A 115,007-nucleotide genomic window follows, 5' to 3' on the forward strand; every position below is an offset into this window, starting at 1 on the left:
TGCGTAACTCTTTGAATCTCAAGGAGTTTTCCGTTTCGACTGCGCCGGAAGTGGGGCGAATTATAGACCTCTGGAATTCGCCGTCAACCCCCAATTTCAACTTTATTCAGATTTCAGCGTAATACGTGCAAAAGCCTTCTTGCCGGCCTGGCAAACGTGAGTCGCGCCCAGTGCATATATAAAGGAGCGATCAACCACCTCACCATCGACACGCACGCCGCCAGCCGCCAACAGATCTCGCGCCGCCGCTGAGTTCTTCACCAAGCCAGCCTTATTAAGGACAGCAGCGATCGGCATATCCTCAACCGAAGACAGTTCGATCTCAGGCAAGTCATCTGGAAGCTCGCCATCCTTCATGCGGTTGCCGGCGCCTCGGTGAGCATTCGCCGCAGCTTCTTCACCATGGAAGCGCGCAACGATCTCTTCAGCCAGCTTGATTTTGATGTCGCGTGGATTCGCTCCAGCTTCGACGTCAGCCCGGAAGGCGTTGATCTCATCCATCGAGCGAAAGCTGAGCAACTCGAAGTAACGCCACATCAGCGCATCCGGGATGGAAACCAGCTTGCTGTACATAACGCCTGGTGCTTCCTGAATACCGACATAGTTGCCCAGCGACTTGGACATCTTCTTCACGCCATCCAGACCTTCCAGCAATGGCATGGTCAGAATGCACTGTGCCTCCTGCCCATACCCACGCTGCAACTCACGCCCCATCAGCAAATTGAATTTCTGATCGGTACCGCCCAGCTCGACATCGGCGCGCAGCGCGACCGAGTCATAACCCTGAACCAGCGGATAGAGGAACTCGTGAATAGCGATCGGCTGGTTGGTGGTATAGCGCTTGTCGAAGTCATCGCGCTCGAGCATGCGAGCAACGGTGTATTGCGAAGTCAGGCGAATGAAATCCGCCGGCCCCATCTTGTCCATCCAGGTGGAGTTGAAGGCAACTTCGGTTTTCGCCGGATCAAGGATTTTGAAAACCTGAGTCTTGTAAGTCTCGGCATTTTCCAGAACCTGCTCACGCGTCAGTGGCGGACGCGTGGCGCTCTTGCCACTCGGATCACCGATCATCCCGGTGAAGTCACCTATAAGGAAGATCACCTGGTGCCCCAGTTCCTGAAACTGACGCAGCTTATTAATAAGCACGGTATGCCCAAGATGCAGATCCGGAGCGGTAGGGTCGAAACCAGCCTTGATACGCAGCGGTTGGCCGCGCTTGAGCTTCTCGACCAGCTCGGACTCGACCAATAGTTCTTCCGCACCACGTTTAATCAGCGCTAGCTGCTCTTCAACCGACTTCATAACAGACCCGCAAGGCTCAGATTCAAAGGGAACCAACCATACAAGAACGCGCACCAATTACAAGTTTTGCCCGGCGCACGGACACCAATCCACAGACCCGAGGTCTGTAGACTTGCTTCAGCGATGATTTGGTTATATTTTATACAGTTATTTCATCTTCATCATGTCATTCATCTTTTCCAATTCATCTATTTCAAAGTCAAAAATTACCTATGACCACAGAACCGTCTAAAGCGCCCCCGCTTTACCCGAAGACCCACCTGCTCGCCGCAAGTGGAATCGCCGCCCTTCTCAGCCTGGCGCTGCTGGTATTTCCCTCCAGCGATGTTGAAGCCAAAAAGACGACTCTGAGTCTTGAACTGGAAAGTCCTGCGGAACAACTGACACAAGATCAAGACGCTGCTGATGCGGCTCAAGCCACAAACGAGCCCGCAGCTTCGCCGTTCGCACAAATCGAAAACAGCGACGGAAACACCGCACAAACCGCTGAAACCGCGCCAACACCTGTGGCGCCTGCTGAGAAACCAAAAGAGCCTGGGCACCGCGAGGTCGTGGTTTCCAAAGGCGATACGCTGTCTACCCTGTTTGAAAAAGTCGGCCTACCGGCAGCCTCCGTGCACGAAATACTGGCTAGCGACAAGCAAGCCAAGCAGTTCAGCCAACTCAAGCGCGGTCAGAAACTCGAATTCGAACTCAGCCCGGAAGGCCAGTTGACCAGCCTGCACAGCAAAGTCAGCGACGTTGAAACCATTACTTTGACCAAGAACGATAAGGGCTATTCGTTCAACCGAGTGACTGCCAAGCCAACCGTTCGCACTGCCTACGTCCACGGTGTCATCAACAGCTCACTGTCGCAGTCCGCAGCCCGCGCCGGCCTTTCTCACAGCATGACCATGGATATGGCCAGCGTCTTTGGCTACGACATCGACTTCGCGCAGGACATTCGTCAAGGCGACGAATTCGATGTGATCTACGAGCAGAAAGTCATCAACGGTAAGGCGGTCGGCACCGGCCCGATCCTGTCGGCGCGTTTCACCAACCGCGGGAAGACTTACACCGCTGTTCGCTACACCAACAAACAAGGCAACAGCAGCTATTACACTGCCGATGGCAACAGCATGCGCAAGGCCTTCATCCGTACGCCGGTTGACTTCGCCCGCATCAGCTCGAAGTTCTCCATGGGCCGTAAGCACCCTATCCTCAACAAGATCCGCGCGCACAAAGGTGTCGACTATGCAGCGCCGCGAGGCACGCCGATCAAGGCTGCCGGTGACGGCAAAGTGTTGCTGGCCGGTCGTCGTGGTGGTTACGGCAACACCGTGATCATTCAGCACGGCAACACTTACCGTACGCTCTATGGCCATATGCAGGGCTTTGCCAAAGGCGTGAAAACCGGTGGCAGCGTCAAGCAAGGTCAAGTCATTGGCTACATCGGTACAACTGGCCTTTCCACCGGCCCGCATTTGCACTATGAGTTCCAGGTCAACGGCGTTCACGTCGATCCGCTGGGCCAGAAGCTGCCGATGGCCGATCCGATCGCCAAGTCCGAACGCGCGCGCTTCCTCGCGCAGAGCCAGCCGTTGATGGCGCGCATGGATCAAGAGAAGGCTACCATGCTGGCTTCGAGCAAGCGCTAAGCCATGGCCCTGTATATCGGTGTGATGTCCGGAACCAGTCTCGACGGGCTGGACATCGCCCTGATCGAGCAGACCTCGGCGATCAAACTGATCGCCACCCACTACCTGCCAATGCCTGACTCCCTGCGCGCCGAGCTGCTTGGCTTGTGCGCCAGCGGCCCCGACGAGATCGCCCGTTCGGCGATTGCCCAGCAACACTGGGTCGAACTTGCTGCGTCAGGCATCCACGCCCTCCTCGCGCAACAACAGCTTGAGCCCGAAGCCATCCGCGCCATCGGCAGCCACGGTCAGACCATTCGCCATGAGCCGGCGCGCGGGTTTACCGTGCAGATCGGTAATCCAGCCCTGCTGACTGAGTTGACCGGTATTACCGTCGTCAGCGATTTCCGCAGTCGCGATGTCGCAGCGGGTGGCCAAGGTGCGCCTCTGGTGCCAGCCTTTCACGAAGCGTTGTTTGAAGAGCGTACTGGTAACCAGGCAGTCTTGAATGTCGGCGGATTCAGCAATCTCAGCCTGATTGAGCCGAACAAACCTGTAGCCGGTTTCGACTGCGGACCGGGGAATGTTCTGATGGACGCCTGGATTCACCGGCAACGGGGCGAGAACTATGACCGGGACGGCAAATGGGCTGCGATCGGCAAGGTTGAACCAGCCCTGCTCACGGCACTGCTCAGCGACCCGTTCTTCGTCACCAAAGGCCCGAAGAGTACCGGCCGGGAAGTCTTCAATCTGCCATGGCTGGAACAGCATCTTTCGAACCTGCCAACCTTCGCAGCCGAAGACGTTCAGGCCACGCTGCTCGAACTGACGGCGCTGACCATCGTCGAGTCGCTACAAAGCGCTCAATCGGACACTCAGGAATTGCTGGTTTGTGGCGGCGGCGCGCACAACGCGACGCTGATGAGACGTCTGGCGGATCTGCTGCCAAATACCCAAGTCGCCAGCACCGCAACTCACGGCGTTGACCCTGACTGGGTAGAAGCCATGGCCTTCGCCTGGCTGGCTCATTGCTGCCTCGAAGGCATCGCCGCCAATCGGCCAAGCGTCACCGGCGCTCGCGGGCTGCGCGTACTCGGCGCCATCTACCCGGCATAAACTTCAGATACAAAAACGCCGCAGAACCGAAAGGCTCTGCGGCGTTTTGTTGTGTGCGCTGAAGCGCGATCAGATCGAGAACGACGAACCACAACCACAAGTCGTTGTGGCATTCGGGTTCTTGATCACGAAGCGCGAACCTTCCAGACCTTCCTGATAATCCACCTCGGCACCGGCCAAGTACTGGAAGCTCATCGGATCGACCACCAGGCTCACGCCTTCGCGCTCGACGATGGTGTCGTCATCGGCCACGTCCTCATCGAAGGTGAAACCGTATTGAAACCCTGAACAACCGCCGCCCGTAACAAATACGCGCAGCTTCAAGCGATCATTCCCCTCTTCATCGACCAGGCTCTTCACCTTGTGCGCAGCACCTTGAGTGAATTGCAAAGCCGTGGGGGTGAAGGATTCGACGCTCATGCTGACTATCTCCCGGCGTTACGCCGCCATAATGCGTGATGACGCGCATTATCCGCTTGTCCTAGAAAATTGGTCAACTATTAGAGGAGCAGCGGCAAGCTTCAAGCGGTGAGCTTCAAGCCTGCCTCTGATCTCTTGTAGCTTGTGGCTTGAAGCTCGTAGCTGCTTTTAAGGCAGCATGCCGGCGTGTGACAGGCCGAAGCGCTCGTCCAGTCCGAACAGAATGTTCATGTTCTGCACCGCCTGGCCCGAGGCGCCCTTGACCAGATTGTCGATCACCGAGAGCACGACCACCAGATCGCCATCCTGTGGACGATGCACGGCGATGCGACAGACGTTGGCGCCACGCACGCTACGGGTTTCCGGGTGGCTGCCGGCTGGCATGACATCGACGAACGGTTCGTTGGCATAGCGCTTCTCGAACAGTGCCTGCAGATCAACCGAGCGATCCGCTACTGTCGCGTAGAGCGTGGAGTGAATACCGCGAATCATCGGCGTCAGGTGCGGGACGAAGGTCAGGCCGACGTCCTTGCCCGCCGCGCGACGCAGGCCCTGGCGAATTTCCGGCAGATGACGATGACCTTTTACCGCATAGGCCTTCATGCTTTCCGACGTCTCGGAGTACAAAGAACCTACAGCGGCACCACGCCCGGCACCACTGACACCAGATTTGCAGTCGGCGATCAAACGCGATGCGTCGGCCAGACCTGCTTCCAGCAATGGCAGGAAACCCAATTGCGTTGCGGTCGGATAGCAACCCGGCACCGCGATCAGGCGCGCTTTCTTGATCTGCTCGCGATTGACTTCCGGCAGACCATAGACCGCTTCGTCCAGCAATTGCGGTGCGCCGTGTGGCTGGCCGTACCACTTGGCCCATTCATCAGCATCTTGCAGACGGAAGTCGGCGGACAGGTCGATGACCTTGGTGCCCGCCGCCAGCAGCTCGCCTGCCAAGGCGTGAGCCACACCGTGTGGCGTGGCGAAGAAAACCACGTCGCAGGCGCCAAGGGTTATCACGTCCGGCACGCTGAACGCCAGCCCGTCATAGTGACCGCGCAGGTTCGGGTACATGTCAGCCACGGCCAGACCGGCCTCGGATCGGGAAGTGATGACGACCACTTCTGCCTGCGGATGCTGTGCCAACAGACGCAGCAGTTCGACACCGGTGTAACCCGTGCCGCCGACGATACCGACCTTGACCATAAACCTGCCCTCAACGAACCCACTGGAAAGCCGTCGATAATAGGGGCCGCGCGCGCCTGCGACAACCGCCAAGGTGACGCGCGGACGCTCAAGCCTCTACTATCTGGCTACCGTGAATGAGGGAATAACCAAAAATGCTCTATCTATGGCTCAAAGCGTTTCACATTGTCAGCGTCGTCTGCTGGTTTGCCGGGCTGTTCTACTTGCCGCGCCTGTTCGTTTACCACGCGCAAAGCACCGACACGATCAGCCAGGAACGCTTCAGCGTCATGGAGCGCAAGCTGTATCGCGGCATCATGGGCCCGGCGATGATCGCCACGCTGATCTTCGGTGGCTGGCTGATCTACCTCAACCCGAGCCTTTTCAGCCAGGGCGGCTGGATTCACGCAAAACTGACTCTGGTCGTTCTGCTGATCGGTTACCACCATATGTGCGGCGCGCAGGTAAAACGCTTCGCCCGTGGCGAAAACACCCGCAGCCATGTCTTTTATCGCTGGTTCAATGAAGTGCCGGTTCTGATATTGCTGGCTATCGTAATTCTGGTCGTGGTCAAGCCGTTCTAACTTCAACCAATACAGATCCTCGGGGTGTTCTCAATGTCGCTGCCCGCTCTGCTCGAACAACGTCTGCGTCTGCCCGTAGTAGCAGCGCCGATGTTCCTGATCTCCAATCCGGAACTGGTGCTCGCCTGCTGCCGCAACGGCGTGGTCGGCAGCTTTCCGGCGCTGAACCAACGCGAAAGCAGTGGGTTCAAGGCCTGGCTGGAACAGATCGAAGCGGGCCTGGCGACGCTGGATAATCCGGCCCCTTATGCGGTGAACCTGATTGTTCATCACAGCAACCCGCGCCTTCAGGCGGATCTGGACATCTGCGTCGAGCACAAGGTGCCGATCGTTATCACCAGCCTCGGCGCGGTGAAGGAACTGGTCGACGCGGTGCACAGCTATGGCGGTCTGGTGTTTCACGACGTGACCACGCGGCGCCATGCCGAGAAAGCCGCTGAAGCCGGTGTCGACGGGTTGATTGCCGTCGCGGCCGGCGCCGGCGGGCATGCCGGCACTTGGAGTCCGTTTGCGCTGATTGCCGAGATCCGTGAGTTTTTCGACAAGACGCTGTTGCTTGCAGGGTGTTTGAACCACGGCCATGAGATTCTAGCCGCGCAGCTGCTCGGCGCGGATTTGGCCTACTTCGGTACGCGATTTATCGGCACCAGCGAAAGTCACGCGCCTGACGCTTATAAAGAGATGCTGCTGACAGCCAAGGCTGCCGACATCATTCATACTCCAGCGGTGTCGGGAGTGCCGGCCAGTTTCATGCGCCAGAGCCTGGAGGCGGCCGGTTTCGACATGGCGGCACTGCAAGGCAAAGGCGAGGTGAATTTCGGCGACAAGCTCAAGCCGATCAACGATGAAGCCAAAGCCTGGAAGACTGTGTGGTCGGCGGGTCAGGGTGTTGGCCAGATTGGTGATCTGCCAAGCGTGGATCAGTTGATCGCGCGGCTCGACGCTGAATATCGTCAAGCCCAAACGCGCGCTGCACAGCTGCCACAACGCTGGCCGCGCTGAAAAACATATCTGGCCAGTCCTGATCAGACTGGCTGCCAAATGAATCGCGACAAGGATGCCTCGGCCATGAGCGACACCCGTTACAAGATCGTCTTCGACGGCGCGCTGCAGCCCGGCGTCGACTTCACCACCGCCAAACTGAATCTGGCGGATCTGTTCAAAAGCGATGTGGCCGCCATCGAGCGCCTGTTCAATGGCCGCACCGTCGCCCTCAAACGTGATTTGTCTCACAGCGATGCGCAGACGTATCTGCAGGCGTTGAACAAAACCGGGATCGATGCGCGGATCGAAGCGGAAACAGCCATCGAGCTGAATCTCGCGGACGTCCACGATAACCCTGCAGCGGTGGTGGAACCGGACTCGCCTTACGCCCCACCGCGCGCCAATGTCGGTGAAGCTCTGCCGCCATTCGCCACGCTCAAGCCATTGAGCGTCGAAGGCCGGATCGGTCGCCTGCGCTTTCTGGCCTGGACCATGGTCTTGAGCCTGGTGACCCTGCCCATCGTCGGCGTGTTTGCTTTGATTGCGTTGGGCTTGGTCAGCGGCGACTCGACTACCGGGCTGATCCTCGGCGGCATTCTGGCGGTCTTCCTGTTCCTCGGCTTCATGATCGTCAGCATTCTGTTCAGCGTTCAGCGCCTGCACGATATCGGCTGGTCGGGCTGGCTGTGGTTGTTGAATCTGGTGCCGTTCGTCGGCAGTTTTTTCCCGCTGGTAATGATGGTCGTACCCGGCAATGCCGGCGCCAACCGCTATGGCCCGCCGCCGCCACCGAACAGCACAGCGGTCAAAGTGCTGTGCTCGTTGTGGATCGTATTCTTCGCACTGATTTTTGCCGGCGGCCTGCTTGGCGGCTTCTCGGCTGTGCAGGAAGAATATGAAAGCAATCTGGAGAGCAGCTATGACAGCGGCGCGGTGACCACCGACGAAGTTGAGGTTGTCGAGCCGCCAGCGATTTCCGCTGACGAGGCAGCCGAACCGGCGCAGGCCCCTGTAGACTCTGCGCAAGAATGAACAGCGCTCCCTGCCGCGACAACCGCGTCGCCGGCGCGGAGCTGTTGCGATGGAGAACTGCATGACCCGTTACGCTCTGATCACCGGTGCTTCCAGCGGCATCGGCCTGGCCATGGCCGAAGCACTGGCCCGGCGCGGCCGCAGCCTGATTCTGGTGGCACGACAGCGTGATCAGCTGGAAAGTATCGCCATCGAGCTGACCCAGCGTTTCGATGTCGAAGTATTGTTTCGTGCCTGCGATCTCGGCGAACCGTTGCGCCTGTCGGGCTTTTTGCTGGAGCTGGAAGAAGGCGACCGGCAGATCGATCTGCTGGTCAATTGCGCAGGCATCGGCACCTGCGGGCCATTCCTCGCGCAGGATTGGATGACTGAGCAGGACCTCATCGAGGTCAACATTCTCGCCCTCACCCGCCTCTGCCATGCGGTGGGTAACAGTATGGCGCTTCTGGGTGGCGGGCAGATCCTCAATGTCGCCTCGGTGGCTGCGTACAGCCCCGGCCCATGGATGAGCACCTACTACGCCAGCAAAGCCTACGTGCTGCATTTTTCCGAAGCCCTGCGCGTGGAGCTCAAACAAAGCGGCGTGAAAGTCTCCGTGCTTTGCCCCGGCCCGACGCGCACACCGTTCTTCCGAACCGCACAGATGAGTAGCGAAAAGATCGAAAGCAGCCACTCGCTGATGAGTCCGGAAGAAGTGGCACTGCATGCCGTACGCGCACTGGATAAAAACCGCGCCATCATCATTCCGGGACGGCGCAACCGCTGGCTGGCGTTCCTGCCGCGACTGGGTTCGCGCTGGCTTAACCGGACGATTGTCGGCATGGTCAATAAAGCTTACTGCCCCCGCTAGGAACACGACTTCGAAGCGGTACACTCGATTCAGCCCAACTCAACGGAGAAACAGCAGTGGATACTCTGTTCACCAAGATCATCAACCGGGAAATCCCGGCCAATATCATCTACGAGGACGACCAGGTTCTGGCCTTCCACGACATCGCCCCACAGGCTCCGGTGCACTTTCTGGTGATCCCGAAAAAACCGGTGCGCACGCTCAACGACCTGACCGAAGACGACAAGGCACTGGCCGGGCACATCCTGTTCACCGCGCAGCGTCTGGCGCTGGAACTGGGTTGCGAAGAAGGCTTCCGCGTGGTGATGAACTGCAATGAACTTGGCGGGCAGACTGTCTATCACATCCATATGCACGTGCTGGGGCAGCGTCAGATGAACTGGCCGCCGGGCTGATTGGCGACAACCAACCGTGGGAGCGAGCCTGCTCGCGAAGGCGCCGATACATCCAACACTTCAGTAGCCGATAATCCGCTTTCGCGAGCAGGCTCGCTCCCACAAAAAAGCCTGACCGCCCAGCAAGTGACCCAGCGCAAACCCTCGCCGGCCGATTCGGTTAAACTGGCCGCCGAGATTCTTCCCGGAGGTCAGCATGACTACCCAACGTCACTACTCGCCCATAGACCGTCTGCTACTGCAAGCCGATGCCGCGATGCGCACCCTGTTGCCCTTCAGTGGCCAGCCGTACCGCCCGTCGCCAGCGATTCTGCAGCCGGATACGCAAATGAGCGATGAAGACACCCGCCATGTCGCCGGTCTGATGCGCATCAACCATACCGGCGAAGTCTGCGCCCAGGCGCTGTATCAGGGACAGGCGCTGACCGCCAAGTTGCCGCAGGTACGCGCAGCCATGGAGCACGCGGCTGAAGAAGAGATCGATCATCTGGTCTGGTGTGAACAGCGCATCCATCAGCTGGGCAGCCACACCAGCGTGCTGAATCCACTGTTTTACGGCATGTCGTTCGGTATCGGCGCGGTGGCCGGCCTGATCAGCGACAAGGTCAGCCTTGGTTTCGTTGCGGCGACCGAGCATCAGGTCTGCAAACACTTGAACGAACATCTGGAGCAATTGCCGGCCGAGGACGAAAAATCCCGGGCGATTCTTGAGCAGATGCGCATCGATGAAGAACACCATGCGGAAAGTGCTTTGGATGCGGGCGGATTTCGTTTTCCGGCGCCGGTCAAGTTCGGGATGAGCTTGTTGGCCAAGGTGATGACCAAGAGTACTTATCGGATCTGAAATCTGTGTCGGTGCTGATGACCTCTTCGCGAGCAGGCTCGCTCCCACAGAGGTTTTGTATGAGGCATGAAAAAGGCGACCACGAGGTCGCCTTTTTTTGTCCGGTAATCTTAGGTCGGCATGTTGCGCGCGTAGAAGATTTCCAGCATTTCGTGTTTCACACGGTCGGTCACCTGGGCACGCTGCTCGGGCGAGAGGTTGCTGGTGGCGTCGCCGAACAGGTAGTTATCCAGTTCGAAGTTCTTCAGCAGCATTTTGGTGTGGAACAGGTTTTCCTGGTACACGTTCACGTCGGTCATCTGGTACGCGTCGCGGGTGTCTTCGGAGAGGTAGTTCTGGATCGAGTTGATCTCGTGGTCGATGAAGTGTTTGTTGCCTTCAACGTCACGGGTGAAGCCGCGCACACGGTAATCCACGGTCACGATGTCCGAATCGAACTGGTGAATGAGGAAGTTGAGTGCTTTGAGCGGTGAAATGACACCACAGGTCGACACGTCGATATCCACACGGAAGGTCGCAATACCGTCGTCCGGATGGATTTCCGGATAGGTGTGCACCGTGATGTGGCTCTTGTCGAGGTGGGCCAGAATGATTTCGGGCAACGGGCCCGGCGATTCTTCGATCTGGCTGTCAGTCGGGGTCACCGGCTCTTCCGAAATCAGAATCGTGACGCTGGCGCCCTGGGGTTCATAGTCCTGACTGGCGATGTTCAGGATGTTGGCACCAATGATCTCGACAACTTCTGTGAGAATCTGCGTCAGGCGTTTCGCGTTGTACTCTTGATTGATGTACTCGACGTAAGCCTGCTGGTCTTGCGGGGTTTCCGCGTAGCAGATGTCATAGATGTTGAAGCTCAAGGTCTTTGTCAGGTTATTGAACCCGTGGAGCTTGAGTTTGCTTTTCACCGTTAAAAACTCTCTATGTATGCGGCGCGGCCGCGTGATCAAGCATGCCCGTCAAGTGCGAACAACGCACCTGCGTAGGACGGTTAACACCTCTTCGCGATGGCGATTTTGGTTATCTGTTCAGGCGGATGACCCGTCGGCTGACCGATCACTGCCCTGAAAAAAGTGGCGCATTATGCAGACGTCAGCGGGGGATCGCCAGAGTCTGCACTGCTTTTATGATAGTTGAATGTCGGTTCAGCCGAGTTCGACGATTTCATAATCGTGGGTGATTGCCACGCCAGCCGCGCCGAGCATGATCGACGCCGAGCAATATTTCTCGGCCGACAGTTCGATGGCGCGCTTGACCTGAGCTTCTTTCAAGCCCCGGCCCTTGACCACGAAGTGCATGTGGATCTTGGTAAACACCTTGGGATCTTCAGTCGCACGCTCGGCGTCGAGGAAGGCTTCACAGCTTTCAACGGCCTGACGTGACTTCTTCAGGATGCTGACCACATCGAAATTGCTGCAACCGCCGACACCCAGCAAGAGCATTTCCATCGGGCGAACCCCGAGGTTACGGCCACCGGCGTCCGGCGGGCCGTCCATCACCACGACATGACCGCTGCCGGATTCGCCGAGGAACATGGCTTCGCCAGCCCATTGGATGCGTGCCTTCATCGCCCAGACTCCACTGTAAAAAAAGGGTCGCCAGCTTAGCACAGCGCTTTGTCCCGACAGGAACGACGTCCTAGGACGGATGCTTTCTGGCTGTAGGTAATTTCTCGAATTTACGACGAAGTGTCTGGTAAGCTGGCGCCAATTCGCTGGCGCCAATTCGTCAGCTCTGTAGCGACCGCCTTCAGCGCCTCATAACAACTCAAACATCACCGTGCAGTCTTTTCGGGATACAACCATGGTTGCTATTACCCCCACACCCAAAATCAAGAACATCGACAAGCTGTTGATGCATTGCCAGCGTCGGCGTCATGCGGCCAAGAGCAACATCATCTGCGCCGGCGATCGCTCGGACACGCTGTACTTCATCATCAAGGGTTCGGTCACCATCCTCATCGAAGATGACGATGGCCGCGAGATGATCATCGCCTACCTCAACGCCGGGGATTTCTTCGGCGAATTGGGTCTGTTCGAGCAGGCAGGTCAGGAGCAGGAACGCAGCGCCTGGGTGCGGGCCAAGGTCGAATGCGAAACCGCGGAAATCAGTTACGCCAAGTTCCGCGAACTGTCGCAGCAGGATCCAGACATTCTTTACGCGCTCAGCGGACAAATCGCACAACGCCTGCGCAACACCACGCGCAAAGTCGGCGACCTGGCGTTTTTCGACGTCACCGGCCGCGTCGCCCGCTGCCTGCTGGAGCTGTGCAAACAGCCGGACGCCATGACCCACCCGGACGGCATGCAGATCAAAGTCACCCGTCAGGAAATCGGTCGGATTGTCGGTTGTTCGCGAGAAATGGTCGGCCGCGTGCTCAAGGATCTGGAAGAACGCAATCTGGTCGACGTGAAGGGCAAGACCATGGTGGTCTTCGGTACGCGCTAAGCTCGTAAATCAGGCACTGTAAATCTGCGCCAGCATCAAACGGAACAATTCATCGAGACGCGCCAACGCCTGTGGCGCTTTGAATTTCTCATGCAGGGCGATGTGGCTTTGCGCCCTCACCCGCTGCTCCAGGCCGCAGGCTTCATTGAAGCGATTGACCGCAGCAACCATCGCTTCGCGCTCGTCATCCATCAGCATCGCACCGTGCACCAAGCCCACCGGACGCTGGCCGCCCTGGCTCTGGCGCCAGCGCTGGGCGGTGCCGACCATCTTGCGACCGTCGAGATTGACGTTGAAACGTCCATCACAGAATGCGCCGTCGATTTCCCCGACCGACGAGGTGCCACCCAATTCATCCAGCAACTGACAGATCGGATCGCACAGGCGGCGGTAGCCGGTTTCGATGCGGTTCAGATCGCCTTCGCTGCGAGGCGGGGCATACACCAAGGCAATGTTGATGGTCGCAGCGGATTGCGGGACGGGCTCACCACCGGTTTCACGCAACAGCACCGGCCAGCCAGCAGCAGCGGAAACTTCGCAGGCGTGGTCGAAATGCGCGAGACGGTTGAGGCGGCGCGGCATGACCAGCGCGCGATCGGTGGGTTGCCAGAACAGCAGGCCGAATTCGGCGTCGCCAGCGCAGACCGAGGCCAGCAAGTCCTGTTCGGCTTGCAGGCCGGATTCGATGGTCAGGGGGGTTGGCAGCGACATAACAGGCTCCGGCAACATGGAAATCTTTAGCGGTTTCGATGGCCCCTTCGCGAGCAGGCTCGCTCCCACAGGGGGAAATGCATTCCAAATGTGGGAGCGAGCCTGCTTGCGAATGAGGTCGACTCGGTCAGTCGAGGGTCGAACCGCTGATCGGCACACCACGCTCCGGAAAGAACAGGCGCTGCATTTCAATGCCCGGATTTTCCGCGCGCATGAACGCTTCGCCGACCAGGAACGAATACACGTCGCTGATTTCCATCAGTTCGACGTCGGCACGATTGAGAATGCCGCTCTCGGTGATCACCAGGCGATCGCGCGGGATACGCGGCAACAGGTCGAGAGTAGTTTCCAGGCTGACATCAAAGGTGTGCAGGTTGCGGTTGTTGACCCCGACCAGCGGCGTGTCGAGGGTTTTCAACGCGCGCTCCAGTTCGTCACCGTCGTGCACTTCCACCAGGACGTCGAGACCGACGCCTTTGGCCACGGCGGCCAGCTCGGCCATTTTCACGTCGTCCAGTGCGGAGACGATGAGCAGCACGCAATCGGCGCCCAGCGCGCGGGCTTCAACGATCTGGTACGGATCGATCATGAAATCCTTGCGGATCACCGGCAGCTTGCAGGCGGCGCGCGCCTGTTGCAGGTAGGCATCGGCGCCCTGGAAGTAATCGATGTCGGTCAGCACCGACAGACAGGTCGCCCCGCCCTTTTCGTAGCTCTTGGCGATGTCTGCCGGGACGAAGTCTTCGCGGATCACGCCTTTGCTTGGCGAAGCCTTCTTGATTTCGGCAATCACCGCCGGTTGTTTCTTCTTCGCTTGCGCCAGCAACGCCTGGGCAAAACCACGGGGTGCATCGGCCGCCTTGGCCAGACTTTCCAGCTCGCTCAGGCTGACCCGAGCGCTGCGCTCGGCGACTTCCTCAACCTTGCGCGCCAGAATGTTTTCCAGAACCGTCGGTACACTCATCCTTCATTCTCCACTTTGAATACCGCGGTAAAGGCACCCAGCTCCTCGAGCTTTTCCCGAGCGAGGCCGGTGTGCAGCGCGTCGTGCGCCAGCTCCACACCTTGTTTCAGACTGCTTGCCAGGTCGGCGGCGTACAGCGCCGCACCGGCATTGAGCACAATCATCTCGGCAGCTTTCTGGCCGTTTTCGGTTTTGCGTTTACCGAGAGCGTCACGGATCAGCGCCAGCGATGCTTCCGGGCCTTCGACGGACAGGCCGTGCAGGCTCTGACTCTTCATGCCGAGGTCTTCCGGTTCGACCCAATACTCAGTGATTTCGTTGTTCTTCAGCTCGGCAACAAAGGTCGGCGCGGCGAGGCTGAATTCGTCCAGGCCGTCCTTCGAGTGCACGACCAGCACGTGTTTGCTGCCCAGTCGCTGCAAGACTTCGGCCAATGGCCGGCACAGCGTCTGGGTGAACACGCCGACGACCTGATGTTTCACACCGGCCGGATTCGTAAGCGGGCCGAGCATGTTGAACAGCGTGCGCAGGCCGAGTTCGCGGCGCGGGCCGGCGGCGTACTTCATCGCTTTGTGGTGGGTCTGGGCGAACATGAAACCGATGCCGACGTTGTCGATGCAGCGCGCGACCTGCACCGGGGTCAGGTTCAGATAAATGCCGGCAGCTTCCAGCAGATCGGCACTGCCGCTCTTGCCGGACACCGCGCGGTTGCCGTGCTTGGCCACGGTGCAACCGGCCGCTGCGACAACAAAGGAAGATGCGGTCGAGACGTTGAAGATGTTCGCACCGTCACCGCCGGTGCCGACCACATCGACCACGCCGTCGAGGGTTTTCAGCTCGACCTGATCGGCCAGCTCGCGCATCACCGACACCGCGCCGACGATCTCGTCGATGCTCTCACTCTTCATGCGCATGGCCATCATGAAAGCGCCGATCTGCGCTTCGGTGCACTGGCCGGTCATGATCTCGCGCATCACATCGCGCATTTCATCGGTGCTGAGGTCGAGATGTTCGACGATACGGCTGAGGGCTGTCTTGATGTTCATGGGAAGTCCTTAGCGCGTGCCGCCGGTTTGTTTGAGGAAATTGGCAAACAGTTCATGACCCTGCTCGGTGAGGATCGACTCGGGGTGGAACTGTACGCCCTCGATGTTCAGGGTCTTGTGGCGCAGGCCCATGATCTCGTCGACCGAGCCGTCATCGTGCTGGGTCCACGCGGTCAGCTCGAGGCAATCAGGCAGGCTGTCGTGCTTGACGATCAGCGAGTGGTAACGGGTAACGGTGAGCGGATGATTGAGGCCGGCAAACACGCCCTTGTCCTCGTGGAATACCGGGCTAGTCTTACCGTGCATGACCTGGCGGGCACGCACCACATCCCCGCCGAAGGCCTGGCCGATGGACTGGTGGCCGAGGCAAACGCCGAGGATCGGCAGCTTGCCGGCGAAGTGCTTGATCGCATCAATGGAAACGCCCGCCTCGGTGGGCGTGCACGGCCCGGGGGAAACCACGATGCGCTCGGGATTCAGCGCTTCGATTTCGGCGATGGTCAGTTCGTCGTTGCGCACCACTTTGACCTCGGCACCCAGCTCGCCGAGGTATTGCACAACGTTGTAGGTAAAGGAGTCGTAGTTGTCGATCATCAGCAACATGGCGTTTCGAACCTCTTGAATTCTGACTTGATGACAGCCTTCAGATGACTTGCCCGCAGGGCGCTGTGCGATGTCGGACGCGCACAGGGCGCCAGCACAGCGGCATTTCAAACAGACAAGGAAGGCAAAGCGATACAGACCCGGCGGAGCCGGCAGAGAAGATTCAGGCGCGCCAACGCCAGCGGGCGTGTGCCTTGATGACTTGATCCAGAAGTTTGCTGGTGATCAACACGGGGAAGGTCTCGTTCATACGTTCCGGCACAGTAACTTAGCTGGGCGGAGCACGCAATATGGCGGGGCGTGCGGGTTATAAAACGGGAGAAGGATTCGCGACCGATGGCAAAACGCCGAACGTTTTTGGTACTGTCGTTTCGTTCACCTACAACAATAAATAAACGGACTTGCTCATGATCAGACAGACGTTGTTTGTACCGCTGGCCAGCTGCTTGCTCGCACTCGCCTGCGCCCAGGCCAATGCAGCGCCCAATCCATATTCGAGTTTCATCGTCTTCGGTGACAGCCTCAACGATGCCGGCACCTTCGCCGACACCGGTGGCCCAGCGGGCTCCACCGAGCGTTACACCAACCGCACCGGGCCGGTGTATCAGGATGGCAGCGGCGAAGTTTTTTCATTGAATTCCACCCAGTTGCTTGGCGGCCGCCTGGGCTTTTCGCCCGACCAGACAGCCTCTTCCAGCTCCGCAGTGCGCGCGGAAAACGGCCAGCCCGACGGCAACAACTGGGCGGTCGGTGGTTATCGCACCGACCAGATTCTCGACTCGATCACCACCCAATCGGCCACCGGCGAACGCACCCGCGCCGGATACCTGCCGTCGAACGGCTTCCGCGCCGACCCGAACGCGCTGTATTACATTTCCGGTGGCGGCAACGACTTCCTCCAGGGCCGCATTCTCAGCCTGCCCCAGGCCAACGCCGCAGCCGATCGACTGGCCGATAGCGTGCAAACCCTGCAGACCGCCGGCGCCAAATACGTGATGGTCTGGCTGCTGCCCGACGTGGGCCTGACCCCGGCCCTCAATGGCACGCCGCTGCAAGCGTTCAGCAGCACCCTCGCCAACCAGTTCAACAGTCAGTTGGTGACGCGCCTGCAAGGCATCAACGCCGAAGTCATTCCGCTGAACATTCCGGTGCTGCTCTCGGAAGTCTTCGCCGACCCGGGGCGCTTTGGTCTGGCTACCGACCAGAACCTCACCGCGACCTGCTTCAGTGGCAATAGCTGCACGGAAAACGCCCGTTACGGGATCAACAGCGCCACGCCGGATCCGACCAAGCTGATCTACAACGATGGCGTACACCCGACCGAATCCGGGCAGAAACTGATCGCCGATTACGCCTATTCGTTGCTGGCAGCGCCATGGGAATTGAGCCTGCTGCCGGAAATGGCCCATGGCACGGTGCGCGCGCATCAGGATGAATTGCGCAACCAATGGCAGGCGGACTGGGAGAACTGGCAAGCGGTCGGCCAATGGCGTGCGATTGTCTCGGCCGGCGGACAGCATCTGGATGTCGACAGCCAAAGCAGCGGCGCCAGCGCCGATGGCAGCGGTTACAACCTCAACGTCGGCGGCAGCTATCGCCTGAACGAAGCCTGGCGCGTGGGCGTGGCGGCCGGTTTGTATCGACAGAATCTCGAGGCCGGGCACAACGATTCCGACTACAAGCTCAACAGCTACATGGCCACCGCGTTCGCCCAGTTCCAGCAGAATCGCTGGTGGGCCGACGCGGCGCTGACCGGTGGCAAACTCGACTACGACAACCTCAAGCGCAAGTTCGACCTCGGCGCCAGCGAGGGAGCGGAGAAAGGCGATACCGACGGCAGCCTGTGGGCGCTCAGCACGCGCCTGGGCTATGACATTGCGCAACCGGGCAGCCAATGGCATCTGTCGCCGTTTGTCAGCGCCGATTACGCCAGTGTCGACGTCGACGGTTACTCGGAAAAGAGCAACCGCGCCACCGCGCTGACCTTCGATGACCAGAGCCGCGATTCGAAACGCCTGGGCCTGGGGATTCAAGGCAAGTACAACTTCACCGCGCAAACCCAGGTGTATGGCGAATACGCCCACGAGCGTGAGTACGAAGATGACGTGCAGAAGGTCAACATTGCCCTCAACACCCTGCCGGCCAATGACTTCACCCTTGAAGGCTACACACCGGCAAGTCACCTGAACCGCTTGAGCCTGGGTGTCAGTCACAAGCTGACGGCGGATCTGGCGCTGCGTGGGGGTTATACCTTCCGCAAGGATGATGACTTCAAGCAGCAGGGCCTGAATGTCGGGGTTGTGCTGGATTTCTGAGTCGTAGATGCAAAAAAGCGGCGCCTGTCAGGGCGCCGCTTTTTTTATGCCTCAACACAAAACCCGATGTGGGAGCGAGCCTGCTCGCGAAAGCGCTGGGTCAGTCAGCATCAACGGTGACTGACTCACCTCTTCGCGAGCAGGCTCGCTCCCACACGGGAAATTGCGTGGCTCAGGCGTCCGGGGTCTGCTCGGCCAGGGCCACGGCGCGGAACATCGCGCGGCGTTTGTTCAGGGTTTCTTCCCATTCCAGCGCCGGCACCGAGTCGGCGACGATGCCGCCGCCGGCCTGCACGTGCAGCTCGCCGTTCTTGATCACCGCCGTGCGAATGGCAATGGCGGTGTCCATGTTGCCGTTCCAGGCGAAGTAACCGACCGCGCCGCCGTACACACCGCGCTTGACCGGCTCCAGCTCGTCGATGATTTCCATCGCGCGAATCTTCGGTGCGCCCGACAACGTACCCGCCGGCAGAATCGCCCGCAGTGCGTCCATCGCGGTCAGGCCCGACTTCAACTGGCCGGTGACGTTGGAGACGATGTGCATCACATTGGAATAACGCTCGATGACCATTTTCTCGGTGAGCTTCACCGAGCCGATTTCCGAGACTCGCCCGGTATCGTTGCGGCCCAGATCGATCAGCATCAAGTGCTCGGCGATCTCCTTGTCATCCGAGAGCAGATCCTGCTCCAGCGCCACATCGGCTTCTTCGGTGGCACCGCGTGGGCGCGTGCCGGCGATCGGGCGCACGGTGATCAGATTGTCTTCGACGCGCACCAGCACTTCCGGCGAACTGCCGACGACGTGGAAATCGCCGAAGTTGAAGAAGTACATGTACGGCGTCGGGTTGAAGCACCGCAGGGCACGGTACAGATCGATCGGCGCAGCTTTGAAGTCGATCGACATACGCTGCGACGGCACCACCTGCATGCAGTCGCCGGCGAGGATGTATTCCTTGATGGTGTCGACGGCTTTTTCGTAATCGTCCTGAGTGAAACTGGAACGGAACACCGGATCGGCCGATTGCTGTTTGCTGAAATCCAGGCCACGACGCGGGGTGATCGGCTGACGCAGTTGCTCGAGCAGTTCCTGCAACCGCGCCTGACCTTGCTCGAAGGCATCGGTCTGCGCAGGGTCGGCGAGGACGATCGCGTGCATCTTGCCGGCCAGGTTGTCGAACACCACAACGGCGTCGGAAACCATCAGCAGAATGTCCGGCACGCCCAGCGGATCCGGGTTCGGGCATTTGCCCAGACGCTTCTCGACATAGCGCACACAGTCGTAACCGAAGTAACCGACCAGACCACCGTTGAAGCGCGGCAGGCCGGCGATGGTCGGCACGTTGTAGCGCGCCTTGAAGGTTTCAACGAAGGCCAGCGGGTCTTCGACGTCATGGCTTTCGGTCTCGACGCCATCGACGGTGATGCTGACGTGATGATCATGAACCCGCAGCACGGTGCGGCACGGCAAGCCGATGATCGAATAACGGCCCCATTTCTCGCCGCCCTGCACCGATTCGAGCAGGTAGGAGTTGGGCTGGTCGGCCAGTTTCAGATAGATCGACAGCGGCGTGTCGAAGTCGGCCAGGGTTTCGCAGGCCAGCGGGATGCGGTTATAGCCGTCAGCGGCCAGACGCAGGAATTCTTCGCGATTCATAAGGTGCCTCGTGGTGTGAGGTGCAATCAGTCAGGTATGCAAACGCGCCGGCACGGCCGGCCAGAATCAGTCAGGCGCGCCAACGCCAGCGGGCCAGGGCCTTGATGACTTTCATCCAGAGTTTGCGGGTAACCACCACGATGGCGTTTCCAGAAGGGGGTTGAACAGCGTCGGGCAACGTTATCCCACCGGCCAGATCCAGGCAACCGGGAATTAGTTTGCGCAAATCGTCGATCACCAGTGCCGGCGATTCCTCGGCAATCGGCCGGCCATGGTTGTAGCCATAACTCAGCGCCACACACTTGACCCCCGCCGCTTTCGCCGCCTGCACATCACTGCGCGAGTCGCCGACGAACAACGATTGCGAGGCCGGAATGTTGGCCATCTTCATCACGAAAAACAGCGCCGCCGGGTCAGGCTTCTTCTGTGGCAGGGTATCGCCGCCGATGATCCACTTGAAGTAGCGCCCGATCTTCATCTGATCGAGCAACGGCGCGACGAAGCGCTCGGGCTTGTTGGTGATCAACGCCATGGCCACGCCTTGCTTGTGCAGCCACTTGAGCGTGTCGCGCACACCGGGATAGACCACGGTCAGTTCATGGCTGGCGCCGTACGCCTCCATGAAAATCTCCAGTGCGCGCTCGGCTTCAGCGTCGTCCACTGCCGAGTGATCGATGCCACCCGCCAAGGCCCGACGCACCAGCACCGGCGCGCCATTGCCGACCCATTCGCGCACCGCTTCGATACCCGCCGGCGGACGGCCGAGGGAGAGCAGCATGGTGTCCACCGCCGCCGCCAGGTCGGGAACCGAATCGATCAGCGTGCCATCCAGATCGAACATCACCAACCGTGGCAACTGCCCCGGGAACAACTGCTCAAAACCGCTCATGGGCGCGCCAGTGCCAGTTCGGAACGCATCTTGTCGATGACTTCCTGATAGTTCGGCGCGTTGAAAATGGCCGAGCCGGCGACAAAGGTGTCAGCGCCAGCAGCGGCAATTTCGCGGATGTTGTTGACGTTGACGCCGCCGTCGATTTCCAGACGGATGTCGCGACCGGAAGCGTCGATGATCGCCCGCGCTTCACGCAACTTGTCGAGGGTGCCGGGAATGAACTTCTGCCCGCCGAATCCCGGGTTGACGCTCATCAGCAGGACCATGTCGACCTTGTCGATCACGTACTTGAGCACGTCCAGCGGAGTCGCCGGGTTGAACACCAGACCGGATTTGCAACCACCTTCGCGGATCAATTGCAGCGAGCGATCGACGTGCAAAGTGGCTTCCGGGTGGAAGGTGATGTAGGTCGCGCCGGCTTCGATGAAGTCGCCGACGATGCGGTCCACCGGGCTGACCATCAGGTGCGCGTCGATCGGCGCGGTGACGCCGTACTTGCGCAGCGCCGCGCAGACCATCGGGCCGATCGTCAGGTTCGGTACGTAGTGGTTGTCCATGACATCGAAGTGGACGAAGTCGGCGCCGGCGGCGAGAACGTTGTCCACTTCCTCGCCGAGGCGGGCGAAGTCGGCGGAGAGGATCGACGGAGCAATTACGAAGGGCTGCATGACGCACCTGTGCTGAGCTAAATCACGATGGCGCGCATTGTATACCTCAAGTTTCCACGCGCGCACCGGGACCGCGATGATTGGGTTGTGCCATGAGCCCTCAGCGATCGCGCCTCAGTAAGCCGCGCGGTAGATCTTCTCGATATCGCCGGCGCTGAGTTTGCGCGGGTTGTTGCGCATCAAGCGCTCGATGCCAGCGGCCTCCACGGCCATCGCCGGGATCGCTTCCTCCGGCACGCCGAAACTGCGCAGCCCGGCAGGGATTTCCACCGCCGCGCACAGGTCGGTCATGGCCTGCACGGCTTTGTCCGCGGCTTCGCTGGCGCTCAGATGCGCGGTCTTCACGCCCATGGCTTCGGCAATATCCTGCATGCGTTCGACACAGGCCATTTTGTTCCAGGTCATCACATAGGGCAGCAGCAAGGCGTTGCTGACGCCGTGGGCAATGTTGAAGCGCCCACCCAGCGGATACGCCAGCGCATGCACCGCGCCGACCCCGGCGTTACCGAACGCCATGCCGGCCATGAGGCTGGCGGTGGCCATGTCTTCGCGCGCTTGCAGATTGGCGCCGTTGGCGTAGGCCTTGGGCAAGGCGCTGGCGATCAACTTGATCGCGCCGATGGCGAGGGAGTCGGTGATCGGCGAGGCGTTCACCGACAGATAGGATTCGATGGCGTGCACCAGTGCATCGACACCACTGGCGGCGGTGACACTGCGCGGGCAGGTCAGGGTCATTTGCGGGCTGACCAGCGCCACGTCCGGCAGCAGATAGTCGCTGACGATGCCTTTCTTCAACTGCGCGACCTTGTCCGAGAGGATCGCCACGTTGGTGACTTCAGAGCCAGTGCCGGCGGTGGTCGGAATGGCGATCAGCGGCGGGCCCTTGCGCGGCACCTGATCGACGCCGAACAGATCTTCCAGCGCGCCGTGGTAACCGGCGTAGGCGGCGACACTCTTGGCAATGTCGATGGCGCTGCCACCGCCGAGGCCGATCAAACCGTCATGCCCGCCCTCACGGTAGGCACGCATGCAGTCTTCGACGATGGCGATTTCCGGGTCGGGCAGCACACGGTCGAAAATCTCGTACTCGCGCCCGCCGAGCTGCACCAGCGCCAGCTCGACAGTACCGGACTTGACCAGCGCGGCGTCGGTGACGATCAGCGGATTATCGATGTCCAGACGGGTGAGTTCGGCGGCCAGTTGTTCGATGGCTGCGGCGCCGGTGATCAGTTTGTGAGCGATTTTGAACTGGGACAGACTCATGGTGCGCAGCCTCTTATAGATGTGGGAGCTGGGCACAAGATTAGCTGGGGATTTGGGGTTGTCTGCTATTCAGGGTGTGAATGGTTGATCGGATAGGGAGATCAAGAGCCCCTCACCCTAACCCTCTCCCGGAGGGAGAGGGGACTGACCGGGTTGTACTCTCGAAATACATCGACCTGAATTACCGAGTCGAACTCCGGCCGCGAAAGCCACGGAGATCTGCTCCCTTCCCCCTCGCCCTCTTGGGGAGAGGGCTGGGGTGAGGGGTGGCTTTTGACCTTGATCTCAGACCTGCGCAGTACGCAGTTTCTCGCTGCGCCCGCGCAGCCATTCCAGCGTCAGCAGCAAGATCACCGAGAAGGCAATCAGCAACGTCGCTGCCGCTGCAATCGTCGGGCTCAGGTTCTCGCGAATCCCGCTGAACATCTGCCGAGGCAATGTCGCCTGCTCGGGTCCGGCAAGGAACAGCGTCACCACCACTTCATCGAAAGAAGTGGCAAAGGCAAACAGCGCCCCGGAAATCACTCCCGGCGCAATCAGCGGCAAGGTCACCCGGCGGAATGCAGTCAGCGGCGATGCACCGAGACTCGCAGCAGCACGCACCAGGTTGTGATTAAACCCCTGCAACGTCGCCGACACGGTGATGATCACAAACGGCACACCCAATACCGCATGCACGACGATCAGCGAGAAGAAGCTGTTACCCAGCCCCAGCGGCGCGAAGAACAGATAACTCGCCACGCCGATGATCACCACCGGCACCACCATCGGTGAAATCACCAGTGCCATCACCAGTGACTTGCCAGGGAAGTCGCCACGGGTCAGGCCGATCGCCGCCAGCGTGCCGAAGATCATCGCCAGCACCGTCGCCGCCGGGGCGACGATGATGCTGTTCTTCAGTGCACGCATCCATTCCGCCGAGGCGAAGAAGTCGTGGTACCACTGCAGCGAGAAACCTTGCAGCGGATAGACCAGGAAACTCCCCGAGTTGAACGACAGCGGAATGATCACCAGCACCGGCAGGATCAGGAACAACAGAATCAGGCCGCAGAGAATCCGCAGGCTGTAGAACCACACCCGTTCGATGGGCGACATGTAAGGACTCAGCATCGCAAATTCCCCTTAGCTCAGGCGCAGGCGACTGGCGCCGACCAGCCAGCTGTAGATCAGATAAAGCACCACGGTCGCCAGCAACAGCAGCCCGCCGAGTGCAGTGGCCATGCCCCAGTTGATGCTGGTGTTGGTGTAGAAGGCGACGAAGTAACTGACCATTTGGTCGTTCGGGCTGCCGAGCAGCGCCGGGGTGATGTAGTAGCCAATCGCAAGGATGAACACCAACAGGCAGCCGGCGCCGACACCAGCGTAGGTCTGCGGGAAGTACACCCGCCAGAAGCTGGCGAACGGATGACAGCCGAGGGAAATTGCCGCGCGCATGTAGGTGGGCGAGATGCCTTTCATCACGCTGTAGATCGGCAGAATCATGAACGGCAGCAGAATGTGCACCATCGAGATGTATACGCCGGTGCGGTTGAACACCAGTTCCAGCGGTTTATCGATGATGCCCATGGCCAGCAGCGCACTGTTGATCAGACCGCCGGATTGCAGCAGCACGATCCACGCTGCGACCCGCACCAGAATCGAAGTCCAGAACGGCAGCAGCACCAGGATCATCAGCAGGTTGCTCTGCCGCGAAGGCAGGTTCGCCAGCAGATAGGCCAGTGGATAGGCGAGCAGCAGGCAGATCACGGTGATGACCAGGCCCATCCAGAACGTGCGAGCGAAGATGTCGAGGTAGATCGCCTGATCCGGGGTGGCTGGAGCCAGTTCGCCGAGGTCATCGATGCGGTGATCGACCGCCGCCAGCAGGTAATACGGAGTGATGCTGCTGGTGTTGCGTTTCACCGCTTGCCAGTAGGCCGGGTCGCCCCAGCGTTCGTCGAGCGCTTCCAGCGCTTCTTTATAAGAAGCCGGTTCGCTGGCGAACGGCAGCGCCCGGGCGGTTTTGGTCAGCAGGCTGCGGTAGCCGGCCAACTCCATGTTCAAGCGCTTGGACAGATCGCCCAGCGTCTGGTTTTTGCGGGCTTCGGCGAGGTCTTCGCTGGCCGCCTTGTACACCGGCTCGGCGGGCAGACCACGGCCGTCCCAACTGGCGATGGCAGTGACAGTGCGCGGCATGCCGCCAACCACTTCCGGGTTGCCGACACTTTTATAGAGAAGCGCCACGATCGGCACCAGAAACACCAGCAGCAGAAACAGCACCAGCGGCGCAATCAGCGCCTGGGCTTTCCAGCGGTTGACCCGCTCGGCGTGCTTGAGCTTCTGCTTCAAGGTGGGGCTGGCGCCCTCGTTCAGGGGAACGGCGATGGCCATGACGTACTCCGCAAATCTTTGATCGTTACAGAGGTGGCGAACCACCTCGAACTTTTGCCAGTGATCGTTCCCACGCTCTGCGTGGGAATGAATCCAGTGACGCTCTGCGTCACACAGGGACGCGGAGCGTCCCGGGCGGCATTCCCACGCAGAGCGTGGGAACGATCATCCGGAAAGCCATCGGTCCGCATGCTTGGCTTATTTGGCAGCCCAAGAGTTGAAACGCTGTTCCAGTTGCTCGCCGTTGTCAGCCCAGAAGCTGACGTCGATCTGCACCTGGTTGGCGATGTTTTCCGGGGTGGTCGGCATGTCTTTCAGGACATCCTTGGCCAGCAGCGGCACGGCTTGGGTGTTGGCCGGGCCGTAGGCGATGTTTTCCGAGTAGGTCTTCTGCTGCTGCGGCTGCACCGAGAAGGCGATGAATTTCTTCGCCGCTTCGGCGCGCTTGGCGTCCAGACCTTTCGGGATTGCCCAGGCGTCGAAGTCGTAGATGCCGCCGTTCCACACCACTTTCAGGTTGGATTCTTTCTGCACCGCCGCGATGCGACCGTTGTAGGCCGAACTCATCACCACGTCGCCGGAAGCGAGGTATTGCGGCGGTTGTGCACCGGCTTCCCACCACTGAATGCTTGGCTTGAGCTCATCGAGTTTCTTGAAGGCGCGATCCTGGCCGCCCTTGCTCGCCAGCTCTTTGTAGACGTCTTTCGGCGCGACACCATCGGCCATCAGCGCGAATTCGAGAGTGTACTTGGCGCCTTTGCGCAGGCCGCGCTTGCCCGGGAATTTCTTCGTGTCCCAGAAATCCGCCCAGCTGGTCGGTGCGGTTTTCAATTTGTCGGCGTTGTAAGCCAGTACGGTCGACCAGACGAAGAAACCTACGCCGCACGGCTGAATGGCGCCTTTGACGTAGTCTTCGGTCTTGCCGAACAGGGCCGGGTCGAGTTGCTCGAACATGTCTTCGTCGCAACCACGGGACAGCTCTGGCGATTCAACTTCGACCAGATCCCACGACACGCTCTTGGTGTCGACCATGGCTTTGACCTTGGCCATCTCGCCGTTGTATTCGCCGGCAACGATCTTGCCATTACCCGCCGCTTCCCACGGTGCATAGAAGGCTTTGACTTGCGCCGCCTTGTTCGCCCCGCCAAACGACACCACGGTCAAGTCCGGGCCGGCAGCCATCGCGCCGGTCGCACCCATCAGGCCCAGAGTCAGGGCGGTGAACTTCAGGGATCTCAACATTTATTGTTCTCTCCACGTGCAGGGTTGGTGTTGGTATTGCCGGGGCGCTTAGTGCGCCTCTAAAAGCGGATCGAGCGCACGAACGTGCTCGACCTGCCAGCCAAGCGGTACCACGTCGCCGACAGCAAGCGCGGGATCGAGCTCGGCAATCGGTTGTTTCACGAAGAAGTCGGTCTTGCCGCAGACTTCCAGGCGCACCCGGACGTGGTCGCCCAGATAGATGAATTCCGCCACCCTCCCTGAGAAGCGGTTGACGCATTGATCGCTCGAACCGTTGAGGCTGACGCGCTCCGGTCGGATCGACAGAGTCACCGGTTCGCCGGTCTGACCGACGTTGACGGCCAGCGCCTCGACTTTTTCGCCACGCCCCAACTCGACCACGCAGCGCTCGCCACTCTGGCTGAGCAGGCGGCCGTTGAGGCGGTTGTTCTCGCCAATGAAGTTGGCGACAAAGGTGTTTTTCGGCTCTTCGTAGAGCGTGCGCGGTGGCGCGATCTGCTGGATCTCGCCCTGATGGAATACCGCCACGCGGTCAGACATGGTCAGCGCTTCACCCTGATCGTGGGTCACGTAGACCACGGTCACGCCGAGGCGCTGGTGCAGGTGTTTGATCTCCATCTGCATGTGTTCACGCAGTTGCTTGTCGAGGGCGCCCAGCGGCTCGTCCATCAGCACCAGTTGCGGCTCGAACACCAGCGCGCGGGCCAGTGCCACACGTTGCTGCTGACCACCGGACAACTGCGCCGGATAGCGCGAAGCGAAGGCATCGAGCTGAACCATGCTGAGGACTTTCTTCACCCGCTCGCTGACATCGCTTTTGTTCAAGCCGCGCACGGTCAACGGGAAAGCAAGGTTCTCCGCGACAGTCATGTGCGGGAACAGTGCGTAGTTCTGGAATACCATGCCGATATCGCGCTTGTGCGGCGGCACGTTGTTGATCGAACGCCCGGACAGGAGGATTTCACCGGCGGTCGGCGTTTCGAAACCGGCGAGCATCATCAGGCTGGTGGTCTTGCCGGAACCGGACGGCCCGAGCAGGGTGAGGAATTCGCCCTTGCGAATGTCCAGGTTGAGGTCTTTGACGATCAGGTTCTCGCCGTCGTAGCTCTTCTGCACACCACGAAAGCTGACCAGCACATCACTGGTCCCTGCGCTTGTATCGACCTGGCTCATACCCACACCTTTGTTGTTGATGACTGCTTGTTCATCAAGCCTAGTGGCTGGCGGCGGCCACGCAAATCGGGGCGCAGGAGAGAATCGCTTAAGTGCAATGGAAGGTTGGGGGTAGGGATTGCCCTACAAGGATGGCGCTAATGGATAAAGCAGTGGTGAGCGGTGGGCTGCAAGCCGCGAGCAAGGGCAAAAGCGTTTGTCGCTAACAGATATGCCAACTCCGAACCTGTGGGAGCGAGCCTGCTCGCGAATGCGGTGGGTCATCAAACTGAATGGCTGACTGTTACGCCGCTTTCGCGAGCAGGCTCGCTCCCACATGAGGGCGGTGACGGTCAGAGGAGTTTGTGCTCCATCGCATATTTCACCAGTTCGGCCAAGGAGGTGATGTTGAGCTTCTGCATCAGCCGCGCCTTGTGGGTGCTGATGGTCTTGCTGCTCAGGGCCAGTTGCTGGGCGATGTCGTTGACGTTGGCGCCTTGGGCCAGGCGTTCGAACACCGAGAATTCGCGTTCTGACAACAGCGAATGCAGCGGCCGGGTATCGGTCAGGCCGACTTCGAAGACCATGCGGTCGGCCAGTTCCGGGTCAATGTAACGCCCACCTGCCGCGACTTTGCGAATCGCCGTGAGCAGCAGCGCCGGATCGCTGTCCTTGGTCGCATACCCGGCCGCGCCGACCTTTAACGCGCGCGCGGCCATTTGCGCTTCGTCGTGCATCGACAGCACCAGAATCGCCGGCGGATTGTTCAGCGCACGGATACGCGGGATCGCTTCCAGGCCATTGACGCCGGGCATGGAGATGTCCAGCAACACCACCTCGCACGGCACGCTGCGCAGGGTTTCGAGCAGTTGCTCACCATTGCTCGCCTCCCCCACCACTTGCAGATCCTTGGCCAGGCCGATCAGTTGCTTGATGCCCTCGCGGACGATGGTGTGGTCTTCGGCTACCAGTACACGGATCACGTTCTTCTCCAGATTTCAGGTACACACCAATCCCTGTGGGAGCGAGCTTGCTCGCGAAGGCGCCAGTCCAGACACCGCAACATGTCAAACCTCACTCACCGGCACTCGCACCACCAGACTGGTGCCCTCCCCCGGCTCACTCAGCAGCTCCAGCCGCCCGCCCATGATCAGCACCCGCTCACGCATGCCGACCAGGCCAAACGACGTCGGCCTACCCTCGGCCGCGACAAATCCTACGCCATCATCGCTGACGGTCAGACACAATTCATCGCCCGCAAGCTCCAGCGTCAGCTCCACCGTATGCGCCTGAGCATGGCGCATCACATTGGTCAGCGCCTCCTGCAAAATCCGGAACAGCCCCACCGCTTTGGCATCGCTGAGCGCCGGCAGGTTGTCCGGCACCTGCACCAGACACGGTATCTGTGTGCGCGCCTCGAAACGCCGAGCCTGCCACTCGATGGCCGAGGCAATCCCGGCATCAAGGATCGGCGGGCGCAACGCCGTCGCCACATCGCGCACCAGCTGAAATAACTGTGCGATCAGGCGCTTCATGCTGTTGAGCCGCTCGTTGAGTCCCGGATCAAGCTGCGCGTAGGCCAATTCGCACATCGATGTCTCCAGTTTCAGCACGGTGAGCATCTGTCCCAACTCATCATGGACTTCCCGGGCGATGCGCGCCTTCTCTTCTTCGCGCACGCTTTCCAGGTGCGCCGACAGTTCGCGCAGTTGCTCGCGCGAGGCCGCCAGTTCCAGCTCGATGCGTTTGCTTTCGCTGATGTCCCAGACGATGCCGTCCCACACATAGGCGCCGTCCTCCAGCTGGCGGGTGATCGCTTTGATCTCGGCCCAGCGCTGCTCACCCTGGCGCGTGACGATGCGGCCCTGCCACGACCAGTCGCTGTCAGTGTCCAGCGCCTGATCCTGGGTGCGGTGATAACTGGCCTTGTCGTCGGGATGCACCAGGCTGCGCAGGCCCATGTCGCGATGAGCGATGGCTGCCGGCGCATAACCGACCAGACTTTCGCTGCCCTCGCTGATGTAGGCAAAGTCGATCTGCCCGGTGACCGGTGCCCGCTCCAGCCTGAACACCAGACCCGGAACGTTGGCGGCGATGCCTTGCAGGCGCGCCTCGCTTTCCTGCAAAGCGGCGAGCGCGCGGCGGCGATCGGTGACGTCGGTGAGGTAGACCACCAGATATTCACTGTCGCGAAAACGCAGGAAGCTCAGGGAAACGTCCGCCGGCAGCACACTGCCATCGGCGCGCAGGCAACTGGTTTCGAAGCTCAAGGGCCCTTCTTCACTGGCCCGTGCACGCTTCCACAGATTGAGCCAGCGATCCATGTGCAGGCCGGGCTCGAAATCGATCAGCGGCCGCTCGATCAGCCCGCCCGAGGGATAGCCGAGCATGTTTTCCGCCGCGCGGTTGGCGTAGCGCACATGGCTGTCCCAATTGACCCAGAGAATGCCAACGGTGCTTTGGTCGATGGAAAACTGCGTCAGTCGCAGCGCCTCTTCACTGGCCGCGCGCAACGCAATGTCTTCGCGGGCGCTGAGCAGGCGTTGTTCGAGGCTGTGCTGTTGGCGACGCTGCCACGCCACGATCGCCGCGCAACTGAGCAGCATCACCGCGAACAACAGACTGAGGTTCTGCCAGAACCCCGGCGATTCGGTCAGCCGTGGGTATTTCGGCTGCAGCCATTGGTTGTGCAATTGTTCCAGATCCTTGGCCGGGATCGCGCGCAAGGCGCTCTGGACGATGCCGGCCAGTTCCGGCCAATCGCGCCGCGAGGCCACACGCAGCAACTGCGGCAGGCCGATATCGCCAACCACCACCAGTTCGGCAAACTCCGGCTCCACCGACAGACGCCCCAACTGCGCTTCGTCGACCACCGCGTAGGAGGCTTGCTGACTCAACAGCAGTTGCAAGGCCTGACGTTCCAATGGCACGCCTTGCAAATTCAAGTGCGGATAGTTGCTGCGCAGATAGTCGGCAGTGCTGCTCGGCATGCGCACGGCGACGCGGGTCTGGCTGTCGAGCTTTTCCAGATCGACCGCGCCGCTGCTTTTCTGGTCGCTGACCACCAGTTGCGGCACGCGCATGTAGGGGTCGGAAAACTGCCAGAGGCGCAGCGCGCTCGGGGTCTGGCTGAGGCCCGGGGCGATGTCGATCTCGCCCTCGCGCAAAGCGTTTTCCAATGCTCCCAGATCCTGAAAGTTGCGCCAGCTCAGTTCCACGCTGAGGGTCTTGGCCAGCAGTTTCATCAACTCGACATTGGCCCCGGACAATCGCTGCAGGCGCCGATCGTAGGTCGCGTAGGGCGCCTGCAAGACCAGGCCGACGCGCAATTCGTTGTGCTGCGCCAGCCATTGTTGCTGGCTCGGCGTCAGTTGTGCCCCATGGCCCGGTGGCGCAGGCGCCGCCCAGCCCATCAAGGGAAACCACAAACAGCCGATAACCCACAGGCAGCAAAATCGCTTCATTGAAGTCTCATACACTGACAAATTCTGACCAACCCATTAGGCTGCCGGGATACTTTTCTGGCCTGGAATAACCGATGCCCTCTGTCTACCGCCTGGCACTGCCAGCATTGTGCCTGTCGCTGATCTTGCCTTGTGCGTTTTCCGTCGAAGCCGCCGACCCGGCGCCTGCCGCCACGGATAAACCCGCCGAAGAAAAACCGGCCGAGCGCCAGCCACTGCTTGAGCGTAGTCAGGAAGAGGCCGCCGCACTGCAACGTAAACTGCCGGCGCAAGAGCAGCAACAACTGCAGGCTGGCAGCGACACTTTCCTCGCCCTGTGGAAACCGGCCAACAGCGCCGAGCCCAAAGGCGCGGTGATCATCGTTCCCGGTGCCGGCGAAACCGCTGACTGGCCGCAGGCAATCGGCCCGTTGCGACGCAAATTGCCGGACGTCGAGTGGAGCAGCCTGAGTATCACCCTGCCGGATCTGCAAGGCGACGCCATTGCTCCGCGCGTGATCGAACCGGCCGCGGCGCCGAAAGCCCCGGAAACCACAAGCAAAGACGCCACCACCGCGCAACCGATCGAGCAAGCCGCTGGTGGGGAAGCGGAAGTTGCCGAACAGGTGGTCGCCGAGACCAGCGAAGAACAAGCCAAGGCCGATGCCGATCGCATCTTCGGACGCATCGACGCGGCGATTGCCTACGCCGAACAGCAGAGCGCGCGCAGCATTGTCGTGCTCGGCCACGGCACCGGCGCTTATTGGGCGGCGCGTTTTCTCAGCGAGCGGCAGACGCCGCAGGTGGAGAAACTGGTGATGGTTGACGCGCAAGCACCGGCCAAAGCCCTGCCGCCACTCGCCGAACTGACGCCGACGCTGAAGCTGCCGACGGTGGATATCTTTTACATGGACAAAGCGCTGGATCGCAACGCGGCGCTGGAGCGCATGCAGGCGAGCAAGCGTCTGAAGACCTCGGCGTTCAGCCAGGTGGCGCTGAAGGTATTGCCGGACAAGAAGGCTGAGCAGGAACAATTGTTTCGGCGGGTGCGGGGCTGGTTGAATCCTCAGGCTGTTGACTGACTGTTCCACCGAGTCGCCCTTAATTCGCGAGCAGGCTCGCTCCCACATTGGATCTATGCACAATTCAATGTGGGAGCGAGCCTGCTCGCGAAGAGGCAAGCACAAGCAAAACCCATCTAATTCCTAGCGAAAATCCCGCCGCTCCCGAATCAACGTATAGGCGTTATGCAATTCCCGCGTCCGCTCGGTCGCCTCACGTACCTGCGCCGGGGTTGCGCCGCTGCCGGCGATCTTGTCCGGGTGATGGCGACTGAGCAATCGCCGGTAAGCGCGCTTGATCTGTGCCGGCTCGCTGCTCGCCGACACCCCAAGCAGCTTCATCGCCTCCTGATAGCTCACTGCCGCACTGACGATCGGCCGCTTGCCGGGCTCGTAATCGCTGGCCAATGCCTGCACCTGCTGCGCCGTCCAGCCGAGCCATTTGCCCCACTGCGCCAGCAACTCGCGTTCGCTGACCCCGGCGCGACCATCAGCCCAGACCATTCGCCAACAGGCACGCAACACGCCCTCAGCCGCATGCGGTTGCGCACTCAAACGACGCAGATAACCGCGCAGATTGTCGCTGCCGGACTTGCCGCGATTGAATGCAGCAATGGCCCGCCGTGTCGCCGGCTCGCTCATTTCCAGCGCGCGCATTTCATTGCGCGCCTGCTGGATATGCCCGTCAGTGACGCGCCCGTCGCGCTTGGCCAGACGCCCGAGCAACACGAACAGCAATTCATCGTTGCGCAGCATCGGCCGGCCGCCGAGCTTTTCGCGCAAGTGTCCCCAGCTTTGCAAGTGCAGGCGCCGATCCAGCGCCTGCCCCAACAACGCCCCAAGCATGGCCCCCGGAATGCTGGCAATCGCGTACCCCACTCCGGCTCCAATCAGAGTCCCTGGCCACAGCATCTCAGCGACTCGCTTCTATCAAGGCTTCGGCTTCGGCCAGACGCTCGTAGGTACCAACATCTACCCAATGCCCCTTCAACCGCTCGCCTGTTACTTCACCGTTGGCCATGGCGTTGCGTAGCAGCGGTGCAAGCTTGAACGCGCCATCGCTGCAACCATCGAACAACTGCGGATGCAGCACGGCGATACCGCTGTACGTCAGCGTCTGCGCATCAGGCTCGCCGTCCTGCACTTTGCCGTCGATCAGGCTGAAGTCGCCTTTCGGGTGATGCGGCGGATTGTCCGCCAGCACCAGATGCGCCAGGCCATTGATCGGCTGGTGCAGCACGCTGAAGTCGTAATCGGTCCAGATGTCGCCGTTGACCACCAGAAACGCATCGTCACCAAGTAACGGCAGCGCTCGGAAAATCCCGCCACCGGTTTCCAGCGGCTCGCCTTCCGGCGAGTACTGAATACTCAGGCCGAAACGCGAACCGTCGCCCAGATGACCCTCGATCTGCTGACCGAGCCAGGCGTGGTTGATGACGATTTCGGTGAAACCTGCGGCCGCGAGGGCGCGCAGGTGATACTCGATCAGCGGCACGCCAGCGGCACGCACCAGCGGTTTCGGCGTGGTCAGGGTCAGCGGGCGCATGCGCTCGCCTTTGCCCGCCGCCAGAATCATTGCCTTCATGCCGTCGCTCCAGCACGCAAGCTGCTGAACAGCGCTTGCAGTTCCGCCAGTTCAGGACGGCGGGCGATCACTGCTTCTATATAAGAGAAGAAGCGCGGCACATCGGCCAGATAGCGTGGCTTGCCATCGCGATGGCAGATACGCGCGAAGATGCCGATGACTTTCAGGTGACGCTGCACGCCCATCAGGTCGCTGGCGCGCAGGAAGTCTTCGAAATCCGCCTGCACCGGAATGTCCAGTGCCGAGGCCTGCTGCCAGTAACTTTCCAGCCAGCCGCGTACACGTTCTTCCGGCCAGCTGAGGAAAGCATCCTTGAACAGGCATGTCACGTCGTAGGTCACCGGGCCGTAAACCGCGTCCTGAAAGTCCAGCACGCCGGGGTTGGGCTCGCTGAGCATCAGGTTGCGCGGCATGTAGTCGCGGTGCACCAGCACTTTCGGCTGCGCCAGCGCGCTGTCGATCAGCAACTCGCTGATGTGCTGCCATTGTTGCTGCTGGGCCGCATCGAACTCGACGCCCAGCTCGCGCTTGACGTACCACTCGGGGAACAATTCAAGCTCGCGACGCAACAAGGCGACGTCGTAACTGGGCAACGGCGCAACCATCGGCAACTGTTGAAAAGCCAACAGCGCTTGCAGGGCATCGTGGAATAACGCGTTGGCATTTTCGCCATCGATCACGTCGAGATAGGTCTTGTTGCCCAGGTCATTGAGCAAAAGAAAACCGCGTTCTAGGTCTTCGGCGTAAATTTTCGGCACATTAATTCCGGATTTCGCCAGCAAAAAAGCGATATCCACGAACGGTTTGCAGTTTTCCTGGGGCGGCGGCGCGTCCATCACGACGAAGCTGCGGCCATCGCCCTCCCAGCGGAAGTAGCGGCGAAAACTCGCGTCGCTGCTGGCCGCGGTCAACGTGGCCGGGGGCACGGTGCCCCAGCCCTGCTCGGCAAACAGCTTTGCCAACTGCTCATCGAGCCAAACTTTCAGGTGTTGCAAGCGTACATCTTGGTCAGGCATTGCAAGGGTCTCCGACGGCGCTAGCCGTCAAGCGGGTCATGCTTTATTATCCAGCATCTTTTTCAGACCATCGAGAGGCGTGCGGCCCACACCGCGGGCAGATGGCACGCAGGAAGCCCGGACTAATAAGATGGCATTGAAATCCCCCGCGTTTCGTAAAAAATTTCCGTTGTTGGTAACCGGCAGTCTGCTGGCTATGCAACCTCTGGCCAGTCAATTCGTTGTTGCCGCCGAGCAGTATGACTGCTCCGTCTCGGCTACGGGTGGCTGGGACTGTGCGCCCAAGTCGCCCGCCGCGGCATTGCCGCCGCGCCCGGTACATGACGGCAGTGCCGTCAGCGCTGCCGGCGAGCCTGCGGCTGACAAGGGTTCCGACGCCGACACTGGCGCGAAAACCGCACTGGTCACCGAGTCCAAGGGCCGCGGCCTGAAATCCCGTAGCGAAGACTACAGTCACCTCGACTGGGTTCCGCGCGAGAAGCTCACCGCTGCGCAATTGGCCGAGACCGGTCCTTACTGCTCTGGTTCCTATATCGAACCGATTCGTCCTGGCATGAATGACAAGACGAATAAAAGTGACGCGCCGACCTTCATCGGTGCCAAAGCGTCGCGTTACGAGCAGGACACACAAGTCGCCAGCCTCGCCGGTGACGTGATCATGCGTCAGGGCAGCATGCAGGTCGAAGCTGACGAGGCCAATCTGTATCAGGCCGAGAGCCGTGGCGAACTGGCCGGCAACGTGCGCATCCGTGACAACGGCGCGCTGATCGTCGGCGACCACGCCGATGTGCAGCTCGACACCGGCGAAGCCAAGGTCGACAACGCCGAATACGTGATGCACAAATCGCGCATCCGCGGTAACGCGCTGTACGCCAAGCGTGCCGAAAACGCGATCATCCGCTTGAAGGACGGCACGTACACCACGTGCGAACCGAACAGCAACGCCTGGCAGCTCAAGGGCAACAACATCACCTTGAACCCGGCCACCGGTTTCGGTACGGCGACCAACGTGACGTTGCGCGTCAAAGACATCCCGATTCTGTACACCCCGTACATCTACTTCCCGATCGACGACCGCCGCCAGTCAGGTTTCCTGCCGCCGACCATCGGTTCGGGCAGCGACACCGGCTTCATGCTGGTTACCCCGTACTACTTCAACCTGGCGCCGAACTACGACGCCACGTTGTACCCGCGCTACATGAGCAAGCGCGGCATGCTGGTAGAGGGTGAGTTCCGCTACTTGACCAAGTCGAGTGAAGGGCAGTTCGGTGCGGCGTACCTCAATGATGAGAACGACGATCGCAAGCTTCAGTCCGACTACAAAGACACTCGCTATATGTACAACTGGCAGCACAAGGGCGGTCTCGACTCCCGCGTGCTCACAGAAGTTGATTACACCAAGATCAGCGATCCGTATTACTTCCAGGATCTGCAGACCGATCAGATTGGTGTGAAGAGCGATGATTTCGTCAATCAGCAGGGTGCGGTCAGCTATCGTGGCGACAACTACACCGCACGCCTGAATGCTCAGCAATATCAGCTGGCTACCGTTTCCAACATCACACCGTATGGTCGTCTGCCGCAGATCACCTTCAATGGTCAGCTGCCGTACCATCCGGAAGGTCTGAATTTCGATTACGAGACCGAGCTGGTTCGTTTCGATCGCGATCTACGTGATGGCGACTTCATCAATGAAGATGGCATTGCCGAACGTCGTCTGGACACAAACATCACCGGTCTGGCCCGCGCCAACGGTGATCGCCTGAATCTGAAGCCGGGCGTCAGCCTGCCGATGAACTGGACGTATGGTTTCCTCAAACCATCGTTGAAGTATCAGTACACGCAGTATCAGCTTGATCTGGACAGTACCGGTAAATCGCAGATCGATGCGATGACCGCAGAACAGAAGAAGCTCAACGGCGAATTCGATAGCAATCAGAACCGCGGTGTTCCGATCGCCAGCATCGACAGCGGCCTGTACTTCGACCGCAACACGTCGTACTTCGGCAAAAACTACCGTCAGACCCTGGAACCGCGCCTGTTCTACCTCTATGTACCTGAGGTTGATCAGGAAGACATTCCAGTATTCGACACCAGCGAAACGACGTTCAACTACTCGTCGCTCTTCCGTGACAACCGCTTTACCGGCTCCGACCGTGTCGGTGACGAGAACAAGCTGTCTCTGGGCGTGACCAGTCGCTGGATCGAAGACAACGGTTTCGAGCGTCAGCGCATCAGCGTCGGCCAGGCTCTGTACTTCAAGGATCGCAAGGTCCAACTGCCGGGTATCGCTTTCAACGATCGTGACGACGCGAAATCCGACGTTTCGCCATACGCGCTGGAATACGAATACCGCTGGAACCGCGACTGGCGCACTACTGCCGACTATAACTGGGACCCGGACAGCCGCAGCCCGCGCTCTGGCAGCGCGATGTTCCACTACCAGCCGGAAGACAACCCGAACAAGGTCGTCAACGTCGGTTACCGCTATCGTAACGACCAGGTTCGTTACGACCAGAACACCGGTCGCTGGACTGTGGGCGGTGGCGACTATGGCACCCCGGGCCAACCTGGCTACGTGAAGGACTACTACAAGATCCAGCAGCATGACTTCTCGGTCATCTGGCCGATCGTTCCGCAGTGGAACGCTATCAGCCGCTGGCAGTACGACTACAACCGCAATCGCACGCTGGAAGCTTTCGGTGGTTTCGAATACGACAACTGCTGCTGGAAACTGCGCCTGATCAACCGTTACTGGGTTTCCTATGACGAGTTCAGCCAGGAAGCTCCGCAAAACGAAAAAGGCGACCATGGCGTCTTCCTCCAAATTGTTCTGAAGGGACTCGGCGGCCTGACTGGCGCCAAGGTAGAGAGCTTCCTCGACAAAGGCATTCAAGGTTATCGTGAACGTGAAGACCAAGCTTTCTGATTGTCTGCGCCCGGTGCTGCTGGGCGCGTTGTTCCTGGGTACGGCGGCCAACGCCGCCGTACAGTCCATCGATAAAGTGGTGGCGATCGTCGATAACGACGTGGTCATGCAGAGCCAACTGGACCAGCGCGTTCACGAAGTTCAGCAGACCATCGCCAAGCGCGGTGGCGGCCTGCCGCCTCCGGGCGTGCTCGATCAGCAGGTGCTCGAGCGTCTGATCGTCGAAAACCTGCAACTGCAGATCGGCGAACGCTCGGGCATCCGCATCACTGACGAAGAGTTGAACCAGGCTGTCGGCACCATTGCTCAGCGCAACAACATGACTGTTGATCAGTTCCGTGCTGCGCTGGCTCGCGATGGCCTGAACTATGACGACGCCCGTGATCAGATCAAGCGCGAGATGATCATCAGCCGGGTGCGTCAGCGTCGCGTGGCAGAACGCATTCAGGTGTCCGAGCAGGAAGTGAAGAACTTCCTCGCCTCCGATCTCGGCAAGATGCAACTGTCCGAAGAACTGCACCTGGCCAACATCCTGATTCCAACCCCGGAAAGCGCCAACTCTGAAGCGATTCAGAGCGCTTATCGTCAGGCCATGGATGTTTACCAGCAGCTCAAGCAAGGCGCTGACTTCGGTCAGATGGCCGTGGCCAAATCCGGCAGCGACAACGCGCTGGAAGGCGGCGAGATGGGCTGGCGTAAAGCCGCGCAACTGCCACCGCCGTTCGATCGTGAGCTAAGCAGCATGGCGGTTGGCGACATTACTCAGCCTGCGCGTACACCGGGCGGCTTCATCATTTTGAAGCTGCTGGGCAAACGTGGCGGCGAAGCGCAGATGCGCGATGAAGTGCATGTGCGTCACATCCTGGTCAAGCCGAGCCCGATCCGCGACGAAGCCAAGACCAAGGCACTGGTGCAATCGTTGTATGACCGCATCACCGCCGGCGAAGACTTTGCCGAACTGGCGAAAAACTATTCGGAAGATCCGGGTTCCGCCCTTAACGGCGGCGACCTGAACTGGATCGACCCGAACGTACTGGTACCGGAATTCCGCGAAGTGATGGCTTCTACCCCACAAGGTCAGCTGTCCAAGCCATTCCAGACCCAATACGGCTGGCACGTGCTGGAAGTCCTTGGCCGTCGCGCCACTGACGGCACCGAACAGGCCCGTGAGCAGCAAGCAATGACCGTACTGCGGAACCGCAAATACGACGAAGAGCTGCAGACCTGGCTGCGTCAGATCCGTGACGAAGCATACGTAGAGATCAAACTTCCTGGTGCAGACCAGGCAGCGCAGTGAAACCCAAGCGTTTCGCGCTGACACCCGGCGAACCGGCCGGCATCGGTCCCGACCTGTGCCTGCTGCTCGCTTCGCAAGCCCAGCCACATCCCCTGATTGCCATCACCAGCCGCGACCTGCTCCTTGAGCGGGCCGCGCAGCTGGGGCTGGCCGTCAGTCTGCTGGATGTCGCGCCGGGGCAGTGGCCAGATGTTCCAGCGCCGGCCAACAGCCTGTACGTCTGGGACACGCCGCTCAGCGCACCGGTAATCGCCGGGCAACTGGACAAGGCCAACGCGGCATTCGTCCTCGAAACCTTGACCCGCGCCGGCAACGGCTGCCTGAATGGCGACTTCGCCGGGATGATCACTGCGCCGGTACACAAAGGTGTGATCAACGAGTCGGGCATCGCATTCTCTGGACACACTGAGTTTCTCGCCGACCTGACGCACACCGCGCAAGTAGTGATGATGCTGGCCACTCGCGGTTTGCGCGTGGCGCTGGTCACCACGCATCTGCCTCTGCGCGAGATTGCCGACGCGATCACCCCGGAACGGCTGGAGCGCGTAACGCGAATCCTGCACGCCGACCTGCAAGACAAATTCGGCATCGCCCGGCCACGCATCCTGGTCTGCGGACTCAACCCGCACGCCGGTGAAGGCGGCCACCTGGGCCATGAAGAAATCGACATCATCGAACCGACATTAGAGCGCCTGCGCGGCGAGGGCATGGACCTTCGTGGCCCGCTGCCTGCCGACACTCTGTTTACCCCCAAATATCTGGAGCACTGCGACGCAGTGCTGGCGATGTACCACGACCAGGGCTTGCCCGTGCTCAAGTACAAAGGCTTCGGCGCTGCCGTCAACGTGACGCTGGGCCTGCCGATCATCCGCACCTCGGTCGACCATGGCACCGCCCTGGATCTGGCCGGCAGCGGCAGGATCGACACCGGCAGCCTGCAAGTCGCCCTGGAAACCGCCTACCAGATGGCCGAGACCCGTTTATGAACGAGCAATACCAACACAAGGCGCGCAAACGCTTTGGTCAGAACTTCCTCCACGATGCCGGCGTTATCGACCGCATTCTGCGCTCCATCCACGCCAAGGCTGACGATCGCCTGCTGGAAATCGGCCCCGGTCAGGGTGCGCTGACCCAAGGTTTGCTGGGCTCCGGCGCGCAACTCGACGTAGTGGAGCTGGACAAGGATCTGATCCCGATCCTCAACCAGCAGTTTGCCGGCATGAGCAATTTCAACCTGCATCAGGGCGATGCGCTGAAGTTCGACTTCAATACGCTGAATGCCGCGCCGAACAGCCTGCGGGTGGTTGGCAATCTGCCGTACAACATCTCCACGCCGCTGATTTTTCACCTGCTGAACAACGCCGGCATCATTCGTGACATGCACTTCATGTTGCAGAAAGAAGTGGTCGAGCGTCTGGCAGCAGGCCCTGGTGGCGGTGATTGGGGTCGTCTGTCGATCATGGTTCAGTATCACTGCCGTGTAGAACATCTGTTCAACGTCGGCCCAGGCGCATTCAATCCGCCGCCGAAAGTCGATTCGGCGATCGTTCGTCTCGTGCCGCACGCGGTACTGCCGCACCCGGCCAAGGATCACAAGCTGCTGGAGCGCGTGGTACGCGAAGCCTTCAATCAGCGCCGCAAAACCTTGCGCAATACCCTCAAGCAATTGCTCAGCAATGCCGAAATCGAAGCCGCCGGCGTCGATGGCAGCCTGCGTCCCGAGCAGCTGGATCTGGCTGCATTCGTGCGCCTGGCCGACCAACTCGCGATACAGGTTCCGGCCACTCCTGCCGCCGACTGACTCGCGATGAACGCTATCGGGCAGCACACCACTCTGGTTTACTGCCCGATACTTGCCTAGACTGATTCCCCATCAGCTACGCCCCGCGTTCCGCTTCGTTAAGGCCCTCTTGCATGTCCGATTCCCGTTACCAGGTCGATGTCAGCGTCGTCACCCATTATCTGGCAGACCAATCGCAACCCGAACACGACCGTTTCGCCTTCGCCTACACCATCACCGTACAGAACAACGGCGAGATTGCGGCCAAGCTTCTGTCCCGGCACTGGGTGATTACCGACGGTGACGGCCATGTCGAACACGTGCGCGGTGAAGGCGTCGTCGGCCAGCAACCGTTGATCGATGCAGGCAAGAGCCACACGTATACCAGCGGCACGGTGATGACCACCAAGGTCGGCACCATGCAAGGCTCCTATCAGATGCTCGCCGACGACGGCAAACGTTTCGATGCGACCATCAAACCGTTTCGCCTCGCCGTACCCGGAGCCCTGCACTGATGACGACTTACGCCGTCGGTGACCTGCAAGGCTGCCTCGAACCGCTCAAGTGCCTGCTCAAGCAAGTTGCCTTCGACCCGGTGCTGGATCGGCTATGGCTGGTCGGCGATCTGGTCAACCGCGGCCCGCAGTCGCTGGAAACCCTGCGCTTTCTCTACGAGATGCGCGAGTCGCTGGTCTGTGTCCTCGGCAATCACGATTTGCATCTGCTGGCCGCCGCGAAAAAGATCGAGCGCTTGAAGAAAAGCGACACCTTGCGCGAAATCATCGAGGCCCCCGACGGCCCGCAATTGATGGAATGGCTGCGCCAGCAGAAGCTGATGCATTACGACGAAACACGCGATGTTGCGATGGTCCATGCTGGCATCCCGCCGCAATGGTCGCTGCGCCGTGCGTTGAAGTGCGCCGCCGAAGTCGAGACCGCCCTGCGTGACGACAACGTGTTCCCCGCCTACCTTGACGGCATGTACGGCAACGAACCGGCGAGATGGGACAACGACCTCAAAGGCATTGATCGCCTGCGGGTGATCACTAATTATTTCACACGCATGCGCTTTTGCACCGCCGAGGGCAAGCTCGACCTCAAAAGCAAGGAAGGCCTCGACAGCGCCCCACCCGGCTACAGGCCGTGGTTTCAGCACAAGGAGCGCAAGACCAAAGGCCTGCGCATCATCTTCGGTCACTGGGCCGCGCTTGAGGGCAATATCCACGAGCCGGGCATTTCCGCGCTGGACACCGGATGCGTATGGGGCGGCAGCCTGACGCTGATGAACGTCGACAGCGGCGAACGCCTGTCATGCAAATGCGACGAGCACGGCGGGCTTGCACACACGGTTGCGCCACTTATCCCCGAATCTTCGCCAGTCGACGCGCCGCGTTAGACTGCACTTTCAGTTGAGCTACAGGAACCCGCCATGAGCGAATTCAAACGAATCCCCCCGGAACAGGCGCAGGCCCTGCGTGAACAAGGCGCCGTTGTGGTCGACGTGCGCGACCCGGCGACCTTTGCCGCGCTGCATATCAGCGGTTCGAAGCATCTCGACAACCATTCGCTGCACGCTTTCATTCAAGGCGCCGATCTTGATGCACCGACCGTCGTGGTCTGCTATCACGGCAACTCCAGTCAGGGCGCAGCCGCCTATCTGGTCAGCCAAGGTTTCTCCGATGTTTACAGCATGGACGGCGGCTTTGAGCTGTGGCGTACGACTTATCCGTCGGAAACCGCGCAAGGCACCGCCGAATAATTTTTTTGCGCAGCGCAGGCCCCGGCTGCCGTGGTCCTGCGCGCGGCAGACGAACGGTCTGCCACAACTAATTACGTATCTCGCCTTTACCTCTCGAATTCCCAACTATCCTTAAGCGCAGGCCATCCAAATCAGGGGAGAGCCGGTACACCGGCGCGCGGATCATCGGGAGTAGCTTTCGCGGTTTGTCGACCGTGGGAGAATTCTGGGGGGTAAACAGCAGCTGCCACAGCGACTGCTGCCAGCATCGACTGAGTGATCCGGCGTCGGCTCCACGTATCGAGCGAGGTGACGTCATGAGTATCTTTAGCCACTTCCAACAACGCTTCGAATCCACACGCCAGGAAGAACTCTCTCTGCAGGAGTACCTGGAGCTGTGCAAAAACGATCGCAGCGCCTACGTTTCCGCCGCCGAGCGTCTATTGATGGCGATCGGCGAACCGGAACTGCTCGACACTTCGACCAATTCGAGGCTGTCGCGCATCTTCTCCAACAAGGTGATCCGCCGCTATCCGGCCTTTGAAGACTTCCACGGGATGGAAGAATGCATCGACCAGATCGTCTCGTATTTCCGCCACGCCGCCCAAGGCCTGGAAGAGAAGAAACAGATTCTTTATCTGCTCGGCCCCGTCGGTGGCGGTAAATCGTCCCTGGCCGAGAAGCTGAAACAGCTGATGGAGAAAGTGCCTTTCTACGCCATCAAGGGCTCGCCGGTCTTCGAATCACCTCTGGGTCTGTTCAACGCCACTGAAGATGGCGCGATCCTCGAGGAAGACTTCGGTATCCCACGACGCTATCTGAACACCATCATGTCGCCCTGGGCGACCAAGCGCCTGGCCGAATTCGGCGGCGACATCAGCCAGTTCCGCGTGGTCAAGCTGTACCCGTCGATCCTCAATCAGATTGCCGTGGCCAAGACCGAACCCGGTGACGAGAACAACCAGGACATCTCGGCGCTGGTCGGCAAGGTCGATATCCGCAAACTCGAAGAATTCCCGCAGAACGACGCTGACGCCTACAGCTACTCCGGTGCGCTGTGCCGAGCCAACCAGGGCTTGATGGAATTCGTCGAAATGTTCAAGGCGCCGATCAAGGTGCTGCACCCATTGCTGACCGCTACTCAGGAGGGCAACTACAACAGTACCGAAGGCCTCGGCGCGATTCCCTTCACCGGCATCCTGCTGGCTCACTCCAACGAGTCGGAGTGGCACACCTTCCGCAACAACAAGAACAACGAGGCGTTCATCGACCGGATCTACATCGTCAAAGTGCCGTACTGCCTGCGCGTCAGCGATGAAGTGAAGATCTACGACAAACTCCTGTTCAACAGTTCCTTGTCCAAGGCGCACTGCGCACCGGACACCTTGAAAATGCTTGCGCAATTCACCGTGCTGTCACGCCTCAAGGAGCCGGAAAACTCCAACATCTACTCGAAGATGCGCGTCTACGACGGTGAAAACCTCAAGGACACCGATCCGAAGGCCAAGTCGATTCAGGAGTATCGCGATTCGGCCGGTGTCGACGAAGGCATGAACGGTCTGTCGACCCGCTTCGCCTTCAAGATCCTCTCCAAGGTGTTCAACTTCGATCCGCATGAAATCGCCGCCAACCCAGTGCACCTGCTCTATGTGCTGGAGCAGCAGATCGAACAGGAACAGTTCCAGGCCGAAACCCGCGAACGCTACCTGCGCTATCTGAAGGAATACCTGGCGCCGCGCTACATCGAGTTCATCGGCAAGGAAATCCAGACCGCTTATCTGGAGTCCTACAGCGAATACGGTCAGAACATCTTCGACCGCTACGTGCTGTATGCGGACTTCTGGATTCAGGATCAGGAGTATCGCGACCCGGAAACCGGCGAGATTCTCAACCGCGTGGCGCTGAACGAAGAACTGGAGAAAATCGAGAAACCGGCCGGGATCAGCAATCCGAAGGATTTCCGCAACGAAATCGTCAACTTCGTCCTGCGCGCCCGGGCCAACAACAACGGCAAGAACCCGACCTGGCTCAGCTACGAAAAACTGCGGGTGGTCATCGAGAAGAAAATGTTCTCCAACACCGAAGACCTGCTGCCCGTCATCAGCTTCAACGCCAAGGCCAGCAAGGAGGATCAGCAGAAACACAACGACTTCGTTACGCGAATGGTTGAACGTGGCTACACCGATAAACAGGTACGCCTGCTGTCCGAATGGTACCTGCGGGTCCGCAAGTCGCAGTGAGGCAGCTGCAAGCTATAAGCCACAAGCTGCAAGAACAAAGCGCGTGAACCCGAAAACACGGGCATTCGCTTTTACTTGCAGCTTGCAGCTCAAAACTTGAAGCTCCCCGGAGGGGCCTTATGAGCTATGTGATCGACCGACGCCTCAATGGCAAGAACAAGAGCACGGTAAACCGCCAGCGTTTTCTGCGGCGTTACCGTGACCACATCAAGAAGGCTGTCGAAGAGGCAGTCAGTCGCCGCTCCATTACCGATATGGAGCACGGTGAACAGATCAGCATTCCCGGTCGCGACATTGACGAACCGGTGCTTCATCACGGACGCGGCGGCAAGCAGACCGTGGTGCATCCCGGTAACAAAGAGTTCACGTCCGGTGAACATATCGCTCGTCCACCGGGAGGCGGCGGTGGACGCGGTCCGGGCAAGGCGGGGAATTCCGGCGAAGGCATGGACGAGTTCGTCTTCCAGATCACGCAGGAAGAGTTCCTCGAATTCATGTTCGAAGACCTTGAATTGCCGAATCTGGTCAAACGCAACCTGACCGGCACCGACACGTTCAAAACCGTACGCGCCGGGATCAGCAACGAGGGCAATCCGTCGCGGATCAACATCATCCGCACCCTGCGCTCAGCGCATGCGCGTCGTATTGCCCTGTCTGGCAGCAGCCGCGCGAAATTGCGCGAAGCCAAGGAGGAGCTGGCACGGCTCAAGCGCGAAGAACCGGACAACTTCGGCGATATCCAGGAACTCGAGGCTGAAATCGAGAAACTCAGCGCACGCATTCACCGCGTGCCGTTCCTAGATACCTTCGACTTGAAATACAACCTGTTGGTCAAGCAACCCAATCCCAGTTCCAAAGCAGTGATGTTTTGCCTGATGGACGTTTCCGGTTCGATGACGCAGGCGACCAAGGACATCGCCAAGCGCTTCTTCATCCTGCTGTACCTTTTCCTCAAGCGTAACTACGACAAGATCGACGTGGTGTTCATCCGTCACCACACCAGCGCCCGGGAAGTGGACGAAGAGGAGTTTTTCTATTCTCGTGAGACCGGCGGCACCATTGTTTCCAGCGCCCTGAAGCTGATGCAGGAAATCATGGCCGAGCGCTATCCGAGCAATGAGTGGAACATCTACGCCGCTCAGGCCTCCGACGGCGACAACTGGAACGACGATTCGCCGATCTGCCGCGACATCCTGATCAACCAGATCATGCCGTTTGTGCAGTACTACACTTATGTGGAGATCACCCCGCGCGAACATCAGGCGCTGTGGTACGAATACGAACGCATCGCCGAAGCCTTCTCTGACACGTTTGCCCAGCAGCAACTGGTCTCGGCCGGAGATATCTATCCGGTCTTCCGTGAACTCTTCCAGCGCAGGTTAGTGACATGACCGCCAAAGAGCAGAAACGCCAACCGATTTCCACCGGCTCAGAATGGACATTCGAGCTGATCCAGACCTACGACCGTGAAATCGCCCGGATCGCGGCCCGTTATGCACTGGACACCTATCCCAACCAGATCGAAGTGATCACCGCCGAGCAGATGATGGACGCCTATGCCTCGGTGGGCATGCCGCTGGGCTATCACCACTGGTCCTACGGCAAACACTTCCTCAGCACAGAGAAATCCTACAGTCGCGGGCAGATGGGCCTGGCCTACGAGATCGTGATCAACTCCGACCCGTGCATCGCCTATCTGATGGAAGAAAACACCATCTGCATGCAGGCGCTGGTGGTGGCCCATGCCTGCTATGGCCACAACAGCTTCTTCAAGGGCAACTACCTGTTCCGCACCTGGACCGATGCCAGTTCGATCATTGATTACCTGGTGTTCGCCAAGCAGTACATCATGCAGTGCGAAGAGCGCCACGGCATCGATGCCGTGGAAGACCTGCTCGACTCCTGCCACGCGCTGATGAACTACGGTGTCGACCGCTACAAGCGTCCATATCCGATCTCCGCCGAAGAAGAGCGCCGGCGGCAAAAGGATCGGGAAGAGCACATGCAGAAGCAGATCAATGATCTGTGGCGCACCATTCCCAAAGGCGCGGACAAATACAGCGACAAGGACAACGCCCGCTTCCCGGCCGAACCGCAGGAAAACATCCTCTATTTCATCGAGAAACACGCGCCACTGCTGGAACCCTGGCAACGCGAAATCGTGCGCATCGTGCGCAAGATCGCCCAGTATTTCTATCCACAGCGCCAGACCCAAGTCATGAACGAAGGCTGGGCAACGTTCTGGCATTACACGCTGATGAATGATCTGTATGACGAAGGCCTGGTCACCGACGGCTTCATGATGGAATTCCTCACCTCGCACACCAGCGTGGTGTTCCAACCGGGTTTCGACAGTCCGTACTACAGCGGCATCAACCCCTATGCGTTGGGTTTCGCCATGTACCGCGACATTCGGCGCATGTGCGAAGAGCCTACCGAAGAGGATCGCCGCTGGTTCCCGGACATCGCCGGTTCCGACTGGCTGTCGACCATCAAGTTCGCCATGAGCAGTTTCAAGGACGAGAGCTTCATCCTGCAGTACCTGTCCCCCAAGGTGATCCGCGATCTGAAGCTGTTCAGCATTCTCGATGACGACCAGAAAGACGACCTGCTGGTGCCGGCCATCCATGACGAGGGCGGCTACCGGATCATCCGTGAAACCCTTGCCGCGCAGTACAACCTCGGCAATCGTGAGCCGAACGTGCAGATCTACAGCATTGATCGGCGCGGCGATCGCTCGCTGACCCTGCGCCATCAGCAACACGATCGCAAACCATTGGGCGACTCCACCGAGGAAGTGCTCAAGCACCTGCACCGGCTCTGGGGCTTCGACATTCATCTGGAAACCCTGCAAGGCGACCAGATCATGAAAACCCATCACGTGCCGCCGCGCAGTGAACACAGCGAGGGCGATTACGGCCGGCTCGATCTGGCCGTGATTCATCTTTGATCCGGTTCTGGCCTCCGAAAGTCTGACGCAAGGGTTATCCTGTCGGACTGACGGAGGTTTTTTATGCAGGTTTACAAGGTTGGCGGCGCGGTACGTGATCGCCTTTTAGGGTTGCCGGTCACTGATGTCGACCGGGTCGTGGTCGGCGCGACCACTGAAGAAATGCTCGCCCAGGGGTTTCGCGCGGTTGGCGCGGATTTCCCGGTGTTTCTGCACCCGAAAACCGGTGAGGAATATGCTCTCGCCCGCACGGAGCGCAAAAGCGGTCGCGGTTACGGCGGTTTCACTTTCTACGCGAGTCCCGAAGTCACGCTCGAAGAAGACCTGATTCGACGCGACCTGACGATCAATGCCATGGCCGAGGACGATCAGCTCAACCTGACCGATCCGTATCATGGTCAACGCGACCTCGAAGCACGAATCCTTCGCCATGTTTCCCCGGCGTTCGCCGAAGATCCGTTGCGAGTGCTGCGCGTTGCCCGTTTTGCTGCGCGTTACGCAGGACTGGGCTTCACGGTCGCCGACGAGACCATGGGTTTGATGCGCCAGCTCAGTGAGTCCGGCGAATTGCAGGCGCTGACCGCTGAGCGCAGTTGGAAAGAGATTTCCCGCGCACTGATGGAAGACCGTCCACAGGTGTTCATCCAGGTCTTGCGCGACTGTGGCGCACTCAAAGAGCTAATGCCGGAAGTCGACGCCTTGTTCGGCGTGCCGCAGCCAGAGACCCATCACCCGGAAATCGACACGGGCCTGCACACCCTGAGCGTGCTGGAGCAATCATCCCTGCACAAACAACCACTGACAGTGCGCTGGGCCTGCCTGCTGCACGACTTGGGCAAAGGCCTGACGCCGGAAGAAGAATGGCCCAGGCATATCGCCCATGAGCACACCGGGCTGAAGCTGATCAAAGCGGTCAACGAGCGCTTCAAAGCCCCCAAAGACTGTCAGGAACTGGCGCTGCTGGTCGGGCAATACCACACCCATGGGCACCGGGCGCTGGAGCTGAAAGCCTCGACGCTGCTGGAGTTGCTGCAGAGTTTCGATATTTATCGCCGGCCGCAGCGATTCGAAGAGTTTATCGCCGCGTGCGAGATGGATGCCCGTGGCCGCAAGGGCCTGGAGCAGCGCAGTTATCCACAGGCGGATTATTTGCGCGGAGCGGCGAAAGCTGCACGAGAAGTGGCCGTGCAGCCGTTGCTGGAGCAGGGATTCAAGGGGCCTGAACTGGGCGAAGCGCTGAAGCGGGAACGACTGAAGGCGTTGAAAGCCTACAAAGAGGCGGCGACAGCCTGATGAAAAAACTTCGCGCCCAGGCTCGCTCCCACAGGAGACCTCGATCCCATGTGGGAGCGAGCCTGCTCGCGAAAACGTAAGTCAGATCAACGCAAATCTGGAGGGGTTAATTGCTCCCCCCGCCACTCGAACTCCACCGGCGCCAACACCTGATCAATTTGCGCCTCAGCCCACAACGTCGCAAAGCTCTTGCCCACCCCCGGATGCACCCGATCCGGCGCAATCAACGACAACGGCCACAGCACAAATGCGTTTTTCAGGATTTCCGCACGCGGCAGCATCAATCCATCAAAATTACCCACCAGATCGCCATACAGCAGCACGTCGATATCCAGCGGCAAGCCCTTGCGATCCGGGGCATAGCGACCGTTATCCGCCTCGATGAATTTCAAGCGGCGATCAAGCTCCATCAACGGCAGATCGGTGTAGGCCGAGACCACGAAATTGAAGAACGGCCCGCTCTTGATGCCCACCGGCTGGCTCTCGAACACCGCCGAACAACGGATATCCACCAGGAACGTGGCCAGCGCATCGAGACCGGCGCGCAAATGGGTTTCGCGCTCGATATTGCTACCGAGCCCGAGATAGACCTGAGTCAGCGACATCCGCGCTCGATCTCCACACCCACACCGCCCTTGGCCGCCGGCACCGCGCCCGGTTTGGTCAGTTTCAGTCGCACCCAGGTGATCTTGAATTCGGCCATGAGCACTTCAACCAGACGCTCGGCAAAGGTTTCGACCAGTTGGAACTGCGCCTGCTCGGCAAAGGCCTGAATGCGCGTGGAAACACTGGCGTAATCGAGCGCCAGAGTCAGGTCGTCACCGGCGGCAGCCGGGCGATTGTCCCAGGCGAAGCTCAGATCAAGACGCAGGCACTGACGGATGCCGCGCTCCCAGTCGTAGGCACCGATCACGGTGTCGACTTCCAGGCCCTCGATAAACACTCTGTCCAAGCACTTCTCTCCGCTGCACGACAAGGGCGCAATGCGCCGTTAGAATCAGGGCGTCCTCGCCCGGAATAGTTAGCATGTTTTGGTTACTGGCGATTCTCGCCTACCTGCTCGGCTCGCTGTCCTTCGCCATTTTGCTCAGCCGCCTGACCGGAAATCCGGATCCGCGAATGAGTGGCTCGGGTAATGCCGGCGCCACCAACATGCTGCGCCTGGCCGGTCGCAAACTGGCGATCCTGACCCTGCTCGGTGATCTGTGCAAAGGCCTGCTGCCGGTGCTGATCGGCTCGAGCGCGGGCCTCTCACTGCAGGATCAGGCCTGGATTGGCGTGTGCGCCGTGATCGGTCACCTGTTCCCTTTGTACTTTCGCTTTCGCGGCGGCAAAGGCGTTGCCACTGCCGCCGGCATGCTGCTCGGCCTGTATCCACCCGCCGCGCTGCTGGCGGTGTGCGCCTGGCTGCTGACGTTCTACCTGACCCGCACCAGCTCGCTGGCGGCGCTGATTGCCACGCCACTGACCCTGCCATTGCTGGCCTGGCAGGAGCCGGAAGCCTTGCTGCCAATGAGCGCGCTGACCTTGCTGATTGTCTGGCGCCATCGCGGCAATCTACGCGACCTGTTTGCCGGGCGCGAACGGCATTTCTGACTGCCGTTCATGAGCGTCGCTCATTACAGCGCCGACAACTGCTCCATTGGCCAGCGTGCCTGCACGGTGATTGCCAGACTTTCCTGCTGACCAGCCTTCAGGCGCTGGCAACCGGCAAACGCGATCATCGCGCCATTGTCGGTGCAGAACTCCGGGCGCGCATAGAACACATCGCCCTTCATATCGCCGAGCATCTTTTCCAGCGAAACCCGCAACGCCTTGTTGGCGCTGACGCCGCCGGCAATCACCAGCCGCTTCATGCCTGCCTGTTTCAGGGCGCGCTTGCACTTGATGGTCAAAGTCTCCACCACGGCCTGCTGGAATGCCAGCGCGATGTCGCACCGGGCTTGCTCGCCGTCGTCCCCGGCGCTGACGCATTGCTGCCAGGTGTTGAGGGCGAAGGTTTTCAAGCCGCTGAAGCTGAAGTCCAGACCTGGGCGATCACACATCGGACGCGGAAAAGTGAAACGTCCTGCGACGCCCTTCTCGGCCAGCTTGGCGATTTCCGGCCCGCCGGGGTAATTGAGGCCCATCATCTTTGCGGTTTTGTCGAAGGCTTCACCGGCCGCATCGTCGAGCGTCTCGCCGAGCAGGCTGTACTGGCCAATGCCATCGACCTGAACCAGCTGTGTATGACCACCGGAAACCAACAAAGCGACGAACGGGAATTGCGGCGGTTTCGGCTCCAGCATCGGTGCCAGCAAGTGGCCTTCCATATGGTGCACGCCAAGCGCCGGAATGCCCCAGGCAAACGCCAGCGCCTGCGCGCAGGACGCACCGACCAGCAGCGCGCCGACCAGGCCAGGACCTGCGGTGTAGGCGATTGCGTCGATCTCGGTCGGCACGCAGTCGGCCTCGGCCAACACCTGACGGATCAAGGGCAGCATGCGTTTGACGTGGTCACGCGAGGCCAGCTCCGGCACCACACCGCCATAGACGCGGTGCAGGTCGATCTGACTGAACAGCGCATCGGCCAGCAGACCGCGTTCACTGTCATACAATGCGACGCCGGTTTCGTCGCAGGAGGTTTCTAATCCCAGTACTAGCATGGGTTTGCGCCTTGTTTAGGCTGAATTCGAAGGCGCGCATAATAGTCGCCACTTGATGCCCCGACCAGCGGTTTTCGATCAGAGGCTTTGCATTCCGAGCGATGAGGGGTTAACATCCGCAACCCTTAAAAACCGACGTCTTCAAGTGCTCTTTTGCCGCGAGGATGTTGACCCCGGTAATGAATGAAGGTAGCTCTGGATGCCAGCCGTCAAAGTAAAAGAGAACGAACCCTTCGACGTAGCTCTGCGTCGTTTCAAGCGCTCCTGCGAAAAAGCCGGTGTACTGGCTGAAGTTCGTAGCCGCGAATTTTACGAGAAGCCAACTTCTGAGCGTAAGCGCAAAGCAGCAGCCGCTGTTAAGCGTCACGCCAAGAAAGTTCAGCGCGAACAGCGCCGCGCCGTTCGTCTGTACTAATCCACAGACGTTCGTAGCAAGCTTCTTGCCTAAGCCCGGCCCTCAGCCGGGCTAATGGCATTTGCGTAAAACGCTTGATGCTTCACCGTCGACGCCGCCGATGCGACCGAGACAAATCTGCTTCACCGCGTCAGGCCTGGCTCTTTTGCCAGCGGTGCACGTCTTTTCTGACGAGCCTTTCAAGGCTACTGACGAGCACACCCACTGATTCCTCTTACGACGATCAGCCCAAGGCACCTGCATGCGTGCCCGCTTTATTGAGCTATCCGAGGTCGACAATCGGCCGTCAGCGGATTCAGCGCAACACTTTCACATAGTCGAAGACTGATAGGTACTAACGTCAGTGGATTTTCGGCAGATACACTTCCCGACAGCGATCACGCAGACGACACCGGTCGAGCCGCACTTTTTGTGCGTTTTCAGCAATGGCCCGCGTCCGACGGCCTGTCGCAACGGATTTATTGCAGCGCAGACGACGAGAACGCCATGGCCGGGCTGATTCCCCAGAGCTTCATTGACGACCTGCTGAACCGCACCGACATCGTCGACGTGGTCAGCTCGCGCGTGCAATTGAAGAAGGCCGGCAAGAACTACACCGCCTGCTGCCCGTTCCATAAAGAGAAAACCCCGTCATTCAGCGTCAGCCCCGACAAACAGTTCTATTACTGCTTCGGTTGCGGCGCCGGGGGCAACGCCCTCGGCTTTCTCATGGATCACGACAATCTGGATTTCCCCCAGGCTGTCGAAGATCTGGCCAAAGCCGCCGGCATGGAAATCCCCCGCGAAGAAAGCGGCCGCGAGCGTAAGCCGCGTCAGCCGACCGATTCGCCGCTGTATCCACTGCTCACCGCCGCCGCTGATTTTTACCGGCAGGCACTCAAGAGCCATCCGTCGCGCAAGGCTGCGGTGGATTACCTCAAGGGCCGCGGCCTGACCGGCGAGATCGCTCGGGATTTCGGCCTCGGCTTTGCGCCGCCAGGCTGGGACAACCTGCTCAAGCATCTCAGCAGCGACACCCTGCAACAGAAGGCCATGATCGAAGCCGGCCTGCTGATCGAGAACGCCGAAACCGGTAAGCGCTACGATCGCTTCCGCGATCGCGTGATGTTCCCGATCCGCGACACCCGTGGACGGATCATCGCCTTCGGCGGCCGCGTACTGGGCGACGACAAGCCCAAGTACCTGAACTCACCGGAAACCCCGGTATTCCATAAAGGCCAGGAACTCTACGGCCTTTATGAAGCACGCAAGAACAATCGCAACCTCGATGAAATCATCGTTGTCGAGGGTTACATGGACGTCATCGCCTTAGCTCAGCAAGGCTTGCGCAATGCCGTCGCCACGCTGGGTACCGCGACCAGCGAAGAACACCTCAAGCGCCTGTTCCGCGTCGTGCCGAACGTATTGTTCTGCTTCGACGGCGACCAGGCCGGCCGCAACGCCGCGTGGCGCGCACTGGAAGCGACCCTGCCGTGCCTGCAGGACGGTCGTCGCGCGCGGTTCCTGTTTTTGCCCGAAGGCGAAGACCCGGACACCCTGGTTCGCGCCGAAGGCACCGACGCATTCAAGGCGCGCATCAATCAGCACGCGCAGCCGCTGGCCGATTATTTTTTCCAGCAACTGACCGAAGAATCCGACCCGCGCTCGCTTGAGGGCAAGGCGCACATGGCCACCCTCGCTGCACCATTGATCGACAGGGTGCCGGGAGCGAACCTGCGCATCCTCATGCGTCAGCGCCTGACCGAGATTACCGGCCTGAGCAGCGAGACCGTCAGCCAGTTGGTTCAGAGTGCGCCGCAGGAAGCACCGCCCGCCTACGATCCGGGCTTCGATTACGACGCCATGCCGGACTACAGCGACTACCATCAGCCGCAGGCACAGGACATGTACGCGCCGCAGCAGGAATGGACGCCGAAGAAACCCGGCGCCGGCGGCAAGAAGTGGGACAAGAAACCGTGGGACAAGAACGGCAAGCGTGGTGGCGATCGTGAACAGCAGCGCCCGCGCACGCCGATTGGCGTTGAATCGCCAACCCTGACGGCATTGAGAACATTGCTCCATCATCCGCAACTGGCCAAGCGCGTCGAAGACGCCGGGCACATTGCCGATGAAAATCAGACCAACGCCCAGTTGCTTGTGGCGCTGCTCGAAGCCGTACAGAAGAATCCCAAGCTAAACTCATTTCAGTTGATCGCGCGATGGCACGGTACTGAACAGGGTCGCTTGCTCAAGGCGCTGGCAGAAAAGGAATGGCTGATTGACGGAGATAACCTTGAACAACAGTTTTTCGACACCATTACTAGCTTGTCCGCCCGCCAACGCGAGCGAAATCTCGAACAGTTACTCAGGAAAGCGCGGCAAAGCGAACTGAGCGTCGAAGAGAAAAATCAACTGCGCGACCTTTTAAGTCGCAATGTTTCCGCATCAAACCCGACCTCAACTGGCGCGTGAGGTCATAGCTCAGGTATAATCCTCGGCTTGTTTTTTGCCCGCCAAGACCTTCAGTGGATAGGGTGTTATGTCCGGAAAAGCGCAACAGCAGTCTCGTATTATTGAGTTGATCAAACTGGGTCGTGAGCAGAAGTATCTGACTTACGCCGAGGTCAACGACCACCTGCCCGAGGATATTTCAGATCCGGAGCAGGTGGAAGACATCATCCGCATGATTAACGACATGGGGATCCCCGTACACGAGAGTGCTCCGGATGCGGACGCCCTTATGTTGGCCGACGCCGATACCGACGAGGCCGCTGCGGAAGAAGCAGCCGCTGCGTTGGCGGCGGTGGAGACCGATATCGGTCGCACCACCGACCCGGTGCGCATGTACATGCGTGAAATGGGTACGGTCGAGCTTCTGACCCGTGAAGGCGAAATCGAAATCGCCAAGCGGATCGAAGAAGGCATTCGTGAAGTGATGAGCGCGATTGCGCACTTCCCCGGCACGGTTGACCACATTCTCTCCGAGTACACCCGCGTCACCACCGAAGGTGGTCGCCTGTCCGACGTCCTGAGCGGTTATATCGACCCGGACGACGGCATCGCGCCGCCTGCGGCAGAAGTGCCGCCGCCGGTTGACCCGAAAGCCGTCAAGGCCGACGACGACACCGACGACGATGATGCCGAATCTTCCGATGACGAAGAAGAAGCCGAAAGCGGTCCGGATCCGGTCATCGCTGCGCAGCGCTTCGGCGCCGTCGCCGACCAGATGGAAATCACCCGCAAGGCCCTGAAAAAGCACGGTCGTCACAACAAGGCAGCGGTTGCCGAGTTGCTGGCCCTGGCCGAGCTGTTCATGCCGATCAAACTGGTGCCGAAGCAATTCGAAGCCCTGGTCGAGCGTGTGCGCAGTGCCCTGGATCGTCTGCGTCAGCAAGAGCGCGCGATCATGCAGTTGTGCGTACGTGATGCACGTATGCCACGCGCCGATTTCCTGCGTCAGTTCCCGGGTAACGAAGTCGACGAAAGCTGGTCCGACGCCCTGGCCAAAGGCAAGAGCAAGTACGCCGAAGCCATCGGTCGCGTGCAGCCGGACATCATCCGTTGCCAGCAGAAGCTGATCGCACTGGAAACCGAGACCGGCCTGACCATTGCTGAAATCAAGGACATCAACCGTCGCATGTCGATCGGTGAGGCCAAGGCCCGCCGCGCGAAGAAAGAGATGGTTGAAGCCAACCTGCGTCTGGTGATCTCGATCGCCAAGAAGTACACCAACCGCGGCCTGCAATTCCTCGATCTGATCCAGGAAGGCAACATCGGCCTGATGAAGGCGGTGGACAAGTTCGAATACCGTCGCGGTTACAAGTTCTCGACTTATGCCACCTGGTGGATCCGTCAGGCGATCACTCGCTCGATCGCCGACCAGGCGCGCACCATCCGTATTCCGGTGCACATGATCGAGACGATCAACAAGCTCAACCGTATTTCCCGGCAGATGTTGCAGGAAATGGGTCGCGAACCGACTCCGGAAGAGCTGGGCGAACGCATGGAAATGCCTGAGGACAAGATCCGCAAGGTACTGAAGATCGCTAAAGAGCCGATCTCCATGGAAACCCCGATCGGTGATGACGAAGACTCCCATCTGGGCGACTTCATCGAAGACTCGACCATGCAGTCGCCAATCGATGTCGCCACGGTGGAAAGTCTGAAGGAAGCGACTCGCGAAGTGCTGTCCGGCCTCACTGCCCGTGAAGCCAAGGTACTGCGCATGCGTTTCGGTATCGACATGAACACCGACCATACGCTCGAAGAAGTTGGCAAACAGTTTGACGTAACGCGTGAGCGGATCCGTCAGATCGAAGCCAAGGCGCTGCGCAAGCTGCGCCATCCGACGCGAAGCGAGCATCTGCGCTCCTTCCTCGACGAGTGATACCAGAACCCCCGGCCCAGGCCGGGGGTTTTGTTTTATGGCAGATTAAATTCCCAGCTCCGCCCTCCCCGCCGCGTACCCCGTCTACACTCGAAACAATCATCCCCAAGCCGTGACGAGAGCGTTATGCCCAGACTGGCGCCCGTGCTTTTTCTGCTGTCATTGATGATCTGCACCGCCACGGCTGACGCGCTGACTCTGACCGATGAAGAACGCAGCTGGCTGGCGGCTCACCCTGACTTGCGCCTGGGTGTCGACGCGTCGTGGCCGCCTTTCGAATTTCGTGACGATCAGAACCGCTATCAGGGTCTGGCCGCTGACTATATCGACGTGATTCGCCAACGTCTGGCGATCAAGCTGACGCCGATCGAACCGGCAAGCTGGACGGTGGTGCTGGAGCAGGTGAAAAAAGGCAAGATCGATTTGCTGCCAGGGATCATGTCCACGCCGGAGCGCCAGAATTACCTGGCATTTACCCGGCCGTACCTCGACTTCCCGATCGTCATCCTTGCCCATGTCGGCGGCGCCCAGCCGCGCAAACTCGACGACCTGTACGGTCTGAAAATCGCCGTGGTGGAAAACTACGCCCCCCACGAACTGCTGCGCACTCACCACCCCGATCTGAATCTGGTCGCCATGCCCAATGTCAGCTCGGCGCTGCAAGCTTTGGCGACCGATGAAGTGGACGCGGTGGTCGGCGATCTCGCTTCCAGCGTGTGGAGCCTGCGCCAGCTCAAGCTCGACGGCCTCTACGTCAGCGGCGAAACCCCATATCGCTATCAATTGGCGATGGCCGTGCCCCGCGACAACAAGGTGCTGGTCGGGATACTTGATAAAGTCCTCGCCGACATGACGCCGGCGGAAATCAGTAGCATCCAGGAACATTGGGTCGGCAATGTGCTCGACCACCGCACGTTCTGGTCGGACCTGCTGATGTACGGTCTGCCCGGTCTGTTGCTGCTGATGACGATCCTCGCCGTGGTGATTCGCATCAACCGCCGCCTGAGTTCGGAAATCAGCCGGCGCATCGACCTCGAACAGGAATTGCGCAGTAGTGAATATCACTACCGTGGCCTGGTAGAGAGCTTGTCGGCCATCGCCTGGGAAGCGCGGATGAGCGACTTCACCTACAGCTATGTTTCGCCCCATGCTGAAGACCTGCTCGGGTATCCACAGTCTCACTGGCTGATTCCGGGTTTCTGGCACAACATCATTCACCCGGCCGACCTGACCCGCACGCAGAACTATTGCAGGGAAGCGCTGCGCCAGGGCCGCGATCACATCGTCGACTATCGCGTGATCACCGCCGACGGCCGCTGCCTGTGGGTGCGCGACATTGTCAGCCTGATCGAGCATGGCCACGAACCGGTGATGCGCGGGTTGATGATCGATATCAGCGAAATCAAACGCACCGAAGAAGCGCTGCGGCTGTCCGAGCAGAAGTTCGCTTCGGTGTTCGAGCAATGCCCGGACATTCTGGTGATTGCACGCCTGTCCGACGGCTGCCTGCTGGAGGTCAACGAGGCCTTCGAGGAGCAGATCGGCCTCAGGGCCGAGGACGTGATCGGCCAGACCGCCACCAACCTCAATATCTGGGGCATCCCCGGCGTCGGGCCGGGCCTCTTGCAGCGTTTGCAGGCCGGCAGTATCCGTAATCTGGAAATGCCCTTTCGCCGCAACAACGGCCAAGTCTTCACCGGGCTGATTTCCGCCGAACCCTTCGACCTCGATACCACGCCGGCGCTGGTAGTCGTGGTGCGCGACATCAGCCAGCTCAAGGAAACCCAACAGCAACTGCAAACCTCTGAAGAGAAATTCGCCAAGGCTTTCCATGCGTCGCCCGACGGTCTGTTGCTGTCGCGTCAGAGCGACGGCCTGCTGTTGGAGGTCAACGAAGGCTTCAGCCGCATCACCGGTTTCAACAGCGCCATGTCGGTGGATCGTTCGACGCTGGATCTGGGTATATGGGTCAACCTCAACGAACGCAAACAGATGCTCGACCTGCTGCAACGCGACGGTTTCGTCCGCGACTTCACATGCCACATCCGTCGCAGCGACGGGCAGATTCGCCTGTGCGAAGTGTCCAGTCGACCGCTGCCGATTGGCGACGAGGATTGCATGCTGACCATCGCCCGCGACATCACCGAACGCCATCTCATGCAGGAAAAACTGCAGCAGGCCGCGACCGTTTTCGAGAGCACCGCCGAGGGCGTATTGATCACCGATACTCAACAACACATCAGCGCCGTTAATCGTGCTTTCACCGAAATCACCGGTTACAGCGAAAGTGAAGCGCTGGGCCACACGCCACGCTTGCTGGCGTCAGGGCTGCATGACAGCGCTTTCTACGCCGCGATGTGGCATCAATTGACCGACGAGGGACACTGGCAAGGCGAGATTTCCAACCGGCGCAAGAACGGCGAGCTGTACCCGAGCTGGCTGACGATCAGCGCGGTGCGCAATCGCGACAAGTTCATCACTCACTTCGTCGCGGTGTTCGCCGATATTTCCAGCCTCAAGCATGCCCAGGCCAAACTCGATTATCAGGCCCACCACGACCCGCTCACCGGTTTGCCCAACCGCACCTTGTTCGAGAGTCGCCTGCAAATGGCCCTGACCAGCCAGCAGGAAAATGGTGGCCAGGGCGCGGTGCTGTTTCTCGATCTCGACCGCTTCAAACACATCAACGACAGCCTCGGCCACCCGGTCGGCGACCTGTTGCTCAAGGGCATCGCCGTGCGCTTGAAAGAACAACTGCGCGATATCGACACGGTCGCGCGATTGGGCGGTGACGAATTCATCATCCTGTTGCCAGGCTTGCAGCAAGCCAGCGACGCCGACAACATCGCGGCGAAACTGCTCAACTGCTTCGGCGCGCCGTTCCAGGCCGGCGAACACGAGTTCTTTATCAGCGCCAGCATCGGCACCAGCCTCTATCCCCGCGACGGTTGCGATGTGGCCACGCTGGTGAAAAACGCCGACGCGGCGATGTACCGCTCCAAAGCCAAAGGACGCAACCGCGTCGAAAGCTACACCCGCGACCTCACCGCCCAGGCCAGCGAGCGCATAGCGCTGGAACACGAACTGCGCCGCGCCATCGAGCGCGATGAGCTGTCTCTCTATTACCAACCGAAAATCAGCCTGGTCGATCACAGTCTGGTCGGTGCAGAGGCGCTGATTCGCTGGCGCCACCCGACCTTCGGCGACGTGCCGCCCGAGCATTTCATTCCGTTGGCGGAAGAAAACGGCATGATCCTGCAGATCGGTGACTGGGTGCTGGAGACCGCTTGCCGGCAGATGTTCGAGTGGAACGAGATCTACCAACCGTTGGGGCCGCTTTCGGTAAACCTCGCCGGTGCGCAATTGCGTCAGCCCAACCTCTTGGTGCGCATCGAACAACTGCTCAAGGACAACCACCTCAGGCCGGATTTACTGCAACTGGAAATTACCGAGAATTTCATCATGAGTCAGGCAGAAGAGGCGCTGGCGGTGCTGCACCAACTCAAACACCTCGGTGTGCAACTGGCGATCGACGACTTCGGCACCGGCTACTCCTCGCTCAGCTACCTCAAACGCCTGCCGCTGGACATCCTCAAGATTGATCAATCCTTCGTCCGCGGACTGCCTGACGACCCCCACGACGCAGCCATTGTGCGCGCCATCATCGCTCTGGGGCGCAGCATGCAATTCACCGTGATTGCCGAAGGCGTGGAAACCCAGGCGCAACAACAATTCCTCGCTGCTGAAGGGTGCGAACAGATACAGGGCTACATCGTCAGCCTGCCGCTGCCCCCGGAGGAATTCGCCGCGACGTTTCTGCATGTAACCGTATCGGATTTTTCGGATAGCACAGCCGCGAAACCGTCGCTATAATCCGCGGCCTACTGAGGGCCTATAGCTCAGTTGGTTAGAGCAGAGGACTCATAATCCTTTGGTCCACGGTTCGAGTCCGTGTGGGCCCACCAAATTGAAAAGCCGCGCTGAATGCGCGGCTTTTTTGTGGGCGAGTGGTTGGGTTTCGTCTTGGCGGGCGCAACGTTCTGGAACTGCGCAGGAAAATCCGTTTGAGAGAACGCAGAAAGCCCCAACGCGATTGTCCCTGTACCATCCTTAACCTGATTGTCCCATGCCACCGGAGTCCCCCTTGCCAGACACCCGCCAACCCATCCTCGACGAAATCGACCGCCAGCTAATCGCCGCGCTGCAAATCAACGCCCGCGAAAGCGTGGCCATGCTCGCCCGTCAGCTAGGCATTGCTCGCACGACGGTGACGTCGCGTCTGGCCCGCCTGGAAAAGGCCAAGGTAATCACCGGTTATGGCGTGCGCTTGGGTCAGCGTGTGGTCGATGGTGGCTTGCAGGCCTACGTCGGGATCAAGGTGCAACCGCGTTCCGGCAAGGACGTGCTGCGACGTTTGAGTGCGATGGCGCAGGTACAGCAGCTGTGTGCGGTGAGTGGCGAGTTTGATTATGTGGCGTGGTTGCGCACCGATTCGCCGGAGCAGTTGGATCAATTGCTGGATCAGATTGGCAGCGTCGATGGGGTGGAGAAAACTACGACTTCGATCATTCTGAGCAGCAAGATTGATCGCGGGCAGCCGGTCTGAGCATTGGCCGGGCATTCTGGCTGAGCCGCTTCGCGAGCGGGCTCGCTCCCATTTTTTGGTCGGTATGCAGCCCACAATCGTCAGTCTGCACAACAATCAGGCAAAACGACGACACATTGCGTCTTATTAACGCGCTCCACGCTCCCTAGAATGGCTGGCATCTTTTCCTATACTCAGACGCGAATCCTGCGTCGGGTCGCCAATAAGGTCAGCCATGAACAAGAACAATCGCCATCCTGCAGACGGAAAAAAACCAGTCACCATTTTCGGTCCGGACTTTCCGTTCGCGTTTGACGACTGGATCGAGCATCCCGCCGGGCTGGGCAGCATTCCCGAGCAGCACCATGGCGCTGAGGTGGCGATTGTCGGCGCGGGTATTGCCGGTCTGGTGGCTGCGTATGAACTGATGAAACTCGGTTTGAAGCCGGTGGTGTACGAGGCGTCGAAACTCGGTGGTCGTCTGCGCTCGCAGGCATTCAACGGCACCGATGCCATCGTCGCCGAGCTCGGTGGCATGCGCTTTCCGGTCTCCTCCACAGCGTTCTACCACTACGTCGACAAGCTCGGCCTCGAAACCAAGCCCTTCCCCAACCCGCTGACCGGCGCGTCTGGCAGTACCGTGATCGATCTGGAGGGCGAAACCTATTACGCCGAAAGCCTGAAGGATCTTCCTGCATTGTTTCAGGAAGTGGCTGACGCCTGGGCAGATGCGCTGGAAGCCGGTTCGCAGTTCTCCGACATCCAGCAAGCCATCCGTGATCGCGATGTGCCGCGCCTGAAAGAGTTGTGGAACAAGCTGGTGCCGCTGTGGGACGACCGGACCTTTTACGACTTCGTCGCCACCTCGAAAGCCTTCGCCAAATTGTCGTTCCAGCACCGCGAAGTGTTCGGTCAGGTCGGTTTCGGCACCGGCGGCTGGGATTCGGACTTTCCCAATTCGATGCTGGAAATCTTCCGCGTGGTAATGACCAATTGCGACGATCACCAGCACCTGGTGGTCGGTGGCGTCGAGCAGGTGCCACAGGGCATTTGGCGCCATGTGCCGGAGCGCTGCGTGCACTGGCCGGCCGGCACCAGCCTGAAATCCCTGCACCGTGGCGCACCGCGTTCCGGTGTGAAGAAGATTGCCCACGCACCGCAAGGCCGTTTCGCCGTAACCGACAACAACGGTGACACCCGCGAATACGCCGCCGTCCTGACAACCTGCCAGAGCTGGCTGCTGACCACTCAGATCGAATGCGACGAAACCCTGTTCTCGCAGAAGATGTGGATGGCCCTCGACCGCACGCGCTACATGCAGTCGTCGAAAACCTTCGTGATGGTCGACCGACCATTCTGGAAGGACAAGGATCCGGAGACCGGCCGCGATGTGATGAGCATGACCCTCACCGATCGCCTGACCCGTGGCACCTATCTGTTCGACAACGGCGACGACAAGCCGGGAGTGATCTGCCTGTCTTACTCGTGGATGAGCGACGCGCTGAAAATGCTCCCGCATCCGGTAGAAAAACGCGTTGAACTGGCATTGAACGCGCTGAAAAAGATCTACCCGAAAGTCGACATCGCCGCACGGATCATCGGCGATCCGATCACCGTGTCGTGGGAAGCCGATCCGTACTTCCTCGGTGCCTTCAAGGGCGCCCTGCCCGGCCATTACCGCTACAACCAGCGCATGTATGCGCACTTCATGCAGGACGATATGCCGGCCGAGCAGCGCGGGATTTTCATCGCCGGCGACGACGTGTCGTGGACCCCGGCGTGGGTCGAAGGCGCGGTGCAGACCTCGCTCAACGCGGTGTGGGGCATCATGAAACATTTCGGCGGTTCGACACATAAAGAGAACCCGGGCCCGGGTGATGTGTTCAAAGACATCGGCCCTATCGCCCTGCCCGAGTAAGAGGATACCCCGATGCGCGTAGCCGTTTACCAATGTCCACCGCTGCCACTGGACCCCGCCGCCAACCTGCAGCGCCTGCATCAGGTAGCGATGGAGGCCAAGGGCGCCGACCTGCTGGTGCTGCCGGAAATGTTCATGACCGGCTACAACATCGGCGCCGAAGCGGTGAGCACGCTGGCCGAGGTCTACAACGGTGAATGGGCGCAGCAGATCGGCCGGATTGCCAAGGCTGCGGGTCTGGCGATCGTTTACGGTTATCCGGAGCGCACCGCCGACGGGCAGATCTACAACGCCGTGCAACTGATCGACGCCCACGGCGAGCGCCTGTGCAACTATCGAAAGTCGCATCTGTTTGGCGATCTCGACCGGTCGATGTTCAGCCCCGGTGACTCCGACTTGCCGGTGGTTGAATTGAACGGCTGGAAGCTCGGCTTCCTGATCTGCTACGACCTGGAGTTTCCGGAAAACGCGCGGCGCCTGGCCTTGACCGGCGCCGAGCTGATTGTGGTGCCGACGGCCAACATGATTCCGTTCGATTTCGTTGCCGATGTCACCGTGCGTGCCCGCGCCTTCGAAAATCAGTGCTACGTGGCTTACGCCAATTACTGCGGCCATGAAGGCGATATTCAGTACTGTGGGCAAAGCAGCATTGCCGCGCCGGACGGCAGCCGCATCGCCCTGGCAGGTCTGGACGAAGCGTTGATCGTCGGTGAACTGGACCGCCAATTGATGAACGACTCACGCCAGGCCAATCGCTATCTCAGCGATCGCCGCCCGGAGCTTTACGGCGCGCTCAACCGCCGCTAATCCGCTAGCATGGGCACTTCACTGTTCTGGAAGTGCCCATGCCTGCGCCGACTCATCCCCGCCCCCACTCTGAAACCCTGGCCAACGGCCTGCGCGTGACCCTGCGCCACGTGCCCGGTCTCAAGCGCAGCGCTGCGGCGTTGCGCGTGGCGGCCGGCAGTCATGACGTGCCGCTGGCATGGCCGGGGCTGGCGCATTTTCTCGAGCACTTGCTGTTTCTCGGCACCGAGCGTTTTCCCACAGACGAAGGGCTGATGGCCTACGTGCAACGTCACGGCGGGCAGGTGAATGCCAGCACCCGCGAGCGCACCACGGACTTTTTCTTCGAGTTGCCTGTGTCGTCCTTCAGCGCGGGGCTCGAGCGTCTGTCAGACATGCTCGCCCGGCCACGGATGAATCTGGACGATCAACTGCGTGAACGGGAAGTGCTGCAGGCGGAGTTTGTCGCCTGGTCGCAGGATCCGACAGCGCAACAGCAGTTTGCCTTGTATGAAGGTTTACCAGCGGAGCATCCGTTGCGCGGTTTTCATGCGGGCAATCGGGGCAGCTTGCAGGTCGAATCGCCAGGGTTTCAGTCGGCGCTGCAAGACTTCCATCAGCGCTTTTATCGAACCGGGCAAATGACCCTCAGTCTGGTCGGATCGCAAAGTATCGATGAGCTTCGGGAGCTGGCGCAGCAATTCGCAGCGGTGTTGCCGGTTGGGGATAAAGTTGCCCAGGCCGCACCGCCACCGTTGGCAGTGAAAAGTTACCAACAGGTCGGCGCTCACGCGAACCTGTTATTTGCTTTCGACGCGTTGTCCGAGTCATCCGCCGAGGCGATGGCCTTTCTCTGTCATTGGTTGAATAGCGCAAAACCTGGTGGATTGCTCGCATACCTGCATCAACAGAATCTGGCTGACAGCCTGAAAGCCACGCCGCTTTACCAGTTCGCCGGCCAAGCGCTGCTGCATCTTCAATTCCATGCCGACGGCGAGCAGTTGAACGCCATTCACGAACGGCTGCTGGATTGGCTGAGCTTCTTCGCCCGTCAGGACTGGACGCCGTTGCGCGAGGAATACGCCGCCCTGCTTCAGCGCCAGCAGCAAGTCAGCGGCGCATTGCAACTGGCGCGAACCGACATCGAGCAGCAAGCATTCGGCCTGTCCGAATCCGGCGCTGCCGCACTTGAGCACATCCTTCGCGAAATCGGCGTTGTGGATAACTTCAGCGATCATTGGCATCTGCCCGCCGCCAACCCTTTCTTGCGCGCCAGTGAACCGCTGGCCAACGCCGGGCTGATTCGCGGCCAGACCAGCGCCCACCGTGGCCTGCGCACCTTCGCCCAGGATCGCTCGCGCAGTCGTCGCGAGCGATCGCCGATGCAGTTCAGCCTGGCCCTGCCGGACAACAGCGATGAGGGCGCGATTTACCTGCGCTGGCAGGGCGAGACGGCGGCCAGCGCCGATCTGCGCTCAAGATTGCAGCGCAGTCTGCACCAGACCCGACAGGATGCGTCCCAAGCCGGAGTGGACTTGTCTTTCAGCGCCGCAGGTAACCAATGCCTGCTGAAAATGACCGGACTACAGGAACCGATGCCCAGCGTCCTCGAGCATGCGCTGAAATGTCTGACGATGATCGACGCCGATTCGCCGCGCGACGCGGTGCAGATACCGTCGATGCCGATCCGCCAACTACTCGAAGCGTTGCCAGAGAAATCCCTGCCCACGATTGAAACCAGCGATGACGCCAATCAGCTGTGGACAACTTCGCGCTGGGACGGCCTCGCTCTAGGCCTCAACCAACAAACCCAATCAGCCTTGGGCCTGGCGCTGAGCCGCATTCCCGGCACACCGGACAATCAGCTACCGGTCATGCCAACCACACAAGGCCAGTTCCACTGGAGCCAGATCAACACGGCCTCCAGCGAACACGTCTTGCTGCTGGTCTGCCCGACTGCCAGCCGCGACATCGCTGATGAAGCTGCATGGCGCCTTCTGGCTCAGCTGTGCCAGACGCCTTTTTACCAGCGCCTGCGCGTCGAATTGCAATTGGGGTACGCCGTGTTCAGCGCGCTGCGTCAATTGCACGGCAGGACCGCGATTGTCTTTGGCGCACAATCGCCGACGACTTCGGCCGCCGAGTTGCTCGAACACATTCAAGAGTTCCTGAAAAACATCCCCGCGTTGATCGAAACGCTCGATGACGCAAGCCTTAAGCAACAGCGCCAAAGCCTCGCCGTTCAGTTCGACGACGCCACGCTGTCCACCAAGGATGCCGCCGAGCTGCTGTGGCAGGGCAAACTCGCTGGCCATTCGTCGGATTACCGTGAGCAGTTGGTCGCGGCGATTCAGCAGCTGAATCGCCAGGCTTTGCTCGATGCTGCGCAGCGTCTGATCAATGCCGAGGGCGGCTGCCATTGCCTGGCCAATGAATCGATGCCGGACGCGCCGTGGCCAGCGACAAACTGATCATTACCGAGGCTGCAAGGAGCTTTCTCAAAGATTCACGGGTCACGGCGTTGAAATTTTGAGTAACATAGCCGCCTAACTAATTGGAACATCACCGCGCTGCCGTGGACTATAACTATGGATAGCGCTATCCCAACCCTCAGAAGGAGACATCTCATGGCCTGGACCAAACCTGCTTACACCGACCTGCGTATCGGCTTCGAAGTCACCATGTACTTCGCCAGCCGCTGAGTTCTGCTTACGCAGAATCGCAGTGCAACGCCTCGGCTCGCCGAGGCGTTTTATTTTCCGCGTTGAAATGATGGAGCGTTCATGTTCGTCCAGATTCTGGGTTCGGCCGCCGGTGGCGGTTTTCCGCAGTGGAACTGCAACTGCGTCAACTGCGCAGGCTTTCGCGACGGCAGCCTGAACGCCAAGGCCCGTACCCAATCGTCCATCGCCATTTCCGATGACGGCGTTAACTGGGTGCTGTGCAATGCCTCGCCGGACATCCGCGCGCAACTGCAAAGCTTCGCCCCGATGCAACCGGGCCGCGCCCTGCGCGACACCGGCATCAGCGCGATCATCCTGATGGACAGCCAGATCGACCACACCACCGGCCTGCTCAGCCTGCGCGAAGGCTGCCCGCATCAGGTCTGGTGCACGGACATGGTTCACGAAGACCTGAGCACCGGTTTTCCCTTGTTCAAAATGCTCACCCACTGGAATGGCGGGCTGGACTGGAACCGTATCGAGCTCGACCAGAGCTTCACCGTAGCGGCCTGCCCGAACCTGCGTTTCACACCGTTACCGTTGCGCAGCGCCGCGCCGCCGTATTCGCCGCACCGTTTCGATCCGCATCCGGGCGACAACATCGGTTTGATCGTTGAAGACCTCAGCACCGGCGGCAAGCTGTTCTACGCGCCGGGACTGGGCAAGGTCGATGCGCCGTTGCTGGAAATCATGGCGGACAGCGATTGCCTGCTGGTCGACGGCACGCTGTGGGATGACGATGAAATGCAGCGCCGTGGCGTCGGCACCCGCACCGGTCGCGAGATGGGCCACCTGGCACAGAACGGCGCCGGCGGCATGCTCGAAGTGCTGGAGCAGTTGCCCGAGCAACGCAAGGTGCTTATCCACATCAACAACACCAACCCGATCCTCGACGAGGATTCGCCGGAGCGTGCCGAACTTGCGCGGCGTGACGTTGAAGTAGCGTTTGATGGCATGAGTATCGTGCTTTAAGCAATCGAGACCGCTGCGCGGTCTATCGCGAGCAGGCTCACTCCTACAATGGAATGCGATCAACTGTGGGAGCGAGCCTGCTCGCGAAGAGGCCAGCACAGACACCAGAGATTTCCAGGGTTGTTCCCGGAGAACAGACATGACCGACACCCCGCTGTCCCCCGCCGAATTCGAAGCGGCCCTGCGCGCCAAGGGCGCCTACTACCACATCTACCACCCTTACCACGTGGCGATGTACGAAGGCCGCGCGACCCGCGAGCAGATTCAGGGCTGGGTCGCCAACCGCTTCTACTATCAGGTGAACATTCCCCTGAAAGACGCGGCGATCCTTGCCAATTGCCCGGATCGGGAAATCCGCCGCGAGTGGATTCAGCGCTTGCTCGACCACGACGGCGCACCCGGTGAAGATGGCGGCATCGAAGCCTGGCTGCGTCTGGGCCAGGCTGTTGGCCTCGACCCAGACCAATTGCGTTCTCAGGAGCTGGTGCTGCCCGGCGTGCGTTTCGCTGTCGATGCCTACGTCAACTTCGCCCGTCGCGCCAGTTGGCAGGAGGCCGCCAGCAGCTCGCTGACCGAACTGTTCGCGCCGCAGATCCACCAGTCGCGCCTCGACAGCTGGCCGCAGCATTACCCGTGGATCGACCCGGCCGGTTACGAATACTTCCGCACCCGTCTCGGTCAGGCGCGGCGTGACGTCGAGCATGGGCTGGCGATCACCCTTGAGCATTACAAGACCCGCGAAGGCCAGGAGCGCATGCTGGAAATTCTCCAGTTCAAACTGGACATTCTTTGGAGCATGCTCGATGCCATGAGCATGGCCTATGAACTGAACCGTCCGCCGTATCACAGCGTGACCGAACAACGGGTCTGGCATAAAGGAATCATCTTATGAGTTTCGACCGCAGCAAAGTGCCGAGCTGGCGCCCGGGCTATCGCTTCCAATACGAGCCGGCGCAAAAGGGCCATGTCTTGCTGTATCCGGAAGGCATGATCAAGCTCAACGAAACGGCCGCGCTGATTGGCGGCCTGATTGACGGTGAGCGTGATGTCGCGGCGATCATTGCCGAACTGGACAAGCAGTTCCCCGGCGTGCCCGAGCTCGGTGACGACGTCGAGCAATTCATGGAGGTTGCCCGTGAGCAACACTGGCTCACCCTTGGCTGATCTGCCGGCCAAACCGGAAGTCGGCCTGCCGCTGTGGTTGCTCGCCGAGCTGACTTACCGCTGCCCGCTGCAATGCCCGTACTGCTCCAATCCACTGGATTTTGCCGAGCAGGGCAAAGAGCTGACCACCGAGCAATGGATCAAGGTGTTCCGCGAAGCGCGGGAGATGGGCGCGGCGCAATTGGGCTTTTCCGGCGGCGAACCGCTGGTGCGTCAGGACTTGGCCGAACTTATCCGTGAAGCGCGGCAGTTGGGTTTCTACACCAACCTGATCACCTCCGGCATTGGCCTGACCGAGCAGAAAATCAGCGACTTCAAAAAGGCCGGGCTTGATCACATCCAGATCAGTTTTCAGGCCAGCGACGAGCAAGTGAACAACCTGCTCGCGGGCTCGAAAAAGGCCTTTGCACAGAAGCTGGAAATGGCTCGTGCGGTGAAGGCCCACGGCTATCCGATGGTGCTGAACTTCGTCACCCATCGGCACAACATCGACAAGATCGACCGCATCATCGAGCTGTGCATTGCGCTGGAGGCTGACTTCGTCGAACTCGCCACTTGCCAGTTCTACGGCTGGGCGCAGCTCAACCGCGTTGGCCTGTTACCGACCAAGGAACAACTGGTGCGCGCCGAACGCATCACCAACGAATACCGCGCCAGACTGGAAGCCGAAGGGCATCCATGCAAGCTGATTTTCGTCACTCCGGACTACTACGAAGAACGCCCGAAAGCCTGCATGAACGGCTGGGGCAGCATCTTCCTGACCGTCACCCCGGACGGCACCGCCCTGCCCTGCCATGGTGCCCGCCAGATGCCGGTGCAGTTTCCCAACGTGCGCGATCACAGCATGCAACACATCTGGTATGACTCGTTCGGCTTCAACCGTTTTCGCGGTTACGACTGGATGCCCGAGCCCTGCCGCTCTTGCGACGAGAAAGAAAAAGACTTCGGCGGCTGCCGCTGCCAGGCGTTCATGCTCACCGGCGACGCCAGTAATGCCGACCCGGTGTGCAGCAAGTCCGAACATCACGGCGTGATCCTCAAGGCCCGCGAAGAAGCCGAGAGCGCCACTCAAACCATCGAACAACTGGCCTTTCGCAATGAACGAAACTCACGCCTCATCGCCAAGGGCTGAGCCTTTCAGCGCCGCCCAAGCCGTCGCCGCCGGAACCGACTTCGCCGAACTGCAGCTCGGCGCCCATGGTGTGTTCTGGAATGAATACCGCCCCGAGGATGCCGCATGCCGGATCTGGCATTGCCGCGATGGCGTGGCGAAACGTCTGACGCCGGACGGTTTCAGCGTGCGTAGCCGCGTGTACGAATATGGCGGTGGTGCGTTTTGTCTGACGCCTGACGGGGTGGTTTTCGTCAATGAAGCGGATCAGCAGATGTATCGGCAGGCGCTGGATGGCGAGCCGGTCGCGCTGACGTCGACTGACTGCCGCTACGGCGATCTGCAATTCGCCGCTGGCCGGGTGTTGGCGGTCGAAGAGCAGCAGGATCGACATCGCCTGGTGGCGATCGATCTGGCGAGCGGTACGCGACAGGTGCTGGCCGAAGGTGCGGATTTCTATGCGTCGCCAACGCTGAGCCCGGACGGCCGGCGGCTGGCGTGGATCGAGTGGAGCCGACCGCATCAGCCGTGGACCTCGACGCGGTTGATGGTCGCGGACGGTGATTTTTCTGCGCCTCGTTGTATTGCCGGCGAGCAGATCGAGGAGTCGATCCAGCAGCCGCGTTTCGACGCCGACGGCCGGCTCTACTGCCTGACAGATCGTGGCGGCTACTGGCAGCCGTGGGTCGAAACGTCCGATGGCTTGCACGCGCTACCGAGTGCCGAGGCCGATCACGCGCCGGCGCCGTGGCAGCTTGGCGGCTGCACTTGGCTGCCTGTCGGCGATCATTATTTAGCCAGTTGGACCGAGGCCGGTTTCGGTCGCCTGGCCCTTGGCGATGAAGATTTCAGCGGCGACTACAGCCGCTTCCGCCACCTGGCGATGGATCAACAGTTCATCTATTGCATTGCCGCAACGCCGGTGAGCCCGTCAGCAGTGATTGCCATTGATCGTGTCTCTCATGCAGCGAAAATCCTCGCTGGCGGCGTGGCTCCATTGCCTGCCGAACGCATCAGCCGTCCGCAGACCTTGCGTTATCCGAGCGGCTCCGGCGAGGCACACGGTTTCTTTTACCCGGCCATGAGCGGTGAAGCGAAACCGCCGCTGGTAGTGTTTATCCACGGCGGCCCGACGTCGGCGTGCTATCCGATCCTCGATCCGCGCATCCAGTACTGGACGCAGCGCGGCTTTGCCGTCGCCGACCTCAACTATCGCGGCAGCAGTGGCTATGGTCGCGAATATCGGCAAGCGCTGCATTTGCGCTGGGGCGAGGTGGATGTCGAGGATGCCTGCGCGGTGGTGAGTTATCTCGCTGACCAAGGTTTGATCGATGGCGACCGCGCGTTCATTCGCGGTGGCAGTGCAGGTGGTTACACCACATTGTGCGCACTGGCGTTCAGGCAGGTTTTCCGCGCAGGCGCCAGCCTCTATGGCGTCAGCGATCCGGTGGCTTTGGCACGGGCCACGCACAAGTTCGAGGGCGATTATCTGGACTGGCTGATCGGCGATCCCGAGCGAGATGCCGAACGCTATGCCGCCCGCACGCCATTGCTGCACGCAGACAATATTCGCGTGCCGGTGATTTTCTTCCAGGGTGAACTGGACGCGGTGGTCGTGCCGCAACAGACCCGCGACATGGTCGCGGCGCTGGAGCACAACGGCATCCCGGTCGAGGCGCATTACTACCCTGACGAACGCCACGGCTTTCGTCGCGCGGCCAACCAGGCGCATGCACTGGAGCAGGAGTGGACGTTTTATCGGCGGGTGATGGGGCTGACTGACTGAGCCCTCACTTTGAGACTGCGTCGCTCCAATCGCGGGCAAGCCCGCTCCCACAGGTTATTTGGTGTACACAAAAATTGTCATCACTCATAACACTGTGGGAGCGGGCTTGCCCGCGATAGCTATTGATCAGACGCCACTGAACTCAACGCTTGGCGATGATATACACCGCATGCACGATCCCCGGAATGTAGCCGCACAACGTCAGCAGAATGTTCAGCCAGAACGCCCCGCCAAACCCGACCTGCAGAAACACGCCCAGTGGCGGCAACAGAATAGCGATGATGATACGAATGAAATCCATGGGGCAGCTCCTGAATGGGGGTTGGCTCACTTGAGCCATACAAGCTAATCGACCTGCGCCGTTCGTCAGGGTTCAGTGCAATAGCTGCGTCAGGCTCAAGCGAGAATTTTCAACCCGTGTTTTTGTACGATGCTCAGTAGTTTGAGCGCCATACCGCTGGGATGTTTGTCACCCGATTCCCATTGTTTGACCGTGGATGCACTGGTGTTGAGATAGCGTGCAAACACCGGCTGGCTGACCTTGTTACGCTCGCGTAGCGCCTTGATCTCCTCAGCCGGGATCGCCAAGGGAACCGATGCCAGACAGGAGTCATCGAATTCTCGCATCGTTGCTTTGTTGATTGCTCCGACAGCAAGCAACGCCCCGGCTGATTCGTGTATCGATTCAAAGACTTCACTTTTGAATTTCTTACTCATGACATATCTCCACAAACTCCTTCATCGCCAACAAGTCGCTGATCTGCGCTTCGGTCAGTTGCGCATAAACCTTTGCCAATTTACGTAAATCCTTCAATTCTGTTGGCGTGATATTGCTTTGATCCTGCTTGGCGAAAAGCACTTGGTAGATCCAGTAATGTCCACCTTTTGCCAAAACAATCGAACGGTGGCGGTTCGCCTTCAAGCGCTTCTTCCACACGCCTCCGCCAAGATCGTCCGCCTGTCCCTGAAGCATCTGGTGAAACGCCTCCTGCAACTCTTCATCTGTGATCCACGCCCTGCTGGCCTGAAGGGCGAAGCGCCTGGTCTTGAACAGCCTCAATGGCATAGGTATCCCTTCCAAAAACATACCACCTAGTGGTACAGATCGCAAAACGGCTTTTTCGGTGATACCGATCAGCCCGTAGCCGCATCCCTTGCTGGTATTCTCTAAAAGACCATCCGCGGTACGATCCCTCAAGCTCTAAATCCCGTCTGTAAAACCCGGCCACAAAAAAACGCCCCACGCCAAAAGAATCAGGCGTGGGGCGTGCGTTATACCGCGAGACGGTTCGGGTAATCGGTTGGAGCTGCTCAGCTCAGACGGCAATGCCCTTGCGGCATTGCAACTGGGCGGTGCGCACTCGCGAGAAGGCGCGGCCCAAGCGCAGGAGCATTTCGTCGATGTTGGCTTTGCTGACAGTGAGGGCGGGGGTAAAGCGCAGGCAGTCAGGCTGCGCGGCGTTCAATATCAGGCCTTCGTGCAGTGCGGCATGGACGACGGCGTCGGCGCATTCGTCGGACAGCGTCAGCCCATGGAACAGGCCTTGGCCGCGCAACTCGCCGTGGCCGTAGCGGTGGGCCAGTCGCGCCAGGCCTTCGCGCAGGTGCTGGCCGTTGTCGTTGACCTGCTGAAGGAAGCTGCGGTCATGGATGCTGTCGAGCACTACCAGACCGGCCGCCGTGATCAAGGCGTTGCCGTGATGAGTGCCGCTCAGCTCGCCGATGGCGAAACAGCAGGCCTTGCCTCGCGCCAGTAAGGCCGCCAGCGGCAAGCCGCCGCCGAGGCCTTTGCCGAGCACGACGATATCGGCGCGAATCCCGTAGGACTGTTCGGCAAGCAAGCTGCCGCAGCGGCCCATACCGGTCTGCACTTCGTCGAGAATCAGCAGAATGCCCAGGTCACGACACAGTCGCTCGACCCCTTTGAGGTAGTGCTCGGTCGCCGGAATGACCCCGGCATCGCTTTGGATCGGCTCCAGCATGATTGCCACGGTCTGCGCATCAACCGCCGCGTGCAGCGCCGGCAGGTCGTTGAATGGCACTCGATCGACCGTCGCCAGACTGCGGCCATGGCAACCCTGCTGCGCCATGATGATCCGCGAGGCACCGCCGCGATGCAGCTGCCCCCATTTGCGCGCCAGTTTGATTGCCGCCTCACAAGCCTCGGCGCCACTGTTGAGCAGGTAGGCCTGATCGCTGGACGTGCTGGCGCACAGACGTTCGGCGAGGCTGAGCATGCCGCGATTTTGCAGATTGCAGCCGGGATTGATCAGCGCCTGGGCCTGATTGGCGATGGCTTTGACCAGCGCCGTGGGGCTGTGGCCAAGGCTGTTGGCGCCGCCGGCCTGGGAAAAGTCGAGGTAGGCGCGATCGTTGCTGTCCCACAGCCATGAACCCTGGCCGCGAACGAACACTTGATGCGGCCGCTCGACACTGGGTATCAGGCGTTGGGCATTGAGATGGTCGGTCATAGCGGATGGCCCCGCCTCGAAGCAGAGGTCATCCAGACTCGGCGTCTGGCGCCGCAAACTGAACAGATTCATGCGGAAGAACCTCGCTTGAGGTTTTTTGAACTGCCTATGTAATCACGAACGAAGCAAATGGAATTCGTCACGCTTTCTGGCCCTGCAAGCCTTGTGAATGCGGTTAGACTAGGCGCGCAAACGGCTTCAGGCCATTTCGATTTCCCAGCCATTTCGATAAGCACGACTTATGGATTTCAAACAACTGCGTTATTTCGTCGCGGTCTACGAAGAAGGCCATGTCGGCCGTGCGGCTGAGCGCCTCTCGATCTCGCAACCAGCGCTGTCGCAACAGATCCGTCAGCTGGAGCAGAATCTCGACGTCACCCTGTTCGAACGCAGCAGTAAACGCCTGCTGCCGACCCTCGCTGCGCACACGCTGTACAACCACGCGTTGCCGCTGCTCGATGGCTTGCAGCGGGCGCGCGAGGCGTTGGGCAATTTCAAGGGGCAGGCGTTGCGCACCCTGGCGATCGGTGTGTTGCAAACGGTGCACACCAGCCTCGTGCCGCAAATGCTCGAGCGTGTGCGCAAGGCGCAGCCGCATCTGGTGGTGCAGATCTATGAACTTACGGGCCTGGAAATCGAACGGCGTCTGCTCAATGGTTCGCTAGACATCGGCATCAGCTATCTGCCACCGCGCCAACCCGGTCTGCACGGCGTATTGCTGTACGAAGATGAACTGACGCTGGTGATCCCGGCAGACCATCCATTGCGCGAGTTCAAGAAAGTCTCGATGCGCCAGGCTGCTGAGCTGCCAATGCTGCTGCTCGGTGAGGAGTTTCAGATTCGGCAGATCTGGCAGGCACAACTGACCAGCCTCGGTCGACGCCCGCAGGTGCAGGCCGAGCTGAACAATATGTTGGGGATTCTCGACAGCCTGCCGCACACCCGGCTGGCGACGGTACTGCCGGGACGTTCGCAAAAGGAATACGACGATGAAGATCTGCTGTGGAAACCGCTGAGCGAGCCACGGGTGCCGTTGCAAGTTGGCCTGGTGTGCCGTGATGTGCAACGCCAGCAGGCCTCGTTGGCATTGCTGCGGACATTGCTTGAAGAGGTGATCGATCGCGAAATGAAGCCGGCTCTCGATCCGCTTGCCTGAAACTTTTCTTCAGGCAAAAGAAAACCCCGCCGAAGCGGGGCTTTGCAGACTGTTTCCCTGACATCCATTTCACTCCGCCACCCTGGCAGAATCCTACGTGTCCGTGTTGTTTACTTTGCGCTTCCTGCGCGACGTCCATGAAATGTAGATTAGCCGTGGATCCAATATACGGATATGGGAGAACAGCAGCACGTCACGTAAGCAAATGCTTACATGACATCTACAGGATCAGAACTGCGCCGCATCCAGCAGGAACAGCGACTCGCTACCGGCCTTGACCGACGCGCTCAACGAGTGGATACGCGGCAGCAAACGGGCGAAATAGAAGCGTGCGGTGCCCAGCTTGCTCGCATAGAAATCATCTTGCGCTTCCTTGCCCAGCGAGGCTTTGGCCATCAACGCCCACATGTAGGCGTAAGCGGTGTATCCGAACGCTTGCAAATATTCGACCGAGGCCGCGCCGATTTCGTTCGGATTGTTTTTCGCCCGGTCCAGCAGCCACGCGGTCAGCTCGTCGAGGGTGTCGACGGCATCGTTCAACGGCTTGGTGAACTCGCCCAGATCGGCGCTGGCGGTTGCGGTGAAATGGCGAATCTCGTCAGCGAACAGCTGGTAGAACGCGCCGCCGCTGCCAACGATCTTGCGCCCGACCAGGTCCAGCGCCTGAATGCCGTTGGTGCCTTCGTAGATCTGGGTGATGCGCACGTCACGCACCAGTTGCTCCTGGCCCCACTCGCGGATGTAGCCGTGGCCGCCGAAAATCTGCTGGCCGTGGACGGTGGTTTCCAGACCCAGGTCGGTCAGGAAGGCTTTCGCCACCGGCGTCAGCAACGCCACCAGATCTTCCGCGCGCTTGCGGGTGGTCGCGTCTTCACTGAACTTGGCGGTGTCCAGTTGCATCGCCACGTAAGTGGAGAACGCACGGCCGCCTTCGTTCGAGGCTTTCATGGTCAGCAGCATGCGTCGCACGTCCGGGTGGACGATGATCGGGTCAGCGACTTTGTCCTTGTTCTGCGCACCGGTCGGCGAACGGCTCTGCAGACGATCGCGCGCATATTCAACAGCGTTCTGATAAGAGCGCTCGCCGGTGGCCAGGCCTTGAATACCAACACCCAGGCGCTCGTAGTTCATCATGGTGAACATCGCGGCCAGGCCTTTGTTCGGCTCGCCGACCAGATAGCCGACGGCTTCGTCGAAGTTCATCACGCAGGTCGCCGAGGCCTGGATGCCCATCTTGTGCTCGATGGACCCGCAGTTGGCCGGGTTACGCGCACCTAGGCTGCCGTCGGCATTGACCATGAACTTCGGCACCAGAAACAGCGAAATGCCTTTCGGACCGGCCGGGGCGTCCGGCAGCTTGGCCAGTACTAGGTGAATGATGTTTTCGGTGAGGTCGTGCTCGCCGCCGGTGATGAAGATCTTGGTGCCGCTGACCTTGTAGGAACCGTCGGCCTGAGGTTCGGCTTTGGTGCGAATGATCCCCAGATCGGTGCCGGCGTGCGGCTCGGTCAGGCACATGGAACCGGCCCAGATGCCGGCGTACATGTTCGGCAGGTACGCAGCTTTCAGTTCTTCGCTGGCATGCGCATTGATCGACAGGCAGGCGCCGGCGGTCAGCATCGGGTACAGACCGAACGCGAGGCTGGCGGAGTTGACCATTTCTTCGACCTGCGCCGACACGGCTTTGGGCATGCCCATGCCGCCGTAGGCCGGATCACCGCCGACGCCGACCCAGCCGCCTTCGGCATAAGTCTGATAGGCCTGTGGGAAACCGGCCGGCGTGGTGACGGCACCGTCCGCCCAATGGCAACCTTCCTCGTCAGCGGCACGGCTCAGTGGCGCGATGCTTTTGCTGGTGACCTTGCCGGCCTCTTCGAGAATCGCTTCAACGGTTTCGGCGTCGACGGTCTCGGCCAGCGCCGGCAGCTCGGCCCAGAGTTTGGCGACTTCGAACACTTCATTGAGGACGAAGCGCATATCGCGCAGCGGCGCTTTGTAGTCAGCCATGGCAAACCTCGCAAGATCTAAACAGGTGGTTCGTGGAATGATGTTTTCTGAGCCCGAGTGTACCTCAACAACTTTTGCGACACATAGGGTCAGCCGGTGACTGATTTGTTATTTTTGGTCACCAGCAAAAGATCGCCGCGATCTTTCGATCCGCCCTACAAAGCAAATGCCTCCGCCGGCATATTCATCAAACAATCACTGCCTGCCTCGATCGCTGCCTGATGCGCAGCCGTACGCGGCAACAAGCGCTTGAAGTAGAACTCGCACGTCGCCAGTTTGCCCTTGAGGAAGTCAGCCTCACCCTCGCCCGCCTCCAGCTGTGTCTGGGCAACCAACGCCATGCGCAGCCACAGGTAGCCAAGGATGATGTAGCCGCTGTACATCAGGTAATCCACCGATGCGGCGCCGACTTCGTCCGGGTTCTTCATGGCGGCCATGCCGACCTTCATGGTCAGGTCGCCCCACTGTTGATTGAGCCCGTTGAGTTGCGCGATGAAGCGGCCCAATTGCGCGTGGTCGGCGTTCGTTGCGCAGAACTTGTGGACGATTTTGGTAAAGCCGCGCAGCAGCTTGCCCTGACTGCCCAGCACCTTGCGCCCAAGCAGGTCGAGCGCTTGAATGCCATTGGTGCCTTCGTAGATCGGCGCAATCCGGCAATCGCGCACCAGTTGCTCCATGCCCCACTCACGAATGAAACCGTGGCCGCCGAACACCTGCATGCCGTGGTTGGTCACTTCCAGCCCGGTGTCGGTCATGAAGGCCTTGCAGATCGGCGTGAGGAACGCCAACAGGTCTTCGGCTTCCTGACGCGCCTCGGCGTCGCTGCTCAGGTGCGCGACATCGAGCATCTGCGCGGTGAAATAGGTCAGCGCGCGGTTGCCTTCGTTGAAGGCTTTCATGGTCAGCAACATGCGCCGCACATCGGGGTGGACGATGATCGGATCGGCAGGTTTTTCCGGGGCCTTGGCGCCGGTCAGCGCGCGCATCTGCAGGCGGTCATTGGCGTACTTGATCGCACCCTGAAAACTCGCCTCGCCCAGACACAGCCCCTGCATGCCGGTGCCGAGCCGCGCGTGATTCATCATGGTGAACATGCAGTTGAGGCCTTTGTTCGGCTCGCCGATCAGGTAACCGGTGGCGGCATCGAAGTTCAGCACGCAGGTGGCTGAAGCCTTGATGCCCATCTTGTGCTCGATCGAGCCACAGGAAACGCCATTGCGCTCTCCCGCTTCGCCTGCTGCATCGGGCAGGAACTTGGGCACGATAAACAGGGAAATGCCCTTGGTTCCGGCCGGTGCGTCCGGCAGCTTGGCCAGGACCAGATGGATGATGTTGTCGCTCAGGTCATGCTCGCCGGCGGAAATGAAAATCTTGCTGCCGGTGATCGCGTAGCTGCCGTCGGCCCGTGGCACCGCGCGGGTCTTGATGATGCCCAGATCGGTGCCGCAGTGGGCTTCGGTCAGGCACATGGTGCCGGTCCACTGGCCAGCGGTAAGTTTGCTCAGGTAGGTGTCTTTCTGCTCGGCGGTACCGTGGGCGTGGATCGCCGACATCGCGCCGTGGGTCAGGCCGGGGTACATGCCCCATGACGTGTTGCTGGAGCCGACCATCTCGCTGATCACCAGTCCCAGCGAGCTCGGCAATCCTTGGCCACCGTAAGCCGGATCAGCCGCCAAACCGTGCCAGCCGCCCTCGACATATTGTGCGAAGGCCTGCTTGAAGCCTGTAGGCGTTGTCACCACACCGTTGTCGAAATGGCAGCCCTCTTCGTCGCCGCTGCGATTGAGCGGGGCCAGCACGTTCTCGCAGAACTTCGCGCCTTCTTCGAGGATCGCGCTGATCATGTCCGGGCTGGCGTCATGCGCGCCGAGATTGGCGTAGTTGGTATGGAAGTCGAAGACGTGATCGATCAGAAAGCGCATGTCGCGCAGGGGAGCTTTGTACTCGGGCATGGTGGCTTCTCCGTCAGCAGATTCCTCCAACCTACTGCTGGCCACCACGCGCGGCAATCATCGTGCAGGCGCTGAATGCGCCGTCATCACTCAACCCGCAGCAGCGTCCATGCGCACCGCGCCACGGCGGTTCTGCCCGAATGCCATGACGCAGTTACGCCCGGCGCCCTTGGCGCTGTACAACGCCTGGTCGGCGGACTTGAGCACTTCTTCAGGGGTGCGCTGCTCGACACGTTCGGCGACGCCGATACTCACCGTCACCGACACCGCCGACGCCCCGGAACCGCTACGGCGCTGGCGACCTTGCTGATCATCCTGCGGGCGGTTTTCCTGGTTGCGTAGCTGAATGCTGTAGGAGGCGATCGACTCACGGATCACTTCCAGGTGCGGCATGCATTCCTCAAGGGTTTTGCCTGCAAAGACCAAGGCAAATTCCTCACCGCCGTAGCGATACGCCCTACCGCCACCGCTGATCTTCGACAGTTTACTGGCGACCAGGCGCAGCACCTGGTCACCGACATCATGACCGTGGGTGTCGTTGAATTTCTTGAAGTGATCGACGTCGCTCATCGCCAGCACGTAGTTGCGCCCCAGACGCTGCATGCGTTCGTTGAGCGCGCGACGTCCCGGCAGACCGGTGAGCTCGTCGCGGAAGGCCATTTGATAGGCCTCATGCGCAACCGCCGCGGCGATCATCAGCATCACCTGGCTGCACATGATGTTCAGGGTGAACGGCAGAATGAAGGTCTTCGGCAGCATCCAGAACACCCCGAGCAAGCCGACCAGTTGCGCCGCGTGCAGCGGGCGCGGGTTGCGCCAGTATTGCCAGGCCAGGAGCAGGAAGGCCGAGATGAACACCGGATAGGACAACTGGATCAGACTCATCCACGCGCCGTGCAGCGCCGGCCAGCGGATCTCCGACAACCACAGCAGCAGCGCCTGTGGGTAACTTTGCTCCAGTCCCAGCGCCACGCTGCCAAATGCCAGCAGCACGGCAAAGCGCGCGACCATGTCCTGAAACAGATGGGTACGTTCCTGCCATGCGGCGAATAATCCGAACAACAACGGCAGCAGCAGGCAGACCAGATGAAACACCACCGCAGCGTCTTCGCGGACCTTGCCGTTGTCGCGGTAGAAATCGGTCTGGGTGTCCAGCAGAAAGTAGGCGATGTACACCGTCAGCATCAGAAACAGTTCGCGCTGACGTCGGTACACCGCGCAATACGCGCCACCTAGGAGCAGAACCAATGTCGGCAGGACGTTGAACAGCGATGTGAAGAATACGCTGAGGTCTTTGACGTACGCAGCCGCCAGCCCCGCAAGCAATAACAGCAGTGATGGCAGGAAATGGCTGAAACGCACAGCGGAAGAACGCGGCAAGGGTAAGCTCCGACCCGTCATAGCAAAGAGATGGCATTGTGCCTGCAAAGTGCGGCCAAGCCCATACAATGTGATCCAGATCACACACGGTCTCTGTAACGGCCGGAAGCTCGACTATCTGAGCGATCCGCAAACAAAAAAAACCGCTGCCCCCTAACGGGAGCAGCGGTTTTCCTCAGACTGTGTTAAGGCTTAGTAGCCCAGTGCGAAGTCTTCTTCTTTCATGTCCATCAGGTTGCCAGCACCCGAAAGCATAGTGGCCACGTGCGTACGGGTACGCGGCAGGATGCGCTGGAAGTAGAAGCGCGCGGTTTGCAGCTTGGCGGTGTAGAACGCCTCGTCGCTGGTGCCGGCAGCCAGTTTTTCCGCAGCCAGACGCGCCATGTCCGCCCAGAAGTAGGCCAGGCAGGCATAACCGGAGTACATCAGGTAGTCCACGGAGGCCGCGCCGACTTCTTCGCGGTCTTTCATGGCGGCCATACCGACCTTCATGGTCAGCTCGCCCCATTCCTTGTTCAGTGCAGCCAGTGGCGCGACGAATTCCTGGACGGCTTCGTTGCCTTCGTTGGTCTGGCAGAACTTGTGGACGATCTTGGTGAAGCCTTTCAGAGCTTCGCCTTGAGTCATCAGTACTTTACGGCCGAGCAGGTCGAGGGCCTGGATGCCGGTGGTGCCTTCGTACAGCATCGAAATGCGGCTGTCGCGAACGTTCTGCTCCATGCCCCACTCGGCGATGAAGCCGTGGCCGCCGTAGATCTGCACGCCGTGGTTGGCGGCTTCGAAACCGACTTCGGTCATGAACGCTTTGGCGATCGGGGTCATGAATGCCAGCAGTGCGTCGGCCTTCTTCTTCTCTTCTTCGTCGACGCCGTATTTGACGATGTCGACCTGCTTCGCAGTGAAGTAGACCATCGCGCGGTTGCCTTCGGCGAACGCCTTCATGGTCAACAGCATGCGGCGCACGTCCGGGTGGACGATGATCGGGTCAGCGGCTTTGTCCGGCGCTTTCGGGCCAGTCAGCGAGCGCATTTGCAGGCGATCACGAGCGTATTTCAGACCGCCCTGGAAGCCGATTTCGGCGTGAGCCAGACCTTGCAGCGCGGTACCGAGACGGGCGGTGTTCATAAAGGTGAACATGCAGTTCAGGCCTTTGTTCGCCGGGCCAATCAGGTAACCGGTGGCACCGTCGAAGTTCATCACGCAAGTGGCGTTGCCGTGGATGCCCATCTTGTGTTCCAGCGAACCGCAGCTCACTGCGTTGCGCGCGCCAATGGTGCCATCGGCGTTTGGCAGGAACTTTGGAACGATGAACAGCGAGATGCCTTTGGTGCCAGCCGGAGCATCGGGCAGACGCGCCAGTACGATGTGGACGATGTTGTCCGCCATGTCGTGCTCGCCGGCCGAGATGAAGATCTTGGTGCCGGAAACTTTGTAGGAACCGTCGGCCTGAGGCTCGGCCTTGGTGCGCAGCATGCCCAGGTCGGTGCCGCAGTGCGGTTCGGTCAGGCACATGGTGCCGGTCCATTCGCCGGAGACCAGTTTGGTCAGATAGGCTTCCTGCTGCTCAGGGGTGCCGTGCTCGGAGATGGTGTTCATCGCACCGTGCGACAGGCCTGGGTACATGCCCCACGACCAGTTGGCTTCGCCGACCATTTCGCTCACCGCCAGGCCCAGCGACTCAGGCAGACCTTGGCCGCCGTGCTCAACGTCGTGGGCCAGGCTTGGCCAGCCACCTTCGACGAATTGCTTGTACGCCTCTTTGAAGCCAGTCGGGGTTTTCACGCCGGACTCGCTCCAGGTGCAACCTTCGATGTCGCCCACGCGGTTCAGCGGCGCCAGTACCTGCTCACAAAACTTGGCGCCTTCCTCGAGGATGGCGTCAACCATGTCCGGCGTGGCGTCTGCGCACGCTGGCAGGCTCTGATAGTGCGCTTCGTAGCCGAGCAGCTCGTCACGAACGAAGCGAATATCACGCAAGGGGGCCTTGTAGTCAGGCATAGCGATAAACCTCTGCTGATGTAACCGGGAATGAACGACCGTGTTGAGTTGTTGTAACGGTCAAACAGTTGTTTGAAACATACGTTTACGCCGAAATCTTGTCAAGCATCGTTCTTTTGCCGTTCGTCATCACGTTATCCAAATGCCGGAAACTGGAAATCGCCGCGACTTCACTCAAGCCACGGGCGTTGTAAAAAGATTAGTTGAGCAAGAAGGACTTAAACGAAAAACGCCGCGACAGGGCGCGGCGTTTCGGGGTCAACAACAAGTTCGATCAGGCGAAGGTATCGATGATCGTCCCGAGCACCTCGTCGGACGCCTTGGCTACCTTCACACCCAGCTCTGCCTGGATCTTGCCCTGCGACAGCTCGACGATATTGCTCGCCAGATCCGATTCTTGTGCGCGATCCACGCCGCGCAGGCGATTGACCTGCACTTCGGACGACTGGCTGGTCACCGAACGTTCGATAGTGTTGTTGGCGATCTGGCTGGCCGCCTGATCGACGCGGTTCTGCCCGGACTGAATCGAGCTCAGCCCCGCATAAAAAGCTGTGTTGCCGGAGATTTCCATCGTCACTCTCATCCCTGCAAAGGATCAATGCTCGCCATTGAAGCAGACGCGCCAGCAAAACACCCGTCAAAAACACTAATGGCACAGTGCCTGTTCATAGCGAGAAACTTAATCGAGCAAATCCAGTTGCAAATGCTCGGCCACCGCTTCGGCGCTCAACGCCTTGAGTTTAGGCACCCGGCCCAGGCACGGCGCGGGAATGCGCTCGGCCAGGGTCGCAAGGTTTTCCTCCAGCCGCGAAGTTTTCGGATCGATAATATTGGCCACCCACCCCGCCAATTGCAGACCGTCGCGGGCAATCGCCTCGGCGGTCAGCAACGCATGACTGATGCACCCCAGCCTCACGCCCACCACCAGAATCACCGGCAGCTGCAGCGCAATCGCCAGATCCGAGAGATTGTCCTGGTCCGCCAACGGCACCCGCCAGCCGCCCGCGCCTTCGATCAGGGTGAAATCGGCGTTCATCGCCAGAATCCCGCGCATCGGCGCCAGCAGCGATTGCACCGTCAGCGCCACACCTGCTTCGCGCGCCGCCAGATGCGGAGCGATCGCTGGCTCGAACGCCACCGGGTTGACCTGTTGATAAGTCAGCGGCAAGGAACATTCGGCCAGCAGCGCCAAGGCATCGGAATTACGCAAGCCCTTGGGCGTGACGTCGCACCCGGAAGCCACCGGTTTGCCCGCCGCCGTGCTCAAGCCTGCCGACCGCGCCGCATGGAGCAATCCGGCAGCAACCGTGGTCTTGCCGACATCGGTGTCGGTACCGGTGATGAAATAGGCTGCGCTCATAGAGGTTTCTCCAACACGGCGTACACCACCTGATACGTTGCCGGCAGCCCCGACGCCTGACGGAACCGCTCATACGCGTCGATCAGCCCGAGAATCCGCGCCCGTCCGGTCAAACCGCCCGGCCGGCCGGGATTCAGATTGTGTGCACCCAGCGCCTTCAGCTCGTGAGTCAGGCTGCGCACATCCGGGTAATGCAACACGTGCTGCTGATTTTCCAGAGTCACAGTGCGCAAGCCACTGCCGGCACATAACTGTTCATAGCGGGCGAACTCGCGGAAGCGATTGACGTGCACCAACCCGTCGACCTGCTGCCAACTGTCACGCAACTCGAACAGCGTCCCTGTACAGAGACTAGCAAACGCAAAAATCCCGCCCGGTTTCAGCACGCGCATGGCTTCGCTGAGCACCGCCTCGAAGTCGGCGCACCATTGCACCGCGAGACTGGAGAAAATCAGATCGACGCTCGCATCCTGCAACGGCAGCCGTTCGGCATCGCCAGCAATGAAATGCTCAGCGCCACCCAACGGCCGTGCGTGATTGAGCATGCCCTCGGCAATGTCCAGCGCGACACCGCTGCCCTGGGTGAAACGCGAGGCCAGCGCTCGGGTGAAGTAGCCGGTGCCGCAACCGAGATCAAGCCACCGCGACGGCATGAAACTCCCAGGCAAACGCTCAAGCAGCTGCGTGCCGACGTCACGCTGAAACTCGGCGACGCTGTCGTAACTGGCCGCAGCACGGGAAAAAGACGCCGCCACCTGACGCTTGTCGGGCAAGCCCCCAGGCAGCACAAGGGACAGGTCAGTCATCAGCGCACTCATGAAGAAAAGCCTGGATCGCGCCCGCGACTCCGTGCGGGTCCTCCAGCAGAAAAGCATGGCTGGCCTGTTCGATCAGACCAATTTCGATATCCGGCAACAGCGCGAACAATGCACCGGCCGCTTCCGCCGGGACCAGCGCATCCTGTCCGCCGAACAGATGAAACTGCGGCCCGCGAAACCCCTGCAACGCCTGGCGTGTGTCCAGTTGCGCAAGCAGCTCCAGCCCTGCCATCAGCGCGGCCGGCGCGGTGGCTGGCGCGCCACCGAGCAGCAACCGCGACAAGCCACGCGGATCTGGCGAACCTTGCGCACATAGCAGAGCGAAGCGCTTGAGCGTGGTACGCGGATCGGCCTGGCAACCGGCAAGAAACGCATCGAAAGTCTCGCTGGGCATCGCGCTCGGCCACTGTTCATGAGCAACAAACGCAGGGTTGCTTGCCAGCGTGAGCAGCCCGCAGCACGCCTCACCGCGTCGTGCCGCCAACTCAGAGGCGAGCATGCCGCCCAGCGACCAGCCACCGAGCCAGACTTCCTGTGGAATGCGCGCATCGAGTTCGTCGAGCCAGTCTTCAAGGTCAGCGGAGTCCAGCTCCGGCAGCGGTTCAATCTCGACTTGCAGATGTTCGTCGAGGCCACGCAATGCTGCGGCCAGCGGTTCCAGCGGCGACACGCCGAGGCCCCAGCCGGGCAGCAGAATCAGACGATTACGCATGGCTTGGCTCCAATGACAATCGGGCAAAACAATCTGCCAGCCCTTCCAGCAACTGTTGCACCTGCGCCTCGCTGTGGGCGGCGGTCAGAGTCACGCGCAACCGCGCGCTGCCGGCCGGCACGGTCGGTGGACGGATCGCGGTCACCATCAAGCCGCGCTCGCGGAGCATTTGCGACAGCCGCACCGCGCGGCCGGCATCGCCGATCATGATCGGCTGGATCGGCGTGAAGCTGTCCATCAGCTCCAGCCCGATCTGCTCGGCGCCGTGGCGGAACTGGCGAATCAGCGTCTGCAAGTGTTCACGGCGCCAGTGTTCGCTGCGCAACAGCTCGAGGCTTTTCAGCGTCGCGCAGGCCAGCGCCGGTGGTTGGCTGGTGGTGTAGATATACGGGCGGGCGAACTGGATCAGGCTTTCGATCAACTCTTCGCTGCCAGCGACAAAGGCCCCGGCGGTGCCGAAGGCTTTACCGAGAGTGCCGACCAGCACCGGCACATCGTCCTGGCTCAGGCCGAAATGCTCGACGATGCCGCCACCGTTGGCGCCCAACGGGCCGAAGCCGTGAGCATCGTCGACCATCAGCCACGCGCCTTTGGCCTTGGCCGCGCGGGCCAGCGCCGGCAGGTCGGCGATGTCACCGTCCATGCTGAATACGCCATCGGTCACCACCAGTGTGTTGCCAATGGCTTTCTCCAGGCGTTTGCCCAGGCTTTCGGCGTCGTTGTGCAGATAGCGATTGAAACGCGCGCCGGACAACAGGCCCGCGTCCAGCAACGAGGCATGATTGAGCCGGTCTTCGAGCACCGTATCGCCCTGCCCGACCAGCGCGGTGACCGCGCCGAGGTTGGCCATATAGCCAGTGGTGAACAGTAGCGCACGCGGGCGTCCGGTCAGTTCGGCGAGTGCTTCTTCCAGCGCGTGATGCGGGCTGCTGTGGCCGATCACCAGATGGGACGCGCCACCGCCGACACCCCAACGTTCAGCGCCGGCGCGCCAGGCTTCGATCACCTGCGGATGATTGGCCAGGCCCAGATAGTCGTTGTTGCAGAAAGCGAGCAGCGGCTGGCCGTCCACCACCACTTCCGGCCCTTGCGGCGATTCGAGCAGCGGGCGCTGCCGATAGAGGTTGTCGGCACGGCGGGCAGCAAGGCGTGCGGCGAGATCGAATGACATGCAGGCCTCGATTTTCAAATGACACAGATCCCCTGTGGGAGCGAGCCTGCTCGCGAATGGGCGTCACATCCAACAGGGATGTTGGCGGCCAAACCGCTTTTGCGAGCAGGCCCGCTCCCACAGGGGTTTTGCATTCCTTCAGGGCAATCCGCGCGGTTTATTACACCGCAGCGTTGTAGAACTGCTCGCTACTCTTCTGCTCCACCAGTGCCTGCTCGATCGCAGCCTGATGAACCTCATCGGAATGCTCTTCGCGAGCCTCCGGCTGGATACCGAGGCGCGCGAACAATTGCATGTCCTTGTCCGCCTGCGGGTTGGCGGTGGTGAGCAATTTGTCGCCGTAGAAAATCGAGTTGGCGCCGGCGAAAAAAGCCAGGGCCTGCATCTGCTCGTTCATCGCTTCGCGACCGGCGGACAGGCGCACGTGAGATTGCGGCATGAGGATGCGCGCCACGGCGAGCATGCGGATGAAGTCGAACGGGTCGATGTCTTCGGCGTTTTCCAGCGGCGTTCCGGCGACTTTCACCAGCATGTTGATCGGCACCGACTCCGGGTGCTCCGGCAGGTTGGCCAACTGGATCAGCAGATTGGCGCGATCGTCCAGCGATTCGCCCATGCCGAGAATGCCGCCGGAGCAGATTTTCATCCCCGACTCACGCACGTAAGCCAGCGTCTGCAGACGTTCGCTGTAAGTGCGGGTGGTGATGATGCTGCCGTAGAACTCCGGCGAGGTGTCGAGGTTGTGGTTGTAGTAATCGAGACCGGCCTTGGCCAGCGCCTCGGTCTGCTCCTGATCGAGACGTCCGAGGGTCATGCAGGTTTCCAGGCCCAAGGCTTTCACCCCTTCAACCATCTTCAACACATACGGCATGTCTTTGGCCGACGGATGTTTCCACGCCGCGCCCATGCAGAATCGCGTCGAACCAATGGCTTTGGCGCGGGCCGCTTCTTCGAGGACCTTCTGCACTTCCATCAGTTTTTCTTTTTCCAGACCGGTGTTGTAGTGCCCGGACTGCGGGCAGTACTTGCAGTCTTCCGGGCAGGCGCCCGTCTTGATCGACAGCAGTGTCGAGACCTGCACGCGGTTGGCGTTGAAATGTGCGCGGTGCACCGTTTGCGCCTGGAACAGCAAGTCGTTGAATGGCTGTACGAAGAGTGCTTTGACTTCGGCCAGAGACCAATCGTGACGCAGGGTGGCAGTGGTGCTCGCGCTCATGGGCAATTCCTTGGTTATGCTTGGCTGGCGCCGGGGAAAATGGAATATCCACAGGCGCTACACGGATGTTCGGCATATTTAAGGAAGAGCGATGCGCTGTCAACCGCAATACCAAGGACAGGTTTACATCTGTTTAAAAAACGTACAGACCTGTTTGCTGTGCGATGAGCCCGCAGAAGCACAAATGCCAATGTGCGAGGCCTGCGAAATCGAATTGCCCTGGCTCGGCAGCCATTGTCAGAGCTGCGCTTTGCCGCTGGCGGCGGATGGCCTGACTTGCGGCGAGTGCCTGCTAGAGCCTCCGGCCTTCGAGCAGGTTGCCGTGCCCTGGGTTTATGGCTTCCCCGTGGACAGTCTGATTACACGGTTTAAACACAACGCGAAATGGCCGTTTGGTCACCTGCTCGCCGACGTTCTCGGCCAATACCTGCAGCATCGCTTCGCCGAGGACTTGCCGCGACCCGATGTGTTGCTACCGGTGCCGTTGGCGAATAAACGACTGCGTCGGCGAGGATTCAATCAAGCGGCGATGCTCGCGCGCTGGTTGAGTGTGTCGCTGGATTTGCCGTGTGAAGAACAGCTGCTGCGGAGAGTCATGGACACCGACGCCCAACAGGATCTCGACGCCAAGGCGCGCAAACGCAATTTGCGCAATGCCTTTGCGCTGGCGCCTGATGCAGAGGTAAGCGGCCGCCATTTCGCGCTGGTGGATGATGTTCTGACCACGGGCGCGACCGCTCAGGCACTGGCGCGGTTGTTGATGAATGCTGGTGCGGCGCGGGTTAATGTGTATTGCCTGGCTCGTACGCCGAAGCCCGGTACCTGAGCTCAACTCCTACAGGTTGTGTGTTCGGCTTGACTCGCGCGTTGCAAGTGGCCAACGTCCCTCTCATCGCCCGAGCCAGAAGCGTTCTGCCATGTCCCTGCCCACCCTGCTGTCCCAGCACATCGTCCGCCGCCCGCAGCGCATTGCCCTGCTGCAACACATTGCCGAGCAGGGCTCGATCACCCGCGCGGCGAAAAGCGCGGGGCTCAGTTACAAGGCGGCATGGGATGCGATCGATGAGTTGAACAACCTGGCGCAGAAACCCTTGGTCGAGCGCGTGGTGGGTGGCAAGGGTGGTGGCGGCGCCAGACTGTCCAGCGAGGGCGAGCGGGTGCTGCGCCTGTATCAGAAATTGCAGGCATTGCAGGCGCAGGTGCTGGAAGCGGCGGAAGACGCCAGTGATCTCGACCTGCTCGGGCGGTTGATGCTCAGGACCAGCGCGCGCAATCAGCTGCACGGCACGGTCGCGGCCATTCAGGCGCAGGGGCGCAACGATCTGATCCGCCTCGAACTGGCAGAAGGCATTGCTCTGGAGGCACAGATCACCCACGACAGCACCGTGCATCTGGAATTGCAGGTCGGTACCGAAGTCATGGCGCTGATCAAGGCTGGCTGGCTTGAACTGCTCGGCACCGATCAGCCGGCCACGCCCGGACACAATGTCCTGCGCGGCACCATCGAAGCCATCCTCGATGCCGAGGACGGTCCCAGCGAGGTGCGCATTTCCCTGCCCAACGGCCAGACACTTTGCGCCTTGGCCGAACCGCTGCACTTGCGCAACCAGCAACTCGCCGTGGGGTCTGCGGTGCAGGTGCAATGCGCGCCGTCCAACGTGCTGATCGGCACGCCGCTCTGATTTGTCCCTGCCACAAAAGCGTCATCGACCCGCATTAAGGTGTTGCCCATAACCAAGCAGGGAGCCTGATGTGAGCCTATTAGAAGAAAACCAATCCACTGATCTGGAAAAAATGGTCGGCCTCAGCCGTCGCGGTTTCATCAGCGCCGGTGCCTTGTGCGGCGCGGCGATGTTCCTTGGCGGCAACCTGTTGAGCCGCAGCGTCATGGCCGCCAGCGTCAGCGCCGGCAACAGCCGCCTGCTCGGTTTCGAGAGCATTCCGGCGGCGACCACCGACGCCATCAGCCTGCCCAAGGGCTACAAATCTTCGGTGCTGATCAGTTGGGGCCAGCCGTTGCACAAGAACGGCCCGGCCTTCGATCCGAGCGGTAACGGCACCGCTGCCGCACAGGAAGTGCAGTTCGGCGACAACAATGACGGCATGAGCCTGTTCGCCTTCCCGGACGACAAGAACCGCGCGCTGATGGCGATCAACAACGAATACACCAACTATCGCTATCTATATCCGCATGGCGGCATGCCGCAGTCGGCTGAAGACGTGCGCAAGGCATTGGCCTGCGAAGGCGTGTCGGTGATCGAAGTGCAGCGCAAGAACGGCCAGTGGCAATTCGTCCAGGGCTCGCGCTACAACCGTCGGATTCACGGTAACTCGCCGCTGCGCATCAGCGGTCCGGCCCGCGGCCACGACTTGATGAAAACCGCTGCCGACAAGCACGGCAAAAAAGTCCTCGGCACCTTCCAGAACTGCGCCAACGGCAAGACGCCGTGGGGCACTTATCTGACCTGCGAAGAAAACTTCACCGACTGCTTCGGGAGCAGCAACGCCCAGCAGCAGTTCGATGCCGCGCAAAAGCGCTACGGCGTTGTCGCCAGCAGCAAGGACATCAACTGGCACCCGCACGACCCGCGCTTCGACATGGCCAAGAACCCTAACGAGCTCAACCGTCACGGCTGGGTGGTCGAGATCGATCCATTCGATCCGCAATCGACTCCGGTCAAACGCACCGCGCTGGGCCGCTTCAAACATGAAAACGCCGCGCTGGCCGAGACCGACGATGGTCGCGCTGTGGTGTACATGGGTGACGACGAGCGTGGCGAGTTCATTTACAAATTCGTCAGCCGCGACCGCATCAACCATCGCAATCAGAAAGCCAACCGCGACATCCTCGATCACGGCACGTTGTATGTGGCCAAATTCGATGCCGGCGACGGCAACCCTGATCACCCGAAAGGCCAGGGCCAGTGGATCGAACTGACCCACGGCAAGAACGGCATCGACGCCAGCAGCGGATTTGCCGATCAGGCTGAAGTGCTGATTCACGCGCGCCTTGCCGCCAGCGTCGTTGGCGCAACACGCATGGACCGCCCGGAGTGGATCGTCGTCAGCCCCAAGGACGGCCAGGTTTATTGCACCCTGACCAACAACGCCAAGCGCGGTGAAGACGGGCAACCGGTGGGCGGTCCAAACCCGCGCGAGAAGAACGTTTACGGGCAGATTCTGCGCTGGCGTACCGACCGCAACGATCACGCCTCGAAGACGTTTGCCTGGGATCTGTTTGTGGTCGCCGGCAACCCGGGCGTGCATGCCGGGACGCCGAAGGGTGGCTCATCCAACATCACCCCGCAGAACATGTTCAACAGCCCCGACGGTCTGGGTTTCGACAAGGCCGGACGCCTGTGGATTCTCACCGACGGCGACTCGAGCAACGCTGGCGACTTCGCCGGGATGGGCAACAACCAGATGCTCTGCGCCGATCCTGCGACCGGTGAGATTCGCCGTTTCATGGTCGGGCCGGTGGGTTGCGAAGTGACCGGGATCAGCTTCTCGCCGGATCAGAAAACCCTGTTTGTCGGGATTCAGCATCCCGGCGAGAACGGCGGTTCGACATTCCCCGAGCATCTGCCGAATGGCAAGCCAAGGTCCTCGGTGATGGCGATTACTCGCGAGGATGGTGGGATCGTCGGCGCCTGATAAACCCTCATCGCTGGCAAGCCAGCTCCCACAGGTCTTGCGCAAAACCTGTGGGAGCTGACTTGCCAGCGATGGCATCAGCAATGACACCAACCACCTCCCCCGCTGCCATCTGCGCTACCATGCCGAGCCGGACGCAGCAGCCTGCTGCGCGCAGGAGTCAGCATGGCCCACCCGTTTGAAACCCTCACCCCCGATCTCGTCCTGGATGCCGTTGAAAGCATCGGTTTCCTCAGCGATGCGCGCATTCTGGCGCTCAACAGCTACGAAAACCGTGTGTATCAGGTCGGTATCGAAGACTCCGAGCCGCTGATTGCCAAGTTCTATCGTCCGCAGCGCTGGACCAACGAGGCCATTCTCGAAGAGCACCAGTTCACCTTCGAACTGGCCGACATCGACATCCCGGTGGTAGCGCCGCTGATCCACAACGGCGAAACCCTGCATGAGCACGCCGGCTTCCGCTTCACCCTGTTCCCGCGTCGTGGTGGCCGCGCGCCGGAGCCGGGCAATCTTGATCAACTCTATCGCCTTGGCCAGTTGCTCGGGCGCATGCATGCGGTGGGCGGCACCAAGCCGTTCGAGCACCGCGAAGCCCTCGCGGTGCAGAACTTCGGCCATGCCTCGCTGAACACCCTGCTCGAAGGCAATTTCATTCCAAAGAGCCTGCTGCCGGCTTACGAGTCGGTTGCCCGAGACCTGCTCAAGCGCGTCGAAGATGTCTACGCCGCCACGCTGCACCAGAACATCCGCATGCACGGCGATTGCCACCCCGGCAACATGATGTGCCGCGACGAGATGTTCCACATCGTCGACCTCGACGACTGCCGCATGGGCCCGGCGGTGCAGGACATCTGGATGATGCTTGCCGGCGATCGCCAGGAATGTCTCGGGCAGTTGTCGGAATTGATGGACGGCTACAACGAATTCCATGATTTCGACCCGCGCGAGCTGGCGCTGATCGAACCGTTGCGCGCCTTGCGCCTGATGCACTACAGCGCCTGGCTGGCGCGGCGCTGGGACGACCCGGCATTCCCGCACAGCTTTCCGTGGTTTGGCACGGAGCGGTATTGGGGCGCCCAGGTGCTGGCGTTGCGTGAACAGTTGGCGGCACTGAATGAAGAACCGCTGAAACTCTTCTGATTCAAACCTGAAACCTGTGGGAGCGAGCCTGCTCGCTCCCACAAGATCGGTGTTCGCAATTCCATGAACATTGGTCTACGACATTCGCGGACAAACTTCCTTACAATCCCTCCTTTGTCAGCTGCCTGAGCAAGGATTCTGCATGCAAGCCGCCAACCCGCGTCGCGGGTACATTCTGGGCCTGAGCGCCTACATCATCTGGGGCCTGTTCCCGATCTATTTCAAAGCCATCGCCGAAGTCCCGGCCGTCGAGATCATCATCCATCGGGTGCTGTGGTCGGCGCTGTTCGGTGCGTTGCTGCTGATGGTGTGGAAACACCCGGGCTGGCTGCGCGAGTTGCTCGACAATCCCAAGCGCCTGGCGATTCTTGCCTTGAGCGGCACGCTGATCGCGGCCAACTGGCTGACCTACGTGTGGTCGGTGAACAACGGCCGCATGCTCGAGGCGAGTCTGGGTTACTACATCAATCCGCTGGTCAACGTGCTGTTGGGCATGGTGATCCTTGGCGAGCGGCTGCGGCGCATGCAGTGGGTTGCGGTCGGTCTCGCGGCCATCGGCGTAGCGCAGCAGGTGTGGCAGGTCGGCAGTCTGCCGTGGGTGTCGCTGGCGCTGGCGCTGACCTTCGGTTTCTATGGTCTGATCCGCAAGCAGGCGCCGGTCAAGGCGCTGCCGGGGCTGGTGGTGGAAACCTGGATGCTGGTGCCGATCGCGATTGCATGGTTGCTGTTCAATCAGACTGCCACGAGTGTGCAGCCGGCCTTCTGGACCACCTCCGAAGCCTGGTGGCTGGTGGCCGCCGGCCCGGTGACACTGGTGCCGCTGGTGTGTTTCAACGCCGCTACCCGCCACTTGCCCTACACCACCATCGGCTTCCTGCAATACATCGCGCCGACGCTGGTGTTGCTGCAAGCCGTGCTGCTGTTTGGCGAGCATTTGTCGTCCAGCACGCTGGTTGCGTTCATGTTTATCTGGGCCGGCCTGGCGGTCTATAGCGTTGATGCGTGGATAAGTTTGCGCCGGCGCGCCTGATCAAAAAACGCACAAACCTCTGCAGGCCACGGTTCTCGTGGCCTGCATCGTTCCTTCCCAAGCTTATCCACAGCGTGATCCCCGCCGTTTGTGCGCAAGTCACTGAATGCTGGCGGTTTTTTGATCAACCTGCGCAAAGCCACGGCCGGCGTGGCGTGGCGGTCTGTCTCTACAGGTTATCCACAGGCAGGTGCACGTTAAACCTGAATAACCCTGTCTGCGCTAAACCTCTGTGCGTAACACCAGTTCGACCATCAGATCATCGGCCAGGGTTTCCAGGCGCGCCTGCAGAACGTCGAGCGACAAGGTGAGTGGCACCGCCAGAATCGCCTCGGCGTGAAACAGCGGCTCGCTGCTCATCGGCGCCGGGCGCACCTCAGTTACCAGTCGCTCCAGGTTCACACCCTGCTCGCTCAACAGCCGAGTGATATCGCGGACGATACCCGGTCGGTCATTGCCGACCAGTTCCATAGCGATCGGTTTCCACGTGCAGGACTGCTCCACTCCGCTTTCGGCAATCAGTACCCGAATGCCATGGGCCGACAGCGCTTGCAGGGCATCGACCAGTTCGTCGTAAGCCTCCGCCGGCACACCCACGCGCAGAATCCCGGCGAACTGCCCGGCCATGCGTGACATGCGGCTTTCCAGCCAGTTGCCGCCGTGCTCGGCAATGCATTGGGCGATGCGCTCGACCTGCCCGGGCTTGTCCGGGGCGAAAACGGTGAGTACGAGATGGTCCATGGCGCAGCCCTCTTGTCATGACTTTTGTTATCGAAGGGCAAGTATAGGCAAGCGGATTGATTCAGCCTGACCCAGTGCTGGCAGATGATGACCTGTGGCGAGGGGATTTATCCCCGTCCGGCTGCGCAGCAGTCGTGAGTCCTGCCAATTGGGTCTGCCAGCCGGACCGCAGGGGGCGGCTTCGCCACCCAACGGGGATAAATCCCCTCGCCACAAATCGTTACACCCAAATTGCTCCTTAGCAGGCCCACAGTAATTATGTGTACAACTTTCGATATTTAACTGGAACAATCCAATGCTTTTTTGAGAACATCCCGTTCCGCGACGTGACCGCAATGCGTCATGAGGTCGCAGAACGACGTAATTAGTCTGATTTTCACAAGCGCAACTCATCATGTAGTATGCCGCAGCGCGCACTACATAAAGCTGGATCGATGTCTGCCCAAGGCCCTTCGCAATCCTGAAAGCCCCGTCAGCAAGGCCTCCAAGCCGTTGATTGGTCCTAGCCCAGCCGCCAGTAATGGCATGTACTGGTCCGCAGGTTTGTGGTTTAAATGGCCAGAAGCTTCATTGTTAAATTGACGAGCTGAAAAGCGAAATAGCTGAGCAGAGTGAGGCAAGCAATGACTGAACACGTTCAAGTCGGTGGCCTGCAGGTCGCCAAAGTCCTGTTCGACTTCGTGAACAACGAAGCCATTCCCGGTACCGGCCTCACCGCCGAACAATTCTGGGAAGGTGCCGACAAGGTCATTCACGACCTGGCGCCGAAGAACAAAGCCCTACTCGCCAAACGCGATGACTTCCAGGCGCGCATCGATGCCTGGCATCAGCAGCATGCCGGCCAGGCGCACGATGCCGTGGCCTACAAAGCTTTCCTGCAAGAGATCGGTTATCTGCTGCCAGAAGCGGCTGATTTCCAGGCGACGACGCAAAACGTCGACGATGAAATCGCCCGCACCGCCGGCCCGCAACTGGTCGTGCCGGTGATGAATGCGCGCTTCGCGCTCAACGCCTCGAACGCCCGCTGGGGCTCGCTGTACGACGCCCTCTACGGCACCGACGCGATCAGCGAAGACGGCGGCGCGGAAAAAGGCAAAGGCTACAACAAGGTGCGTGGCGACAAAGTCATCGCTTTCGCCCGTGCTTTCCTCGATGAAGCCGCACCACTGGCCGCCGGCTCCCACGTCGATTCGACCGGCTACAAAATCGCTGACGGCAAACTGGTCGTCACTCTGAAGGGCGGCAGCAACAGCGGCCTGCGCGATGACGCTCAGTTGATCGGCTTCCAGGGCGACGCCAACGCGCCGATCGCGGTGCTGCTCAAGCACAACGGCCTGCACTTCGAAATCCAGATCGATGCCAGCACTCCGGTCGGCCAGACCGATGCCGCCGGGGTCAAAGACATTCTCATGGAAGCGGCGCTGACCACCATCATGGACTGCGAAGACTCCGTGGCCGCCGTCGATGCCGACGACAAAGTGGTGATCTACCGCAACTGGCTCGGCCTGATGAAGGGCGACCTCGCGGAATCCGTGTCCAAGGGCGGCCAGACCTTCACCCGCACCATGAACCCGGATCGCACCTACACCGCGCCCAATGGCGGTGAAGTGACCCTGCACGGTCGTTCGCTGTTGTTCGTGCGCAACGTCGGCCATCTGATGACCATCGATGCGATCCTCGACAGCCAAGGCAACGAAGTGCCGGAAGGCATCCTCGACGGTCTGGTGACTTGCCTGGCCGCAATGCACAACCTCAACGGCAACACCTCGCGACGCAACACCCGCACCGGTTCGGTGTACATCGTCAAACCGAAAATGCACGGCCCGGAAGAGGCGGCGTTCACCAACGAGCTGTTCGGGCGCATCGAAGATGTCCTGCGCTTGCCGCGCAACACCCTGAAAGTCGGGATCATGGACGAGGAGCGCCGCACCACGGTCAACCTCAAGGCTTGCATCAAGGCCGCCAGCGAGCGCGTGGTGTTCATCAACACCGGTTTCCTCGACCGCACCGGCGACGAAATCCACACATCCATGGAGGCCGGCCCAGTGGTGCGCAAGGCTGACATGAAGGCCGAGAAGTGGATCGGCGCCTACGAGAACTGGAACGTCGACATCGGTCTGAGCACCGGCCTGCAAGGTCGTGCGCAAATCGGTAAAGGCATGTGGGCGATGCCGGACCTGATGGCCGCGATGCTTGAGCAGAAGATCGCTCACCCGCTGGCCGGCGCCAACACTGCCTGGGTCCCTTCTCCAACCGCCGCTGCGCTGCACGCCCTGCACTACCACAAGGTTGACGTGTTTGCGCGTCAGGCCGAACTGGCCAAACGTGCCCGCGCCTCGGTGGACGACATCCTGACCATTCCACTGGCAGTGAACCCAAGCTGGACACCAGAGCAGATCAAGAACGAACTGGACAACAACGCCCAGGGCATTCTCGGTTACGTGGTGCGCTGGATCGACCAGGGTGTCGGCTGCTCGAAAGTGCCGGACATCAACGACGTCGGCTTGATGGAAGACCGTGCGACGCTGCGTATCTCCAGCCAGCACATCGCCAACTGGCTGCGCCACGGTATCGTCAGCCAAGAGCAAGTGATGGAAAGCCTCAAGCGCATGGCGCCGGTGGTTGACCGCCAGAACGCCAACGACCCGCTGTATCGCCCGCTGGCACCGGACTTCGACAGCAACATCGCCTTCCAGGCGGCGGTCGAACTGGTGATCGAAGGCACCAAGCAACCGAATGGCTACACCGAGCCGGTGCTGCACCGTCGTCGTCGCGAGTTCAAGGCCAAGAATGGTCTGTGACTTGAGTTGATGGTTGGAATGAAAAAGGCCCTGATCGAGAGATCAGGGCCTTTTTGTTTTTGAGGTGGATTGATCGTTCCCACGCTCTGCGTGGGAACGATCATCTGCTGGGCAACGGGATGTATCTTAAGGCTCGATGCCCAATTCATGCTTCACCAACTCAAGCAGCTTCCCCGTATCAATCGGCTTGAGCAGAAAATCCACCACGCTCAAGTGCATCGCTTCGATCGCATCTTTCACGTCGGCATCGCCGGAGACGATGATGATCGGCATCGCTGCCCGTACCGATTCACGCACCTGGCGAATCAGCTCGAGGCCGTCGACATTGCCCATGCGCAGGTCGGTAATCACAAGGCCGATCGAAGGCTTTTCATCGAGCATTTTCAGCGCGGTTTCACCGCTGGCTGCGGTCATGCAGCGAATGCCGTACAGCGCGAGAATCTCCGACAACAGCTCGCGGGCGTCCTTGTCGTCGTCGACGATCAGGACACGCTGCGGCGGCAGATCAGGTTCGAGCATCACTGCGCTGAGCGCTTCCCGCTCGGCGTCGCTCAAAATATCGTGGTCGGACATGGCGCTCTCTAAATGTTCAAACAATCCCTGGCAAGTCGTCAGACATCACCGGACAGCGCTTCAATGTGCACTTCGTCGGAATTTTTTCCAAGTGGCTAGCGCAAGCTTTTCCGAGCTTTTGCGTAGGTTATTTCCGAAAATCGGCCAATGGTGGCAAAACCTAGACTTACGTCCAATGGGCACCCTGCCCGCCGGGGCCGACCATGGTCGCAACGATCCGACAACAACAATTCGAAAAAGACTGCGGTAATGGTTATGAGCAAAGCGGACGCCTTCACCCAGGCAGGGAAAACCGCGGTGTTGCAGAACATTCAGGGCACCCTGCAATTCCTCCAGCGCTTCCCGCCCTTCAATCAGATGGAACATGCCCACCTCGCCTATCTGGTGGAGCAATGTCAGCTGCGTTTTTTTGCCCAGGGCGAAAGCATCATCAAACCGGCCGACGGCCCGGTGGAACACTTTCATATCGTCAAACAGGGGCGAGTGGTCGGCGAACGCCAGCACATCACCAAACCCGGCACCGAGACCACCTTCGAAATCACCACCGGCGAATGCTTTCCGCTGGCCGCGCTGCTCGGTGAACGCGCCACACGCACCGAGCACCTGGCGGGCGAAGACACCTTTTGCCTGCAACTGAACAAACTGGCGTTCATCAAACTGTTCGCCCTCTCCAGCGCCTTCCGCGACTTCGCCCTGCGCGGAGTCAGCAGCCTGCTCGATCAGGTCAACCAGCAAGTCCAGCAAAAAGCCGTGGAGACCCTCGGCACCCAGTACTCGCTGAACACCCGTCTCGGTGAACTTGCGATGCGCCATCCGGTGACTTGCAGCGCCGAGACGCCGTTGCGTGAAGCGGTGAAGCTGATGCACGAGCAACAGGTCGGCAGCATCGTCGCGGTGGATGAGCACAAGGCGCCGCTGGGGATTTTCACCCTGCGCGATTTGCGCCATGTGGTCGCCGAAGGTGTCGGTGATTTCAGCGACGCCATCGAACAGCACATGACTCGATCACCGTTTTATCTGTCGCCGGATCACAGCGCCTTCGATGCGGCGATCGCCATGACCGAGCGGCACATTGCTCACGTCTGCCTGGTCAAGGTTCAACGCTTGTGCGGCGTGGTGTCCGAGCGTGATCTGTTCTCCCTGCAACGGGTCGATCTGGTCCACCTCGCCCGGACCATCCGCAGCGCGCAGCGAGTCGAACAACTGGTGACCTTGCGCGGCGAGATCGGCCAACTGGTCGAGCGCATGCTCGCCCACGGCGCGTCTTCGACGCAGATTACCCACATCATCACCCTGCTCAACGATCACACGGTGTGTCGGGTAATTGAACTGACCCTCGCGGAAAAGGGCGACCCGGGCGTGCCGTTCATCTGGCTGTGTTTCGGCAGCGAGGGCCGACGCGAGCAGACGCTGCACACCGACCAGGACAACGGCATCCTGTTCGATGCTCGCGATGCGGCGCACGCAGCAGAAATACGCGGCAAGCTGCTGCCGATTGCCCAGCAAATCAACCAGAGCCTGGCGCAGTGCGGTTTCACTCTGTGCAAGGGCAACATCATGGCCGGCAATCCCGAGCTGTGTCTGTCGCGGGCCGAATGGGCGCGGCGCTTTGCGGCGTTCATCCGCGAAGCCACGCCGGAGAACCTGCTGGGCTCGAGCATTTATTTCGACCTGCGCGTGGTCTGGGGCGATGAGCAAGGCTGCGAGCAATTGCGCCGGGGCATCCTCGATCAAGTCGCTGACAATCGTCTGTTCCAGCGCATGCTCGCCGAAAATGCGCTGCGCAATCGCCCTCCCGTTGGGCGCTTCCGTGAATTCGTGCTGGCCCGCAAGAACGGTGAGAAGGCCACGCTGGATCTGAAAATCCAGGGCCTGACGCCGTTCGTGGACGGCGCCCGTCTGCTGGCGCTGGCCAACGGCATCGACGCCAACAACACCCTCGAACGCTTTCGCCAACTGGTCGATAAAGAGGTCATCGAGCCGCTCGACGGCGCGGCGTATGAAGAGGCCTATCACTTCATTCAACAAACGCGCATGCAGCAGCATCAGTTGCAAACCCGGGAAAATCAGCCGTACTCCAACCGCGTCGATCCCGACAGCCTCAATCATCTCGACCGGCGCATCCTGCGCGAATCCCTGCGCCAGGCGCAGCGCCTGCAAAGCAGCCTGACCTTGCGGTATCAGCTATGAGCCTGTTCTCCTGGCTACGCCCGGCCAGCCCCGTGGTGTCGGCGGACTCGCAGCAGCGGCTGGCGAAGCTGCCGGCGCTCGCCGAGCTGAACGAATGCAGCCTGCGCGGGCAGCGCTGGGTGGTGCTGGACCTGGAAACCACCGGCCTGAATATGAGCAAGGATCGGGTCCTGTCGATCGGCGCCGTGGTGATCGAGGACGGCGCGATCGATTTCAGTCAGCAGTTCGAGCGCACGCTGCAATGTCGCGAGCTGAAGCTCAGCCCCAGCGTACTGATTCATGGCTTGGGGCCGAATGCGATTGCCGCAGGCAGCGACCCGGCGGAAGCGTTGCTGGAGTTGCTGGAGTTCATCGGCGACAGCCCGGTGCTGGCGTTTCATGCGCCGTTCGATCAGCACATGCTCGGGCGTGCAGTGAAGGAGCACTTGGGGCATAAGCTGCAGCATGTGTTTCTGGATGTGGCGGACATTGCGCCGCTGTTATGTCCGCAGGCGCAGATTCGCGAGGCCGGGCTGGATGAGTGGATCGAGTGGTTCCGGCTTGAAGTGTTCGAGCGGCATAACGCGAGTGCCGATGCGCTGGCCACGGCGGAGTTGGCATTGATTCTGTTCAGCCGGGCGCGGGCGCAGCAGATTTACAGTCCGTTGCAGTTGCAGCAGCGGTTGAGCCAGTGGAAGCGGCGGCAGCAAACTCACTCTTTCTAGCGCTACCCCTGTAGGAGCTGCCGCAGGCTGCGATCTTTTGATTTTATAAACAGCAAGATCAAAAGATCGCAGCCTTGGGCAGCTCCTACAGAGGCATGCAGCCCTATCACCTGACCAGTGGCCAATTGCTAACCATTCCCACCTCTGCCAGAATCGCGAACTATTCTCGTTAGTTAACATTTCCCAATCGGTGATGTCCGGTGTCGTCAGTGCCCAACCCCCACAGTGAGCTCGTCGGTGCGATGTATCGCGACCATCGCGGTTGGCTGCTGGCGTGGTTGCGGCGCAATGTGGCGTGTCCGCAGCGTGCCGAAGACCTGAGCCAGGACACCTTCGTGCGCCTGCTCAACCGCGACGAACTGCTGACGCCGCGCGAACCTCGGGCGTTTCTGGTGGCGATCGCCAAAGGCCTGTTGTTCGACTACTTCCGCCGCGCCGCGCTGGAACAGGCCTACCTCACCGAACTGATGCTGATCCCCGAAGACGAACAACCGTCGGTGGAAGAACAGCAAATGATCCTCGACGACCTCAAAGCCATTGATCGCCTGCTCGGCAAGTTGTCGACCAAGGCCCGCGCGGCCTTCCTGTATAACCGCCTCGACGGCCTCAGCCACGCCGAAATCGCAGACAAACTCGGTGTCTCGGTACCGCGCGTGCGGCAGTATCTGGCCCAAGGCCTGCGCCAGTGCTACATCGCCCTGTACGGTGAGCCGACATGACGGCGGCCAGTTCGCGCCCGGTGCCGGCGCATGTGCTGGACGCGGCGATTGCCTGGCAATTGACCCTCGACTCGAGCACCGCGCTGGAGCGTGAAGAATTCGCTAAATGGCATGCCGCCCATGAAGAACACGCCCGCGCGTGGCGTCAGTTGGGCATGCTCGATCAGCGTTTCAGCGTCGCCAAAGGCCCGGCCCGAAGCGCGTTGCTGCAATCGCGCGAAGGCATTCGCCGGCGCGTGCGCAAACTCGGCAGCGGGCTGGCCAGTGTCGTGGTGATGATCGGTCTGGGGCTGTTTGTCAGCGAGCGCTACCTGCCGCTGGATTACTGGCTCGCCGATCAGCGCACCGCCACCGGTGAACAGCGCACCGTGCGCCTGTCCGACGGCACTCTGCTCAACCTCAATACCCACAGCGCGGTCGACGTACGCTTCGATGACGAACGCCGCTTGATCGTGTTGCAGGAGGGCGAAATCCTCGTCGAGACCGGGCATGGCGACGCGCGGCCGTTTATCGTCGAAACCCGCGAAGGCAGCATGCGCGCGCTGGGCACGCGGTTTCTGGTCAAGCGCGAGGACGATGGCACACGCCTGAGCGTGTTGCAGTCGGCGGTCGCGGCCCATGCCCAGGCCAACCCGCAAGAACTGGTTCTGCGCGAAGGCCAGCAGGTGCTGTTGCGCAGTGACGGGCTGGGCTCGATTGCCGCCCTCGCCCCCGGCGCCGATGCCTGGACGCGCGGCATGCTGGTGGTGGACAACGCACGGCTGGGCGATCTGGTGCATGAGCTCGGGCGCTATCGTCGCGGGCATCTGGGCGTGGCGCCGGAAGTGGCCGATCTGCGCATTACCGGCAGTTTTCCGTTGCATGACATCGACAAGGCCCTGAGCGCTTTGCTGCCGACCCTGCCGGTGCAGATCGAGCGGCATACGCCGTATTGGGTCACCGTGGCGAAGGCGGAACCCTCCGCCCCTTGACATGATCGTTCCCACGCTCTGCGTGGGAATGCAGCCCGGGACGCTCTGCGTCCCTGCCGAAGCGGACGCAGAGCGTCCATTGAGGCATTCCCACGCGGAGCGTGGGAACGATCAGTGTGGGAGCGAGCCTGCTCGCGAAGGCGCCATCAGCCGCACAACCATTTCCCGCAAAAAAGAATTTCCACCCAGCCCTATCACTTTTCCAATCTCGTCCGGCACACAGGCAATTGAGAAATATTTCCATTCAGGAGCCGCCGTATGTCCCGTTCGCCAGACACCTTGTTGCGCCCCAGTCTGCTGGCTTTTGCCATCGCTTTCGGCACGCCGCTGATCAGCAGCCCGTTGCTCGCCGCTGAGCAAGCGTCCAGCGTGCGCGCCTACAACCTGCCGGCGGCGCCGCTGTCGACCACCCTGAACCAGATCGCCAGCCAGGGCGGCCTCGCCCTGTCGCTCAATCCTGCGCTGGCCGCCGGCAAAACCTCGGCGCCGGTCAACGGCCAGTACGACGCCGCCGGTGCCCTGCGCGCGGCTTTGCGCGGCACCGGTCTGCAGCTGGAACAGAGCAGCGCCGGCACTTACACCCTGGTGGCCGTGCCTGAAGGCACGCTGGCCCTGCCGGAAACTTCGGTCATCGGCGTGGAAAACTTCGAAAGCGCCTGGGGCCCGGTCGAAGGCTACACCGCGACCCGCACCGCCGCCGGCACCAAGACCGATACCGCCCTGGTCGAAGCACCGCGTTCGATTTCGGTGGCAACCCGCCAGCAAATGGACGACCGCAGCGTGCACAGCCTCGACGACGCGGTGCGCTACATGCCGGGCATCACCGCCAGCAGCTACGGCAGCGACACCCGCGCCGACTGGCTGCGCGTGCGCGGTTTCGAACCGACCCAGTTCCTCGACGGCCTGCCGCTGCCCAAAGGCGTGTACGCCAACCCGAAACAGGAAACCTGGAACCTCGACCGCCTCGCCCTGCTCCGCGGTCCGGCCTCGTCGGTGTACGGCCAGACACCGCCGGGCGGTTTGCTCGACATGGTCAGCCGCCGCCCGAGCGCGGAGGCCAGCAGCGAAATCCAGCTGCAATACGGCAGCGACAACCACCGACAGATCAACTTCGCCAGCACCGGCAAGATCGATGAGGCCGGGCAGTTTCTCTATGGCCTCAGCGGCGTGGTGCGCGACAGCGGCACCCAGATCGACCACGTCGACAACAAGCGCTACAACATCGCGCCGAGCCTGACCTGGAACATCGATGACGACACCAAACTCACTCTGCTGAGCCAGTTCACCCGCGATGACACCGGCATCACCAGCCAGTTTCTGCCGATCCAGGGCACGAAGATCAAATCGCCGCTCGGTGATATTTCCCATCACAAGAATCTCGGCGATCCGGATTGGGAATACTACGACCGCACCTACTACGCGCTGGGTTATGCCTTCGAACATCGGCTGAACGATGTCTGGCAGTTCAAACAGAACCTGCGCTACACCAAGTCGGACCTGTCTTTCCAGTCGCTGACACCCGGTTCCTACCCGTTCACCACCGTGGATGCAGAGGGCAACGTCGGCCGCACCAGCACCAGCGTCGACGAAGAGATCAGCCAGTTTGCCGTGGACAACAACTTCCAGGCCGACTTCGCCACGGGCGACATTCGCCACACCTTGCTGCTGGGTCTGGATCACCAGCGCAGCAACACCAACTACACCTCGATCTTTGGCGATGGTCTGCAAACCAACGTCATCAACCCGATCTACGGCCAGCCGATCGTACGTCCGGCGCGCTCCACGGCGTTTTACGACTACAACCAGAAGACCTACCAGACCGGTCTCTACGTGCAAGACCAAATGGCTCTCGACCAGTGGCGCCTGACCCTCGGCGGCCGTGAAGACTGGGTCCACACCAGCACCCAATTCATCAACCAGAGCGACGCCACCAACACTCAGCGTGACAAGAAATTCAGCGGCAACGCGGCGCTCAGCTACGTCTTCGATAACGGTTTCGTGCCGTACCTGTCCTACGCCGAGTCGTTCCAGCCGACGACGGGCGCCGATGCCACCTCGACCGGCTCGCTCAAGCCAACCGAAGGCAAGCAGTGGGAACTGGGCATCAAATACCAGCCTCCGGGCAGCAAGACCCTGCTGACCGCCGCCGTGTATGACCTGACCCAGAAGAACGTCGCGGTGAACACCTTCGTCAACAACGTCTCGGTGACCAGCCAGACCGGCGAAGTGAAGGTCAAAGGCCTGGAACTCGAAGCCGTGTCGGATGTGACCGACAACCTCAAAGTCATCGCCGCCTACACCCTGGCCAAGTCCGAAGTGCAGAAAGGCGTCGACAAGGGCAACCGCCTGCAACTGATGCCCAACCAACAAGCCTCGCTGTGGACCGACTACACCTGGCACGCCGGCGTGCTCGACGGTTTCGGTATCGGTGCCGGCGTGCGCTACACCGGCAACACCTACGGCGACAAGGCCAACACCTGGCTGGGCAAGGCCGATGCCTATACCGTGTTCGACGCCAGCGTGCATTATGATCTCGGCCGTCTGGACAACAGCCTCAAAGGTGCATCGCTGGCGGTGAACGCGACCAACCTGTTCGACAAGGACTACATTTCCACCTGCGACAGCTTCTACTGCTACTACGGCGACCAGCGCAGTGTCGTCGCCAGCGCCACTTACAAGTGGTAAGCCAGTGAGCTGAACCAGGCCCTGTTCCCAGGCCGTCCGTACCGGACGGCTTTGGTGTTTTTGAAGGTCATGCAATGAAAAGTAAAACCATCCGCCGCTGGTCGTTCATCCACACCTGGACCAGCCTGATCTGCACGGTGTTTCTGCTGATGCTGGCGCTGACCGGTCTGCCGCTGATTTTCAGCCACGAGATCGATCACGCGCTGGGCAACGCCCCGGAGCTGCGCGAGATGCCGGCCGACACGCCGCAACTCGATCTGCAGCAACTGGTAGATGCCGCGCAGAAACATCGCCCGGGCGAAGTCATGCAGTACTTCGGTTATGACGACGAAGAGCCGAACGCGGCGTTCGCGATCATGGCCAGGACGGCCGACACCGAGCCGAACTCTTCGCACACCTTCATGCTCGATGCGCGCACTGGCGAAGCGCTGGAAACCCCTTCGGCCAACGGTGGCTTGATGCTGTTCATCCTGCGCCTGCACGTCGACATGTTCGCCGGGCTGCCGGGCAAGCTGCTGCTGGCGTTCATGGGTCTGTTGTTTGTCGTGGCGATCGTGTCCGGCACGGTGCTGTACCTGCCGTTCATGCGCCGCTTGAAATTCGGCACCGTGCGCCAGGACAAATCGACAAGACTGCGCTGGCTCGACCTGCACAATTTGATCGGCGTCGTCACTTTGACCTGGTGCCTGGTGGTGGGCGTGACCGGAGTGATCAGCGCCTGCGCCGACCTGCTCATCGCTGCCTGGCGCAACGACGCGTTGACCACGCTGATCGCGCCGTATCGCGATGCGCCGCCGCTGACCCAACTGGCGCCGGCTACGCGGCTGCTCGACATCGCCGAGGAAGTCGCACCGGGGATGAAGCCGGATTTCATCGCCTTCCCCGGCACCCGTTTTTCCAGCGAGCACCATTACGCGGTGTTCATGAAGGGCGGCACGCACCTGACCTCGCATCTGCTGACGCCGGTGCTGATCGACGCCACGACGCTGCAAGTCACCGCCGTGGCGGAACGGCCGTGGTACATGGACGCCATGGGCATGTCGCAGCCGCTGCATTTTGGTGACTACGGCGGCATGCCGATGAAGATTCTCTGGGCGACGCTGGATGTGCTGACGATCATCGTGTTGGCCAGTGGCGTTTATCTTTGGGTAGTGCGGCGCAAGGCGGCCAAGCCTGTTCTGGAAACGGCGGAGGCCTCGGCATGAAGCCGCGTCAGTCGAGTTTCTGGAAGGTTTTCAGCACACCGATCGTGATCGCCCTGCTCAGTGCGGCGGGGCTGTTTGCGGCGTTGCTGGGGGATGGAATCTGGGATGCCTTGAGCTGGGTCGGGCTTGGCGTGCCGGCATTTCTGGCGATAAGAGGTTTTCTGCCGCGAAGCTGAGAATCCCTTGTGGGAGCGAGCCTGCTCGCGAAAGCGCCCGGACCCTCAACATCAAAGTCGACTGTCACGACGCCTTCGCGAGCAGGCTCGCTCCCACATGGGTTCTGCGCCGGACGCGAGCAGGCTATGCTGCCCGATCATTGTCCTGATCGAGACCTTGCCCATGTCCGCCCCCAGCATGACCCTGTACCACAACACCCTGTCGCCCTTTGTCCGCAAGGTCATGGTGCTGCTCCACGAAACCGGTCAGCAGGATCGTGTCGCGCTGCAGGACTGTGTGCTCAGCCCGGTCAGCCCGAACCCGGAGCTGATCGCCGACAACCCGTTGAGCAAAATCCCCGCCCTGCGCCTGGCCGATGGCAATGTCATCCATGACAGCCGCGTCATCCTCGAGTACCTCGACCAGCAGCACGTCGGCAATCCGCTGATCCCCCGTGAAGGTGCGGCGCGCTGGCGGCGCCTGACCCTGGCGTCGATGGCTGACGGGATCATGGATGCCTCGGTGATGGTGCGTTATGAAACCGTCCTGCGCCCGGTGGAAAAACACTGGGACGAATGGCTCGACGCCCAGCGCGACAAGATCCGCCGCGCCCTCGCCGTGCTCGAGAGCGAAGCGATTGCCGAGCTGACCAGCCACTTCGATGTCGCGGCGATCAGCGTGGCCTGCGCTTTGGGCTATCTGGATCTGCGCTTCCCGGACATGGACTGGCGTGCAGCCAATCCGCAACTGGCCAACTGGTATTTCGAGGTGAGTCAGCGACCGTCCATGGTGGCGACGATGCCCAAGCCTTAGATCTGGGCTGCCTGTTCCGGCCTCTTCGCGAGCAGGCTCGCTCCCACAGTTGACCACATTCCAATGTGGGAGCGAGCTTGCTCGCGAATGCACCAACTCGGTTTCGGAGGTAGTGACGCAATAAGCAGCGTCACCAAAACCTCCGCTTCCCGCTGTTCCTCGCGTAACCCAAGCCACCCGCTCATTGCATCGCCTCCACGTCAAACTCCAGCGGCCTGGCCGGCTTCAAACCAATCCCGTACCAGTCCAGTTTGCGGGTCAGCACCATGAACACCCCAAGCAGGCCGAACAGCAGCAGCGAGCCCATCAGCAGCGCGTAATCCTCGGCGCTGAGCAAGCCGTACAGCAGGCCATACAGCGCCGCCAGCCCGGCCGAAAAACTCAAGCCATGCCGCGCGCTGCGCAGGACGTGGCTGACATAGAAGCCGATCAACAACACGCAACCACTGGCCGACAACAGATACGCCAGCGCAAAACCGATGTGTTCGGACAGCGACAACAGCAGCAGGTAAAAGAACGCCAGCGCAACACCGACCAAGGCATATTGCACCGGGTGCACCGCCAGGCTCTTGAGCACTTCGAAGAGGAAGAAACCGGCGAAGGTGAGGACGATGAACAGCAGCGCGTATTTGATCGCCCGATCGCTCTTCAGGTACTGATCCACCGGATCGATGAAGCTGACGCCGAAGCTGCGCCCGTTGAGTGCATCACAGTCGCCAGCGACGCAGCGCTCCATTGCCTCTTGCAGGTTGGTGGAGAAAAACGAGGTCTGCCAGTCGGCGCTGAAACCCTGATCGTTGATCTCGCGCTTGGCCGGCAGGAAGTTGCCGACGAAGCTGGGGTGCGGCCAGTTGGCGGCGAGGCTGACACTGCTGGTCTTGCCCACCGGCACCACCCGCAGCGAGCCGGTGCCTTGCAGGCGCAGGTCGAAACCGAAGGTCAGCTGCGTGGCTTTGCTGGCGTCGAGCGCCGGCAGGGTCACATGTACGCCCTCACCGATCCAGGCCACTTCGCTGCCGGGCACGAAGTCCAGTTGCTGGCCGGCGAGCTCGAGTTTCAGCGCGTTTTCGATACCGCGAATATCGCTGATACCGACGGCGAGGAACGGCGCGTCGAATTGGTAATCGGCAAAATTTTCCTTGATGCCCAACTGCGCCGGCAGGGAAAAATGCCCGTCGATGCGGTTATCGGCGTGGAACAGTCGCGCCTCGTAAATGCCGCGTTTGCGCAGTTCGGTTTGCACCTGGCCGTCGAGTTCAAAACGCTCCGGCAGAAAGTACAGACGCCCGCGCGCTTCGCTGACTTCTTCGTAGCGCTTGTTGGTTTTCTCGTTGGTTTTCCAGGTGCGCACCACCTTGCGATACGGCACTACCATCACCGGCCCGGTCAGTTGCTGGCGGTAACTGGAGCTGCGCGCGATGTCTTCGAGCACACCGTCGCGCAGTTGCTGACGTTCATCGATCACGCCGTCGATCATCAGCAACGGGATCAGCAACAGCAGGATCAACAAGGCAATCGCGCCGAGTTTGATGGTCAGATTCTTGTTCATGGGACTCTCCCTGTTTGGATGGGAGGAGTCTGCTGATACGGTGTGGAGGGAATGTGCGGGGAATATGGAGATTGTGTGGAGAATGCATTCCCCTGTGGGAGCGAGCCCGCTCGCGAAGGCCGCGACTGGGTTTCAAGGCAGGCGCAATACCACCTCAACCCCGCCCTCGACATTGCCAATGCGCATCACCCCGCCATGCAACTTGACCACTTCTTCAACGAAGTTCAGCCCCAAACCGGTGCTCTTGCGTCCGCTGTCCGGACGCGGCAACGAGTAGAAGCGTTCGGTCAGGCGCGGCAAGGCGTAATCGGGAATCGGCGTGGTCTGGTTGAACAGGCGGAACTCGACCTGCTCGCCAACCCGCTCGGCGCTCAAGCGCAACAAGCCCTGCGCCGGAGTGAAATCAAGCGCGTTTTCCAGCAGATTGCCCAACGCCTGGCGCAGCAGAAACGGCTCGCCAATCAACAGCAGATCCTCGCCGATCGCTTGCTCGACGCGCAGTTGTTTGCCCTCGATTCGCGCGGCCTGCGCCTTGAGCAGTTCTGCGACCAACAGCGCCAGCGGCACTGCCACGCGTTCTTCCAGCCCTTGGCGTTGTTCGACTTGCGCCAGGTTGAGCAGGCGCTCGATCAATTGCTGCATCCGCGCGCTTTCGCTGTCGATGTTGCTGATAAAGCGCAAACGCTGGACGGGCGGCATCTCGCTTTGCAGCAACTCCGCCGCGCCCCGAATCGCCGCCAGCGGACTTTTCAATTCATGGGTCAGGGTGTGCACGTAGCGCTCGACGTAGGCCTTGCCTTCGAGCTGCGTGCGCATCTGCTCGACCGCCGTCGCCAGTTGCTCCAGCTCGCCGCCGCGATAATGCGGCACTTCCACGCGCCGGCCTTCGCTGACCGCTTGGGCATAACCGGTCAAGCGATGCAGCGCACGACTCAGCCACCATGAGAGCAAGGCGCCGAACAGCAGACCGAGGCCGATCAGTCCGGCGCCGTAAAACAGCAGGCGCCGCTCGGTGCGATCGACGTAGGGTTGCAACGAACTGTTGGGCTTGGCCACAGTGACCACGCCGATGATCTTGCCGTTGTCGCGGATCGGCGCGCCGACGTGCATCACTGAAGAGCTCGGATCGTCAGGATCGCTACGGCTGGAGCGCGCGCCGTACTCGCCGCGCAGGGTCAGGTAGACGTCGTTCCAGCGCGAATAATCCTGGCCGACCGCGACGCCGCTGGAGTCGAGCACGACGATGCCCTTGGCATCGGTGACATAGATGCGGTGGTTGACCTGATTTTTCGGCAAGCCCCAGATGGTCGCTTGCGGCTGGCGCTCGCCATAGGCGCGGAGCAATTGCGGCCAGCGGTTCTCGCTGAGGGTGCCGGCCTTGAAATCGTCGCGCAGGATTTCAGCCATCAGGTTGGCGGTGTCGACCAGCGTCTCTTCGGTGGACTGACGCACGCCGGGACGAATTTCTTCCATCACCGTGTTGAGGACGAAATAACCAGTCAGGCCGACAAACAGCACGTACACCAGAAAGATCCGCAGCCCCAGCGACATCAGCTGTGCCCCGGGCTGTAGCTGTAACCGAGGCCGCGATGGGTCTGGATCGGCTCGGCCTCGGCACGTACCAGGCGCAACTTGGCGCGCAGGCTTTTGATGTGGCTGTCGATGCTGCGCTCGTAACCGGCGTCGGCCGCTACGCCCAGCGCATCGAGCAATTGCTCGCGGCTGAACACCCGCTCAGGTTGTTCGAGCAGGCATTGCAACAAGCGGAATTCATGGCGGGTCAGGCTCAGCGGCTGGCCGCGATAGCTGATCTGCACGCGTTCAGCATCGATGCGAAACAGCGTTGAGCCTGCTTCCAGGGTTGCGCGCGGCGCCATGCGCTTGAGGATGGCTTTGACCCGCGCCGCCACTTCACGCGGGCTGAACGGCTTGACCACGTAATCGTCGGCACCGATCTCCAGACCCACCACGCGGTCGATCTCGGCGTCGCGGGCGCTGAGAAACAGCACCGGCACTTCCGTGAAGCGTCGCAACTGCTTGCAGGTTTCGAAGCCACTGATGTCCGGCAGGCCGATATCGAGAATGATCAGGTCGGCCGGGGTTTGTCGCTGATGCTCCAGCGCCGCCGCGCCGAGGTTCAGCCACGTGGTGCTGAACCCCTCGCCCTGCAAGGCAAAAATCAATGTGTCGGCAATCGCCGCTTCGTCTTCGACAATCAGGATGTGCGGCATGGCGTCCGAGCCCGTGGCAGTTAGTGCGCGAACGGTGCCCCAAGCCCGGGGTTACGTCAATCAGACCGCTTAGCAGCCAGGCTTGTCGGCGGTGTAACGCCGCGCCGGGTTGACCGCCGCGCCGAACTCGCGCAAGGCCTTGGCGCCGATCAGCAGCGGATAGTTGAAGTGGCTGCGGTCGGTCAGGTTGACCTCGACGGTGCGCTTGACGTTGCCCAGGCACAGTTCCAGATCGACCACCGGGCGCTTGGCGACATCGCTGCTGTCGCGCTCTTCATCGTCCTCGTCGGAACGGCTTTTGATCTTGCTGATCCGCGCGACCTTGTGCTCGAAAACCTTGTTGCTGGCGTCCTTGGTGGCGAGGCGGAAACGCACCCAGTCTTCGCCATCGCGGGTGAAGGTCTCGATGTCCTTGGCCGACAGCGAGGCGGTCAGCGCGCCGGTGTCCATCTTGGCCTTGAGCACTTCGCCACCGATTTCCGGCAGCGCGATGTATTCGTAGCGACCGTACAGCGTCGGCTCGGCGGCCATGACCGGCAGCGCAACGAGGGCAAACAGAGCAAGGAGGGATTTCACGTAAGGGTTTTCCTTGGGAGGTTGGGCAACGGGATTTTAGACCGTCGCACGGTTGATCGTTCCCACGCTCTGCGTGGGAATGCATCCAGTGACGCTCTGCGTCACAGGGGACGCGGAGCGTCCCGGGCGGCGTTACCACGCAGAGCGGGGGAACGATCAGGTTAACGGGACTGAAGTGAAACATTCGTCAGCGCCGATTTGGCCTGCTGCGCGAAGCTGCTTATCATGGCTCGCCCCTGCCACTTCATAGAGTTGCTTATGCGCCGCCTGCTCACCGGCTGTTTCGTCACCCTGTTGCTGTTGCTCAACACCCTGATCCTGATCGGGCCGTTGATGGTGTTCGCCCTGCTCAAGCTGGTTGCACCCGGGCGCTGGCGGGATTACGCATCGGGGGCGGTGATGTGGATTGCCGAGACTTGGGCCGAGATCGACAAGCTGATCTTCCGGCTGTGCATCCCCACGCAGTGGGACATTCGCGGCGGCGACGATCTGCGCCGCGACACCTCCTATCTGGTGGTCAGCAACCATCAATCGTGGGTCGACATTCCAGCACTGATCCAGACCCTCAACCGGCGCACGCCGTTCTTCAAGTTCTTTCTGAAGAAAGAGCTGATCTGGGTGCCGTTCCTGGGCTTGGCGTGGTGGGCGCTGGATTACCCGTTCATGAAGCGCTACACCAAAGCCTTTCTGGCAAAGAACCCCGAGCTGGCGGGCAAGGATCTGGAAATCACCAAAGCGGCGTGCGAGCTGTTCAAGCGCCAGCCGGTAACGGTGGTGAATTATCTGGAAGGCACGCGCTACACCCTGGCGAAAAGCACCCAGCAGGAATCGCCGTTCAACCACTTGCTCAAACCCAAGGCCGGCGGCGTGGCGTTCGTGCTGGCGGCGATGGGTGAACAACTCGACGCGATGCTCGATGTGACGGTGGTGTATCCGCAGGAAAAAATTCCGGGCTTCTGGGATCTGATCAGCGGCAACGTGCCGCGAGTAATCATCGACATCAGGACCCGCGAACTCGACCCGGCGCTGTGGCAAGGCGATTACGAGAAAGATCCGGCCTTTCGCCAACACGTCCAGAACTGGGTCAACCAGCTCTGGACCGAGAAGGATCAGCGCATCGTCGAACTGCGCAATGAGCGCGGCTGACTCAGGTGCCCGTGCCGACACCCCAGATGCTGCCCAGGCTGCTCAACAGCGAACCGCCGACGCCCTGCTGACCGAGGTATTGCAGCAGCACCGGGGCAAACTGGCCGATCATGCCGCTGTCCATGCCCAGCGCGCTGAACGCGTTGTTCAGATCGTTGGTGTCTTTGACATTGCCCAGTGCATTCTCAAGGCCTGCGGACTTGCCGGACGAACCGAGCAACGCCCCGAGCGCCGCCAGATTGCCGCTGCCACCGGACAACTTGTCGATGCCCGGCACTTCCTTGGCCAGTTGCGAATAGTCGGTGCTGCTCAACTGATTCTTCGCCAGCCCAAGCATCGCGCTGGTGCCGCCAACGGCCTGCTCCGGCGTGACGTCCAGCGCACTCAGCGCACTCAACAAACCAGCGGTCTCCGAGGTCGGCGCCGCAGCGGCCGCCTTGTCACCACCCTGCATCCCCGCTACCGCACCGGCCACGTCGTTCAAACTGAAACCGGCAAACACCGGCCCGGCGGCCAGAGTCAGGAGCGATGCCAGGGCAAAACCGCGTGAAATCTTCATTCAGACATCCTCTTATTTCTTGGGCTCCATCAATAGGCGGAGCTGCGCCTTTTGACCGGAGACTCAATGAGCTGTTCCAGAACCGGGAAATGATATTAGTCCGGCCGACCACTGCTCGCGATAAAACCCACCCGATTCATTCCTAATGGTTCTCATAAACTGTCATATATGACAGTAGTCGTCGCAATTCTTCCGGGGCATGGTTGACCTTCAACTCGCCAAGGAAATGGAATCATGCGTATCGCAAGACTATTCACGCCGCTCTGTTTAGCAGTTACTGCAGGCCTCGCACAGGCAGACACCTGCCCCGTGCTTTCAGGCATGCAAGAGGCCAGGGATGGTTCTGAGCTCAAGGACAGCTTCGGTAGAATCTGGAAGGTGGCGAATCCGAACGAGCTGAAAATCAACAGGGGCACTGAGTTTGAAAGCGTTACGCACATTACCGAAGACGAAGACGAAACCGGTCCAATCCTGGTCAATCAGATAAGTTGCCGTTATGGAAACATTGCCTTGGTAGCAGATGTCGCTCACTTCGAATCGACATCCAGCGATTGGACGAAAACCGGTCAATGCACTGTTTCGTTAACTCAGTGCTCCTTTAGCACGAATGAATAACGATTAGCGGAAATGAAAAAGGCGGCATTTCGGCCGCCCTTTTTGTCACCTTGATCCGTTACGCCGCACTGAACAACTTATGCGGATCAATCACAAACTTCTTCGGCACACCCGCATCGAACTCGCCGTAACCTTCCGGCGCCTGATCGAGGCTGATCACTTGCACGCCGACCACTTCGGCGATGTTGATGCGGTCCCACATGATCGCCTGCATCAACTGGCGGTTGTACTTCATCACTGGCGTCTGGCCGGTGTGGAAGCTGTGGGATTTGGCCCAGCCCAGGCCGAAGCGGATGCTCAGGCTGCCCATTTTCGCCGCGGCGTCGACGGCGCCCGGATCTTCGGTGACGTACAGGCCCGGGATACCGATCTTGCCGGCAACGCGCACCACGCCCATCAGTGAGTTGAGCACCGTGGCCGGGGCTTCGGCCTTGACGCCGTCGTGGCCGTGGCCGCGTGCTTCGAAACCGACGCAGTCCACCGCACAGTCGACTTCCGGCTCGCCCAGCAGCGCGGCGATCTGTTCGTGCAGCGGGGTGTCCTTGGACAGGTCGACGACCTCAAAGCCCTGGGCCTTGGCGTGTGCCAGGCGGATGGTGTTGACGTCGCCGACAATCACCACCGCAGCACCGAGCAAGCGTGCGGAAGCGGCAGCGGCCAGGCCGACCGGACCGGCGCCGGCGATGTACACGGAACTGCCCGGACCGACGCCGGCAGTGACGGCGCCGTGATAGCCGGTCGGGAGGATGTCGGAGAGGCAGGTCAGGTCGCGGATTTTCTCCATGGCCTTGTCGCGATCCGGCAGTTTCAGCAGGTTGAAGTCGGCGTACGGCACCAGCACGTATTCAGCCTGGCCACCGGTCCAGTCGCCCATGTCGACGTAACCGTATGCGCCGCCGGCACGGGCCGGGTTGACGGTCAGGCAGACGCCGGTGTGTTGCTCTTTGCAGGAACGGCAGCGCCCGCAAGCCACGTTGAACGGAACAGAGACCAGATCGCCGATCTTCAGGTTTTCGACGTCGGAGCCCTTTTCGATCACCTCACCGGTGATCTCGTGACCCAGCACCAGACCGGTCTGCGCCGTGGTCCGACCGCGCACCATGTGTTGGTCGGAGCCGCAGATGTTGGTGGAGACCACTTTGAGGATGACCCCGTGTTCGATCTTGCGACCGCGCGGGTCCTGCATTTTCGGATAGTCGATTTTCTGTACTTCGACCTTGCCAGCGCCGAGATACACCACACCACGATTGCCAGA

101 protein-coding genes and 1 tRNA gene (1 of these 102 running past the window's edge) are annotated in these 115,007 nt (G+C 60.5%); 55 read left to right on the forward strand and 47 right to left on the reverse strand.

Going from position 1 to position 115,007, the window contains the following annotated elements:
• Positions 1–102 precede the first annotated feature (102 nt).
• Complete coding sequence (tyrS, locus tag V8J63_RS21910; RefSeq protein ID WP_024014528.1) at positions 103–1,302, reverse strand: tyrosine--tRNA ligase; 1,200 nt, start codon at positions 1,300–1,302, stop codon at positions 103–105.
• A 212-nt stretch (positions 1,303–1,514) separates the two neighbouring features.
• On the opposite strand from tyrS, the gene V8J63_RS21915 reads away from it, so the two are divergent.
• Together V8J63_RS21915 and V8J63_RS21920 are read left to right on the forward strand one after the other, a co-directional pair.
• Entirely contained in the window at positions 1,515–2,939 is a 1,425-nt protein-coding gene (locus tag V8J63_RS21915; RefSeq protein WP_130902109.1) for a peptidoglycan DD-metalloendopeptidase family protein, read from the forward strand.
• A gap of 3 nt (positions 2,940–2,942) precedes the next feature.
• Positions 2,943–4,034, forward strand: coding sequence for an anhydro-N-acetylmuramic acid kinase (locus V8J63_RS21920; protein WP_336464625.1), 1,092 nt, complete (start codon positions 2,943–2,945; stop codon positions 4,032–4,034).
• A gap of 69 nt (positions 4,035–4,103) precedes the next feature.
• Here the strand turns inward: V8J63_RS21920 and erpA are convergent, their stop codons facing one another.
• Both erpA and argC read right to left on the reverse strand, forming a co-directional pair.
• The gene (gene erpA / locus V8J63_RS21925) at positions 4,104–4,454 is read right to left on the reverse strand and encodes an iron-sulfur cluster insertion protein ErpA (RefSeq protein ID WP_007918905.1); all 351 of its coding nucleotides are present in this window, start codon (positions 4,452–4,454) and stop codon (positions 4,104–4,106) included.
• Between the two features lie 168 nt (positions 4,455–4,622).
• Positions 4,623–5,657, reverse strand: coding sequence for an N-acetyl-gamma-glutamyl-phosphate reductase (gene argC / locus V8J63_RS21930; RefSeq protein WP_130902111.1), 1,035 nt, complete (start codon positions 5,655–5,657; stop codon positions 4,623–4,625).
• A 134-nt stretch (positions 5,658–5,791) separates the two neighbouring features.
• On the opposite strand from argC, the gene hemJ reads away from it, so the two are divergent.
• The 6 genes from hemJ (at position 5,792) to coq7 (ending at position 10,325) form a co-directional block, all read left to right on the forward strand.
• Entirely contained in the window at positions 5,792–6,220 is a 429-nt protein-coding gene (hemJ, locus tag V8J63_RS21935) for a protoporphyrinogen oxidase HemJ (RefSeq protein WP_016772928.1), read from the forward strand.
• A gap of 33 nt (positions 6,221–6,253) precedes the next feature.
• On the forward strand, positions 6,254–7,222 hold the full coding sequence (locus V8J63_RS21940; protein ID WP_197892374.1) for an NAD(P)H-dependent flavin oxidoreductase: 969 nt from the start codon (positions 6,254–6,256) through the stop codon (positions 7,220–7,222).
• Positions 7,223–7,288: 66 nt separating this feature from the next.
• A complete protein-coding gene (locus V8J63_RS21945; protein WP_336464627.1) occupies positions 7,289–8,236 on the forward strand; it encodes a DUF805 domain-containing protein in 948 nt (315 codons plus the stop codon).
• Positions 8,237–8,297: 61 nt separating this feature from the next.
• On the forward strand, positions 8,298–9,086 hold the full coding sequence (locus V8J63_RS21950; protein ID WP_122612457.1) for an SDR family NAD(P)-dependent oxidoreductase: 789 nt from the start codon (positions 8,298–8,300) through the stop codon (positions 9,084–9,086).
• A gap of 56 nt (positions 9,087–9,142) precedes the next feature.
• Positions 9,143–9,481: a histidine triad nucleotide-binding protein gene (locus tag V8J63_RS21955; protein ID WP_016772924.1), complete on the forward strand. Its 339-nt coding sequence runs from the start codon at positions 9,143–9,145 to the stop codon at positions 9,479–9,481.
• A gap of 196 nt (positions 9,482–9,677) precedes the next feature.
• Positions 9,678–10,325, forward strand: coding sequence for a 2-polyprenyl-3-methyl-6-methoxy-1,4-benzoquinone monooxygenase (gene coq7 / locus V8J63_RS21960; RefSeq protein ID WP_041476678.1), 648 nt, complete (start codon positions 9,678–9,680; stop codon positions 10,323–10,325).
• 110 nt (positions 10,326–10,435) lie between these two features.
• On the opposite strand, the gene speD is transcribed toward coq7, so the two are convergent.
• Together speD and V8J63_RS21970 are read right to left on the reverse strand one after the other, a co-directional pair.
• Positions 10,436–11,230, reverse strand: a complete 795-nt coding sequence (gene speD / locus V8J63_RS21965) for an adenosylmethionine decarboxylase (RefSeq protein WP_024014530.1) — start codon at positions 11,228–11,230, stop codon at positions 10,436–10,438.
• A 237-nt stretch (positions 11,231–11,467) separates the two neighbouring features.
• Positions 11,468–11,890, reverse strand: a complete 423-nt coding sequence (locus V8J63_RS21970) for an OsmC family protein (protein ID WP_016772921.1) — start codon at positions 11,888–11,890, stop codon at positions 11,468–11,470.
• Positions 11,891–12,125: 235 nt separating this feature from the next.
• Here V8J63_RS21970 and crp point away from each other — a divergent pair, with 235 nt between their 5' ends.
• Complete coding sequence (crp, locus tag V8J63_RS21975) at positions 12,126–12,770, forward strand: cAMP-activated global transcriptional regulator CRP (protein ID WP_016772920.1); 645 nt, start codon at positions 12,126–12,128, stop codon at positions 12,768–12,770.
• A 9-nt stretch (positions 12,771–12,779) separates the two neighbouring features.
• Here the strand turns inward: crp and V8J63_RS21980 are convergent, their stop codons facing one another.
• The 4 genes from V8J63_RS21980 to V8J63_RS21995 form a co-directional block, all read right to left on the reverse strand.
• Positions 12,780–13,481, reverse strand: a complete 702-nt coding sequence (locus V8J63_RS21980; protein WP_336464628.1) for a lipoate--protein ligase family protein — start codon at positions 13,479–13,481, stop codon at positions 12,780–12,782.
• Between the two features lie 127 nt (positions 13,482–13,608).
• Positions 13,609–14,445, reverse strand: a complete 837-nt coding sequence (gene trpC / locus V8J63_RS21985; protein ID WP_336464629.1) for an indole-3-glycerol phosphate synthase TrpC — start codon at positions 14,443–14,445, stop codon at positions 13,609–13,611.
• A complete protein-coding gene (gene trpD, locus V8J63_RS21990; protein ID WP_016772917.1) occupies positions 14,442–15,491 on the reverse strand; it encodes an anthranilate phosphoribosyltransferase in 1,050 nt (349 codons plus the stop codon). The genes trpC and trpD overlap by 4 nt, the downstream gene beginning before the upstream one ends.
• 9 nt (positions 15,492–15,500) lie before the next feature.
• The gene (locus tag V8J63_RS21995; RefSeq protein ID WP_041476683.1) at positions 15,501–16,094 is read right to left on the reverse strand and encodes an aminodeoxychorismate/anthranilate synthase component II; all 594 of its coding nucleotides are present in this window, start codon (positions 16,092–16,094) and stop codon (positions 15,501–15,503) included.
• A 407-nt stretch (positions 16,095–16,501) separates the two neighbouring features.
• Between V8J63_RS21995 and estP the strand changes: the two genes are divergently transcribed.
• The gene (estP, locus tag V8J63_RS22000) at positions 16,502–18,409 is read left to right on the forward strand and encodes an esterase EstP (RefSeq protein WP_130902114.1); all 1,908 of its coding nucleotides are present in this window, start codon (positions 16,502–16,504) and stop codon (positions 18,407–18,409) included.
• Positions 18,410–18,581: 172 nt separating this feature from the next.
• Here estP and trpE read toward each other — a convergent pair whose 3' ends face one another.
• The 10 genes from trpE to V8J63_RS22050 all read right to left on the reverse strand — a co-directional run bounded on the left by trpE (position 18,582) and on the right by V8J63_RS22050 (position 31,114).
• Positions 18,582–20,063, reverse strand: coding sequence for an anthranilate synthase component I (gene trpE / locus V8J63_RS22005; RefSeq protein ID WP_125925541.1), 1,482 nt, complete (start codon positions 20,061–20,063; stop codon positions 18,582–18,584).
• Between the two features lie 70 nt (positions 20,064–20,133).
• Positions 20,134–20,952, reverse strand: coding sequence for a phosphoglycolate phosphatase (locus tag V8J63_RS22010; protein ID WP_041476686.1), 819 nt, complete (start codon positions 20,950–20,952; stop codon positions 20,134–20,136).
• Entirely contained in the window at positions 20,949–21,623 is a 675-nt protein-coding gene (gene rpe / locus V8J63_RS22015; RefSeq protein WP_007918813.1) for a ribulose-phosphate 3-epimerase, read from the reverse strand. Before rpe ends, V8J63_RS22010 begins: the two co-directional genes overlap by 4 nt.
• A gap of 114 nt (positions 21,624–21,737) precedes the next feature.
• The gene (locus tag V8J63_RS22020; RefSeq protein WP_016772910.1) at positions 21,738–22,886 is read right to left on the reverse strand and encodes an iron-containing alcohol dehydrogenase; all 1,149 of its coding nucleotides are present in this window, start codon (positions 22,884–22,886) and stop codon (positions 21,738–21,740) included.
• Positions 22,887–23,171: 285 nt separating this feature from the next.
• The gene (locus V8J63_RS22025; RefSeq protein WP_016772909.1) at positions 23,172–23,996 is read right to left on the reverse strand and encodes an ABC transporter permease; all 825 of its coding nucleotides are present in this window, start codon (positions 23,994–23,996) and stop codon (positions 23,172–23,174) included.
• Between the two features lie 12 nt (positions 23,997–24,008).
• Positions 24,009–25,256, reverse strand: coding sequence for an ABC transporter permease (locus tag V8J63_RS22030; protein ID WP_016772908.1), 1,248 nt, complete (start codon positions 25,254–25,256; stop codon positions 24,009–24,011).
• Positions 25,257–25,454: 198 nt separating this feature from the next.
• Positions 25,455–26,498 carry an ABC transporter substrate-binding protein gene (locus V8J63_RS22035; RefSeq protein ID WP_016772907.1) on the reverse strand — a complete coding sequence of 348 codons (1,044 nt, stop codon included), beginning with the start codon at positions 26,496–26,498 and terminating at the stop codon, positions 25,455–25,457.
• Positions 26,499–26,546: 48 nt separating this feature from the next.
• Complete coding sequence (locus V8J63_RS22040) at positions 26,547–27,671, reverse strand: ABC transporter ATP-binding protein (protein WP_016772906.1); 1,125 nt, start codon at positions 27,669–27,671, stop codon at positions 26,547–26,549.
• 332 nt (positions 27,672–28,003) lie between these two features.
• Positions 28,004–28,633, reverse strand: coding sequence for a response regulator (locus V8J63_RS22045; RefSeq protein ID WP_003228820.1), 630 nt, complete (start codon positions 28,631–28,633; stop codon positions 28,004–28,006).
• Positions 28,634–28,717: 84 nt separating this feature from the next.
• Complete coding sequence (locus tag V8J63_RS22050; RefSeq protein WP_336464630.1) at positions 28,718–31,114, reverse strand: PAS domain-containing sensor histidine kinase; 2,397 nt, start codon at positions 31,112–31,114, stop codon at positions 28,718–28,720.
• Between the two features lie 74 nt (positions 31,115–31,188).
• On the opposite strand from V8J63_RS22050, the gene V8J63_RS22055 reads away from it, so the two are divergent.
• Positions 31,189–32,175, forward strand: a complete 987-nt coding sequence (locus V8J63_RS22055) for an alpha/beta hydrolase family protein (protein WP_336464631.1) — start codon at positions 31,189–31,191, stop codon at positions 32,173–32,175.
• A gap of 123 nt (positions 32,176–32,298) precedes the next feature.
• On the opposite strand, the gene V8J63_RS22060 is transcribed toward V8J63_RS22055, so the two are convergent.
• From V8J63_RS22060 to V8J63_RS22070, 3 genes are read right to left on the reverse strand one after another with little or no spacing between them, the layout of a single operon-like run.
• A complete protein-coding gene (locus V8J63_RS22060; RefSeq protein WP_336464632.1) occupies positions 32,299–33,066 on the reverse strand; it encodes a TerB family tellurite resistance protein in 768 nt (255 codons plus the stop codon).
• Between the two features lies 1 nt (position 33,067).
• A complete protein-coding gene (gene murU / locus V8J63_RS22065; protein ID WP_336464633.1) occupies positions 33,068–33,739 on the reverse strand; it encodes an N-acetylmuramate alpha-1-phosphate uridylyltransferase MurU in 672 nt (223 codons plus the stop codon).
• Entirely contained in the window at positions 33,736–34,755 is a 1,020-nt protein-coding gene (locus V8J63_RS22070) for an aminoglycoside phosphotransferase family protein (protein ID WP_130887894.1), read from the reverse strand. Before V8J63_RS22070 ends, murU begins: the two co-directional genes overlap by 4 nt.
• A 130-nt stretch (positions 34,756–34,885) precedes the next feature.
• On the opposite strand from V8J63_RS22070, the gene V8J63_RS22075 reads away from it, so the two are divergent.
• From V8J63_RS22075 to V8J63_RS22125, 11 genes are all read left to right on the forward strand, one after another.
• The gene (locus V8J63_RS22075; RefSeq protein ID WP_130887895.1) at positions 34,886–37,684 is read left to right on the forward strand and encodes an LPS-assembly protein LptD; all 2,799 of its coding nucleotides are present in this window, start codon (positions 34,886–34,888) and stop codon (positions 37,682–37,684) included.
• Positions 37,659–38,981, forward strand: a complete 1,323-nt coding sequence (gene surA / locus V8J63_RS22080; protein ID WP_177434901.1) for a peptidylprolyl isomerase SurA — start codon at positions 37,659–37,661, stop codon at positions 38,979–38,981. Before V8J63_RS22075 ends, surA begins: the two co-directional genes overlap by 26 nt.
• Complete coding sequence (pdxA, locus tag V8J63_RS22085; RefSeq protein WP_016772897.1) at positions 38,978–39,967, forward strand: 4-hydroxythreonine-4-phosphate dehydrogenase PdxA; 990 nt, start codon at positions 38,978–38,980, stop codon at positions 39,965–39,967. Before surA ends, pdxA begins: the two co-directional genes overlap by 4 nt.
• Positions 39,964–40,782, forward strand: coding sequence for a 16S rRNA (adenine(1518)-N(6)/adenine(1519)-N(6))-dimethyltransferase RsmA (rsmA, locus tag V8J63_RS22090; RefSeq protein ID WP_130887897.1), 819 nt, complete (start codon positions 39,964–39,966; stop codon positions 40,780–40,782). The genes pdxA and rsmA overlap by 4 nt, the downstream gene beginning before the upstream one ends.
• 113 nt (positions 40,783–40,895) lie before the next feature.
• A complete protein-coding gene (gene apaG / locus V8J63_RS22095) occupies positions 40,896–41,276 on the forward strand; it encodes a Co2+/Mg2+ efflux protein ApaG (protein WP_016772895.1) in 381 nt (126 codons plus the stop codon).
• Entirely contained in the window at positions 41,276–42,157 is an 882-nt protein-coding gene (locus V8J63_RS22100) for a symmetrical bis(5'-nucleosyl)-tetraphosphatase (protein ID WP_130887898.1), read from the forward strand. The genes apaG and V8J63_RS22100 overlap by 1 nt, the downstream gene beginning before the upstream one ends.
• 33 nt (positions 42,158–42,190) lie before the next feature.
• The gene (gene glpE / locus V8J63_RS22105) at positions 42,191–42,520 is read left to right on the forward strand and encodes a thiosulfate sulfurtransferase GlpE (protein ID WP_016772893.1); all 330 of its coding nucleotides are present in this window, start codon (positions 42,191–42,193) and stop codon (positions 42,518–42,520) included.
• 296 nt (positions 42,521–42,816) lie between these two features.
• Positions 42,817–44,739, forward strand: a complete 1,923-nt coding sequence (locus V8J63_RS22110; RefSeq protein WP_016772892.1) for a PrkA family serine protein kinase — start codon at positions 42,817–42,819, stop codon at positions 44,737–44,739.
• A 119-nt stretch (positions 44,740–44,858) separates the two neighbouring features.
• A complete protein-coding gene (locus tag V8J63_RS22115; RefSeq protein WP_130887899.1) occupies positions 44,859–46,130 on the forward strand; it encodes a YeaH/YhbH family protein in 1,272 nt (423 codons plus the stop codon).
• The gene (locus V8J63_RS22120; protein ID WP_024014545.1) at positions 46,127–47,689 is read left to right on the forward strand and encodes a SpoVR family protein; all 1,563 of its coding nucleotides are present in this window, start codon (positions 46,127–46,129) and stop codon (positions 47,687–47,689) included. The genes V8J63_RS22115 and V8J63_RS22120 overlap by 4 nt, the downstream gene beginning before the upstream one ends.
• A gap of 63 nt (positions 47,690–47,752) precedes the next feature.
• Positions 47,753–48,982: a multifunctional CCA addition/repair protein gene (locus V8J63_RS22125; RefSeq protein WP_130927154.1), complete on the forward strand. Its 1,230-nt coding sequence runs from the start codon at positions 47,753–47,755 to the stop codon at positions 48,980–48,982.
• Between the two features lie 86 nt (positions 48,983–49,068).
• On the opposite strand, the gene folK is transcribed toward V8J63_RS22125, so the two are convergent.
• Together folK and folB are read right to left on the reverse strand one after the other, a co-directional pair.
• Positions 49,069–49,587: a 2-amino-4-hydroxy-6-hydroxymethyldihydropteridine diphosphokinase gene (folK, locus tag V8J63_RS22130; RefSeq protein WP_130902121.1), complete on the reverse strand. Its 519-nt coding sequence runs from the start codon at positions 49,585–49,587 to the stop codon at positions 49,069–49,071.
• Positions 49,578–49,934, reverse strand: a complete 357-nt coding sequence (gene folB, locus V8J63_RS22135; RefSeq protein WP_016772885.1) for a dihydroneopterin aldolase — start codon at positions 49,932–49,934, stop codon at positions 49,578–49,580. The genes folK and folB overlap by 10 nt, the downstream gene beginning before the upstream one ends.
• Positions 49,935–50,008: 74 nt before the next feature.
• Here folB and plsY point away from each other — a divergent pair, with 74 nt between their 5' ends.
• On the forward strand, positions 50,009–50,578 hold the full coding sequence (plsY, locus tag V8J63_RS22140) for a glycerol-3-phosphate 1-O-acyltransferase PlsY (RefSeq protein WP_125925519.1): 570 nt from the start codon (positions 50,009–50,011) through the stop codon (positions 50,576–50,578).
• A gap of 23 nt (positions 50,579–50,601) precedes the next feature.
• Here plsY and tsaD read toward each other — a convergent pair whose 3' ends face one another.
• Positions 50,602–51,627: a tRNA (adenosine(37)-N6)-threonylcarbamoyltransferase complex transferase subunit TsaD gene (gene tsaD / locus V8J63_RS22145; RefSeq protein WP_016772883.1), complete on the reverse strand. Its 1,026-nt coding sequence runs from the start codon at positions 51,625–51,627 to the stop codon at positions 50,602–50,604.
• Between the two features lie 199 nt (positions 51,628–51,826).
• Here tsaD and rpsU point away from each other — a divergent pair, with 199 nt between their 5' ends.
• The 15 genes from rpsU (at position 51,827) to V8J63_RS22220 (ending at position 71,453) form a co-directional block, all read left to right on the forward strand.
• On the forward strand, positions 51,827–52,042 hold the full coding sequence (gene rpsU / locus V8J63_RS22150; protein ID WP_002551877.1) for a 30S ribosomal protein S21: 216 nt from the start codon (positions 51,827–51,829) through the stop codon (positions 52,040–52,042).
• A 486-nt stretch (positions 52,043–52,528) separates the two neighbouring features.
• Entirely contained in the window at positions 52,529–54,493 is a 1,965-nt protein-coding gene (gene dnaG, locus V8J63_RS22155; RefSeq protein WP_016772882.1) for a DNA primase, read from the forward strand.
• Between the two features lie 67 nt (positions 54,494–54,560).
• The gene (rpoD, locus tag V8J63_RS22160) at positions 54,561–56,408 is read left to right on the forward strand and encodes an RNA polymerase sigma factor RpoD (RefSeq protein WP_024014550.1); all 1,848 of its coding nucleotides are present in this window, start codon (positions 54,561–54,563) and stop codon (positions 56,406–56,408) included.
• Positions 56,409–56,534: 126 nt separating this feature from the next.
• A complete protein-coding gene (locus V8J63_RS22165) occupies positions 56,535–60,281 on the forward strand; it encodes a bifunctional diguanylate cyclase/phosphodiesterase (protein WP_130927155.1) in 3,747 nt (1,248 codons plus the stop codon).
• Positions 60,282–60,296: 15 nt separating this feature from the next.
• Positions 60,297–60,373: transfer RNA gene (locus tag V8J63_RS22170), tRNA-Ile, on the forward strand.
• 179 nt (positions 60,374–60,552) lie between these two features.
• Positions 60,553–61,014 (forward strand): Lrp/AsnC family transcriptional regulator, encoded by a 462-nt coding sequence (locus V8J63_RS22175; protein WP_016772879.1) that lies wholly within the window; start codon positions 60,553–60,555, stop codon positions 61,012–61,014.
• A 214-nt stretch (positions 61,015–61,228) separates the two neighbouring features.
• Positions 61,229–62,911, forward strand: coding sequence for a flavin monoamine oxidase family protein (locus V8J63_RS22180; protein ID WP_016772878.1), 1,683 nt, complete (start codon positions 61,229–61,231; stop codon positions 62,909–62,911).
• Between the two features lie 12 nt (positions 62,912–62,923).
• Positions 62,924–63,718 carry a carbon-nitrogen hydrolase family protein gene (locus tag V8J63_RS22185; protein ID WP_071173821.1) on the forward strand — a complete coding sequence of 265 codons (795 nt, stop codon included), beginning with the start codon at positions 62,924–62,926 and terminating at the stop codon, positions 63,716–63,718.
• A 38-nt stretch (positions 63,719–63,756) separates the two neighbouring features.
• The gene (pqqF, locus tag V8J63_RS22190; protein ID WP_336464634.1) at positions 63,757–66,168 is read left to right on the forward strand and encodes a pyrroloquinoline quinone biosynthesis protein PqqF; all 2,412 of its coding nucleotides are present in this window, start codon (positions 63,757–63,759) and stop codon (positions 66,166–66,168) included.
• A 156-nt stretch (positions 66,169–66,324) separates the two neighbouring features.
• Positions 66,325–66,399 (forward strand): pyrroloquinoline quinone precursor peptide PqqA, encoded by a 75-nt coding sequence (gene pqqA / locus V8J63_RS22195; protein ID WP_003444522.1) that lies wholly within the window; start codon positions 66,325–66,327, stop codon positions 66,397–66,399.
• Positions 66,400–66,480: 81 nt separating this feature from the next.
• Positions 66,481–67,392, forward strand: coding sequence for a pyrroloquinoline quinone biosynthesis protein PqqB (gene pqqB / locus V8J63_RS22200; protein ID WP_125925506.1), 912 nt, complete (start codon positions 66,481–66,483; stop codon positions 67,390–67,392).
• A 139-nt stretch (positions 67,393–67,531) separates the two neighbouring features.
• Positions 67,532–68,284, forward strand: a complete 753-nt coding sequence (gene pqqC, locus V8J63_RS22205) for a pyrroloquinoline-quinone synthase PqqC (protein WP_039757691.1) — start codon at positions 67,532–67,534, stop codon at positions 68,282–68,284.
• Positions 68,281–68,556, forward strand: a complete 276-nt coding sequence (pqqD, locus tag V8J63_RS22210; protein WP_016772874.1) for a pyrroloquinoline quinone biosynthesis peptide chaperone PqqD — start codon at positions 68,281–68,283, stop codon at positions 68,554–68,556. The genes pqqC and pqqD overlap by 4 nt, the downstream gene beginning before the upstream one ends.
• Positions 68,528–69,688, forward strand: a complete 1,161-nt coding sequence (gene pqqE, locus V8J63_RS22215) for a pyrroloquinoline quinone biosynthesis protein PqqE (RefSeq protein WP_125925504.1) — start codon at positions 68,528–68,530, stop codon at positions 69,686–69,688. The genes pqqD and pqqE overlap by 29 nt, the downstream gene beginning before the upstream one ends.
• Complete coding sequence (locus V8J63_RS22220; RefSeq protein WP_130888252.1) at positions 69,654–71,453, forward strand: S9 family peptidase; 1,800 nt, start codon at positions 69,654–69,656, stop codon at positions 71,451–71,453. Before pqqE ends, V8J63_RS22220 begins: the two co-directional genes overlap by 35 nt.
• A 142-nt stretch (positions 71,454–71,595) precedes the next feature.
• On the opposite strand, the gene V8J63_RS22225 is transcribed toward V8J63_RS22220, so the two are convergent.
• The 4 genes from V8J63_RS22225 to V8J63_RS22240 all read right to left on the reverse strand — a co-directional run bounded on the left by V8J63_RS22225 (position 71,596) and on the right by V8J63_RS22240 (position 73,996).
• A complete protein-coding gene (locus tag V8J63_RS22225) occupies positions 71,596–71,754 on the reverse strand; it encodes a YqaE/Pmp3 family membrane protein (protein ID WP_003228885.1) in 159 nt (52 codons plus the stop codon).
• A 95-nt stretch (positions 71,755–71,849) separates the two neighbouring features.
• A complete protein-coding gene (locus V8J63_RS22230; protein ID WP_039757682.1) occupies positions 71,850–72,170 on the reverse strand; it encodes a helix-turn-helix domain-containing protein in 321 nt (106 codons plus the stop codon).
• Complete coding sequence (locus tag V8J63_RS22235; protein WP_123443830.1) at positions 72,163–72,519, reverse strand: type II toxin-antitoxin system RelE/ParE family toxin; 357 nt, start codon at positions 72,517–72,519, stop codon at positions 72,163–72,165. The genes V8J63_RS22230 and V8J63_RS22235 overlap by 8 nt, the downstream gene beginning before the upstream one ends.
• 250 nt (positions 72,520–72,769) lie before the next feature.
• Positions 72,770–73,996 (reverse strand): aspartate aminotransferase family protein, encoded by a 1,227-nt coding sequence (locus tag V8J63_RS22240; RefSeq protein WP_130888253.1) that lies wholly within the window; start codon positions 73,994–73,996, stop codon positions 72,770–72,772.
• Between the two features lie 169 nt (positions 73,997–74,165).
• Between V8J63_RS22240 and V8J63_RS22245 the strand changes: the two genes are divergently transcribed.
• The gene (locus V8J63_RS22245; protein ID WP_130888254.1) at positions 74,166–75,080 is read left to right on the forward strand and encodes a LysR family transcriptional regulator; all 915 of its coding nucleotides are present in this window, start codon (positions 74,166–74,168) and stop codon (positions 75,078–75,080) included.
• 228 nt (positions 75,081–75,308) lie between these two features.
• On the opposite strand, the gene V8J63_RS22250 is transcribed toward V8J63_RS22245, so the two are convergent.
• The 10 genes from V8J63_RS22250 to bioB form a co-directional block, all read right to left on the reverse strand.
• A complete protein-coding gene (locus V8J63_RS22250) occupies positions 75,309–77,087 on the reverse strand; it encodes an acyl-CoA dehydrogenase C-terminal domain-containing protein (RefSeq protein WP_016772869.1) in 1,779 nt (592 codons plus the stop codon).
• Between the two features lie 155 nt (positions 77,088–77,242).
• Positions 77,243–79,039 carry an acyl-CoA dehydrogenase C-terminal domain-containing protein gene (locus V8J63_RS22255; protein WP_130888255.1) on the reverse strand — a complete coding sequence of 599 codons (1,797 nt, stop codon included), beginning with the start codon at positions 79,037–79,039 and terminating at the stop codon, positions 77,243–77,245.
• Positions 79,040–79,129: 90 nt separating this feature from the next.
• Entirely contained in the window at positions 79,130–80,419 is a 1,290-nt protein-coding gene (locus tag V8J63_RS22260) for a GGDEF domain-containing protein (protein WP_039757672.1), read from the reverse strand.
• A gap of 192 nt (positions 80,420–80,611) precedes the next feature.
• Positions 80,612–82,417: a phenylacyl-CoA dehydrogenase gene (locus V8J63_RS22265; RefSeq protein WP_024014564.1), complete on the reverse strand. Its 1,806-nt coding sequence runs from the start codon at positions 82,415–82,417 to the stop codon at positions 80,612–80,614.
• 274 nt (positions 82,418–82,691) lie between these two features.
• Entirely contained in the window at positions 82,692–82,988 is a 297-nt protein-coding gene (locus tag V8J63_RS22270; RefSeq protein WP_016772865.1) for a hypothetical protein, read from the reverse strand.
• A 108-nt stretch (positions 82,989–83,096) separates the two neighbouring features.
• Positions 83,097–83,777, reverse strand: a complete 681-nt coding sequence (bioD, locus tag V8J63_RS22275; RefSeq protein ID WP_122506069.1) for a dethiobiotin synthase — start codon at positions 83,775–83,777, stop codon at positions 83,097–83,099.
• Complete coding sequence (bioC, locus tag V8J63_RS22280; RefSeq protein WP_130888256.1) at positions 83,774–84,583, reverse strand: malonyl-ACP O-methyltransferase BioC; 810 nt, start codon at positions 84,581–84,583, stop codon at positions 83,774–83,776. Before bioC ends, bioD begins: the two co-directional genes overlap by 4 nt.
• The gene (locus V8J63_RS22285; RefSeq protein WP_130888257.1) at positions 84,576–85,307 is read right to left on the reverse strand and encodes an alpha/beta fold hydrolase; all 732 of its coding nucleotides are present in this window, start codon (positions 85,305–85,307) and stop codon (positions 84,576–84,578) included. Before V8J63_RS22285 ends, bioC begins: the two co-directional genes overlap by 8 nt.
• On the reverse strand, positions 85,300–86,478 hold the full coding sequence (gene bioF / locus V8J63_RS22290) for an 8-amino-7-oxononanoate synthase (protein ID WP_130888258.1): 1,179 nt from the start codon (positions 86,476–86,478) through the stop codon (positions 85,300–85,302). Before bioF ends, V8J63_RS22285 begins: the two co-directional genes overlap by 8 nt.
• Positions 86,479–86,638: 160 nt before the next feature.
• Complete coding sequence (gene bioB, locus V8J63_RS22295) at positions 86,639–87,694, reverse strand: biotin synthase BioB (protein ID WP_016772860.1); 1,056 nt, start codon at positions 87,692–87,694, stop codon at positions 86,639–86,641.
• A 91-nt stretch (positions 87,695–87,785) separates the two neighbouring features.
• Here bioB and V8J63_RS22300 point away from each other — a divergent pair, with 91 nt between their 5' ends.
• The 5 genes from V8J63_RS22300 (at position 87,786) to rarD (ending at position 93,518) form a co-directional block, all read left to right on the forward strand.
• Positions 87,786–88,520, forward strand: a complete 735-nt coding sequence (locus V8J63_RS22300; protein ID WP_130888259.1) for a ComF family protein — start codon at positions 87,786–87,788, stop codon at positions 88,518–88,520.
• Between the two features lie 91 nt (positions 88,521–88,611).
• Entirely contained in the window at positions 88,612–89,376 is a 765-nt protein-coding gene (locus V8J63_RS22305) for a TOBE domain-containing protein (RefSeq protein WP_336464635.1), read from the forward strand.
• Between the two features lie 70 nt (positions 89,377–89,446).
• Positions 89,447–91,348, forward strand: coding sequence for a PhoX family protein (locus tag V8J63_RS22310; RefSeq protein ID WP_024014570.1), 1,902 nt, complete (start codon positions 89,447–89,449; stop codon positions 91,346–91,348).
• A gap of 165 nt (positions 91,349–91,513) precedes the next feature.
• A complete protein-coding gene (locus tag V8J63_RS22315; protein ID WP_336464636.1) occupies positions 91,514–92,488 on the forward strand; it encodes a serine/threonine protein kinase in 975 nt (324 codons plus the stop codon).
• 142 nt (positions 92,489–92,630) lie between these two features.
• Positions 92,631–93,518 carry an EamA family transporter RarD gene (gene rarD / locus V8J63_RS22320; protein WP_041476730.1) on the forward strand — a complete coding sequence of 296 codons (888 nt, stop codon included), beginning with the start codon at positions 92,631–92,633 and terminating at the stop codon, positions 93,516–93,518.
• 222 nt (positions 93,519–93,740) lie between these two features.
• Here rarD and V8J63_RS22325 read toward each other — a convergent pair whose 3' ends face one another.
• Entirely contained in the window at positions 93,741–94,259 is a 519-nt protein-coding gene (locus V8J63_RS22325; protein WP_016772854.1) for a glycine cleavage system protein R, read from the reverse strand.
• Positions 94,260–94,882: 623 nt separating this feature from the next.
• Here V8J63_RS22325 and V8J63_RS22330 point away from each other — a divergent pair.
• Positions 94,883–97,060 carry a malate synthase G gene (locus V8J63_RS22330; RefSeq protein ID WP_130927167.1) on the forward strand — a complete coding sequence of 726 codons (2,178 nt, stop codon included), beginning with the start codon at positions 94,883–94,885 and terminating at the stop codon, positions 97,058–97,060.
• A gap of 126 nt (positions 97,061–97,186) precedes the next feature.
• On the opposite strand, the gene V8J63_RS22335 is transcribed toward V8J63_RS22330, so the two are convergent.
• Positions 97,187–97,633, reverse strand: a complete 447-nt coding sequence (locus V8J63_RS22335; protein ID WP_130888264.1) for a response regulator — start codon at positions 97,631–97,633, stop codon at positions 97,187–97,189.
• A 255-nt stretch (positions 97,634–97,888) separates the two neighbouring features.
• Here V8J63_RS22335 and V8J63_RS22340 point away from each other — a divergent pair, with 255 nt between their 5' ends.
• From V8J63_RS22340 to V8J63_RS22375, 8 genes are all read left to right on the forward strand, one after another.
• Positions 97,889–99,823 (forward strand): putative nucleotidyltransferase substrate binding domain-containing protein, encoded by a 1,935-nt coding sequence (locus V8J63_RS22340; protein WP_336464637.1) that lies wholly within the window; start codon positions 97,889–97,891, stop codon positions 99,821–99,823.
• Entirely contained in the window at positions 99,820–100,527 is a 708-nt protein-coding gene (locus tag V8J63_RS22345; protein WP_130888266.1) for a 3'-5' exonuclease, read from the forward strand. The genes V8J63_RS22340 and V8J63_RS22345 overlap by 4 nt, the downstream gene beginning before the upstream one ends.
• Positions 100,528–100,769: 242 nt before the next feature.
• On the forward strand, positions 100,770–101,246 hold the full coding sequence (locus tag V8J63_RS22350; protein ID WP_189691481.1) for an RNA polymerase sigma factor: 477 nt from the start codon (positions 100,770–100,772) through the stop codon (positions 101,244–101,246).
• On the forward strand, positions 101,243–102,217 hold the full coding sequence (locus V8J63_RS22355) for a FecR domain-containing protein (protein WP_130888267.1): 975 nt from the start codon (positions 101,243–101,245) through the stop codon (positions 102,215–102,217). Before V8J63_RS22350 ends, V8J63_RS22355 begins: the two co-directional genes overlap by 4 nt.
• Positions 102,218–102,475: 258 nt before the next feature.
• Entirely contained in the window at positions 102,476–104,902 is a 2,427-nt protein-coding gene (locus V8J63_RS22360) for a TonB-dependent siderophore receptor (protein WP_336464638.1), read from the forward strand.
• A 74-nt stretch (positions 104,903–104,976) separates the two neighbouring features.
• Positions 104,977–106,107 carry a PepSY-associated TM helix domain-containing protein gene (locus V8J63_RS22365; protein WP_130888269.1) on the forward strand — a complete coding sequence of 377 codons (1,131 nt, stop codon included), beginning with the start codon at positions 104,977–104,979 and terminating at the stop codon, positions 106,105–106,107.
• Complete coding sequence (locus V8J63_RS22370) at positions 106,104–106,283, forward strand: hypothetical protein (RefSeq protein WP_016772844.1); 180 nt, start codon at positions 106,104–106,106, stop codon at positions 106,281–106,283. Before V8J63_RS22365 ends, V8J63_RS22370 begins: the two co-directional genes overlap by 4 nt.
• 163 nt (positions 106,284–106,446) lie before the next feature.
• Positions 106,447–107,076, forward strand: coding sequence for a glutathione S-transferase (locus V8J63_RS22375; protein WP_051600799.1), 630 nt, complete (start codon positions 106,447–106,449; stop codon positions 107,074–107,076).
• 181 nt (positions 107,077–107,257) lie between these two features.
• Here the strand turns inward: V8J63_RS22375 and creD are convergent, their stop codons facing one another.
• The 4 genes from creD to rloA2 form a co-directional block, all read right to left on the reverse strand.
• Positions 107,258–108,625: a cell envelope integrity protein CreD gene (creD, locus tag V8J63_RS22380; RefSeq protein ID WP_197891306.1), complete on the reverse strand. Its 1,368-nt coding sequence runs from the start codon at positions 108,623–108,625 to the stop codon at positions 107,258–107,260.
• A 132-nt stretch (positions 108,626–108,757) separates the two neighbouring features.
• On the reverse strand, positions 108,758–110,176 hold the full coding sequence (creC, locus tag V8J63_RS22385; RefSeq protein WP_197891308.1) for a two-component system sensor histidine kinase CreC: 1,419 nt from the start codon (positions 110,174–110,176) through the stop codon (positions 108,758–108,760).
• On the reverse strand, positions 110,176–110,856 hold the full coding sequence (gene creB / locus V8J63_RS22390) for a two-component system response regulator CreB (protein ID WP_024014583.1): 681 nt from the start codon (positions 110,854–110,856) through the stop codon (positions 110,176–110,178). Before creB ends, creC begins: the two co-directional genes overlap by 1 nt.
• 69 nt (positions 110,857–110,925) lie before the next feature.
• Complete coding sequence (rloA2, locus tag V8J63_RS22395) at positions 110,926–111,432, reverse strand: retropepsin-like aspartic peptidase RloA2 (protein WP_336464639.1); 507 nt, start codon at positions 111,430–111,432, stop codon at positions 110,926–110,928.
• Between the two features lie 258 nt (positions 111,433–111,690).
• Here rloA2 and V8J63_RS22400 point away from each other — a divergent pair, with 258 nt between their 5' ends.
• The gene (locus V8J63_RS22400; RefSeq protein WP_130888272.1) at positions 111,691–112,578 is read left to right on the forward strand and encodes an acyltransferase; all 888 of its coding nucleotides are present in this window, start codon (positions 111,691–111,693) and stop codon (positions 112,576–112,578) included.
• Position 112,579: 1 nt separating this feature from the next.
• On the opposite strand, the gene V8J63_RS22405 is transcribed toward V8J63_RS22400, so the two are convergent.
• Positions 112,580–113,137, reverse strand: a complete 558-nt coding sequence (locus V8J63_RS22405; protein WP_130888273.1) for a DUF2780 domain-containing protein — start codon at positions 113,135–113,137, stop codon at positions 112,580–112,582.
• 234 nt (positions 113,138–113,371) lie between these two features.
• Between V8J63_RS22405 and V8J63_RS22410 the strand changes: the two genes are divergently transcribed.
• Positions 113,372–113,752, forward strand: a complete 381-nt coding sequence (locus tag V8J63_RS22410; protein ID WP_125925478.1) for a hypothetical protein — start codon at positions 113,372–113,374, stop codon at positions 113,750–113,752.
• Positions 113,753–113,810: 58 nt separating this feature from the next.
• Here the strand turns inward: V8J63_RS22410 and fdhA are convergent, their stop codons facing one another.
• Positions 113,811–115,007, reverse strand: partial view of a formaldehyde dehydrogenase, glutathione-independent gene (gene fdhA, locus V8J63_RS22415; protein WP_016772834.1) — the 3' portion only. It continues 3 nt past the right edge of the window; only the last 1,197 of its 1,200 coding nucleotides appear in the window; the start codon falls outside the window, past its right edge; the stop codon is at positions 113,811–113,813.

It is taken from the genome of Pseudomonas sp. CCNWLW23, from assembly GCF_037095675.1.
Classification (GTDB): Bacteria; Pseudomonadota; Gammaproteobacteria; order Pseudomonadales; family Pseudomonadaceae; genus Aquipseudomonas; species Aquipseudomonas atacamensis.

Excerpts from the sequence above, each read along its gene's own strand:
- tyrS (WP_024014528.1), bottom strand. The coding sequence starts at position 1,302 with ATGAAGTCGGTTGAAGAGCAGCTAGCGCTGATTAAACGTGGTGCGGAA.
- V8J63_RS21915 (WP_130902109.1), top strand. The coding sequence starts at position 1,515 with ATGACCACAGAACCGTCTAAAGCGCCCCCGCTTTACCCGAAGACCCAC.
- V8J63_RS21920 (WP_336464625.1), top strand. The coding sequence starts at position 2,943 with ATGGCCCTGTATATCGGTGTGATGTCCGGAACCAGTCTCGACGGGCTG.
- erpA (WP_007918905.1), bottom strand. The coding sequence starts at position 4,454 with ATGAGCGTCGAATCCTTCACCCCCACGGCTTTGCAATTCACTCAAGGT.
- argC (WP_130902111.1), bottom strand. The coding sequence starts at position 5,657 with ATGGTCAAGGTCGGTATCGTCGGCGGCACGGGTTACACCGGTGTCGAA.
- hemJ (WP_016772928.1), top strand. The coding sequence starts at position 5,792 with ATGCTCTATCTATGGCTCAAAGCGTTTCACATTGTCAGCGTCGTCTGC.
- V8J63_RS21940 (WP_197892374.1), top strand. The coding sequence starts at position 6,254 with ATGTCGCTGCCCGCTCTGCTCGAACAACGTCTGCGTCTGCCCGTAGTA.
- V8J63_RS21945 (WP_336464627.1), top strand. The coding sequence starts at position 7,289 with ATGAGCGACACCCGTTACAAGATCGTCTTCGACGGCGCGCTGCAGCCC.
- V8J63_RS21950 (WP_122612457.1), top strand. The coding sequence starts at position 8,298 with ATGACCCGTTACGCTCTGATCACCGGTGCTTCCAGCGGCATCGGCCTG.
- coq7 (WP_041476678.1), top strand. The coding sequence starts at position 9,678 with ATGACTACCCAACGTCACTACTCGCCCATAGACCGTCTGCTACTGCAA.
- V8J63_RS21970 (WP_016772921.1), bottom strand. The coding sequence starts at position 11,890 with ATGAAGGCACGCATCCAATGGGCTGGCGAAGCCATGTTCCTCGGCGAA.
- crp (WP_016772920.1), top strand. The coding sequence starts at position 12,126 with ATGGTTGCTATTACCCCCACACCCAAAATCAAGAACATCGACAAGCTG.
- V8J63_RS21980 (WP_336464628.1), bottom strand. The coding sequence starts at position 13,481 with ATGTCGCTGCCAACCCCCCTGACCATCGAATCCGGCCTGCAAGCCGAA.
- trpC (WP_336464629.1), bottom strand. The coding sequence starts at position 14,445 with ATGAGTGTACCGACGGTTCTGGAAAACATTCTGGCGCGCAAGGTTGAG.
- trpD (WP_016772917.1), bottom strand. The coding sequence starts at position 15,491 with ATGAACATCAAGACAGCCCTCAGCCGTATCGTCGAACATCTCGACCTC.
- V8J63_RS21995 (WP_041476683.1), bottom strand. The coding sequence starts at position 16,094 with ATGTTGCTGATGATCGACAACTACGACTCCTTTACCTACAACGTTGTG.
- estP (WP_130902114.1), top strand. The coding sequence starts at position 16,502 with ATGATCAGACAGACGTTGTTTGTACCGCTGGCCAGCTGCTTGCTCGCA.
- trpE (WP_125925541.1), bottom strand. The coding sequence starts at position 20,063 with ATGAATCGCGAAGAATTCCTGCGTCTGGCCGCTGACGGCTATAACCGC.
- V8J63_RS22010 (WP_041476686.1), bottom strand. The coding sequence starts at position 20,952 with ATGAGCGGTTTTGAGCAGTTGTTCCCGGGGCAGTTGCCACGGTTGGTG.
- rpe (WP_007918813.1), bottom strand. The coding sequence starts at position 21,623 with ATGCAGCCCTTCGTAATTGCTCCGTCGATCCTCTCCGCCGACTTCGCC.
- V8J63_RS22020 (WP_016772910.1), bottom strand. The coding sequence starts at position 22,886 with ATGAGTCTGTCCCAGTTCAAAATCGCTCACAAACTGATCACCGGCGCC.
- V8J63_RS22025 (WP_016772909.1), bottom strand. The coding sequence starts at position 23,996 with ATGCTGAGTCCTTACATGTCGCCCATCGAACGGGTGTGGTTCTACAGC.
- V8J63_RS22030 (WP_016772908.1), bottom strand. The coding sequence starts at position 25,256 with ATGGCCATCGCCGTTCCCCTGAACGAGGGCGCCAGCCCCACCTTGAAG.
- V8J63_RS22035 (WP_016772907.1), bottom strand. The coding sequence starts at position 26,498 with ATGTTGAGATCCCTGAAGTTCACCGCCCTGACTCTGGGCCTGATGGGT.
- V8J63_RS22040 (WP_016772906.1), bottom strand. The coding sequence starts at position 27,671 with ATGAGCCAGGTCGATACAAGCGCAGGGACCAGTGATGTGCTGGTCAGC.
- V8J63_RS22050 (WP_336464630.1), bottom strand. The coding sequence starts at position 31,114 with ATGAAGCGATTTTGCTGCCTGTGGGTTATCGGCTGTTTGTGGTTTCCC.
- V8J63_RS22055 (WP_336464631.1), top strand. The coding sequence starts at position 31,189 with ATGCCCTCTGTCTACCGCCTGGCACTGCCAGCATTGTGCCTGTCGCTG.
- V8J63_RS22060 (WP_336464632.1), bottom strand. The coding sequence starts at position 33,066 with ATGCTGTGGCCAGGGACTCTGATTGGAGCCGGAGTGGGGTACGCGATT.
- murU (WP_336464633.1), bottom strand. The coding sequence starts at position 33,739 with ATGAAGGCAATGATTCTGGCGGCGGGCAAAGGCGAGCGCATGCGCCCG.
- V8J63_RS22070 (WP_130887894.1), bottom strand. The coding sequence starts at position 34,755 with ATGCCTGACCAAGATGTACGCTTGCAACACCTGAAAGTTTGGCTCGAT.
- V8J63_RS22075 (WP_130887895.1), top strand. The coding sequence starts at position 34,886 with ATGGCATTGAAATCCCCCGCGTTTCGTAAAAAATTTCCGTTGTTGGTA.
- rsmA (WP_130887897.1), top strand. The coding sequence starts at position 39,964 with ATGAACGAGCAATACCAACACAAGGCGCGCAAACGCTTTGGTCAGAAC.
- apaG (WP_016772895.1), top strand. The coding sequence starts at position 40,896 with ATGTCCGATTCCCGTTACCAGGTCGATGTCAGCGTCGTCACCCATTAT.
- V8J63_RS22100 (WP_130887898.1), top strand. The coding sequence starts at position 41,276 with ATGACGACTTACGCCGTCGGTGACCTGCAAGGCTGCCTCGAACCGCTC.
- glpE (WP_016772893.1), top strand. The coding sequence starts at position 42,191 with ATGAGCGAATTCAAACGAATCCCCCCGGAACAGGCGCAGGCCCTGCGT.
- V8J63_RS22110 (WP_016772892.1), top strand. The coding sequence starts at position 42,817 with ATGAGTATCTTTAGCCACTTCCAACAACGCTTCGAATCCACACGCCAG.
- V8J63_RS22115 (WP_130887899.1), top strand. The coding sequence starts at position 44,859 with ATGAGCTATGTGATCGACCGACGCCTCAATGGCAAGAACAAGAGCACG.
- V8J63_RS22120 (WP_024014545.1), top strand. The coding sequence starts at position 46,127 with ATGACCGCCAAAGAGCAGAAACGCCAACCGATTTCCACCGGCTCAGAA.
- V8J63_RS22125 (WP_130927154.1), top strand. The coding sequence starts at position 47,753 with ATGCAGGTTTACAAGGTTGGCGGCGCGGTACGTGATCGCCTTTTAGGG.
- folK (WP_130902121.1), bottom strand. The coding sequence starts at position 49,587 with ATGTCGCTGACTCAGGTCTATCTCGGGCTCGGTAGCAATATCGAGCGC.
- plsY (WP_125925519.1), top strand. The coding sequence starts at position 50,009 with ATGTTTTGGTTACTGGCGATTCTCGCCTACCTGCTCGGCTCGCTGTCC.
- tsaD (WP_016772883.1), bottom strand. The coding sequence starts at position 51,627 with ATGCTAGTACTGGGATTAGAAACCTCCTGCGACGAAACCGGCGTCGCA.
- rpsU (WP_002551877.1), top strand. The coding sequence starts at position 51,827 with ATGCCAGCCGTCAAAGTAAAAGAGAACGAACCCTTCGACGTAGCTCTG.
- dnaG (WP_016772882.1), top strand. The coding sequence starts at position 52,529 with ATGGCCGGGCTGATTCCCCAGAGCTTCATTGACGACCTGCTGAACCGC.
- rpoD (WP_024014550.1), top strand. The coding sequence starts at position 54,561 with ATGTCCGGAAAAGCGCAACAGCAGTCTCGTATTATTGAGTTGATCAAA.
- V8J63_RS22165 (WP_130927155.1), top strand. The coding sequence starts at position 56,535 with ATGCCCAGACTGGCGCCCGTGCTTTTTCTGCTGTCATTGATGATCTGC.
- V8J63_RS22180 (WP_016772878.1), top strand. The coding sequence starts at position 61,229 with ATGAACAAGAACAATCGCCATCCTGCAGACGGAAAAAAACCAGTCACC.
- V8J63_RS22185 (WP_071173821.1), top strand. The coding sequence starts at position 62,924 with ATGCGCGTAGCCGTTTACCAATGTCCACCGCTGCCACTGGACCCCGCC.
- pqqF (WP_336464634.1), top strand. The coding sequence starts at position 63,757 with ATGCCTGCGCCGACTCATCCCCGCCCCCACTCTGAAACCCTGGCCAAC.
- pqqB (WP_125925506.1), top strand. The coding sequence starts at position 66,481 with ATGTTCGTCCAGATTCTGGGTTCGGCCGCCGGTGGCGGTTTTCCGCAG.
- pqqC (WP_039757691.1), top strand. The coding sequence starts at position 67,532 with ATGACCGACACCCCGCTGTCCCCCGCCGAATTCGAAGCGGCCCTGCGC.
- pqqD (WP_016772874.1), top strand. The coding sequence starts at position 68,281 with ATGAGTTTCGACCGCAGCAAAGTGCCGAGCTGGCGCCCGGGCTATCGC.
- V8J63_RS22220 (WP_130888252.1), top strand. The coding sequence starts at position 69,654 with ATGAACGAAACTCACGCCTCATCGCCAAGGGCTGAGCCTTTCAGCGCC.
- V8J63_RS22225 (WP_003228885.1), bottom strand. The coding sequence starts at position 71,754 with ATGGATTTCATTCGTATCATCATCGCTATTCTGTTGCCGCCACTGGGC.
- V8J63_RS22230 (WP_039757682.1), bottom strand. The coding sequence starts at position 72,170 with ATGAGTAAGAAATTCAAAAGTGAAGTCTTTGAATCGATACACGAATCA.
- V8J63_RS22235 (WP_123443830.1), bottom strand. The coding sequence starts at position 72,519 with ATGCCATTGAGGCTGTTCAAGACCAGGCGCTTCGCCCTTCAGGCCAGC.
- V8J63_RS22240 (WP_130888253.1), bottom strand. The coding sequence starts at position 73,996 with ATGAATCTGTTCAGTTTGCGGCGCCAGACGCCGAGTCTGGATGACCTC.
- V8J63_RS22245 (WP_130888254.1), top strand. The coding sequence starts at position 74,166 with ATGGATTTCAAACAACTGCGTTATTTCGTCGCGGTCTACGAAGAAGGC.
- V8J63_RS22250 (WP_016772869.1), bottom strand. The coding sequence starts at position 77,087 with ATGGCTGACTACAAAGCGCCGCTGCGCGATATGCGCTTCGTCCTCAAT.
- V8J63_RS22255 (WP_130888255.1), bottom strand. The coding sequence starts at position 79,039 with ATGCCCGAGTACAAAGCTCCCCTGCGCGACATGCGCTTTCTGATCGAT.
- V8J63_RS22265 (WP_024014564.1), bottom strand. The coding sequence starts at position 82,417 with ATGCCTGACTACAAGGCCCCCTTGCGTGATATTCGCTTCGTTCGTGAC.
- V8J63_RS22270 (WP_016772865.1), bottom strand. The coding sequence starts at position 82,988 with ATGGAAATCTCCGGCAACACAGCTTTTTATGCGGGGCTGAGCTCGATT.
- bioD (WP_122506069.1), bottom strand. The coding sequence starts at position 83,777 with ATGAGCGCAGCCTATTTCATCACCGGTACCGACACCGATGTCGGCAAG.
- bioC (WP_130888256.1), bottom strand. The coding sequence starts at position 84,583 with ATGACTGACCTGTCCCTTGTGCTGCCTGGGGGCTTGCCCGACAAGCGT.
- V8J63_RS22285 (WP_130888257.1), bottom strand. The coding sequence starts at position 85,307 with ATGCGTAATCGTCTGATTCTGCTGCCCGGCTGGGGCCTCGGCGTGTCG.
- bioF (WP_130888258.1), bottom strand. The coding sequence starts at position 86,478 with ATGTCATTCGATCTCGCCGCACGCCTTGCTGCCCGCCGTGCCGACAAC.
- bioB (WP_016772860.1), bottom strand. The coding sequence starts at position 87,694 with ATGAGCGCGAGCACCACTGCCACCCTGCGTCACGATTGGTCTCTGGCC.
- V8J63_RS22300 (WP_130888259.1), top strand. The coding sequence starts at position 87,786 with ATGCGCTGTCAACCGCAATACCAAGGACAGGTTTACATCTGTTTAAAA.
- V8J63_RS22305 (WP_336464635.1), top strand. The coding sequence starts at position 88,612 with ATGTCCCTGCCCACCCTGCTGTCCCAGCACATCGTCCGCCGCCCGCAG.
- V8J63_RS22315 (WP_336464636.1), top strand. The coding sequence starts at position 91,514 with ATGGCCCACCCGTTTGAAACCCTCACCCCCGATCTCGTCCTGGATGCC.
- rarD (WP_041476730.1), top strand. The coding sequence starts at position 92,631 with ATGCAAGCCGCCAACCCGCGTCGCGGGTACATTCTGGGCCTGAGCGCC.
- V8J63_RS22325 (WP_016772854.1), bottom strand. The coding sequence starts at position 94,259 with ATGGACCATCTCGTACTCACCGTTTTCGCCCCGGACAAGCCCGGGCAG.
- V8J63_RS22330 (WP_130927167.1), top strand. The coding sequence starts at position 94,883 with ATGACTGAACACGTTCAAGTCGGTGGCCTGCAGGTCGCCAAAGTCCTG.
- V8J63_RS22335 (WP_130888264.1), bottom strand. The coding sequence starts at position 97,633 with ATGTCCGACCACGATATTTTGAGCGACGCCGAGCGGGAAGCGCTCAGC.
- V8J63_RS22340 (WP_336464637.1), top strand. The coding sequence starts at position 97,889 with ATGAGCAAAGCGGACGCCTTCACCCAGGCAGGGAAAACCGCGGTGTTG.
- V8J63_RS22345 (WP_130888266.1), top strand. The coding sequence starts at position 99,820 with ATGAGCCTGTTCTCCTGGCTACGCCCGGCCAGCCCCGTGGTGTCGGCG.
- V8J63_RS22350 (WP_189691481.1), top strand. The coding sequence starts at position 100,770 with ATGTATCGCGACCATCGCGGTTGGCTGCTGGCGTGGTTGCGGCGCAAT.
- V8J63_RS22355 (WP_130888267.1), top strand. The coding sequence starts at position 101,243 with ATGACGGCGGCCAGTTCGCGCCCGGTGCCGGCGCATGTGCTGGACGCG.
- V8J63_RS22360 (WP_336464638.1), top strand. The coding sequence starts at position 102,476 with ATGTCCCGTTCGCCAGACACCTTGTTGCGCCCCAGTCTGCTGGCTTTT.
- V8J63_RS22365 (WP_130888269.1), top strand. The coding sequence starts at position 104,977 with ATGAAAAGTAAAACCATCCGCCGCTGGTCGTTCATCCACACCTGGACC.
- V8J63_RS22370 (WP_016772844.1), top strand. The coding sequence starts at position 106,104 with ATGAAGCCGCGTCAGTCGAGTTTCTGGAAGGTTTTCAGCACACCGATC.
- V8J63_RS22375 (WP_051600799.1), top strand. The coding sequence starts at position 106,447 with ATGTCCGCCCCCAGCATGACCCTGTACCACAACACCCTGTCGCCCTTT.
- creD (WP_197891306.1), bottom strand. The coding sequence starts at position 108,625 with ATGAACAAGAATCTGACCATCAAACTCGGCGCGATTGCCTTGTTGATC.
- creC (WP_197891308.1), bottom strand. The coding sequence starts at position 110,176 with ATGTCGCTGGGGCTGCGGATCTTTCTGGTGTACGTGCTGTTTGTCGGC.
- creB (WP_024014583.1), bottom strand. The coding sequence starts at position 110,856 with ATGCCGCACATCCTGATTGTCGAAGACGAAGCGGCGATTGCCGACACA.
- V8J63_RS22400 (WP_130888272.1), top strand. The coding sequence starts at position 111,691 with ATGCGCCGCCTGCTCACCGGCTGTTTCGTCACCCTGTTGCTGTTGCTC.
- V8J63_RS22405 (WP_130888273.1), bottom strand. The coding sequence starts at position 113,137 with ATGAAGATTTCACGCGGTTTTGCCCTGGCATCGCTCCTGACTCTGGCC.
- V8J63_RS22410 (WP_125925478.1), top strand. The coding sequence starts at position 113,372 with ATGCGTATCGCAAGACTATTCACGCCGCTCTGTTTAGCAGTTACTGCA.